General features: G+C 57.5%; 92 protein-coding genes, 7 pseudogenes and 1 other annotated feature (1 of these 100 running past the window's edge). Of the genes and pseudogenes, 65 read left to right on the top strand and 34 right to left on the bottom strand.

Annotated elements, in window-relative coordinates; genetic code table 11:
* Both AYM40_RS23335 and AYM40_RS23330 read left to right on the top strand, forming a co-directional pair.
* A protein-coding gene (locus AYM40_RS23335) for a helix-turn-helix domain-containing protein (RefSeq protein WP_063498607.1) crosses the window boundary here: on the top strand, positions 1–87 show its end. Its footprint begins 570 nt before the window's first position; 87 of the gene's 657 nt are visible here — the last part of the coding sequence; the start codon falls outside the window, past its left edge; the stop codon is at positions 85–87.
* Between the two features lie 131 nt (positions 88–218).
* On the top strand, positions 219–1,532 hold the full coding sequence (locus tag AYM40_RS23330) for an SUMF1/EgtB/PvdO family nonheme iron enzyme (protein ID WP_063498606.1): 1,314 nt from the start codon (positions 219–221) through the stop codon (positions 1,530–1,532).
* Between the two features lie 123 nt (positions 1,533–1,655).
* On the opposite strand, the gene AYM40_RS40530 is transcribed toward AYM40_RS23330, so the two are convergent.
* Both AYM40_RS40530 and tnpC read right to left on the bottom strand, forming a co-directional pair.
* Complete coding sequence (locus tag AYM40_RS40530) at positions 1,656–1,991, bottom strand: hypothetical protein (RefSeq protein WP_148662286.1); 336 nt, start codon at positions 1,989–1,991, stop codon at positions 1,656–1,658.
* Positions 1,992–2,227: 236 nt separating this feature from the next.
* Complete coding sequence (tnpC, locus tag AYM40_RS23325; protein WP_236721062.1) at positions 2,228–3,490, bottom strand: IS66 family transposase; 1,263 nt, start codon at positions 3,488–3,490, stop codon at positions 2,228–2,230.
* Here tnpC and AYM40_RS38885 point away from each other — a divergent pair.
* Positions 3,489–3,662 (top strand): annotated as a pseudogene (locus AYM40_RS38885) (TetR/AcrR family transcriptional regulator); the annotation flags it as partial. The gene tnpC and the pseudogene AYM40_RS38885 overlap by 2 nt on opposite strands.
* A 12-nt stretch (positions 3,663–3,674) precedes the next feature.
* Here AYM40_RS38885 and AYM40_RS23320 read toward each other — a convergent pair.
* Together AYM40_RS23320 and AYM40_RS23315 are read right to left on the bottom strand one after the other, a co-directional pair.
* Positions 3,675–5,021, bottom strand: coding sequence for an IS4 family transposase (locus AYM40_RS23320; RefSeq protein WP_063496178.1), 1,347 nt, complete (start codon positions 5,019–5,021; stop codon positions 3,675–3,677).
* A gap of 264 nt (positions 5,022–5,285) precedes the next feature.
* The gene (locus tag AYM40_RS23315; RefSeq protein WP_063498605.1) at positions 5,286–6,239 is read right to left on the bottom strand and encodes an IS5 family transposase; all 954 of its coding nucleotides are present in this window, start codon (positions 6,237–6,239) and stop codon (positions 5,286–5,288) included.
* A 115-nt stretch (positions 6,240–6,354) separates the two neighbouring features.
* Between AYM40_RS23315 and AYM40_RS23310 the strand changes: the two genes are divergently transcribed.
* Both AYM40_RS23310 and AYM40_RS23305 read left to right on the top strand, forming a co-directional pair.
* Positions 6,355–7,086 (top strand): type IV toxin-antitoxin system AbiEi family antitoxin domain-containing protein, encoded by a 732-nt coding sequence (locus tag AYM40_RS23310; RefSeq protein ID WP_063500638.1) that lies wholly within the window; start codon positions 6,355–6,357, stop codon positions 7,084–7,086.
* Positions 7,083–7,271: a hypothetical protein gene (locus tag AYM40_RS23305; protein WP_063498604.1), complete on the top strand. Its 189-nt coding sequence runs from the start codon at positions 7,083–7,085 to the stop codon at positions 7,269–7,271. The genes AYM40_RS23310 and AYM40_RS23305 overlap by 4 nt, the downstream gene beginning before the upstream one ends.
* Before the next feature lie 490 nt (positions 7,272–7,761).
* On the opposite strand, the gene AYM40_RS23300 is transcribed toward AYM40_RS23305, so the two are convergent.
* Complete coding sequence (locus tag AYM40_RS23300; RefSeq protein ID WP_063498603.1) at positions 7,762–8,109, bottom strand: DUF4148 domain-containing protein; 348 nt, start codon at positions 8,107–8,109, stop codon at positions 7,762–7,764.
* 910 nt (positions 8,110–9,019) lie between these two features.
* Positions 9,020–10,192, bottom strand: a complete 1,173-nt coding sequence (locus AYM40_RS23295; protein ID WP_063498602.1) for a porin — start codon at positions 10,190–10,192, stop codon at positions 9,020–9,022.
* A 777-nt stretch (positions 10,193–10,969) separates the two neighbouring features.
* Here AYM40_RS23295 and AYM40_RS23290 point away from each other — a divergent pair.
* The 3 genes and pseudogenes from AYM40_RS23290 to AYM40_RS23280 form a co-directional block, all read left to right on the top strand.
* Positions 10,970–11,487, top strand: a pseudogene (locus AYM40_RS23290) (helix-turn-helix domain-containing protein); the annotation flags it as partial.
* Between the two features lie 456 nt (positions 11,488–11,943).
* A complete protein-coding gene (locus tag AYM40_RS23285) occupies positions 11,944–12,486 on the top strand; it encodes a Uma2 family endonuclease (protein ID WP_236721061.1) in 543 nt (180 codons plus the stop codon).
* Between the two features lie 1,379 nt (positions 12,487–13,865).
* Entirely contained in the window at positions 13,866–14,558 is a 693-nt protein-coding gene (locus AYM40_RS23280) for a Crp/Fnr family transcriptional regulator (protein ID WP_063498600.1), read from the top strand.
* Between the two features lie 139 nt (positions 14,559–14,697).
* Here AYM40_RS23280 and AYM40_RS23275 read toward each other — a convergent pair whose 3' ends face one another.
* On the bottom strand, positions 14,698–16,353 hold the full coding sequence (locus AYM40_RS23275; RefSeq protein WP_063498599.1) for an AMP-binding protein: 1,656 nt from the start codon (positions 16,351–16,353) through the stop codon (positions 14,698–14,700).
* Between the two features lie 317 nt (positions 16,354–16,670).
* Here AYM40_RS23275 and AYM40_RS23270 point away from each other — a divergent pair, with 317 nt between their 5' ends.
* The 4 genes from AYM40_RS23270 to AYM40_RS23255 all read left to right on the top strand — a co-directional run bounded on the left by AYM40_RS23270 (position 16,671) and on the right by AYM40_RS23255 (position 21,159).
* Positions 16,671–17,396: a nitroreductase gene (locus tag AYM40_RS23270; protein WP_063498598.1), complete on the top strand. Its 726-nt coding sequence runs from the start codon at positions 16,671–16,673 to the stop codon at positions 17,394–17,396.
* A 261-nt stretch (positions 17,397–17,657) separates the two neighbouring features.
* Entirely contained in the window at positions 17,658–18,422 is a 765-nt protein-coding gene (locus AYM40_RS23265) for an SDR family NAD(P)-dependent oxidoreductase (protein ID WP_063498597.1), read from the top strand.
* A gap of 599 nt (positions 18,423–19,021) precedes the next feature.
* Complete coding sequence (locus AYM40_RS23260) at positions 19,022–19,588, top strand: TetR/AcrR family transcriptional regulator (RefSeq protein ID WP_063498596.1); 567 nt, start codon at positions 19,022–19,024, stop codon at positions 19,586–19,588.
* A gap of 641 nt (positions 19,589–20,229) precedes the next feature.
* Positions 20,230–21,159 (top strand): LysR family transcriptional regulator, encoded by a 930-nt coding sequence (locus AYM40_RS23255; protein ID WP_063498595.1) that lies wholly within the window; start codon positions 20,230–20,232, stop codon positions 21,157–21,159.
* Positions 21,160–21,484: 325 nt separating this feature from the next.
* Here AYM40_RS23255 and AYM40_RS23250 read toward each other — a convergent pair whose 3' ends face one another.
* On the bottom strand, positions 21,485–22,672 hold the full coding sequence (locus tag AYM40_RS23250) for an acetyl-CoA C-acyltransferase (protein ID WP_063498594.1): 1,188 nt from the start codon (positions 22,670–22,672) through the stop codon (positions 21,485–21,487).
* 21 nt (positions 22,673–22,693) lie between these two features.
* Positions 22,694–23,461, bottom strand: a complete 768-nt coding sequence (locus tag AYM40_RS23245; protein WP_063498593.1) for a 3-hydroxyacyl-CoA dehydrogenase — start codon at positions 23,459–23,461, stop codon at positions 22,694–22,696.
* A 498-nt stretch (positions 23,462–23,959) separates the two neighbouring features.
* On the opposite strand from AYM40_RS23245, the gene AYM40_RS23240 reads away from it, so the two are divergent.
* From AYM40_RS23240 to AYM40_RS23215, 6 genes are all read left to right on the top strand, one after another.
* Positions 23,960–24,979 (top strand): AraC family transcriptional regulator, encoded by a 1,020-nt coding sequence (locus AYM40_RS23240; RefSeq protein ID WP_063498592.1) that lies wholly within the window; start codon positions 23,960–23,962, stop codon positions 24,977–24,979.
* 413 nt (positions 24,980–25,392) lie between these two features.
* Positions 25,393–26,706 (top strand): MFS transporter, encoded by a 1,314-nt coding sequence (locus AYM40_RS23235; protein ID WP_063498591.1) that lies wholly within the window; start codon positions 25,393–25,395, stop codon positions 26,704–26,706.
* Between the two features lie 43 nt (positions 26,707–26,749).
* Positions 26,750–27,637: an L-threonate dehydrogenase gene (ltnD, locus tag AYM40_RS23230; protein ID WP_063498590.1), complete on the top strand. Its 888-nt coding sequence runs from the start codon at positions 26,750–26,752 to the stop codon at positions 27,635–27,637.
* A 28-nt stretch (positions 27,638–27,665) separates the two neighbouring features.
* Entirely contained in the window at positions 27,666–28,832 is a 1,167-nt protein-coding gene (locus AYM40_RS23225) for an acetyl-CoA acetyltransferase (protein WP_063498589.1), read from the top strand.
* 31 nt (positions 28,833–28,863) lie between these two features.
* Positions 28,864–30,459: an acyl-CoA synthetase gene (locus tag AYM40_RS23220; protein ID WP_082855256.1), complete on the top strand. Its 1,596-nt coding sequence runs from the start codon at positions 28,864–28,866 to the stop codon at positions 30,457–30,459.
* Between the two features lies 1 nt (position 30,460).
* The gene (locus AYM40_RS23215; protein WP_063498587.1) at positions 30,461–30,985 is read left to right on the top strand and encodes a gamma carbonic anhydrase family protein; all 525 of its coding nucleotides are present in this window, start codon (positions 30,461–30,463) and stop codon (positions 30,983–30,985) included.
* Between the two features lie 412 nt (positions 30,986–31,397).
* On the opposite strand, the gene AYM40_RS40520 is transcribed toward AYM40_RS23215, so the two are convergent.
* On the bottom strand, positions 31,398–31,622 hold the full coding sequence (locus tag AYM40_RS40520) for a hypothetical protein (protein WP_148662285.1): 225 nt from the start codon (positions 31,620–31,622) through the stop codon (positions 31,398–31,400).
* Positions 31,623–31,963: 341 nt separating this feature from the next.
* Between AYM40_RS40520 and dld (AYM40_RS23210) the strand changes: the two genes are divergently transcribed.
* Entirely contained in the window at positions 31,964–33,703 is a 1,740-nt protein-coding gene (dld, locus tag AYM40_RS23210; protein ID WP_063498586.1) for a D-lactate dehydrogenase, read from the top strand.
* Between the two features lie 906 nt (positions 33,704–34,609).
* Here dld (AYM40_RS23210) and AYM40_RS38880 read toward each other — a convergent pair.
* The 3 genes from AYM40_RS38880 to AYM40_RS23200 form a co-directional block, all read right to left on the bottom strand.
* Positions 34,610–35,008, bottom strand: coding sequence for a PPC domain-containing DNA-binding protein (locus AYM40_RS38880; RefSeq protein WP_082855255.1), 399 nt, complete (start codon positions 35,006–35,008; stop codon positions 34,610–34,612).
* A gap of 8 nt (positions 35,009–35,016) precedes the next feature.
* Complete coding sequence (locus tag AYM40_RS23205; RefSeq protein WP_082855254.1) at positions 35,017–35,694, bottom strand: hypothetical protein; 678 nt, start codon at positions 35,692–35,694, stop codon at positions 35,017–35,019.
* A 64-nt stretch (positions 35,695–35,758) separates the two neighbouring features.
* Positions 35,759–36,658 carry a LysR family transcriptional regulator gene (locus AYM40_RS23200; protein ID WP_063498585.1) on the bottom strand — a complete coding sequence of 300 codons (900 nt, stop codon included), beginning with the start codon at positions 36,656–36,658 and terminating at the stop codon, positions 35,759–35,761.
* Positions 36,659–36,834: 176 nt separating this feature from the next.
* Between AYM40_RS23200 and AYM40_RS23195 the strand changes: the two genes are divergently transcribed.
* The 7 genes and pseudogenes from AYM40_RS23195 (at position 36,835) to AYM40_RS23160 (ending at position 46,342) form a co-directional block, all read left to right on the top strand.
* Positions 36,835–37,926 carry a sigma-54-dependent Fis family transcriptional regulator gene (locus tag AYM40_RS23195; RefSeq protein ID WP_236721060.1) on the top strand — a complete coding sequence of 364 codons (1,092 nt, stop codon included), beginning with the start codon at positions 36,835–36,837 and terminating at the stop codon, positions 37,924–37,926.
* Positions 37,927–38,011: 85 nt separating this feature from the next.
* Positions 38,012–39,031 carry a TRAP transporter substrate-binding protein gene (locus AYM40_RS23190; RefSeq protein ID WP_063498584.1) on the top strand — a complete coding sequence of 340 codons (1,020 nt, stop codon included), beginning with the start codon at positions 38,012–38,014 and terminating at the stop codon, positions 39,029–39,031.
* Positions 39,032–39,034: 3 nt separating this feature from the next.
* Entirely contained in the window at positions 39,035–40,930 is a 1,896-nt protein-coding gene (locus tag AYM40_RS23185; protein ID WP_063498583.1) for a TRAP transporter large permease subunit, read from the top strand.
* 18 nt (positions 40,931–40,948) lie between these two features.
* Positions 40,949–41,758, top strand: coding sequence for an SDR family NAD(P)-dependent oxidoreductase (locus AYM40_RS23180; protein WP_082855252.1), 810 nt, complete (start codon positions 40,949–40,951; stop codon positions 41,756–41,758).
* A 1,269-nt stretch (positions 41,759–43,027) separates the two neighbouring features.
* Positions 43,028–44,197 carry a porin gene (locus AYM40_RS23175; RefSeq protein WP_063498581.1) on the top strand — a complete coding sequence of 390 codons (1,170 nt, stop codon included), beginning with the start codon at positions 43,028–43,030 and terminating at the stop codon, positions 44,195–44,197.
* A 317-nt stretch (positions 44,198–44,514) separates the two neighbouring features.
* A pseudogene (locus AYM40_RS23165) lies at positions 44,515–45,659 on the top strand (IS3 family transposase); the annotation flags it as partial.
* 347 nt (positions 45,660–46,006) lie between these two features.
* Complete coding sequence (locus AYM40_RS23160) at positions 46,007–46,342, top strand: DUF4148 domain-containing protein (protein ID WP_063498578.1); 336 nt, start codon at positions 46,007–46,009, stop codon at positions 46,340–46,342.
* A 198-nt stretch (positions 46,343–46,540) separates the two neighbouring features.
* Here the strand turns inward: AYM40_RS23160 and AYM40_RS42615 are convergent.
* A pseudogene (locus AYM40_RS42615) lies at positions 46,541–46,672 on the bottom strand (transposase domain-containing protein); the annotation flags it as partial.
* A gap of 112 nt (positions 46,673–46,784) precedes the next feature.
* On the bottom strand, positions 46,785–47,114 hold the full coding sequence (locus AYM40_RS38875) for a tyrosine-type recombinase/integrase (protein ID WP_201788185.1): 330 nt from the start codon (positions 47,112–47,114) through the stop codon (positions 46,785–46,787).
* 608 nt (positions 47,115–47,722) lie between these two features.
* Here AYM40_RS38875 and prpC point away from each other — a divergent pair.
* A complete protein-coding gene (gene prpC, locus AYM40_RS23145) occupies positions 47,723–48,889 on the top strand; it encodes a bifunctional 2-methylcitrate synthase/citrate synthase (RefSeq protein ID WP_063500635.1) in 1,167 nt (388 codons plus the stop codon).
* A 543-nt stretch (positions 48,890–49,432) separates the two neighbouring features.
* Here prpC and AYM40_RS23140 read toward each other — a convergent pair.
* Positions 49,433–50,667, bottom strand: a protein-coding gene (locus AYM40_RS23140) for an IS3 family transposase (RefSeq protein WP_420488449.1) whose coding sequence is annotated in 2 segments (ribosomal slippage) — positions 49,433–50,379 and positions 50,379–50,667 — 1,236 coding nt in all. Because the reading frame shifts where the segments join, the coding sequence is not laid out codon by codon here.
* Positions 50,273–50,389, bottom strand: a sequence feature (AL1L pseudoknot). (Overlaps the previous gene by 117 nt.)
* Before the next feature lie 52 nt (positions 50,668–50,719).
* Between AYM40_RS23140 and adk the strand changes: the two genes are divergently transcribed.
* Positions 50,720–51,409, top strand: coding sequence for an adenylate kinase (adk, locus tag AYM40_RS23130; RefSeq protein ID WP_063498575.1), 690 nt, complete (start codon positions 50,720–50,722; stop codon positions 51,407–51,409).
* Positions 51,410–51,650: 241 nt separating this feature from the next.
* Positions 51,651–52,301: a reverse transcriptase domain-containing protein gene (locus AYM40_RS23125; protein WP_082855251.1), complete on the top strand. Its 651-nt coding sequence runs from the start codon at positions 51,651–51,653 to the stop codon at positions 52,299–52,301.
* A gap of 333 nt (positions 52,302–52,634) precedes the next feature.
* Here the strand turns inward: AYM40_RS23125 and AYM40_RS23120 are convergent, their stop codons facing one another.
* Complete coding sequence (locus AYM40_RS23120; RefSeq protein ID WP_063498574.1) at positions 52,635–53,450, bottom strand: IclR family transcriptional regulator; 816 nt, start codon at positions 53,448–53,450, stop codon at positions 52,635–52,637.
* A gap of 977 nt (positions 53,451–54,427) precedes the next feature.
* On the opposite strand from AYM40_RS23120, the gene AYM40_RS23115 reads away from it, so the two are divergent.
* The 6 genes from AYM40_RS23115 to AYM40_RS23090 are packed head-to-tail and all read left to right on the top strand — an operon-like array spanning position 54,428 to position 60,320.
* Entirely contained in the window at positions 54,428–54,742 is a 315-nt protein-coding gene (locus tag AYM40_RS23115; RefSeq protein WP_082855250.1) for a MarR family winged helix-turn-helix transcriptional regulator, read from the top strand.
* A gap of 5 nt (positions 54,743–54,747) precedes the next feature.
* A complete protein-coding gene (locus AYM40_RS23110; protein WP_063498572.1) occupies positions 54,748–56,811 on the top strand; it encodes an FUSC family protein in 2,064 nt (687 codons plus the stop codon).
* Complete coding sequence (locus AYM40_RS23105) at positions 56,808–57,014, top strand: DUF1656 domain-containing protein (protein ID WP_063498571.1); 207 nt, start codon at positions 56,808–56,810, stop codon at positions 57,012–57,014. The genes AYM40_RS23110 and AYM40_RS23105 overlap by 4 nt, the downstream gene beginning before the upstream one ends.
* A complete protein-coding gene (locus tag AYM40_RS23100) occupies positions 57,011–57,904 on the top strand; it encodes an HlyD family secretion protein (protein WP_063498570.1) in 894 nt (297 codons plus the stop codon). Before AYM40_RS23105 ends, AYM40_RS23100 begins: the two co-directional genes overlap by 4 nt.
* Positions 57,901–59,346, top strand: coding sequence for an efflux transporter outer membrane subunit (locus tag AYM40_RS23095; protein ID WP_063498569.1), 1,446 nt, complete (start codon positions 57,901–57,903; stop codon positions 59,344–59,346). Before AYM40_RS23100 ends, AYM40_RS23095 begins: the two co-directional genes overlap by 4 nt.
* Positions 59,347–59,366: 20 nt before the next feature.
* The gene (locus AYM40_RS23090; protein WP_063498568.1) at positions 59,367–60,320 is read left to right on the top strand and encodes a LysR family transcriptional regulator; all 954 of its coding nucleotides are present in this window, start codon (positions 59,367–59,369) and stop codon (positions 60,318–60,320) included.
* Positions 60,321–60,772: 452 nt separating this feature from the next.
* On the opposite strand, the gene AYM40_RS23085 is transcribed toward AYM40_RS23090, so the two are convergent.
* Positions 60,773–61,348 carry a TetR/AcrR family transcriptional regulator gene (locus AYM40_RS23085; RefSeq protein WP_063498567.1) on the bottom strand — a complete coding sequence of 192 codons (576 nt, stop codon included), beginning with the start codon at positions 61,346–61,348 and terminating at the stop codon, positions 60,773–60,775.
* Between the two features lie 409 nt (positions 61,349–61,757).
* Between AYM40_RS23085 and AYM40_RS23080 the strand changes: the two genes are divergently transcribed.
* Positions 61,758–64,742, top strand: coding sequence for an ATP-binding protein (locus AYM40_RS23080; protein ID WP_148662283.1), 2,985 nt, complete (start codon positions 61,758–61,760; stop codon positions 64,740–64,742).
* Between the two features lie 22 nt (positions 64,743–64,764).
* Here AYM40_RS23080 and AYM40_RS41495 read toward each other — a convergent pair whose 3' ends face one another.
* The gene (locus AYM40_RS41495) at positions 64,765–64,905 is read right to left on the bottom strand and encodes a hypothetical protein (protein ID WP_158515317.1); all 141 of its coding nucleotides are present in this window, start codon (positions 64,903–64,905) and stop codon (positions 64,765–64,767) included.
* Positions 64,906–65,156: 251 nt separating this feature from the next.
* Between AYM40_RS41495 and AYM40_RS23075 the strand changes: the two genes are divergently transcribed.
* The 7 genes from AYM40_RS23075 (at position 65,157) to AYM40_RS23050 (ending at position 75,495) form a co-directional block, all read left to right on the top strand.
* A complete protein-coding gene (locus AYM40_RS23075; protein WP_063498565.1) occupies positions 65,157–66,626 on the top strand; it encodes a mechanosensitive ion channel family protein in 1,470 nt (489 codons plus the stop codon).
* Between the two features lie 1,305 nt (positions 66,627–67,931).
* Complete coding sequence (gene hpnI / locus AYM40_RS23070) at positions 67,932–69,155, top strand: bacteriohopanetetrol glucosamine biosynthesis glycosyltransferase HpnI (protein WP_063498564.1); 1,224 nt, start codon at positions 67,932–67,934, stop codon at positions 69,153–69,155.
* A gap of 66 nt (positions 69,156–69,221) precedes the next feature.
* On the top strand, positions 69,222–70,643 hold the full coding sequence (gene hpnJ / locus AYM40_RS23065; protein ID WP_063498563.1) for a hopanoid biosynthesis associated radical SAM protein HpnJ: 1,422 nt from the start codon (positions 69,222–69,224) through the stop codon (positions 70,641–70,643).
* Complete coding sequence (hpnK, locus tag AYM40_RS23060; RefSeq protein ID WP_063498562.1) at positions 70,643–71,503, top strand: hopanoid biosynthesis-associated protein HpnK; 861 nt, start codon at positions 70,643–70,645, stop codon at positions 71,501–71,503. Before hpnJ ends, hpnK begins: the two co-directional genes overlap by 1 nt.
* Positions 71,500–72,522 (top strand): lysylphosphatidylglycerol synthase domain-containing protein, encoded by a 1,023-nt coding sequence (locus tag AYM40_RS23055; RefSeq protein ID WP_063498561.1) that lies wholly within the window; start codon positions 71,500–71,502, stop codon positions 72,520–72,522. Before hpnK ends, AYM40_RS23055 begins: the two co-directional genes overlap by 4 nt.
* Before the next feature lie 224 nt (positions 72,523–72,746).
* Complete coding sequence (locus AYM40_RS43775; RefSeq protein ID WP_082855249.1) at positions 72,747–72,989, top strand: helix-turn-helix domain-containing protein; 243 nt, start codon at positions 72,747–72,749, stop codon at positions 72,987–72,989.
* Between the two features lie 232 nt (positions 72,990–73,221).
* On the top strand, positions 73,222–75,495 hold the full coding sequence (locus tag AYM40_RS23050; RefSeq protein ID WP_063498560.1) for a CoA transferase: 2,274 nt from the start codon (positions 73,222–73,224) through the stop codon (positions 75,493–75,495).
* A 7-nt stretch (positions 75,496–75,502) separates the two neighbouring features.
* On the opposite strand, the gene AYM40_RS23045 is transcribed toward AYM40_RS23050, so the two are convergent.
* A complete protein-coding gene (locus AYM40_RS23045) occupies positions 75,503–78,730 on the bottom strand; it encodes an ATP-binding protein (protein WP_158515315.1) in 3,228 nt (1,075 codons plus the stop codon).
* 783 nt (positions 78,731–79,513) lie between these two features.
* Between AYM40_RS23045 and AYM40_RS23040 the strand changes: the two genes are divergently transcribed.
* A complete protein-coding gene (locus tag AYM40_RS23040) occupies positions 79,514–80,311 on the top strand; it encodes an SDR family NAD(P)-dependent oxidoreductase (protein ID WP_063498558.1) in 798 nt (265 codons plus the stop codon).
* Positions 80,312–80,694: 383 nt separating this feature from the next.
* Positions 80,695–80,976, top strand: a complete 282-nt coding sequence (locus AYM40_RS40505; RefSeq protein ID WP_148662282.1) for a hypothetical protein — start codon at positions 80,695–80,697, stop codon at positions 80,974–80,976.
* A gap of 596 nt (positions 80,977–81,572) precedes the next feature.
* Here the strand turns inward: AYM40_RS40505 and AYM40_RS23035 are convergent.
* Positions 81,573–82,370: an enoyl-CoA hydratase gene (locus tag AYM40_RS23035; protein ID WP_063498557.1), complete on the bottom strand. Its 798-nt coding sequence runs from the start codon at positions 82,368–82,370 to the stop codon at positions 81,573–81,575.
* 1,397 nt (positions 82,371–83,767) lie between these two features.
* On the opposite strand from AYM40_RS23035, the gene AYM40_RS23030 reads away from it, so the two are divergent.
* The 3 genes from AYM40_RS23030 to AYM40_RS23020 are packed head-to-tail and all read left to right on the top strand — an operon-like array spanning position 83,768 to position 86,626.
* The gene (locus AYM40_RS23030; protein ID WP_063498556.1) at positions 83,768–84,547 is read left to right on the top strand and encodes an acetoacetate decarboxylase; all 780 of its coding nucleotides are present in this window, start codon (positions 83,768–83,770) and stop codon (positions 84,545–84,547) included.
* 32 nt (positions 84,548–84,579) lie between these two features.
* On the top strand, positions 84,580–85,362 hold the full coding sequence (locus tag AYM40_RS23025) for a 3-hydroxybutyrate dehydrogenase (protein WP_063498555.1): 783 nt from the start codon (positions 84,580–84,582) through the stop codon (positions 85,360–85,362).
* 10 nt (positions 85,363–85,372) lie between these two features.
* Positions 85,373–86,626: a DUF3734 domain-containing protein gene (locus AYM40_RS23020; protein WP_063498554.1), complete on the top strand. Its 1,254-nt coding sequence runs from the start codon at positions 85,373–85,375 to the stop codon at positions 86,624–86,626.
* A 480-nt stretch (positions 86,627–87,106) separates the two neighbouring features.
* On the opposite strand, the gene AYM40_RS23015 is transcribed toward AYM40_RS23020, so the two are convergent.
* Positions 87,107–87,427, bottom strand: coding sequence for an EthD family reductase (locus tag AYM40_RS23015; RefSeq protein ID WP_063500634.1), 321 nt, complete (start codon positions 87,425–87,427; stop codon positions 87,107–87,109).
* 254 nt (positions 87,428–87,681) lie between these two features.
* On the bottom strand, positions 87,682–88,311 hold the full coding sequence (locus AYM40_RS23010; protein ID WP_181448456.1) for a hypothetical protein: 630 nt from the start codon (positions 88,309–88,311) through the stop codon (positions 87,682–87,684).
* Between the two features lie 246 nt (positions 88,312–88,557).
* Here AYM40_RS23010 and AYM40_RS23005 point away from each other — a divergent pair, with 246 nt between their 5' ends.
* Both AYM40_RS23005 and AYM40_RS23000 read left to right on the top strand, forming a co-directional pair.
* On the top strand, positions 88,558–89,322 hold the full coding sequence (locus tag AYM40_RS23005) for an SDR family NAD(P)-dependent oxidoreductase (protein WP_420488501.1): 765 nt from the start codon (positions 88,558–88,560) through the stop codon (positions 89,320–89,322).
* A gap of 121 nt (positions 89,323–89,443) precedes the next feature.
* On the top strand, positions 89,444–90,040 hold the full coding sequence (locus AYM40_RS23000; protein WP_063500633.1) for a 2-hydroxychromene-2-carboxylate isomerase: 597 nt from the start codon (positions 89,444–89,446) through the stop codon (positions 90,038–90,040).
* Between the two features lie 759 nt (positions 90,041–90,799).
* Here AYM40_RS23000 and dld (AYM40_RS22995) read toward each other — a convergent pair.
* A complete protein-coding gene (dld, locus tag AYM40_RS22995) occupies positions 90,800–92,491 on the bottom strand; it encodes a D-lactate dehydrogenase (RefSeq protein ID WP_063498552.1) in 1,692 nt (563 codons plus the stop codon).
* Positions 92,492–93,219: 728 nt separating this feature from the next.
* Here dld (AYM40_RS22995) and AYM40_RS42610 point away from each other — a divergent pair.
* The 7 genes and pseudogenes from AYM40_RS42610 to AYM40_RS43770 form a co-directional block, all read left to right on the top strand.
* Positions 93,220–93,637 (top strand): annotated as a pseudogene (locus tag AYM40_RS42610) (FAD-dependent oxidoreductase); the annotation flags it as partial.
* A gap of 293 nt (positions 93,638–93,930) precedes the next feature.
* Complete coding sequence (locus AYM40_RS22985) at positions 93,931–94,800, top strand: alpha/beta fold hydrolase (RefSeq protein ID WP_063498550.1); 870 nt, start codon at positions 93,931–93,933, stop codon at positions 94,798–94,800.
* 108 nt (positions 94,801–94,908) lie between these two features.
* Complete coding sequence (locus AYM40_RS41490) at positions 94,909–95,085, top strand: hypothetical protein (protein ID WP_158515314.1); 177 nt, start codon at positions 94,909–94,911, stop codon at positions 95,083–95,085.
* 59 nt (positions 95,086–95,144) lie between these two features.
* Positions 95,145–96,125, top strand: coding sequence for an MBL fold metallo-hydrolase (locus AYM40_RS22975; protein WP_063498548.1), 981 nt, complete (start codon positions 95,145–95,147; stop codon positions 96,123–96,125).
* Positions 96,126–96,521: 396 nt separating this feature from the next.
* Positions 96,522–97,370: a fumarylacetoacetate hydrolase family protein gene (locus AYM40_RS22970; protein WP_063500632.1), complete on the top strand. Its 849-nt coding sequence runs from the start codon at positions 96,522–96,524 to the stop codon at positions 97,368–97,370.
* Between the two features lie 238 nt (positions 97,371–97,608).
* Complete coding sequence (locus tag AYM40_RS22965) at positions 97,609–98,376, top strand: DUF899 family protein (protein WP_201788178.1); 768 nt, start codon at positions 97,609–97,611, stop codon at positions 98,374–98,376.
* A gap of 368 nt (positions 98,377–98,744) precedes the next feature.
* Entirely contained in the window at positions 98,745–99,398 is a 654-nt protein-coding gene (locus tag AYM40_RS43770; RefSeq protein WP_082855246.1) for a DUF5134 domain-containing protein, read from the top strand.
* A 74-nt stretch (positions 99,399–99,472) separates the two neighbouring features.
* Here the strand turns inward: AYM40_RS43770 and AYM40_RS22960 are convergent.
* From AYM40_RS22960 to AYM40_RS22945, 5 genes and pseudogenes are all read right to left on the bottom strand, one after another.
* Positions 99,473–99,742: pseudogene (locus AYM40_RS22960) on the bottom strand (transposase); the annotation flags it as partial.
* Positions 99,743–99,812: 70 nt separating this feature from the next.
* Entirely contained in the window at positions 99,813–100,787 is a 975-nt protein-coding gene (locus tag AYM40_RS22955; RefSeq protein WP_063498547.1) for a LysR family transcriptional regulator, read from the bottom strand.
* A 259-nt stretch (positions 100,788–101,046) separates the two neighbouring features.
* Positions 101,047–101,472, bottom strand: a complete 426-nt coding sequence (locus tag AYM40_RS22950) for a PAS domain S-box protein (protein WP_063498546.1) — start codon at positions 101,470–101,472, stop codon at positions 101,047–101,049.
* A gap of 52 nt (positions 101,473–101,524) precedes the next feature.
* Positions 101,525–101,643 (bottom strand): annotated as a pseudogene (locus AYM40_RS42605) (oxidoreductase); the annotation flags it as partial.
* Positions 101,644–101,676: 33 nt separating this feature from the next.
* Complete coding sequence (locus AYM40_RS22945) at positions 101,677–102,270, bottom strand: TetR/AcrR family transcriptional regulator (RefSeq protein ID WP_063498545.1); 594 nt, start codon at positions 102,268–102,270, stop codon at positions 101,677–101,679.
* Between the two features lie 403 nt (positions 102,271–102,673).
* Here AYM40_RS22945 and AYM40_RS22940 point away from each other — a divergent pair, with 403 nt between their 5' ends.
* Complete coding sequence (locus tag AYM40_RS22940) at positions 102,674–103,306, top strand: isochorismatase family cysteine hydrolase (RefSeq protein ID WP_063498544.1); 633 nt, start codon at positions 102,674–102,676, stop codon at positions 103,304–103,306.
* Positions 103,307–103,686: 380 nt separating this feature from the next.
* Here AYM40_RS22940 and AYM40_RS41485 read toward each other — a convergent pair whose 3' ends face one another.
* Entirely contained in the window at positions 103,687–103,842 is a 156-nt protein-coding gene (locus tag AYM40_RS41485; protein WP_158515313.1) for a hypothetical protein, read from the bottom strand.
* 968 nt (positions 103,843–104,810) lie between these two features.
* Between AYM40_RS41485 and AYM40_RS22935 the strand changes: the two genes are divergently transcribed.
* Positions 104,811–106,514 carry a methyl-accepting chemotaxis protein gene (locus tag AYM40_RS22935; protein ID WP_063498543.1) on the top strand — a complete coding sequence of 568 codons (1,704 nt, stop codon included), beginning with the start codon at positions 104,811–104,813 and terminating at the stop codon, positions 106,512–106,514.
* 157 nt (positions 106,515–106,671) lie between these two features.
* Positions 106,672–107,007 carry a hypothetical protein gene (locus AYM40_RS22930; RefSeq protein WP_236721059.1) on the top strand — a complete coding sequence of 112 codons (336 nt, stop codon included), beginning with the start codon at positions 106,672–106,674 and terminating at the stop codon, positions 107,005–107,007.
* Positions 107,008–107,576: 569 nt separating this feature from the next.
* Here AYM40_RS22930 and AYM40_RS22925 read toward each other — a convergent pair.
* A complete protein-coding gene (locus AYM40_RS22925) occupies positions 107,577–108,035 on the bottom strand; it encodes a zinc-finger-containing protein (RefSeq protein WP_063498542.1) in 459 nt (152 codons plus the stop codon).
* A 533-nt stretch (positions 108,036–108,568) separates the two neighbouring features.
* Here AYM40_RS22925 and AYM40_RS22920 point away from each other — a divergent pair.
* Complete coding sequence (locus AYM40_RS22920) at positions 108,569–109,135, top strand: TetR/AcrR family transcriptional regulator (RefSeq protein ID WP_063498541.1); 567 nt, start codon at positions 108,569–108,571, stop codon at positions 109,133–109,135.
* Between the two features lie 202 nt (positions 109,136–109,337).
* On the top strand, positions 109,338–109,763 hold the full coding sequence (locus tag AYM40_RS22915) for an organic hydroperoxide resistance protein (protein WP_063498540.1): 426 nt from the start codon (positions 109,338–109,340) through the stop codon (positions 109,761–109,763).
* A gap of 181 nt (positions 109,764–109,944) precedes the next feature.
* On the opposite strand, the gene AYM40_RS22910 is transcribed toward AYM40_RS22915, so the two are convergent.
* Entirely contained in the window at positions 109,945–110,583 is a 639-nt protein-coding gene (locus AYM40_RS22910; RefSeq protein ID WP_063498539.1) for a TetR/AcrR family transcriptional regulator, read from the bottom strand.
* Positions 110,584–110,810: 227 nt separating this feature from the next.
* On the opposite strand from AYM40_RS22910, the gene AYM40_RS22905 reads away from it, so the two are divergent.
* A complete protein-coding gene (locus tag AYM40_RS22905) occupies positions 110,811–111,212 on the top strand; it encodes a nuclear transport factor 2 family protein (RefSeq protein WP_063498538.1) in 402 nt (133 codons plus the stop codon).
* A 43-nt stretch (positions 111,213–111,255) separates the two neighbouring features.
* Positions 111,256–112,011, top strand: coding sequence for an SDR family oxidoreductase (locus AYM40_RS22900; protein ID WP_063498537.1), 756 nt, complete (start codon positions 111,256–111,258; stop codon positions 112,009–112,011).
* Positions 112,012–112,106: 95 nt separating this feature from the next.
* On the opposite strand, the gene AYM40_RS22895 is transcribed toward AYM40_RS22900, so the two are convergent.
* A complete protein-coding gene (locus AYM40_RS22895; RefSeq protein ID WP_063498536.1) occupies positions 112,107–113,069 on the bottom strand; it encodes a substrate-binding domain-containing protein in 963 nt (320 codons plus the stop codon).
* Positions 113,070–113,129: 60 nt separating this feature from the next.
* Entirely contained in the window at positions 113,130–114,500 is a 1,371-nt protein-coding gene (locus AYM40_RS22890; RefSeq protein ID WP_063498535.1) for a leucine-rich repeat-containing protein kinase family protein, read from the bottom strand.
* Positions 114,501–114,713: 213 nt separating this feature from the next.
* On the opposite strand from AYM40_RS22890, the gene AYM40_RS22885 reads away from it, so the two are divergent.
* Complete coding sequence (locus tag AYM40_RS22885; protein WP_063498534.1) at positions 114,714–115,328, top strand: methylated-DNA--[protein]-cysteine S-methyltransferase; 615 nt, start codon at positions 114,714–114,716, stop codon at positions 115,326–115,328.
* The last annotated feature ends 15 nt before the right edge of the window (positions 115,329–115,343 follow it).

Genomic DNA, 115,343 nt, shown 5'->3' with positions numbered 1-115,343 from the left:
CTGTCAAGATTTCAAAAGCGCGGCCTGATCGACGCACACGGCAAACATATCCGGATCGTCGACCTGGAAGGCCTGCAGAAGGTGTAAGCCCTACGCGCAGGACCTGGCCCGCGCCGCCACGTCCCCCGCCATCTGCTTTTTAGCGCGCATTCGCCTTGGCATAGCTCCTGCGAGCGGGTACAGTCTTTAGTCCGTCCCCCGCAAGGAGACTTGGCGAAATGAATCGCGACCCCGCCCCGCATCACCCGCTCGTCCAGCGTCTGATCGACGCGCGTCAAGTCACCGACGCCCTGTTTGCCATCGTCAAACCCGAGTTTCTGTATGAACGGCCGATCCGCGAGCGCCACCGGATCGTGTTTTACCTCGGCCATCTGGAAGCTTTCGATCGTAACCTTTTCGATCAACGCCTGTGCGATCTGCCGGCGTTCGATCCGCACCTCGACCAGCTCTTCGCTTTCGGTATCGATCCTGTCGACGGCGGCTTTCCGACCGATCAACCCACTGACTGGCCATTGCTCGACGCCGTGCGCAGCTACGCGTTGCGCGCCCGCGAGCAGATCGACCGCGAGCTCGATGCACTGAGCGACTCGGCGCATCTCGGCCGCGAGGGGGCACATGCCGAGGCGGCCGAGCAGTTGCTGAACGTCGCGATCGAGCATCGGCTGATGCATGCTGAAACGCTCGCGTACATGCTGCACCAGTTGCCGCTTGCGCAGAAAGTCACCACGTTGCGCGAGGCAGTGCTGACGCGTTCCGAACCGCGTGACGGGTTGTCCTCGATGGTCAACGTGCCGGCCGGCGCGACGGTGCTCGGCATGTCGCGCGAGAGTGGCCGTTTCGGCTGGGACAACGAGTTCGGCGAAATGCGCGTCGACGTGCCGGCGTTCGAGATAGACCGCCACATGGTGACGAACGGCGCATTTCGTGAGTTTATCGAGGCAGGCGGCTATCGCGAACCGAAGTGGTGGACCGACAAGGATTGGGCCTGGAAAGAAGCCGAACATATCGAGCATCCCGCCTGCTGGTCGCAGCAAACCGGAGGCGATCGGCACAGCGCATGGATGCTGCGCACGATGTTCGACGAAGTACCGCTGCCGCTCGACTGGCCGGTGTATGTGAGTCACGCCGAAGCCAGCGCCTACGCGCGCTGGGCCGGCAAAACGCTACCCAGCGAAGCGCAATGGCAACGCGCGGCACACGGCGCACCGCACGCGATGTCGGGCAATTTCGATTTTCGCAGCTGGGACCCGCAGCCGGTCGATGCGTATCCTGATAACGTCAGCGCGTTCGGCGTGGAAGGTCAATTCGGCAATGGCTGGGAGTGGACCTCCACCGTGTTCGACGCACTGCCGGGGTTTGAAGCGTTTCCGTTTTACCCGGGCTACTCCGCCAACTTTTTCGACGGGCAGCATTATGTGATCAAAGGCGGTTCGGCGCGCACCGCGCAATGCATGTTGCGGCCGGCCTTTCGCAACTGGTTTCAACCGCATTATCAGTATGTGTATGCGGGGTTTCGGTGTGCCTCCTGTTGACGAATAAAGCGAAAGTTGACACATAAAATCCGCTATCGCTTTATTCCGAGAAAAGTCATCTATCGGTTAAACCTGTGAAAAGGCTCATCTATCGCTTTGCCGCCGGTTACCATCCCAACAGCTTCAAAAGGGCCTTCTTTCCTTTACCCAGAGGAAGAGTCGCTCTTCTGGCCCCCCTCTATGAAACATGATTCCACCGTGTTTGAATACATTGTCCCGATTGAACGCGAGCCCCTCGCGTTCGAATCGCCGCTTGAACTCACGCAGATTGCGTCCAATTCTCAGGAGCCGCAGCCATCTGTTCCGTCGAACCAGATCAAGACGTCTTTCACGCAGTCCAAGCCCTAGTTCAGGGAACAGCTTATTCAACCTCTTCTCATCCACACCGAGCTTCCTGGCACGCGCCGTAAACGTTATGTCCGGTGTCTCAGCAATTGTTGCTGGCAGGAGTTTTTCCATTTCAGCCTTGCTCTTCGAGGCTCATCGATTCTTCTGTCCGAGAACGATAGGCTCGATCATCATGCTGACAGCCTGCAGTTGGCCGCGCAGAACGCTGACAGGTTGTGCACGGACGTGTGAACTTATTGCTATCAGAAGCTGGAAATCCAGCGAGCTATTGCGCTTTAGCGTTTGGTTTAAGTGTCCCTTAGATGGTGTTAGGAACTTTGAGTTAGACCTGGTATCCTGGCGGGTAACTATTCAGCAGCCGGAAGCGGTGAAACGACGAATCCGGTAAAGGCCAGGGCGAGCGCATCGATCAGCGCGCGGTTCTGTTTGCGCAGACTGGCAAGGTAGGAGCGGATCGTACAGAAGGCTTGCATGCCTGATACCGCACGGAAACACCCCGAGATTTTCTGTTTGAGCTTGGGCATGCGGATATCGCGTTCGGCCTGGTTGTTGTCGAACGGTACCCGGTGATCGGCAATGAAGCGCCACACTTCGGTCGCCTGCGTCTGCAGGCGGCGCACCAGGTTGTAGGTGAAGCTTTGTCTGATCCGGCCGCGCAGGTCCACGCGTGTGGGCGCGCGCGCCTGGGTTGGATTCAGTTTGCGCGCCCGGGCGATCAGTTCGCGGCTGCGTCGCCTGTAATAGCGCTGACGCGATGGATCCAGCGCCCTGTTGCCGCCAGCCACACTGAGGTCGACTTCGCGCTTGGCCCGGCAAAGCAGATCGATCATCTGCTGGGCCCAGGCTTGCTGGGTCGACTCCACGATGAACACCAGTTCGCGCAGATGGTGCGCGTTGCACAGCGCATGGTCACACGCATAGGCAGCGTACGGCCTCCAGCCCTCATGCACGGCGATGCCCGTAAAACCGGGCAGAATCCCGAAGCTGTCCAGTGCCTGGCCACCGCGCTTGTGATGTGCGCCATACCAGCTCAACGTACGGGTCGAGGCCAGATGCAACCAGTAAGGCGCACGCCCCACGCGCATGGCGCTCTCATCGAAATGCACCACGGGCTGCTCGCGTAGCGCCTCGCTGATCTGTTTAACCGCGGGGGCCAGCAGGCCGGCCGCCTCATCGATGCTCTGCTGCACCGTGCCCGTACTCACCCGCACACCAAACAGATCCGCCAGTGCCTGGGCCGTACGTGCCACCGGCAACTGCTGGTACTGCGTCAGATAAACGGCCGCCGCGCGGATCTGGGGACCATACTGCACCGCCTGGCTCACGTTCCCGGGAAACACACCCGAATGACGCTTGCCGCAGGCGCACTGCGCGATCTGCACGCGATGTTCTGTCACCGCGAAGCGCGTAGGCGGCAGATCGATGACCTGACGTCCTTCGGGCAACACGCTGATACAGAAGCCGACGCGTATGATGCGAGGAACGGGCCATGTTGGGTGCGCGCCGTAGATTTCTGCCTCAGCAACCACGTTTCGCGCGCGGCCAGAGCTATCGGCATCATTTAAGATTCCAATTGACAATCTATCTATTGATAGATACGTTAAGCGCATGGATACTACATCGACGGTACGTGCGAAGATTGTCGGCCACGCTGCTACGCTGATCATGTTGCGCGGTTATAACGGATTCAGCTATCGTGATCTGTTTGACCTCGTTGGCGTCAAGACTTCGAGCATCCACTACTACTTTCCGGCGAAAGATGACTTGGTACTCGAGGTAGTTAAGGACATTTCGTTATACAGAAGTGTCGTAACCGTCGCGCAAGATCTGAATGGTGATCACAGCATCCATGACTCGCTGCATGCCAATCCACAGCGTCTTCGCGCCCGGTTCGCCGTCGCTCTTGCGCCCGAGGAATCCTCCCAGTGACGCGATCATCCGTATCACCTGGCTGAGCGTCGGTGGTTTTTTCGGACGCGCCTTCTTACAGAGCACGTGAGCGCCGTGTATCTCGTCAGCCGCGAAGAACAACGACGCGTCCAGCTCCGGACAGGTTCTGCCGACACGCATGAGCCGTGCGATACGCCACGATACGACCATGTACAGCGCGAGCGCCTTCTCCACGCGCTCCATCTGTGAGAGTTGCAGCGCTTCAACCCGGCAGGCGTTCTTCAGGACGTTGAAGAACATTTCTATTTCCCACCTCGCGCGGTACCAGTCAACGAGTTCGATGAGCGCATGCGCATCGCCCGCTTCGCGGTTGGTCACAAGACGCCAGATGACGGGCTTCACACCCGCTGGCGCATCCACTTCATACGCCTCGAGGCAGGTGAGCGTGACACCGGCACGCCCGGGCAGCGTGATGCGCTGGCTACGCAGTTCCTGCCTCACTTCACGCGCCTTCTGGCCGCTGCGCCCGGGCAGCACGAAGCTGATGTGGCCGACCACCTCACTGGCGTGCACCGTCTCCCACAAATTCGCTTCGCCCTTCAGGGCGCGATTGTGCTGCGAGCGCATCAGCCAGTCCGCCGGTTCACCCAGTTCCTGCGCACGCTGCATGAGCGCGGCGATGTCGCCTTCACGATCGGCCACATACACCAGTCGCGTGTCAGGCAGGGCCCGTGCCTGTTCGGCCACGATCTCATAGCTTTCGACCCACCGCACACTTTCCCTGACACCGCCACGCCTGCCGTTTGCATCGCGTGGTTCGCGCGCCCACATCCATGCGTTCATCACACCCAGCGGCTCCCGATCCGGTGTCACCGCATAGGTCGCGTGAAGATACATGCCCACCTGTGCTTCATAACTGAGCGGGCCGGCCCCTTCAATGTCCTGACCGTTAAAGTTCAGCTCTGTCGTATCGGCAATGCAAAGCACCACCGGCAACTGCCCCATGCGCGTCGTGGTACGGTCCCAATGCGGCTGCATCATGTCGCGCCAGTCGATGCGCTCATTGCCCAGAAAACGATATGCCGCCATCGTCTCGGCCCAGCCTTCGCACGCGCCCGGAATGCTGGCCGTGGGCCGGCTGGCGAACCGCTTGACCAGCTCCTTCGCGCGCCGGTCTCGCCGTGGATCACCCAAATCCAGCGTCTCAAATTCCTCGTCCACCCATGCTCCCGCGTCGTCTCGAGTCTTCATGCCGAAAATCCGAGAGTAAACGCGAAATCCGCATTGTTAACAACCCCCTCCTGGCTGATTTGCTATCCAGCATCGATTCCAGGCACGTCGATTTGTGTATAAGGAAATGAGTTAAGGAAGCTCTGCACAACTAGCTTTGAAGCGTTACCTTTCACATCGAGCGCAACCTCGGCGTTCAGATCTTTGTTGGTGAGCTGATTGCGAGGGGTTTTCCGCGCTCCGGAGCGCTCCAACCAGACATATGGCCTTCATCGGCCCGGTGTTTCAAGCTTTGCGCAAAGCTCTGCGAGCCATCCATAAATTGCCCAAAGCAAACAGCGTGGTGATCTGGGCGATGTTCTTCGGCAAACCACGATAGCGCGTCTTCATGTAACCGAACTGCCGCTTGAGGATGCGAAACGGGTGTTCGACCTTGGCCCGAATACCCGCCTTCAGGCGTTCGATCTGATCGTATATCGCGTCCAACGAATCACTCAGATCCAGTTTCCTGCGCTTTGCCGGTCGCATTGCAACATGCCAACGCACCGCCTCAGGCTCACAACGCTTTTCGATACCCTGATATCCGGCGTCTGCGTACACATCCGTTTCTTCACGATGCAGCAACGTCTGGGCTACGGTAATGTCGTGAACATTGGCCGCCGTTCCAATGACCGTATGGACCAGGCCCGAATCGGCGTCCACGCCGATATGCATTTTCATCCCGAAGTACCAGTTGCCACCTTTCTGCGTTGATTGCATTTCAGGATCGCGCGTGCCGGAGCCATTCTTTGTCGAACCGGGCGCGGCGATCAGGGTGGCGTCGACTGCCGACCCAGCCTTAAGCATCAGGCCTTTCTCCGTCAGGATTTCATTGACCAGCGCCAGTATTTGCACCGCCAGACCGTGCGTTTCCAGCAGATGGCGGAACCGGAGAATCGTGCTTTCATCCGGCAAGCGGACCATCCCGCCGTCGAGACCCGCGAACTCGCGATACAGCGGCACGTCATAGAGTGCCTCTTCCATGGCAGGGTCTGGCAGACCGAACCATTGCTGCATGAAATGAATCTGCAGCATCGTCGCAATCGGGAACGGCGGCCGACCGGTTTTGCCCGTGGGATAGTGCGGCTCGATCAGCGCAATCAGCTTCAACCAGGGCACAACGCGTCGCATCTCATCGAGAAATTCCCGCTTGCGCGTGCGCTTCGTTGACAGATCCAGACCAAGACCAAGTTGCGTCATTACACTGCTCCCCACCTAATTGGCTCTGCTTCCAGGATAGCTCAGCAGCAACGCAATGCCAGGACTTTTGCAGACCTTCCTATACTGCATCCAGGCAGTAAACGACCTCTCCCAGGTGAGCAACAAGACAGTCCAGCGACTCCTGCAAGAAAGCCGGCAGGGCCACCCGATCGATTCCGGCATGCTCAGGGACATGGGAGTGAGTGCCGCGCTCGCGGCGCATATGGTCAAATCCGGCTGGCTGCAGCGTCTCTCGCAGGGGGTTTACCTTCTGACCGGTGACACGCCATCAAGAGACGGCTCGATCGCCTATCTGGGCCGATGCATACCCGGCCTTCACGTCGGTGGCAAAACGGCCCTTTCTTGGCAGGGCGTACGTCACAACATCGCCTTCCGGGAAAAAGTCGTCTTATGGGGACAGAAGCCATACCGCATTCCTCCGTGGGTGGCGGAACACCTGAGCTACTCGTACCAGACTACCACCCTCTTCGACGACGATTTCCCCTACGAGAAGGGCCTGAAACCACTTCCGGCCGGTGACTCTGGGGTACTGGTCTCCGTGCCCGAGCGAGCCATCCTGGAGCTCGCTAGCGACATCGGGAAGGGACAATCGATGGAGGAAGCGAGCAACCTGATGGTCGGCTTGCGCAATCTGCTCCCCCACGTGCTGGACGAGTTTTTGAGCCACTGCAAACGCGTGAAGGTTGTAAGGCTCGTACGCGACCTCGGACTGGAGGCAGATTTTTCATGGGCAAGAGACCTTCAAAAGCATGTTGACCGTCTTGGCGCCGGGAAACGATGGTCGAACAAAACGAAGAACGGCCGGCTAACACTCAAACCACAATGAACGAGATCCACGTAGACACCTTTCGACTGATGCTCGGCATCGCACTGATCGTCTTGCGTGAGCACAACCAGATCGACTGGGTACGAGCGGGCCTGAATGCGGCCAGCATTTTCAACCGCCGGGCAGCCACTCAACGCAACGGACCGTGGCAGGCTGCGCGACTCGATTCAGTGGAGACCGCCTGACGTCATTTCTGTTTCATTTATGATGGCGTCGTGGTCCCATGTTTCAGGGGCGCGGTAACGCGCGACAGCTTTTGACCTAGCCTTGATCGACACATTTCCCTTCACGCCATTGCCATTGCCATTGCGGCAACGGTGCGGCTGAACGTCGATCGCACATACGCCCGGTTTGCAAGTTTCGGCAGACTGCGCGTTCGCTGTGGGAGGCAGTGCGATATTCGTCTTGCACTGCTCCAGTCCTCAGTCGTCGTCATCCGCTTACATTTCGTTGATGACTTGCGTTAGCGGATCCAAATACGACGTCAACATGGTCAACAATCATGTCGACCAACGCTAGCGCCCGTTTCTCCAGCGCATCGCCAAGTGCATTGGGAATGTCGGCGCCAATCCCAGGCAGCGGTCCTGAGTTGACGCATAGCCCGGAGCGTCCGGCACGTTCGAGAGGCGTTGCTCTGCCTTACGCGGGCAATTCGCAGCAAGTGGGCTGAATAATTTATTGACCGAAATAGATCGGCTTCATGCCGTCACAGGACGAAGTCGAGCAGCTGACGCCAGATGCTGACGAGCCCGTGGCCGTTCCGCCGACACCGCTGGTGTCAGCGACGCGAACTTCTGCCGCCGCGGTCTTTCCGTTCTGTTCGGCTACGCGCGCTTCGGCAGCCTGAATTTGAGCCGGATAGGTTGAGTCATTGCTGGCGCCCGGGTTATATCCGGCCTTTTCGAGCTGGACCAGTTCGGCGCGCACCTCAGCGCGGGTTTTCAGCGCACTCGACTGAGCAAAGGACGTGATGGGAGCGACAAGCGCTACCGTGATAGCAACTGCTTGAATAAGGGTCTTCATGATGATTTACCTCGACGTTTCGGTTTGCTGCTACGAACAGCCCTGCTCGTAACCAGTGACTAGAGTCTAGGTAAGTTAATGCTTAAAATTAAGATGCCTGTGGGGGAAGCAATTTTCTATTTTTTAGGGTAAAGCCCATCAAATGAGGGGCGATGGCGGGCCGATTCGATGTGCGCGCGTAACGATTATCGCCAGAGTCTTGAGCGGAGGCGCGCTGGCGAGTTTCGGCCTCTAGGGTAACGGGGGTTGAACTTTAGGGTAGCAAGCAGTTGAAATACGCGCTAGTCAGGGTGGTCACTTGTCTTATTTATGCAGTTGATGCAGTCACGACCATCGACGCGAATCTTATAAAGAGAAGTCCGTCACGCGACACGCTTCGAAAGAACATGCGGAAAGCGCACGCCCGCTTTTCGCAACCGGGGACTAACAGTTAAAAGTCTTGGCGCTATGCGAGGCTGACACCTTCTCGCGTGTTGGTGTCCGGCTCACAGCGGCCTGCGTGCTGACTACGCTGCTCTTCGCCTGCGTCCTTGATCTGCACCACCGCCAAAACTTCAACACGCATGTGACTTGCTCCGCAAGTATTCCGGCCCGTGGTGGCAGATTTGCATCGGTGCGGGGGTACCTGGTCGAAAAAAGACCCGTCCATGTGAACGGGCCAAATCGTGCTGGAGCTACAGAGAAAGTCGCGTCAGCGCAAGTGTCCGCGGACTCTCGCTCCGCATTCACTGCGCCGTGACCGCCGTTTCGTCTGGACCCGCGACGAGAATCCCGACACATCTGGACGTGACCGTTCCAATCAAACTGTATCGGTCGTACCCAGATGAATTTGCACCGGCGGGTGCTTTTGCCGGCGCACACTGCTGTTGCGCCCTGAGACAGGGCTAAACCGGTTCGGTTTCAGGCCTCCTTAGAAGCGCGTGCGCAACCCGACCGTGCCGACCACCTGGTTCGCCGTCGACGACGCGCCACCCGACGTATTAATGAAGGCGACAACGTTTTGGCCGATTGCGTGCTGATACATGCCTTCGGCGTAAACATCCGTGCGCTTGGAAAGCGCGTAGACAGCTTGCAGGTTGACCTGATTCCACTTCGGATCCATGCCGTACCGCGTACCGGTCGCATTGAACGCACCTGACAGATGGGCATCGGTGTACGTGTCAGTGATACCCAGTGTAACCGCCGGTGTCAGCGTGTACTTGGCGTTCAGTTCATAGTTGTTGAAGCGCTGCGAACCATTGTTGAGGTTGAACGATTGCGTGCCCTGATAAAAACTGTTCGTGTACACGAAGCCGACCACTGCCGGGCCGAAGGTGTAGTTCAGACCCGCGCCGATCGTGCGCTGAACGTTCGCCCCGAACCTGAAGCCTGCAGTCTGGGCAGGCGCTTCGCCGAGGTCAACTGCGCCGCTGGTGTTCGCCTGGGGGGCAGCGCCGTTGCCGTTGATCTGCAGGTAGCCAGCGGCCATCTTGAACGGGCCAAAGTCGTAGCTTGCGCCCGCGCTGTAAGCACGGTTCAGCGTGAAGTCCGTGTTGTTCGAGAACGCGTAGAGGCCGCCGAACTTCAGGCCCGCATAATTGCTGCTCATGTACTTGACCGCGTTGTTCATCCGCAGCGTGTGGTTCAGGTTGTCGTTGTCGAACGGATGCGCGAAGCCCGTGTCGCCGAACGTGCCGGCCGTACCGGACAGCGGTGCCACGAAGTCCACCAGCGAGTCATACTGGCGGCCCAGCGTCACCGTACCGAACTCGCTGCTCGTCAGGCCGACAAACGCCTGACGACCAAACAGCCGGCTATTCTGCCCGAGCTTGCCGCTCTGCACGTTGAAGCCGTTTTCCAGCACGAAAATGGCCTTCAGGCCGCCACCGAGGTCCTCGGCGCCGCGCAGACCGAACCGGCTGCCGTTAATGGTGCCGCTGGTCGCCTGAAAAAGGCTGCCGTGCGAAGTGGCGGAGGTCTTGACGTTGTTGGTATACATCAGACCGGCATCGATCAGGCCGTACAGGGTGACCGAGCTCTGTGCATGGGCGGCCGATGCGGCGAGGGCCGCGGATACGCCGAGGGCAACGGGGATCTTTTTCATAAATTCACTCCAGCGTGTTTGGATTGAGCCTTAAAGCAACGACGCGAGTATAGGAGGCGGGTGCAGTCCACCATCATTTTCGGACTGCATAAGCTTTTTCCGATTTTCCGTGATAATCCGTCACAAACTCGCAACTATCGCGATGCAGCGCCACCAGCCAAGGTGCAGTACAGCCGAGTTTAATCCGTTTGGTAGGGTGTGTTGTTGTATCAACGCGACGGCGCCGGTGTTATCCGGGGTTCACACTTTTGACGTAGGGAGAAATGCGCATCGTCGATGTTTTCGCCTGGCATCACGCATCCCTCAGGAAACTGTTTGTTCGTTGACGAAGAGCCCGCGGTGCAAGCCTCGAAGTCGAAACCGCCGAGGTTGGCCAGCCGAATGGCTCGTCCTCTATCTGACGGAGGAGTTTTACCCGAAGAGGGCTCCTCCGTTTGGCGCGTGAATCTATGCCAACAGATACAAGATAAATGCAACGATTTCGGGACCACCTTATACTCGGACCCGATGCACACACTTTCATGCGCCTTTGTAAAGGACTGAAGAAATCGCTAGCGCGAACGGCTCCTGGCCCGTGGGGCAAACTTGTCTCCTCGCTTGGCCCCCCGGTTTACCCCCTCGAAGTACCGACTGCCTCGAGGGATTTTTCTGCGTACGGCTGACGTGCAATAGCCTAGACTAAATCTGACAGTGGTCGGTTTCTCGTGCTGTTGCGCGTGGGCGCGGAGGACGTAGTCCGAAGCGGCAACGCGCGTGGCGAACCGCAAGGAGTCCACCATGACTCAGGAACAGAAAGTCATCCGCGCGAAGGTCCGCATGCTCGAACTGGCGCGGCAACTGGGCAATGTCAGTCAGGCCTGCCGGGTAATAGGCTATTCGCGCGACAGCTTCTACCGCTTCAAGGAACTGTACGACAAGGGCGGTGAAGCGGCCCTGCAGGAAATCTCCCACCACCGCCCGCTGCTGAAGAGCCGCGTGGATCCGCAGGTCGAGGCCGCGGTGATCGAACTGGCCCTGGAACTGCCCGCTTACGGCCAGATCCGTATCGCCAACGAGGTGCTCAAACGCCATGCCCTCAGCGTCTCGCTGCAGGGGGTGCGTAGCATCTGGCTGCGCCATGCCCCTGGAGACCATGAACAAGCGCCTGAAGGCGCTGGAGGCGAAGTCCGCCCTGGAAGGGCTGGTGCTGATCGAATCGCAGCTCACCGCGCTGGAGCGCGGCCAAGCTGGAAAAGGAAACGCATGGCGAATTCGAATCTGAATGCCCCGGCTACTGCAGCGCGCAATCGAGATACCAGTTTGCGCGTTCTCCCGAATTGGTTTGCGTGCGAGCAACGCAACGGGTCGGCCGAACGAGGTGTTCGGTATCGCGCAAGCCAGCGCCAGGCGCGTTGCGCGTGAGAGTATCTGCCATTTCGGCTCGCAAATCACCCGCTGTATTGGAAGACATCTTTGCTCGATTAGCCACAATTGGGCCTGCACAGCCGGCTATGATTAGGTGGGGTCCCGAACACTATCGTCGCGACAGGCGGGACGCAGCGCGCGGGTGGATCGTTTGGGCGTGGCCGTCCCGATAGCTTCCGCATGGTGATTGAACTCCGCGGTGTAGGAGAGCTATCCCCGAAGGTTGAAGCTGATCCGAGAAGTCTCGTTGTTTGCGCTGTGCCTGTATATGAAGATATCGAACCGAGAAACGAGCGTCTACACCTAATTTAGTTACCTGTGAGAACCTAATGGATCGGTTGCCTTTCTTGGACCGCAACGCGTTGATTATGATGTGGCAGCGCCTGACCGTGAAGCCGGACGTGGTTCAATGGTACCCGTACGAGTTGAACGAGTGCGGGGAAATAGTCGCGAATGCATGCCCGTCGGCTCGGCGCCAGATAGTGCTCACGGACGTTTATGTCCAACTGAACGAGCGGTTGGGTCATCTTGCGGCAATGTCGGTGGCCGTTACCACTCTCTGCTTTGGCATCATGGTCCCGGACGTCGTATGGATGTTGCCCGAGAAATGGGAAGATTTCGACCGCGACGACCCGGTGCCGTTCGTGCCCGACCTCTGTGTCGAGGTGCTCCTGGATAGCGAGCGACAGCAGAACATAGCCCACCGGGTGCACGCCTATCTGGAAGGGGGAGCCCGTGAAGTCATCGTTGTCGGTCCAGACGGGAAGGTGGAGTTCTGGGGAGCGGAGGGTCTGCGACAGACATCGATGTTCGAAGTGGTGTTATCGCTTGACAGCGGGTATTTCGAGGTAGACGGCGCCATCGCAGAGCCAAATGGCGTCCGTTCGTGAAAGGCGGTAGGTCACTCAAGAACCTCTGCCACGTTTCATTCTTTGCGCAACAACTTGCTTAGTAGCACCGTCAGAATTCAATTCTTTTCTGCTGCGACGGGATGGCATTGCTGGTAAGTGACTGGCCCTAGGCTCGGGGCTCCAGACACCCTTCACAGGACGGCTCGTCCATCTGGTGGGGCGCGGCGGTAACGCTGATTTTGGTGGCGGTCGCTTCCCAAAAAATGAGACTAAGGAAAAAGTTTCGATGGATTCGTTGACACAGGAGGAGAATCAACTGCAGTAATAGTTGTGCAGTAGTGCTTGAATAGTGGAGACATCTTCGCCTCCGGGGAAAAAAACGCGAGACGTTCAAATAATCGATAGCCGATGGTGAATACCGAATTCTCCTGATCGGGCTTATCGCTCTGTCCTACCTACGACAGCCTCGAGGAGGGTGAGTAGCCGCACTGGAGCGAGTGGCTTTACACAGTACCCGTCAAAACCGGCCTCGAACGCCCGGGCTATGTCTTGGCGAGAGGCCCGTGCAGCGAACGCAACGAGCAGCATGTTGCAAGTGAGCGTGCTTGCCTTAAACCGGCGAGCGAGATCACTCCCGGGCGTCGCTATGTCGATAACGATGGCGAATGGTTGCCATTGTTCGGCGAGCGCGTACGCCGCGCTCGCGTCAATTCAATTTACCGGTGCTAGCCCGCATCGTCGATTGGCGTGCCGCGCTCGCCCCGCTGTTCAAGTCGGAGCGCGGGAAGTTTGTTCGCCCCCGGCGATCCCACGCAAGGCACATTCGGCCGTGTCGTTGTCAATTTCGACGCTGCCCATCATCGCATGACGACATCCAAGTGTCTCATTGCGTGTTTCGGCTCTCGATCGGATCGCGTCCAACACGTGGTTCGAGTAGATCTGCGGAATCACGACAGATCAGTTGTCCCTGATTGTCGCAGACATCGTTAAAAATGGCCAACTTCTTCGACCTCAGATATCTCATGGAACACGTCCAGGCGGGTGATAGATTTGTCGGCAGCGTTCGTCATCTTTCACGATTGTCGCCTATCCAGAGTATGGCGTCCGAACGTGTCGATTCGAACGTACACGCCGGCAAAAGCGCGGCGTTTTGGTAGACACTTTGGGCAGCCACTCCCGTGTGCTAGAAGATGTTGTAGTCGACCATCGAGTCGCCTTGCTGCCATTTCCTCTACGCATTTCCCGTCGCCGTGTCGTAGAAACCATCCGCGAAGTTGTACCTCACGAATGCAAAGAGCCCGAGTGAGAACCGTAACGGTCCAAAGACTTCGACGTCACCTACCAATCTGGTCATCGTTCGGCGTCGGCCGGTAAATGGTTAAACTATGGCCACTTGAGACTTCGAACGTAACCTCCCTATGTCCCTCTCAATTGAGTTGCAGAGCTTCATATCGCGCTCCGCCTGGTCGGTTAATTTGACACGGGAGCAACTCGCTCGCGTGGAGAAAGATGCCTTTCAACGATCGTATGCTGCCGGCGCTCCGGTCTGTCATCGGGGAAGCCCAGCAGATCATTGGCTTGGCGTGATCGAAGGTTTAGTCAAAGTCGATGCGGTCTCTACAGCGGGGCGGCCCACAACGTTCGCCGGCGTGCCGGGGGGATGCTGGTTTGGAGAGGGCGCCGTACTAAAGGATGAGCCTCGTCCATACTCAGTGGTCGCGCTGCGCGACAGCGAAGTGGCTTTTATCCCGCGCAGCACATTCGAGTGGCTGCTTGACAATAGCCATTCGTTCAGCCGATTTGTCATCGATCAACTCAATGCACGGTGCGGATACTACGTAGGTCTCGTCGGCAGCCTGCGTTGGCATAAAGCGTCCGCAAGAGTCGCTTTCTGTCTCGCTGAGCTGTTCAATCCTCAACTCTTTAATGCTACTGATTTGACACTGGGTCTTTCGCAAGAAGAAATCGGGCGCCTGTCCGGCCTATCCAGGCAGAACACAAACCGAGCGCTTCGCGAGCTCGCTGATGCGGGATTCTTAATGATCGAGTACGGCTCGGTCCGAATTGTTGACCTGAAAGGGTTGCGAGATTTCGCCCACTCCGGAGATTGATCGCGCCATGGGTGCGATCGGTGTCGCAAGTGCAAGCATCGTTGCACCCGCGACATGGCTTAACTCGCTGCTGATGTAAGCAAAACTGGGGTTCGCTTCCCTGCGTTCCGAAGGTTGAGCCCGAAGGCCGCCTAAGTAGTTATGCGTGAGATAGCTTCGTAATGGCCTCCCGGCTACCAGCTTCCGCGCGAAGTCGGAATTTTTGAATTTTGCCGGTACCTGTTTTTGGCAGGGTGCCGTACACGATCCTCACGGGGCACTTGTAGTGAGCGAGCCGCTCACGACAGAACGTAATCAGCTCTCGTTCCGGCGGGGCATCGAAACCCTGCCTCAATTCGACAAATGCGCAGGGCACTTCGCCCCACTTGGCATCCGGCTGCGCCACGACTGCCGCGATGAGGACGGCCGGGTGTTGGTGTAGTACGTCTTCCACCTCTACTGATGAAATATTTTCACCGCCCGAAATGATGACGTCTTTAGAACGGTCCGTGATCTGAACATATCCATCGGGGTGCACTACGGCAATATCGCCGGTGTGGAACCAGCCACCTTCAAAAGCGTTTCGGGTCGCCTCCTCGTTCTTCAGATAGCCTTTCATGATTACATTGCCACGCAGCAATATCTCTCCCTCAGTCTTTCCGTCCGCAGGAACCGGCTCAAGCGTGGTGTGAGTTGCTACTCGCATGGCTTCAAGTCCGGAGGTCCGGTGACCTTGACGCGCCTTCAGGCGCGCCTGCTCCTCGTTGGCCAATGCGTGCCAGTTAGCCTGGATGAAGCAACTGACCGGCGTGCCCGACGCTTCGGTGATGCCGTACACGTGCTCAACTTCGAATCCCAACTCGCTTACCGACTTCAACACGCCGGCCGGGGGCGGTGAACCCGCCGTGCGCACGCGAACGGTCCGAGGCAACGGGCTACGCTCGCTGGCGGGTGCGTCGGCCAATGCGGCGAGGACGATTGGCGCCGCACAAAAATGGTCGACGCCGTGCTCCCGGATGGCTCTAAATATTCCTGCGGCATTGACTTTGCGTAGACAGACATGGGTTCCACCAGCGGCGGTGACCGCCCACGCGAAGCACCATCCATTGGCATGGAACATGGGGAGCGTCCAGAGATACACCGGCCCGCGGGGCACGCCCCAGTCGATCAACTGAAGCATGCTCATAAGTTGAGCCCCACGGTGACTGAACACGACCCCTTTCGGGTCTGAGGTCGTTCCAGACGTGTAGTTCAATGCGATAGCGTCCCATTCGTCTGCGGGCCATATGCCCTCGAAGTCCGGATCACCCTCTTCGAGCAATTGCTCATAGTCGAGCTCACCTATCGATGACCCAGGCGGCGCTTCGAGATCGGCAATGTCGATCACGAGTGGCCTATCTGGAACGTGCGCGAGGGCGTCCGCGGCAAGGGCGGCAAATTCACGATCCACAAGAAGAACCTTACATTCCCCGTGAAGCAGGATGAACCGAATGCCGTCGGCATCCAGCCTGCAATTGATCGCGTTGAGCACGGCGCCGCTCAGCGGCACCCCGAAATGTGCCTCCACCAGCGCAGGCGTGTTAGGCGCGATAATCGATACCGTATCGCCGCGCTTGACCCCTCGCCGGGCCAGCGCGCTGGCCAGTCGGCGGCAGCGACTGCGCGTGGCCGCCCATGTCTGGTGCAACGCACCATGCACGATAGCGATGCGCTCGGGAAACAATTCGGCACATCGATCGAGCGAGTGCAGCGGTGTCAGCGGCACATAGTTGGCTTCGTTTCGATCGAGCCCGTGCTCGTAAATTTGGGTGGGCATGTCATGTCTCCTCGCCGGTATGTGAATGTCTTCCGAACACAAGCGGTGTGTAGGTGCAACCTCTGAATTGGATCGCATCGAACCTTACGATGCCGGATCAAGTTTATACGCTGCACTAGCCAGGCACTGTCCCGAAGATGACACTTCGTGGGTTTATTGAAGCGATCGGCTATTGGTGTTGATTGCCATGTTCAAGACAATGTCTTGTACGAGACAACATATCTCTTTCCGCCCCGCTAATATTGCTCGCAAAAGCAATGCTGCCGAGTAAGGGAGTTGCTCGGCTTTGCCGAACTTGGAGACAGAGGGAGTGACCGATGAAAAGAAGTGACACACCGCCGCCGATGGATGCCGATGCGCTTCGCAAGGCCATCGAATGGGCCATCCTGTCACGTCGCAGCGTGAGGGCGTTTCTGCCCACGCCCGTACCTCGAGAGACGGTGGAATCGATATTGGACGTGGCGCGGTTCGCTGCCACGGGCGTCAACATCCAGCCCTGGCGAGTACACGTCGTCACGGGTCACGCCAAAGATCGCGTCTGTGCCGCGATTCAACAGGTTAATGACGATTCGGCATTGGACGAGACATGCGCGGACGAGTGGGACTATTACCCGCGTGAGTGGATATCGCCATACCTAGAAAGAAAACGCGCTGTGGGGTGGGAGCTATATGGGTTGCTTGGAATCGAAAAGGGCGACAAGGAACGAATGCAGGCCCAACACAGCCGCAACTATCAATTCTTCGACGCGCCCGTCGGCCTGCTCTTCACAATCGACCGCGTTATGCAGCAGGGCAGCCTGCTCGACTACGGCATGTTCCTGCAAAACATCATGATCGCTGCACGCGCCCATGGCTTGAGCACATGCCCTCAGGCGGCATTCATGAAGTACCACAAAGTCATTGCCGATCAACTCCGACTGGAGACGAATGAGATGTTCGTCGTCGGCATGAGTCTTGGATTTGCGGATCCCTCATGTATCGAGAACACCCTCGTCACGGAAAGAGCAGAGGTTGGCTCGTTCACAACGTTTTACTCAGACTAGCTGCGCGTCACCGGGACCGGGACCGGGACCGGTTGAGGACCACTCGCGCGCACTGCGGACGACGTCCTAACTCAATAGCGATTGGACAGCCCCACCGCACCGGGCTGCGGGACTGCTTGTGCCCTCGCGAGTCTGCAGTTTTGCCTCGTGGAGAACAGCATCTGGGGCTGGCTGAAGGCGCCCTTGTCACGCATTCATTACGACGACGCTGCTTCGACTAGCGACGCGTTAACGGCAGCATCACATGAAAGAAAATCGGACATGCAGATCAAAGACAACGTGTTTGTAGTAACTGGGGCCGGTTCCGGTCTCGGGGCGGCCACAGCGAAAATGATCGTCGAACGGGGCGGGAAAGTGGTCCTGGCGGACGTCAACGCCGACGCCGGCAAGGCCATCGCCGCTGAGCTTGGGCCGAATGCCCGATTCGTTGTCACGGATGTCGCCAGCGAACACAGCGCCAAAGCAACTTTCACAGTGGCCATGGAAATGGGGCTCCTCCGGGGACTCGTCAATTGCGCAGGTGTTGCTCCCGCCGAAAAGGTCATCGGTCGTCAGGGGACCCACAAATTGGATTCCTTCGCTCGAACGATCCATATCAACCTGGTAGGCAGTTTCAATATGATCCGAATTGCGGCGGAAGTGATGAGCACGTGCCCGCAAGAGACCTCCGGCGAGCGCGGGGTCATCATCTGCACAGCCTCGGTGGCCGCGTTTGAGGGACAGGCGGGACAGGCAGCCTACGCGGCTTCCAAGGGTGGCATTGTAGCAATGACGTTGCCACTCGCACGGGAACTCTCCCGACGGGGTATCCGGGTCATGACAGTAGCGCCAGGCATTATGGAAACCCCTATGCTGCTCGGCATGCCCACTGAAGTACAGGACGCGCTGGGCAAAACGGTGCCGTTTCCATCCCGATTGGGTAAGCCCGTGGAGTACGCCGCTCTTGTGGAGCACATCCTCATGAACGAATATCTGAACGGCGAGGTCATCCGTCTCGACGGCGCAATCCGTATGGCCGCCAAGTAAGCCGAATGGTTCGTTGTCAGCGGACAGGCCATGTCCATCGATTTCGTAGTGATCGTTTCTTCGTTCGCCTCCTTGCGTCAAAAGGTCTTTCCAGCAGCACGACGCCGTATTTCGGCGCCTTCGCAGTAAAGGCCGCTACCCAGTACGCCAGCATCAGCGCCTGGAAGGTCCAGCAACCATCGAACTATCGTTCTGGGATGTGTGCCGGCCGCCTGTCTCGGCCAGCTTCCCGGTGGGCCTGTCGGCACTCACCGGTGTTAAGCTTCTCCACTGTCAGCAACGTGCGGGATCTCCGCCATGCGACGTATGACTGTCGATCGCGGCAAAGTCAACATACTCGGAGGCACCTGTGTCATGTTTCTCTGCACCATCGGTGCAGGGTCCCTGCACCTTGAGAAAGCGCTGCACCAAATTTCCACCACGCCCGCCAAAAACCGAGGCGTAATATGTGCATTACGCTCATGTTGAGCGCACGCTGAATACTGCGGCTTTTAGCAACCACGTTGCGAGCAGCGAAAAAAACGACACGTCAATGAGCAATCGCCGAGACGTGAACTTCTAGCATGACAATCGATCTACTAGAAGATGACTTTGCGTAAGTGAATACTTCATTAACCGTACGCGAGCAAGTTGTTTGCCACGCTGTGACGGTGATCATGATGCGTGGTTATAACGGTTTCAGCTATCGTGACCTGTCTGAACTGGTTGGCGTAAAGACTTCGAGCATCCACTACTACTTTCCGGCGAAAGATGACTTGGTGCTGGTGGCAGTCAGCGAGTACAGTAAAGAGGCGCTCAACGACATCTATTCGATCGACGCATCGCTGTCGACCGACGCAAAACTGGCGAAGTACACGAAGAAGTTCGGCAAAGTTCTTGGCGACGGTGATCGTATCTGCCTGTGCGGGATGCTCGCCGCAGATATAGAGTCGCTGCCGGATAACATATGGCATGCGGTGCAGGCATTCTTTAAAGCCAATGAGAACTGGCTGGCGAAGGTGCTAACACAAGGCGTCGATGAGTGTACGCTAGCGGTCAACGGCAAGTTTGAATGTGCGGCAGGGACTCTTTTCGCCGCATATCAGGGCAGCGCGTTAGCGAGGCGGTTGTTTCAAACACGATCGCGCCTAGAAAACGTCGCGAGCGCGTGGAGAATCGTGAACTAACGCAGCCCCCGAAACGCTGCGGGAAATTTTTAGTCATTTGCCACGAAATCTATCTATCGATAGATTCACAACAAGATACAATCAAACTTTTTGTATGAGGAATTTGACACGCGTTTCCAAACGGCTCCGAAACGCGCCCACTGCAATCTTAAGCATCGAACTCATGCATTGAATTCTCAAAGGGCCGTTCGATCTCACGGCCCTGCATCTCCATGGGTACCTGTTATTCTCGATTTGGAGGACGGTTCGTTCAACTCTTCAAGACCGCGGCGGAAAATGGGGGGGAATTCAAGACACGCCGGCGTGAAATCGCATCGACCCGTGGTTTGAGCGCGGCTCCGATCAAGCGCTCGCAGTCGCACTTCCCGGCTGCACCTCGGCACGCGCCATTTCCGTCGCCGTTGCTTGCTCCACCGTCTACTACACAAGTTGACAGAGCTGCCGGCGCGGTACTTTGCTTACTGTAACGCCGAGAGACCTCTTCCGTCGGTCGGATGCCGGGTTCCCGTCAACGTCTCTGACTGGCTGCGACTGCGGTACGAAGACTAGCGACAAGTTCAGTGGAAAGTTGGCGAAACCGGGTCAGCGCTCTTCAACTGCGTTTGGGATCGATGCAGTTTTAACTACGGGATGGATTCAACATGGACATACTGCACAGCATGCGCGTGTTCACACGTGTCGTCGACGCAGGTGGTTTTACGGCCGCCGCATTAAGCATGGATATCACAACGGGGCACGCATCTCGGGCCGTCGCTGAACTGGAGGCACACCTCCAAGCCCGCTTGTTACACCGGACTACGCGCCGGGTAGCGCTGACTGATACCGGGGCACGCTTTCTCTCAAGGTGCGAGCAGATCCTTGAAGCAGTAGATCAGGCGGAAGTCGAAGCTCGGGATGCTATCTTCCGTCCTGCGGGAAAACTGCGGGTGCACGCTATGGGCAGTTTCAGTCAGCACTACGTGGTGCCGGCAATCGGTCGGTATCAACAACGCTATCCGGATGTGAGGATTGAACTTACGCTAACGCAGCGTGTACCGGACCTCCTCGAGGAGGGGTACGACGTTTCGTTGGTCGCTTCGACTGGGCTGGAGGATTCCGGTCTAATTTGTCAGAGATTGGGAACCGCGTTCAGTATTGTTTGCGCTTCCCCGGAATATCTCGCGAAGCACGGTGTCCCGCAATGCCCGGCGGACCTTGTAGGCCATACTTGTCTCCAGCTCGAATCGCCAGTCTTTCGGTCGAACTTATGGACATTGCACCGAGCGGACGACATCGAGAACATTGAACTCGGGCCGTCAACATTCAAGGTCAACATAGCAGACGCTATGGTCGTCGCGGTGAAGACCGGAATTGGGATTGGGTTGCTTCCCATTTATACGGCTATGGATGGCCTATCGTCTGGAGAGCTGACGCGCATTCTGCCCGAGTACGTGTCTCAGGAAATGGACATATATGCTATGTATCTTTCCCGCGAGTTTCTTGACTCGAAGATTCGAACGTGGGTCGACTTTCTCCGCGAGGAAATGCCGAAGAGGCTTGAGGTCGATGTTGCGAAGCTCCGTTCCGAATGACCTGGGAGGTCCGAACTGGCATAGCGCATTTTTATAGATTGAGGGAGCTGTTACCGCACCGCTCGATGCGGTAACAGCTAACCGATTACCTGCTACTCCCTGCCCGCCTTTAAGTGCACTGACGACGGAATCTCTGGATCAACGAGGAGTGTCCCCAGGCAATGTAACTGCGGAAGCAAATCGCGAGGCGTGGCTCGGGATTTGCGGCCGTCCTGGGCCCGTCTTAGGCAATCGACAATAGAATGTTTTTGCAGCGCGGCGTCGATTCCCTCCCGCAAGCTGATAATGCCTCCGGTACGCCTCAGCGACATCTAGGCATGCAACGTCATAGAGCTTCGATTGCGATGGCGGTAGCTTCACCGCCGCCTAGACATAGACTTGCGATCCCGCGTTTGAGCCCACGTGCGCGCAATGCGTGAATCAGCGTCACGATAATGCGGGCCCCCGATGCGCCGATCGGATGCCCGAGCGCGCAGGCGCCGCCATTCACGTTGACCTTGTCGTGCGGCAGATCGAGATCGCGCATCGCCGCCATCACGGCCACCGCGAACGCTTCGTTGAACTCGAACAGATCGACCTCCCGCAGATTCCAGCCAGTCTTCTCCGACAGCTTGCGCACCGCACCGATCGGGGCCGTGGCAAAGAGGCTGGGCTTGTCAGCATGTGTAGCGTGCCCGACGATCACAGCCATCGGCGTCAAGCCGCGCCGAATGGCCTCAGAGCGACGCATCAGTACAAGCGCTGCCGCACCGTCCGAAATCGACGACGAGTTCGCCGCCGTCACCGTGCCGTCGTCCCGAAACGCCGGCTTGAGCATCGGGATCTTGTCGAGCTTCGCTTTGCCCGGCTGTTCGTCGATCTCGACCACCGTATCCGTCTTGCCCGCACGCACGGTCACGGGTGCAATCTCCTCCTTGAAGCTTCCGTCGGCGATCGCACGTTGCGCACGCGTGAGCGAGGCTATAGCGTACGCGTCCTGGGCCTCGCGCGTGAACTGGAAAGCTGCCGCGCAATCCTCGGCGAACGCGCCCATCAGACGGCCCTTGTCGTACGCGTCCTCGAGCCCGTCGAGGAACATGTGATCGAGCACCTGCCCATGGCCCATACGGTAGCCACCGCGCGCCTTGGGCAGTAGATACGGGGCCTGCGTCATGCTCTCCATGCCACCAGCGACCATCACGTTCGCTGAGCCCGCCAGCAACAGGTCGTGCGCCAGCATCACCGCCTTCATGCCCGAACCGCACATCTTGTTGACCGTCGTTGCGCCCGCCGACAACGGCAGCCCCGCCTTCAGCGCCGCCTGCCGCGCCGGTGCCTGACCCTGGCCCGCCGGCAGCACGCAGCCGAAGATGATTTCGTCGATCTGCTCCGCCGACACGCCAGCGCGTTCGGCTGCGGCGCGAATCGATACCGCACCGAGTTCGCTTGCGCTGGCGGCCGCCAAGTCACCCTGAAATCCGCCCATCGGCGTGCGTGCCGCTCCAACAATAACAATCGGATCGTTTGTCGTCATAATTCCTTTACCTCCAGTAAGTCAACGCGGAGCCATGCGCAACGCGCCATCGAGACGAATCACTTCGCCGTTTAACATCGGGTTCTCGGCGATATGGCGTACCAGCGCCGCAAATTCCTCCGGCCGCCCGAGACGCGACGGGAACGGCACGCCCTTGCCGAGCGAATCCTGTACGTCCTGAGGCATCGCCGACATCATCGGTGTCGCGAAGATCCCCGGCGCGATAGTCACCACCCGGATACCGAAACGAGCCAGTTCACGCGCCACCGGCAGCGTTAGTCCAACCACGCCGCTTTTAGACGCGGCATAAGCGGCCTGCCCTATCTGTCCGTCGAACGCCGCGATCGACGCGGTGTTGACGATCACGCCGCGTCCGCCGTCCTCATCTACTTCCTGCTTCGACATGGCGTCAGCAGCGAGCCGGATCATGTTGAATGTGCCGACCAGATTGATCGAGACCGCGCGTGCGAAGCTGGCAAGACCGTGCGGTCCCTCGCGGCCGACTACCTTCTCGCCCGGCGCAACGCCCGCGCAGTTGACAAGGCCATCGATGCGGCCGAATGCGTCCAGCGCGGCGGCGACTGCGGCCTGGCCGTCGGTCTCGCTAGTTACATCTGCCGTCTGGAAGCGCGCCGCAGCGCCAAGTTCACGCGCCAGCGCCCCAACCGCTTCAGCGTTGACGTCGAGCAGCATCGCTTTGCCGCGCTGCGCCACAACCATGCGTGCCACAGCAGCACCGAGGCCTGAACCCGCTCCAGTGATGAGAAATACCCGATTTGTGATGTTCATTCGCTCCGCCCTCTTAAGTGTCTGATGCCCTGTCGGTTTCCATGTTGCGCAGAAGGATGCCGGCGCGTGCCGCTCAGGGTCGACGGCAGCGAGCCGCCTAATTCGAGCGCTCGTCGATAGGCCCGCACCGGGAGCGCCCATATCCGCGCGAAACTGAAGCTGCGATGCTGTCTGTTGACAGCGGCCGGGTCGAAGGCCGTCGTGTCCGTGGTTACAGACCTGTCGCCACATTCGACGCACCCGTTCAACCCGCGATCGACGTCACCGTGCAGATGCGCAACTTCAGCCCCAATGCGGGCGCGGGCGACGGCGTCGGCATATACCTGTATCGACCGACTGATGGCTGCTGCTGGCATGGGTGCTCCTTCTTTCCATTTCGGCCGGAATCCACATGGCTACGACAGATTTGCTTCCAATGATCGGCAGTTCGAACATTGCAATCAATGACAAATAGAACCTAGAATTTTGATTGGATTTACCATATGAGGAGACCACCAAATGGAGCCGCAGATGATCTCGCCGGGTTTTGTCGATGACGCTCTCGCGTGTCTGCGTCGGCAAGGATTTGCCGTGGAGCCGGTATTACGGGCAGCAGGCCTGCCGACCACGGTGTATGAATCCGTAACGACGCAGGAGTACGGTCGGCTCTGGCTTGCGATCGCCGACGCGTCCGACGATGAATTCTTCGGCTTGTCCGCGCGCCCGATGCGGCGCGGCAGCTTCACGCTGCTGGCCCAAGTGGTACTGCACGCGGAAACGCTCCGCCAAGCGTTACGCCGCGCGCTTCAATTCCTGCGGGTTGTGCTCGACGACCCACGTGGTGAGCTCATTGTCACGGACGGTCAGGCGCAGATCGTTCTCGCTGGAGAAGGCACTCCGTACCCGGCCTTTGCCTATCGGACGTTCTGGCTGATTCTGCTGGGTCTGGCCTGCTGGCTGATTGGCCGGCGCATCCCGCTGCAACGCATCGATTTCGCGTGTTCGAGCCCTGACCACCGTGCCGATTATCATCAATTCTTCGGTGTGCCTGTGCACTTTGATCAACCGGACAGTTGTCTTGCCTTTGACGCCGCCTATCTCGACCTGCCAACGATTCGTTCCGAGCAGGCGCTGAAGACCTTTCTGCGAAGCGCACCCAGCAATCTACTCGTACGCTATAACCACGACACCAGGTGGGTGACGAAAATGCGCTCACACCTGAAGAGCGTGCCTCTGGCGGAGTGGCCGGACTTCGACACACTGGCCCGACAATTACGCATGACGCCCGCGACGTTGCGTCGACGTCTGCGCAGCGAAGGCCAGAGCTTTGCCTCCATCAAGGAAGAGATGCGAAGCACGCTGGCGCAATCACTACTCCGGGAGCGCGGACTCAGCGTGGCCGACATTGCGAGCGAAGTTGGCTTCACAGAACCGAGCGCGTTTCATCGAGCCTTTCGCAAATGGACTGGAACCAGCCCGGGCGCATTTCGCCGCGACTTGTCCGACACCAAGCCAGCGCACCGGATCAAACGGAGCTAACCACCCGAGCGTACTCGGTGATCAAGCGCAAGAGAATACTGCTCGACCACGCATTCTGCGATGAGCGCGAGCCGGATCGGGAGTCGGCTCGTTCAACTCGGTACCGCGCACGAGTTGGACGAGATTGATGCCTGCTGTGCGGGGCTTTGCCACCGTTCGCAGCACGCGCAGCGCAAGTGATCCCGCGTGCGCGCCGGGACCCACCCTCCCTGAAATCATCAATAAATAACGGTCCATATTGTAGCGCCATAGTTAACCCTACTTAGGCACGCTTTCCCCTTTAAATATATGGACTCTACCGTTAGCATAAGTCTACTTGATTAACTTTAAAACACAGAGTCCATTATATGGACCGTTAATCGGAAGGTAACCATCGGATCCAAGCGATTCTGGAACCTTCCAGAAGGAGGCACATGTCTAGCGTCAAAGGTATTACCCAGTCTGGGGAGGCAGTTAGTCAAAATTCCGAAGCCGCGGTGTATTCGAAGGTCACGTGGCGAGTGATTCCGCTTTTGCTCATGTGCTACGTCGTCGCCTACCTAGATCGCGTCAACGTTGGCTTTGCCAAGCTTCAGATGCTTCGCGACCTACACTTCGACGAAACTGTGTACGGTTTGGGTGCCGGCATTTTCTTTATCGGCTACTTTCTATTCGAGGTTCCAAGCAACATCATCCTGCACAAACTCGGCGCACGCGTGTGGATTGCGCGGGTTATGGTCACGTGGGCGTTCATTTCGGCTGCAACGATGTTTGTTACCACGCCCACCATGTTCTACTTCTTTCGCTTTGCTTTAGGCCTTGCCGAAGCGGGACTATTTCCAGGCGTAATCTTGTATCTCACGTACTGGTATCCATCAAAGCGTCGGTCGAAAATGATCTCGCTTTTTATGACTAGCATCCCGGTAGCAGGCGTGATCGGTGGCCCGTTGTCTGGTTGGATCATGCATTCAATGTCGGGCGTATACGGATGGGCCGGGTGGCAATGGCTCTTCCTGCTTGAGGCATTGCCCTCAATCGTCATGGCAATTGCTGTTCTCGCTTACCTCGACGACCGAATCAGCGACGCGAAATGGCTCACAGACGATGAGCGCAGGTTGATCACCGCAGAAATCGCCAAGGACCAGGCTCAAACACAATCCCACTCACTGCGCGATGGTTTCACTAACCCGCGCGTCTGGCTCATGTGCAGTATCTATTTCTTTCTAGCCGTCGAACTTTACGGCGTCGGATTCTTTCTGCCGACGCTGATCAGGAACTCCGGCGTCAAGGATCCGCTTGCAATTGGCATTTTGAGCATGGCGCCGTACGCGGCCGCAGTGATCGGAACGATCCTCGTTGGTCGCTCATCAGACGCGATGCACGAACGCCGCTTGCACATCACCATACCGGCGTTGATCGGTGCGCTCGCCTGGCTCGTCACTGTGCGGTTCGGCCACGACATCGTCGTCGCGATGATCGCACTTACGGTGGTGACCTGCTGCGTGATCATCGCTATCTCGCAGTTCTGGTGCCTACCCACGGCCATTTTAAGTGGTGCTGCCGCGGCCGCGGGAATAGCGGTCGTGAATTCTGTCGGCAATCTTTCGGGTTTCCTAGGACCTTTCTTTATCGGGTGGGTTAACCAGAAGACGCATTCAACGGATATCGGACTTTACGTCCTGGCGACAGCACTCGCAATCGGCGGCCTGCTAGTGCTGCACGTCCGGAAAGAACTAGTGAACCGATAGCAAAATTTATATGCGGCGTCTAGCGCCGCAATGGAGAAAACAGATGAAAAAAGTCGGTGTCATTGGGCTCGGTGCGATGGGGCTAGGCGTGGCCAAAAATCTCATCAAGGCGGGCTTCGAAGTATTTGGATGCGACGTTCGCGCAGAGTCAGTCGCGGCCTTCGTCGAGCACGGCGGCAAGGGTTGCGATACCCCTGCGCAGCTTGGCTCTCAATGCGACGTGGTGATCACGTTGGTGGTCAACGCAGAGCAGACTGAGCATGTATTGTTCGGCGAAGCCGGCGCAGCGCAACAACTCCGTCCAGGCAGCGTTGTCGTGGCGGCGGCCACGGTACCGCCCGGATATGCGACTCAGTTGGGCAGGCACCTCGCCGAAAGGAGCATCGACCTCATTGATTCGCCCGTGTCGGGTGGAGTGGTCGGTGCCGCAAACGGCACTTTGGTATTACTCAGTTCGGGACCAGAGTCTGCTTATGCAGCCTGCGGCGACGTTCTCGACGCGATTTCCTCGAAAGTGTACCGACTGGGTGGCGAGCACGGAATTGGTTCGACAGTGAAGGTAATTAACCAACTGCTTGTCGGGGTCCAGATAGCGGCTGCCGCAGAGGCGATGGCATTGGGATTGCGAGAGGGTATTGACCCGCAGAAGCTCTACGACGTGATCAGCCATAGCGCAGGGAATTCATGGGCATTCACGGACCGCGTCCCTCACATACTGCGAGGAGAATTCGCGCCCCCTCACACGGCACTAGACATTTTCGTCAAGGACCTGGGGCTCGTGCTGGACGCGGCACGATCGAGCAAGTTTCCGCTACCGCTCGCGTCCGTCGCCCACCAGATGTTTACTACGGCATCCGCCGCCGGCTTCGGAAACGAGGACGATACAGCTGTCATCAAAATTTTTCCCGGCATCACGCTTCCCCGCGTTTAAATTCCCTTCTCTCTCAGAGGTCAACAAAATGCAACCTTCCATCATCGGCTGGAGCCATCTCCCCTTCGGCAAGCTCGACGCTCTCGAACCGGAGGAAATGATTTCCCGAGTCTCCGTTGAGGCTCTGCAGCACGCCGGGATCGACGCAAAAGCAGTCGACTCCATCCACGTTGGTACTTTCAACGGTGGCTTCGTGTATCAGGACTTTCCGTCCACACTCGTTTTCAATGCTATTCCTGAGCTCCGTTATACCTCGACGGTGCGCTGTGAGAACGCATGTTCTACAGGATCGGCTGCGGTCTATTCGGCACTCGACGCGGTTCGCTCTGGCCGCTCAAAGTACGCGCTGGTAATCGGCTACGAAAAAATGACTAGCCTGCCGACGAAAGAAGTCGGCGAAATACTTCAGAAGTGCTCGTACGCGAAGGAAGAGGCCGGCGTAGCGGGTGGCTTTGCCGGGATCTTTGGAGAGATCGCGCAGGCATATTTCGATCGCTACGGTGACCAGTCTGATGCGCTGGCTGCAATCGCGGCGAAAAATCACCACAACGGCGTCGTGAACCCTTATGCGCACATGAAGCGTGATCTGGGCTATGACTTCTGCCGCACGCCCTCCGAAAAGAATCCCTATGTGGCGGGTCCGCTCAAACGCACCGACTGCTCGATGATTTCCGACGGCGCCGCAGCCCTGGTCATCGCCGCGCCGGATGCCGCACGTGACGCGAAGCGCGAAATCACGTTCCGTGCGTCGGTTCAGGTAAGCGACTTTCTGCCGTTGTCACGGCGCGAACGGACGGAATTTGGCGGAGCCCGCCTCGCATGGCAACGGGGATTGAGCCTGGCGAAACTGACGCTCGACGACCTTGCACTCGTCGAAACGCATGATTGCTTCACCATCGCGGAACTGCTGGAATACGAGGCAATGGGTCTGGCTGAACCGGGGCAAGGCGCCCGCGTGATTCTCGATGGCGTAACGACGAAGGAAGGCAGATTGCCCGTCAATCCGTCTGGCGGCTTGAAGTCGAAAGGACATCCGATCGGCGCGACTGGCGTCTCGATGCACGTTATGGCGGCGATGCAACTCTCGGGTGAAGCTGGAGACATGCAGATTCCAGACGCGAATATCGCCGGCGTCTTCAATATGGGGGGTGCAGCAGTCACCAACTACCTCAGCATTCTTGAACGTCGCGCCTGACGATGTCGGCATAAAGATAGAGAGAATCGCAATGCTAACCACTGTCATGAACCTCGGCGACCTGTTGACCCAGGTCGCACACCGCCATCCCGACGAGCCAGGCTTTATTACCCCGACACGAACGCATAGCTGGGCCGAAATCAACCGGCGCGTCGATGCCGTATGCACTGCCCTGCGAGAGCAAGGGGTGAAAAAGGGCGACAAAATCCTCGTGCATTCCCGAAACAACCTTCCGCTATTTGAAAGCGCATATGTCGCGTTCAAGCTGGGAGCAGTGTGGGTCCCGACGAACTTTCGCATAGCGCCGCCCGAGGCGGCCTACCTCGGAAAGTCGAGCGCCGCAAGGGTAATGATTTACGACACAGGCTTCGAGAATTACGTCGACGCCGTGCGCGATGCGTCGTCGGCACTGGAGATAGTTGTTTCCCTGGGTAACCCCAGAAGTGGCGAGTTCGCATACGAAGCTTTTGCCGAAACACCCACAGCGCGATTTCCGTCTGAGAACGTCGACCGGGATGACCCGCTGTGGTTCTTCTACACTTCCGGCACCACCGGGCATCCAAAGGCGGGCACGCTGACGCACGGCCAGATGGCCTTCGTTGTGACCAATCACCTCGCAGATCTAATGCCCGGCATTAGCTATCAATCGCGCTCGCTGGTCGTCGCTCCCCTTTCGCACGGTGCCGGTATCCATGCAATCGTGAATACCGCCCGGGGCGCTGCCAGCGTTTTGCCGGGCTCCGAACGGATGGATCCGGAAGAAATCTGGGCACTGGTCGAAAAGCATCGGATCGACAACATGTTCACGGTGCCAACTATCGTCAAGATGCTCACCGAGCACGAATCGGTGGATCACTTTGATCACAGTTCGCTGAAATTCGTGATCTATGCCGGCGCGCCCATGTACCGCGCGGACCAAAAGCACGCGCTTCGCAAACTTGGCCGGGTGCTGGTGCAGTATTACGGCCTTGGCGAAGTGACGGGAAACATCACGGTGCTGCCGCCGTCGATGCATGAAGAGAACGACGATGCACCGAACAGCCGGGCCGGTACGTGCGGCTATCCCCGGACCGGTATTGAAGTGGCCATCTGTGATGAGAAAGGTAAGCAACTCGAGCCCTACGAAACGGGCGAAGTCTGCGTCCGTGGTCCCGCGGTCATGCTTGGCTACGACAACAACCCCGAAGCCAACGACAAGGCGTTCAAGCACGGATTTTTCCACACCGGCGACCTCGGTCACCTCGATCGAGAAGGTTTTCTGTACATCACCGGCCGGTCATCGGACATGTATATCTCAGGTGGGTCGAACGTCTATCCGCGAGAAGTAGAGGAGGCGTTGCTGATTCATGACAGCGTCCATGAAGTGGCAGTTCTCGGTATGCCCGACTCAAAATGGGGTGAGCTTGGCGTGGCCGTGATCGTCTGTAAGGCAGGATGTAAAGCGACGCCCGACGAGCTGATTGGACATCTGGACGGCAAGCTTGCGCGCTACAAATGGCCGCGCCACGTAGTGTTCTGGGATACGTTGCCGAAATCCGCATATGGCAAGATAACCAAAAAAGACGTTCGCGCCTTGCTCGCAAAAGAGTGGGAGAAGTTCTGTCTCGATCAGGAAGCGAGCGTTTGATATGGCCCTCTACCGAATAGGGTCGCGACGGCCCGTAGTCTATCCCGGCGCATACGTGTCCGAGGAAGCAGTGGTCATTGGGGATGTCGAGATCGAGGACGGCGTGTCCATCTGGCCCGGAGCAGTGATTCGGGGCGACAACGAAAAGATCACGATCCGGCGCAACGCTAACGTGCAAGACGGCGCAGTTATTCACGGGGACCCTGGCTTTCCAGTTGTCATCGGTGAGGGTGTTTCCATCGGCCATCAAGCAATGCTGCACGGGTGCACGGTCGGACAAAACTGTCTCATTGGAATTCAGGCAGTTGTGTTAAACGGCGCGATGGTCGGCTCGAATTGCCTAGTCGGAGCTGGCACTTTGATCGGGGAAGGAAAGTCATTCCCCGCGCGAAGCTTGATTATCGGTGCGCCAGCAAAGGTACTTCGAGAGCTAACGGATGAGGTTATTGCGAAATTGCGCGCAAACGCGATCGACTACCGTGAACGCGGCATGAATTATTCGAAAGAACTGGAACGAATCGACTAGGCCGCTCATTGGCTCGACGATTACTGACCATCTCGACATCGGAGCCGCTACACTGCGGCCCGATGTCGACCCGTGATTTGAAACCCATGCTCGATGGAATGAAAGTACGTTGAATCTGGTAGAGGGCTCGAGATGTTGGAACGACACGCCATTGTCGGAAATCGCACCTACTCGGTTAAATAGCGACGATCGTATTGCATTGCTCGACGCTATCTCGAGTCACGATGAGCCTTGTTTCCTCGTCACTACGGGAGACAACGTTATTCGTCGTTCCATTCGACGATCGACTCGGCTCGTGGCGTGACAGAAGTACAGTCGCGATAGTGCTCGCGGTCGCCACGAACTTCGTTGAAGCGACCCCGAGTCCGACGAGGTGCTGAGCTTCAACTCGCCGCCCAGCTAGAAACGCCGCTCAGGCCAAACGTGTGTTTACCCAATCGCGCACTACCGGGAAAGAAATTGAAGGATCGTCGGAGGATGGCGGGATGTCAGATAGCAAATTGGCAAACAAGGCACGACGGGCACCACTCAGTGACAGACGAACCAGCCACCCCGACGCGAGATGATCGACGACGGAATATTCCGGTACCCACGCAACTTCTTTTGCGCCCGACGCCGCACAGACGATCAAGTTCATGTTGCCAGGCGTTCATCGTCCCAACAACACCAGTACAGGCGATGCTAGAGCTCCCAACGACAAGCTGCGCCGTTCGCGAATCGGTATGGAACGGAGCAATGTCGGGCCCAGTTCCCGGGGTGTCGCGGGGCTCGTGGTGAGACTGCTCGTCAGCGATAAGAGGAAGTGGCGCATCCGGCGGAGTCACATCTCCTTCGTCCCCGAAAAACGGCGTCGAGGTATTGAACCAAAGACCGACCTAATTTTACGCCCTTGTGTCGACCCGACGCGCTCGAAGGTTGCCGCCAAAACGCTGGGTTAAGTCGATCGCGCCACCTTTAACATTTCGAGAGAAAAATTTGATGTCTGAAGCTTGCACGCCGATGGCAGTTACTCCCGCCGATGTGGTCCACGCGTTGATTGTGGACCTGGGCAATATCGTCGGCAAGAAGTACACCCTGACCGATGAAGGCGCGACCCGCCGCTACCGCACCGGTTTTCGCTTTGGTTTAGGCAAGGCACTCGCGGTGGTACGTCCTGGTACGATCGTCGAACAATGGAAAGTGCTGCAGGCGTGCACTGCAGCGAATGTGATTGTGATCACGCAGGCATCGAACACGGGCCTCACTGGCGGCTCGACACCGGACGGCAACGACTATGATCGCGACATCGTGATCGTCAGCACGAGCCGCATGAAGAAGGTGTACGTGATCGATGGTGGCACGCAGGTCGTCTGCTTTCCCGGGGCAACGCTCGACCAGTTAGAACAGACATTGAAGCCCCTTGGCCGCGAGCCGCATTCGGTGATCGGCTCAAGTTGCATCGGCGCATCGGTATTCGGCGGAGTCTGCAACAACTCGGGCGGTGCGCTGGTGCAGCGCGGCCCAGCGTATACGGAAATGGCGGTATTCGGGCAGGTGGATGTGACGGGAAAACTGAACCTCGTCAACCATCTGGGAATCGAACTCGGCGACACCCCTGAAGACATCCTTGGCCGGCTCGAGCGCGGTGAGTTCACAGATGCCGATATTCGCCACAACGCGGGCGCAGGGTCCGATCGCGGCTACGCGACCCATGTTCGTGAGATCGATGCCGATACGCCGGCGCGGTTCAACGCCGATCCGCAGCGCCTCCATGAGGCATCAGGCTCGGCTGGCAAAGTCATGGTGTTTGGAGTGCGGCTCGATACGTTTCCGATTGAGCGGAACACCCAAGTGTTCTATATCGGTACGAACCGCCCTGACGAGCTTACCGAGATCCGCCGTCATGCACTGCACGACTTCAAGCATTTGCCAATCTCGGGCGAATATATCCATAGAAACGCTTTCGACATCGCTAAGGAATACGGAAAGGATACTTTCATCGCGATAAACTATCTCGGCACGTCCCGGTTGCCCGCATTGTTCAGACTAAAAAGCCGTTTGGAAGCGCTGTTTGATCGGCTCGGGTTTTTCCCTTCGCATTTCACTGACCGCGTGATGCAGGCTGCGAGCCGGCTATTGCCGAGCCACCTGCCCCCGCGAATGAAACAGTATCGTGAAAAGTACGAGCACCACCTGATGCTGAAGGTTACTGCCGAAGGCGTCGACGAAACTCGCGCGTTCCTTGCAAGCTACTTCGCCGACGCCACCGGGGGCTATTTCGAATGCACTGTCGACGAAGGCAGAAAAGCGTTCTTGCATCGCTTCGTCGCTGCCGGTGCAGCCGTCCGCTATCGTGCAGTGCATACCCGGGAAGTGGAGAATATCGTCGCGCTCGACATAGCCTTACGTCGCAACGATCCCGACTGGATGGAGACGCTGCCGCCCGGCATCGAAGATGCAATCCTCTTGAAGTTGTATTACGGCCACTTTCTATGCCACGTGTTCCACCAGGATTACATCGTCAAAAAAGGCAACGACTGCCTCGAAATTGAACACAAGATGTGGAGGCTGCTTGATCGCCGAGGCGCCGAATATCCAGCGGAACACAATGTCGGCCATCTGTATCACGCGAAGCCACAGCTTGCGGCGTTCTATCAGAAACTGGATCCGTGCAATTGCTTCAACCCGGGAATCGGAAAGACATCGAAATTGGCGAAGTACCGGGAAGCGGCCGCTTAGTGGTGAGTAGCCTCGGGGAATTTCGCCCCGAGGCTCTCGTAGAACCGGACATGAGGCTCGCACCTCATCCGGCTCCCCTTAGTCAACCGGGCACCGAGCGACACGCCAGTGGGCGAACAACCGCGGAGCAAACTCCTTCATCTTGCCGAGCCATTAGACGCTGCGCTGCTTTCGCCGTCGCATGGTCTTGTACCTGCGTCTGGCCCACAGGGCGAGTTTCTGGTCCATGTAATGGAAGAGCTAGCGCATCCCCGCCCCATAGAACGCTCCGTAGTGGTTCCACCGCCCTGTTATCGTTCGATTGCATAACTGCGTGAGATCCTCAAGCGTCGTCGCCGCCCGCCGGTGATGGAGCCAGCCACGCACGACCCGCCTCATCCGCTTGAGCGCGTCGTCACTCACTGCCGGCAAGAAACCGGTGAATAGCCGGTTGTGTCGGCTTCGCACCCCTCTGGGCCGAAATGTGAAGGCCAGAATCGTGAACTGCACGTTCGGATACCAATTAAGGATAACGTTGATTGAGCAACACACTGATGCGCAACCTCGGCGTCGCGATAGCTATCGCTGTCGCTGTCGCGAGTACGATGCTCAACGATCGCCTGCCCTCCACTACGAGTAGCTTGCCGAACACGTGACAGTAGAACGTCCGCTTATCCGGCCGTTGCTACACGCGCGGACCGTGCGCTTGGCGCTGGTTGCGAGCGACACCTGGACCCGACCGGAGCTGGCTTGGAGATGCTGCATGCATCTGATGATGCGTGAAGCGCTTGTGATGACTTTCTCCGACGCGTTACACGTGCTCGCGTCGTGCTTCGCGGTGGGCCTGTGCAGCATCATTCCGTTATTTGCAGAAATTGCACCAGGCAGGTGTCAACGTGCGAATTTCCGTGCGCCCCCTTTCTCATCTCAATCAGATATCCATTCTTGCAGCGATACTTCAATCGTTATGAACGAAAGATTCGCACCTCGTCTGAAGCGTCCAGCGAACATTTGTCCTTTGGTGTCTGCGACGATTCCGCTAAGTACCGTATTTGGGTAAGCCCGGTCCCTCAAATCGATTTCGCCAAATACGTTCAAGATCTCGACCCCCGGCCCAGAAATAGGCTGCTCGCAGGTTGTATTTCCATGCCCGCGCTCCAGGGATGCGTCAACGAGACTTCCCACGACACCACGGATGATTGCTCGACCAATCCCATGCTCAAGGCATTTGTTTTCGAGCGATTCAATCAAATCCTCATTGGGTTTGAGACGCGCAACCACAAGTCGCCCATAATGTCCGGACTCAACAACGACATCGGTATCCATAGTAGATTTCACCGTACCTTAATTGGAAGTAAAAGATCGAAGGTTGTCTCGTGATCGGGTGAGGCAACGAGATCCACCTGTTCGAATAGGCAGAGCCTCACGATCATTGGACTGCCTGCCACGACTGTCTCATCGAGAATGATGTGACCACCGTGCTGAGTGCCGCTGCTGTCGAGGAAGCCGCCGTGGCAATGTAGGATGCGCTTTCCATCACCGCGATGGCCGATGGTGATAGCCGCGGTGATCAATGTGCATTCAAGCGCACAAAGGATCGGTGCCCCATAGACGAAAGGTTTGACGCCTTGTGTTGCCTTCGTCATAACGTGGTACTGGATCGTGCCACAAAGGCCATAGACGATTCTGCCGCAACCACCGCTGTTCGGATAAGCGTCAAGGACGCGGTGCAAGGCTGGTCCCACGCTCGCTAGTGCCGGGAGCGAGATACGAAGGTCGCGCGTTCCCGTTGTCGTCGTCACGTCGACAACACGGGGGGCGCAAGCTGTTCCGGGGTGTGTGAATCGCTTGGCCCGAGCGCGCGACTCGGAAACTTGCTCAGACTTGTGTGCCGCTTGAAGCATGATTTCAGCCTCCAGATCGTGGTTTCCATCCAAAGGCAAGAAGAATGCCAATCTGAAATACGTTCCTATCCACGCGGACCCGCGCGGGTCTGCGGTCGCTTTCGCCACGACTTTCTCTTGCGCGCATGCGCCTCAATGCGACATGTGTCGCTCGCCGATGCACAACTGTCGCTTATCCGGTTCCGTTTGTGAGTTCATTCGAGATCTGATTTGCGACTGCGACAAAGGTCTCAATGCAAGGGTTGTGATTCTCCTGATTCCAACTGACATTCAGATCGACGATCGGGGGATTGGCTAGCGTCCTGAACTTCACATTCAGCGGGCGAGCGGTCTTCATTGACCGATGAACCAGCGCGACTCCGAGTCCTTGTCCGACAAGGTTCACGATGGTCTGCTGATAGTTGGTCTCGAGTCGTATCTTGGGAACGAACCCGCATTGCTTGCAATGTGAGACGATCGCGTCATAGATGTAGGGCGCGGCTCGGCGCGGCGATATGAGAAAGGACTCCTTGCGCAACTCAGAGGCCTCAATGGTGGGGCAGCGTGCCAGGGGGTGATCGGCCGGAAGGGCTACCACAAGGGGTTCCCTAAAGACAGTTCGAGTTTCTAACCCCTCGGTGTCTTCGGGCGGGTACATGATTCCGACGTCAGAATTGCTCGCCCTGATTTCTTCGACCAGCAGCGCAGGTATCGACTCTGTGAGCTGTAGATCTACCTCAGGGTAGGTGGAAGTGTAGGCGCGCGCAATGGCCGGGACGACGCTATAGGTGGCGGAAAACATAAAGCCAACGGACAACGTGCCGGTGTGTCCAAGGCTCGCTGTCAACGCATTGCGCTTTGCCCGTTGCACAGAGCTAAGAATCTCCTTCGCATCAAGAAAAAATCTCTCCCCCGCTGCAGACAGTCGGACGCTGCGGCGTGTTCTATCGAAGAGTACGACACCCAACTCCTTTTCCAGCAACGCAATCTGCCTGGATAGTGGCGGCTGCGAGATGTGCAGAAGCTCCGCTGCACGACCGAAATGAAGCGTCTCTGCCAGAACGACAAAGTACTGGAGATGGCGCAATTCCATATTTATGCCTTCATGGTATTACAGGGTGACTATTATTGTATTGGAAAATATTAGTGGGCGACATTAACCTGTATTCACAGCGGTACCACCCGCACACGGTCACAAGCCGTTGACGGCTTCGGTTCACTGCCAGTCGCGGCGGCCCGACGTTGGAAAAATATTCGATGGAGATAGACGTGAGCGCTCGTCAAACAACTCACTGTGATTCGGGCCCGTGGAATAAGCCTTATCCGCGACTCGAAGAGCTCACTGCCAACGACGCGGTCATGATCGAGATTGTCGAGAGAGGTAAACGTTTCGTAGATCGGGGCATTCCGGTACTTATCCTTGGCGAAACCGGAACCGGGAAGGAATTGTTGGCGCGAGCGCTGCATGCTTACAGCACTCGGCGCGATGCGGCCTTCGTAGCGCTAAATTGTGCGTCGATTCCTGATACCTTGATTGAAAGTGAGCTGTTCGGTTATACGCGAGGCGCCTTTTCCGGCGCGCTGACTGCTGGTATGAAGGGGAAGCTGATTCAAGCGAACGGCGGCACGCTGCTTCTTGACGAGATTGGCGATATGCCTGCGGCGCAGCAAACACGGTTGCTGAGAGCGCTATCCGAACGCGAGGTCACACCGCTCGGTGCTGCATCGCCAACTGCGATAAATTTCCAACTGATCTGTGCAACGCATCAAGACCTCAGCGCTCTTGTGGAAGAAGGTTGCTTCCGAGCCGACTTATTTTATCGGATCGCGGTAGGCGTCCTTCGCCTGCCCGCGCTCCGGGAACGTAGTGACCTAGCGAAACTGATTGAGCGCATCACTAACGAGGAAGCGGACGACCAGGTCGACCAAGTGACCTTCGAGGCCGATGCTCTCGGCGTTCTGATGTCATGCGAGTGGCCCGGCAATCTTAGGCAGCTCCGAGCCGCCCTTCGCTACGCGTGTGCGGTCATGAAGGATTCGACAATCTGCGTCGAAGATCTCCCCCGTGAGTTGATGAACGTGCGCGCATTCTCGGCCAAACAGCAACGCATAGGACAGACCCTTTCCCAGATCGAAGATTGCGTTAAGCCGGACCGCCGCGACCGGCTTCTTGAGGTTCTGGCTAACAAGCGCTGGAACATCTCCGCAGCGGCGAAAGACCTTGGAATCTGTCGATCGTCACTGTATCGGCAATTGAAATCGCTTGGCATCCCGCACGTGCGCGACGCCGGGCACGATTTACTGAAAGCGCGGGAGAATCGCGCTTCGCCAATCTGGGGAGGACCGGCCATCGCAAATTGAACTTCGCGTCGTTCCGAGCGCCTCGATTCAAGGGCCACCTCAACTTAGAAAAAGCCGGAACACCGGCTGGTCTCAGGAGACAATCATGCATCCGACGAGCAGACGTTCCTTCCTGCAAGGGATTTCACTTGCGGTAGCCGCACCCGCGCTGTCATTGATTTCAACGCGAGCCAGTGCCGCGGAATTTACCCTTAGGTACGCCAATAACCTGCCCGTGACGCATCCAATGAACATGCGCGCGAAAGAGATGGCATCACGTATTCTTGCCGAATCAAAGGGACGCGTGGATATTCAGGTATTTCCAAGCAATCAACTCGGCAGCGACACTGATACGCTTTCTCAACTTCGCTCAGGAGCTGTCGATTTCTTCACGCTGTCACCACTGATCCTCGGCACTTTTGTACCAGAGGCGCAGATCAGCGGCATCGGCTTCGCCTTCAAAAGCTATGATGAGGTGTGGAAGGCCCTCGACGGTGACCTCGGGGCACATGTGAGAGCGAAGATCGGAACTACGTCAATTTTTGCGTTCGAGAAGATCTGGAACGGCGGATTCAGGCAGATCACCACATCGGAGCGTCCGGTCGCCCACCCCAAGGATCTGAAAGGCCTGAAGCTAAGAGTTCCGCCGAGCCCCCTGTGGACATCAATGTTCAAAGATCTAGGGACGTCCCCGGCAAGTGTCAATTTCGCAGAGGTCTATTCCGCATTGCAAACTCACGTCGTGGAGGGGCAAGAAAATCCTCTATCGATTATTTACACGGCGAAGCTTTACGAGGTTCAGAAGTTCTGCGCGTTGAGCAACCACATGTGGGATGGATTTTGGTTCCTTGCTAATAAAGACTCATTTTCACGTCTGCCCAGGGAGCTTCAAAAAATCGTTGCCGACGCGATCAATGACGCGGGCGTCAAGCAGCGACAAGACGTGCAGCGGCTTGATCAAACACTTCGGGCCAAACTCGAATCCGCCGGACTCAGGTTTAATGAGATCGATACGGATGCATTTCGCAAACAGCTGAACTTGTCCGGGTTCTACACGGATTGGCGTAGCAAGTTTGGCGCTGAAACGTGGGGCCTACTCGAAAAGTACACCGGAACGCTGGGGTGAGATATGCAAACCGTTCGACATCTATCCGTGCCCGCGACGCTCTCCGAGCTTCGTCACTCCTTTAGCGCTGCACGCACCGCAGTATGTCTCATCGAGGTTTTCGCAGCGGTGCTTCTGGCAGTCGAGGTAACGATTCTGCTTTGCGGGGCAATCTGGCGTTATGCCTTGAACTCCCCTTTGATCTGGTCCGACGAACTTGCTTCGTCTCTGTTCAGCTGGCTAGCAATGATGGGCGCAGTTTTAGCGCTTATTCGCGGCGAGCACATGAAAATGACAGCCGTCGTCAAGCGATGGAGCCCGGCCTTGCAGGATTGGGCAGAGAGTGTCTCGTCATTAATTGTCTGTGTCTTTGTAGCGATGGTCATGCTCCCTGCGGGACAGCACGCAATCGGGCAAATGGAGATCACCACACCTGCGCTAAATATACCTGACGGACTTCGAGCTTTTGCGTTGCCTTTCGGGGCAGCATTGATGTCTCTTGTGGCGGTGGCAAAGGCGTTCAGCTTGGGAAGTTTTCGACGTACGGCATGGGCAATCCTGACAGTGGCTATTGTCGTAGCGATCCTTTGGGTGTCCGCGCCTGCGTTGATCGCGATGGGCAACCTCAATCTGCTGGTGTTCTTTGTTGCCTTGGTCGGCGTCGCGATCGTACTTGGCACACCGATCGCCTTCGCTTTTGGGATCGCGACAGTTAGCTACCTGGCACTTGTGACCCATGCGCCGCTTGCGATCGTCGTGAGCAGAATGGACGAAGGGATGGCGAACCTAGTTCTGCTGGCCGTTCCGGTGTTCGTGTTGCTGGGAGGGATGCTCGAACTTAGTGGTATGGCCCTGGCACTGATCAACTTCATGTGCTCACTCCTTGGCCACGTCCGCGGTGGGCTGCAGTACGTCCTGCTAGGTGCGATCTTCCTTGTCTCCGGCATCTCGGGTTCCAAGGCCGCGGATATGGCTGCGGTTGCTCCCGCACTGTTCCCTGAGATGCAGAAGCGTGGATCCGACCCGGAGGAACTGGCGGCGCTCCTCAGTGCTTCTGGCGCGATGACAGAAACCATCCCCCCAAGCCTTGTTCTGATTACCATTGGAGCGGTGTGTGGCGTTTCCATCAACGCTCTGTTTGTCGGGGGCCTCATGCCGGCGGTTGTCGCCACCGTGACAATTGCCTTGGTTTGCTGGTTACGGACACGTCATGAGAAGCCGACGCACGCTCAGCGGGCACCTGTCAAACAGATTCTTCGCACGTTTGTTATCGCATTGCCCGCTCTGCTGCTCCCAATCCTGATCCGCGTGGCAGTGATCGAAGGTATCGCAACCGCGACGGAGGTGTCGACAATTGGTGTCGCGTACACGTTGGTCGTCGCAGTCATTGCGCGCTTGTGCGGCAAACCGGTTGAATTACGCCGGCTCTACGGGATGTGCGTAGATGCGGCCGCGCTTTCAGGCGCCATCTTGCTAATCATCGGTCTAGCCACGTCTATGGCATGGGCGCTCACACGTTCTGGGTTCTCGTCGCAACTCGTTTCCCTCATGCAATCCGTCCCTGGAGGAACGATCGGTTTCTTGCTCGTGACGATCGCTTGCTTTGCGATTCTTGGCAGTGTTCTGGAAGGTATTCCGGCGATCGTGCTCTTTGGACCACTTCTTTTTCCGGTGGCCAGATCAATGCAGATTAGTGACGTGCATTACGCGATGGTTGTGATCCTCGCCATGGGCGTGGGCCTCTTCGCACCGCCCTTTGGCGTCGGCTTCTATGCCGCGTGCGCAATCGGCAAGGTATCCCCTGATGGCGTTAGCAGACGTGTATGGCCTTACATGCTTGCGCTTCTCATTGCACTCGTACTTGTCACCTTCATTCCATGGGTTTCCACCGGCTTTCTTGGTGCCACACCAAACTTTTAATCGATAACGGAGCATTTGATGAATGACACCACTTGCGCTGATCTGTCCGTGGTAGCTCATGCGCCCCAACGGAGCAACGGTAGGGTCGCCCTCGTAACCGGAGGCGCGATGGGTATTGGCGCTGCCATTGTTGAGCGGCTCGCAACCGACGGTTTTACAGTCGTCGTAGCTGATCGAAACGTGCCTGCAGCGGAAGAGACGGCTGGAAAGTGCCGTAGCACGGGGTTGCGAGCGTTGGCGATGAGTGTGGACGTCGGGAGCAGCTCGTCCATTGCATCGCTGTTCGAGAGCATTGCCGCCGAGGTCGGTCGCTGCGATGTGCTTGTGAACAACGCCGGTATCGCAAAGACGTATCCCTTTTGCGAGTACCCGATCGATCATTGGCGTGCGGTAATGGACATCAACGTCACCGGACCGATGTTTTTGACTCAGGAAGCAGCACGGCATATGAAGAAGGAGCGCTGGGGCCGCATCATTAACATTGCGTCGGTGAGCGGGTTGCGTGCAAGCGCCGGTCGTGCAGCCTACGGCACCTCGAAGTCGGCGGTGATAGGCCTTACGCGGCAGGCGGCGATCGAGCTCGCTGAGTTTGGGATTACAGCCAATGCAATCGCGCCCGGACCGATTGAAACGCCCTTGGTTGCGACGCTGCACTCGCAAGTTACACGCGACAATTATCTTCGGGCTGTGCCTATGGGCCGGTACGGTGCTCCGGCCGAGATCGCCAGCGTTGTTTCGTTTCTTGCATCAGAGGATGCATCTTATGTTACGGGTCAGACGCTGGCCGTCGATGGCGGATTCATTGCAGCGGGCGTACTTGAAATTTGAACAGCGCCTGTTCCTCGTTTTAGTACGATAGGACAATTGAAGGGAACGCAGATGGATTCTGCAAGAATGTCTTTGCAATGCCTACGCGCCGGTCAGCGTATCGACGACCGCTTGTTCGGTTCTTCAGCCGCAAATACTTCATCACGTCGAGTGGGACCGACCTGGGTGCAATGCAGGCAGTCGATGCGTCACGTCAGCCGCGATCATCTGGGTTTGCTATCTTACCCACCGGGTGGCAGCAGATTCCGGAACAGGCGAAAGCGCTCAGCATTCCAGACGCTGAAATCGAAAATCCGCGGGTAGTCACCAATCGTGAAAAATGGCGTAGGCTACGTTCAATACAATTTCTGATGACGATCTGAGTGCACAAAACCGATCCAGATACGAATGTGCTACTGAATGCTGTGACAGCAAAAGGTACGTTCGAACTACTTTCGCGGTTGGCCGTGGCGAAACATGCAGACATAGGGCTGCTGGAAAAGGCTGCACTGCAAGAATCCAGCCTTCAGTTGTGGCAGAAAACCCGTTGTGAGATCGGCCCGCCCTGCTTCCATCGCGTCCCTCAGATTCACTGCGGTGTTGCGCAGCTTGCTCACAGAAACCCCGGGGGTGACGTCTAGCAGTGGGTTTCAGCTTGAATGGCTCTTCAAGCATCCCGGATGCCGGCAGAATCCTAGCGGCATCTATCGCGAATGAAATAGGTCATTCTCGATTGGCCCAAACCGCTGCAGTTTCGTAATCGGTATAACGTCCCGGTCAAGTTGACTCGCGAACTTGCCGACTTCATCTCCCAAGTGCCCCGCCTTGCGCTAGATTCGTCGTTGCTTCCCCGCAACAAGAACGCTCGTGTCGAATCGCATATTTGCTGCCCTGCGAGTAATTGCATCTTAATAAAGATTACGTTATGGCTTCAAGCGCCACGACTCCCAAGACTAGAAAACTAGGGCTACTCCGCGCCGGGCGAGCCTGTTGCGGCGCGGCGGGATGCGGCTCATAAGTGAATACTTTCAGTCAACCTGCAAAAAAGTGAAAACACCGTTGCTCTTCCTGCAATATGTATACAAATTTTGTCCGCGTCCAATACATCGCCTTATCTGCAATATAAGCGGTCTGCTAGCGACCTCAACGAATTGCTTCCCGCCGATTTCGCGTGTTTGTCCAGCCGTCGGTTGTGGTCGCATGTCGACGAAAGCGCAGCTATTTTTGCAGTCCGTTTGCGGTTCTATCCGTTTTTTTTCGTGGATTTGCCCCACATTCCTGGAGATTAGAATGAAACTCAGCAAGCCGTACCTGATTTCGCTGACCGCATTAGCTGCGGCCGGTAGCGCCCACGCTCAGAGCAGCGTCACTCTGTACGGAACGATCGACACTTCCCTAACGTTTGTCCATAACGCTACCGCGACTGGTAAAAATCTGTGGTCCCTTGGAAACAATAGTGGTGGCGACCTTTCCGGCACGCGTTGGGGCCTCAAGGGACAGGAGGATCTCGGCGCCGGACTGAAGGCTATTTTCCAGTTGGAGAATGGTTTTAACCCCACGACGGGCGCGCTCGGCCAGGGTAGTCGCGAGTTCGGTCGTCAGGCGTTCGTCGGACTGGCAAGCGATCAGTACGGTACGTTGACGCTTGGTCGCCAGTACGATCCGCTAGTCGACCTCGTTCAGGGGATTACCGAAGACAACTACTTTGGCAGTGTCTTTGCGACCGTCGGCGACGTGGACAACTATGACAACAGCTCGCGCACCAGCAATGCAATCAAGTATGTGTCGCCGGTATACGCAGGCCTGCAGGTGGAGGGCATGTACGCACTTGGTGGTGTTGCTGGCCAGACCGGTTCCGGTCAAACCTGGTCGGTAGCTGCAGCGTACAACAATGGCCCGATCTCCGTCGCCGCTGGCTATTTCGTAGCAGACAACCCGACAGGGACGGTCGCACAACGAACGACTTGGGGTGGCACGTCGGATGGCACATTCGACGGCTCGCTGGTTAATCTCGGCTACCAAAGCGCGAAGTCGATCAACATCGCCCGAGTTGCCGCTCAATACGTTGCCGGCCCATTCACATTCGGCGCCGGATATAGCAACGCACAATACAAGTCGGACTCGCAATCGACGTTCGCCTCTACCGAGAAGTTCAACACAGGCCAAGGTTTCGTAAACTACCAAGCGACGCCTGCCCTGCTTGTTGGCGTTGGTTATAGCTATACGAAGTCGAGCGGCGATACGGGCGCGACGTATCATCAGGTTTCGCTGGGTGCGGACTACAACCTGTCTAAACGTACGGACGTTTACCTTGTCGGTGCGTGGCAGCACGCCAGTGGCGAAACACTTAACGCCGACGGTACCGGCGTAGTCAATGCGCAGGCTTCAGTGGGCTCGTACGGTTACCCGGGCACCAACACGCAAGAACTTGTCAGCCTCGGACTGCGCCACAAGTTCTAATTCTTGTCTGCTGATAAGAAAAGCGATATTGCGCTTTTCACATGTTCTGTCGAAGCCCGTCGCGCGCGACGGGCTTTCTTTATCCATTTCCCGTCGCTGGCTGCGACCAGATCAACTGCGCAATCAAGACAACCGAGCACTCTGACTTGCGCTTATTTCAACTCGTTGTCGCCCTCGCAATAGACCGTCGCTCCCCTAGGGAATCCAAACTCGCCATCGCGCCTCCTGCTCAAGACTCCCGGCCCTAGTAGTGACACGCGCACTGAAGTTGACCCAGAAAAACGGACATCTATCCTTTGGAGAAGGAGGTGCCGATTATGGGCAAGCATCGTACCCCGTACCCGGCGGAATTCCGGGCGCAAATGATCGAGCTGGTGAAGGCTGGACGCAGGCCGGAGGAACTGGAAAAGGAGTTCGAGCCGACTGCACAGACCATCTACAACTGGGTGGCGCAGGCTGATCGCGACACAGGCGTGCGGCATGACGGTCTGACCACAGCCGAACGGCAGGAGCTCGCACGGTTGCGTCGTGAAGTCCGGCAACTGAAGATGGAGCGCGACATACTCTCTCACGCAGCGGCCTGGTTTGCCCGGGAGACGGGAGCCGTATCGCCGAAGGATACGGATTCATGAGAGCGAACCGGGTCCGCTGGCCCATCGCCACGATGGCGCGGCTGCTCGGCGTCTCGACGAGCGGCTATTACACGTGGCTGGTGCGAGAGCCCGCGATGCACACACGCAGCGATGCGCAACTGCTCGCGCGCATCCGCACGCTACATGCGAGCTCGCGCGGCACGTATGGGGCACCGCGTATCCATGCGCAGCTCGCGCGCGAAGGCGTACACGTGGGGCGCAAGCGGGTGGCGCGCCTCATGCGGATGGCGGGTCTGTGCGGGGCAAGCCGGCGGCGCTGGCCGCGCACCACACGGCCACGCGCAGGTGCCCGGCGTGCGCCGGATCTGGTGCGCCGGCACTTCAGTGCCGACGCGACAAACGTGCTGTGGGTCGCGGATGCGACCTATGTACCCACGGGCGAAGGTTTCCTCTATCTGGCGGTCGTGCTGGATGTGTTCAGCCGTCGCATCATCGGCTGGGCGATGTCTAACCATCTGTATACCGAACTGATGTTACGCGCGCTGGACATGGCGTTGCAGCAACGACGCCATGACGGTGTGATTCTACATTCCGATCAGGGCTGTCAATACACGTCCATTGCCTTTGGGCGGCGATGCCGCGAAGCAGGCGTACAGCCGTCGATGGGCACGGCCGGCGATGCCTATGACAACGCGATGTGCGAGTCGTTCTTTGGCACACTCGAAGCCGAACTGCTCTGTCGTGAACACTTCGCGACCCACGAACAGGCACGGCGGCGTCTGTTCTCGTTTCTGGAGAGCTGGTACAACCTACGCCGCCTGCACAGCAGCATCGGCTACTGTTCGCCGCTCGAGTTCGAAAACCTGCATGCGCAAGATCAACGCTTATCGCCGCGCGGGTTGCCCACCGCCGGGCAGCGTCGTGGTCGTGACAGGCGACCCGCCGCCCGACCGTGGACAACCCGCGATTCAACCTTATCGGGAGGTGCCACACCGCATTAGACTCAACTGCAAATCTATCCGTCGAACCGGGTCAACCTCACACATCTAGTCGGCCCGCCATCGGCACTTCATTTTGGTGGGCTTTACCATAAAAAATAGAAAATTGCTTTCCCGATAGGCATCTTAATTTTAAGCATTTACTTACCTAGACTGTAGTCACTGGTTGCGAACAGGGCTGTTCGTAGCAGCAAACCGAAACGTCGAGGTAAACCATCATGAAGACCCTTATTCAAGCAGTTGCTATCACCGTAGCGCTTATCGCACCGCTTACATCATTTGCTCAGTCGAATGCGCCGAAAACCCGCGCTGAGGTGCGCGCCGAGCTGGTCCAGCTCGAAAAGGCCGGATATAACCCGGGCGCCAGCAATGACTCAACCTATCCGGCTGAAATCCAGGCTGCCGAAGCGCGCGTAGCCAAGCAGAGCGAAACAACCGTGAGCGTCGCTGACACCAGCGGCGTCGGCGGCACGGCCACAGGTTCGTCAGCATCTGGTGTCAGTTGCTCAACCTCATCCTGTGACGGCATGAAGCCGATCTATTTCGGTCAATAAATCATTCGGCCCACATGCTGCGAATTGCCCGCATAAGGCAGAGCAACGCCTCTCGAACGCGCCGCACCTTCAGGGGGCAACCCGTTAGAGTCTGGTTTGAGGAAAGTACGGAAACCTTGGGTGTGCTCCGTAACCGTCCGCCCACGACTGTTCGTGAAAGCGTGTTGATATCGAACAGCTAAAGGCAGTGTGTCGAGTTCAGGCGGCGTCGACGTCGATCAGGTCGGCAACGACCCATGGCAACAATTCGTCAACGACTGGATCCTCAGCGATACGAGCGATGACGTGGCGCAGGTAGCCTTCGAAGTCGAGGCCGTTCCGCTCGGCTGTTTATGCGGTGCATTGACTACGCGTTGCGGTTCTCGAGGCGACTCGCTACGCGCGCAGTTGCGACTGCGATAAGCGCGCATAGCTCAAGTTCTGTTCGACATTGTCTTTTGCTTCACAGCGATTCAAGGAAGGCGAGCAGGTGGTCGCTCCGTCGGAAGCGAGTTGATTTGCCCCGCTCGTAAGGTTTGAGCTTGGCTAAGCCCGCCTCCTTGAGTGAGATATGGGCATGCAGGTAGGTCTGCGTCGTTTCAATTGATTCGTGTCCGAGCCACAGCGCGATCACGGAGGAGTCGACGCCTGCTTGCAGTAACTCCAGCGCGCTGTGCGTCAGCACGTGTGGCGACACCCGCTTAGAGGTTAAGGATGGGCATCTCTTGCTGGCAGCACCTGCGTGCTGGGTCAGGAGCGTTTGGACGCCATTAGGGTTAAGTCGCCCCCCCATGCCCGTTGGCAAGCAATGCACTTCCCCCGTGGCGCGCCGATTCCCCGAGCCATGCGCCGAGGTCACTCGGCGCACATGAGGTCATGTGGTAGGTCGGTCCGGCCTTCGTATTCACTGGCCATTTCGAAAAAGAGATGGAGTAGTCGACTGATGCTCACCGCCCAGAGTCGGGGAGACCGATGCATTCCGGTGACAGGATTCATCTGAAATTCCTCCCGTTTAGGGTTTTGTCCCCATCTCAGGTTATGTACGTACCAGATGCAAAATTGAAACAGAAATTTCATTACTGAAATACACGACGCGCTTCGCCAGTCCATCAAGTTCTTATAAAACAAATACTTACCCGATTTTCTCGAGAATGGCCCGGTCTTTGCAATTGTCCAAGAGTGACTTTGGGAGCTAAGAGGTCGAGCCTAGTTGCGCTACGAACGCGGCGGCATTGATCTTTCGTGATACGACGGTGGGCGACGGCGCGCGGAGAGACGCTCTCCCGACGATGCAGAGGCACGCCGATCTCAGCAATTCTCGTGGCAATCATGCGTCCGACACCGAAATTGGTGCTCTGTTCGCTGCAAATCAGTATCGATCAAACCGGAGACGAGTGGATCATGAGCCAAACAGAAAGCAATACGTCGGCTAACGCCACATTTAAACCAAAAAAGTCGGTTGCACTGTCGGGAGTAACCGCCGGCAACACGGCGCTGTGCACAGTGGGACGTACAGGCAACGATCTTCACTATCGCGGCTATGACATTCTTGACCTCGCGCGCGCATGCGAGTTCGAAGAAATAGCGTACCTGTTGGTGCACGAAAAGCTGCCGACACTGTCTGAGCTCGTCGCGTACAAGACGAAGCTAAAATCACTGCGTGGACTGCCCGCGAACGTCAAGGCCGTACTCGAGTGTCTGCCGGCCGCAGCGCACCCGATGGATGTTATGCGCACGGGCGTCTCGACCCTCGGCACGGTTCTACCCGAGAAGGATGACCACAATATCTCGGGCTCGAAGGATATCGCCGACCGCCTGATGGCTTCTCTCGGGTCGATGTTGTTGTACTGGTATCACTATTCGCACAATGGCAAGCGCATCGAAGTCGTAACCGATGATGATTCAATTGGCGGCCACTTCTTACATCTGCTACATGGTGTGGAACCGTCAAGGTCGTGGGTCGATGCGATGCACGTCTCGCTGAACTTGTACGCGGAGCACGAATTCAACGCATCGACGTTCACAAGCCGCGTGATCGCGGGCACGGGCGCCGATTTCTACTCGGCGATCACGGGTGCGATCGGCGCGCTGCGCGGGCCGAAACACGGTGGCGCAAACGAAGCAGCCTTCGAGATCCAGTCGCGCTATCAAACTCCGGATGAGGCCGAAGCCGATGTCAAGAGGCGTGTCGCGGCCAAGGAGGTAGTCATTGGCTTTGGGCACCCCGTGTATACCATCTCCGATCCGCGCAACGTTGTTATCAAGAACGTTGCGAGAGAACTGTCGCTGGAAGCGTCAAACTTGAGAATGTTCGACATCGCCGAGCGGCTTGAACAAGTCATGTGGGATGCAAAGAAGATGTTCCCCAACCTCGACTGGTTCAGCGCCGTTTCGTATCACATGATGGGCGTACCGACGGCGATGTTTACGCCACTATTTGTGATCTCGCGTACCGCCGGTTGGGCCGCGCATATCGTTGAACAGCGGACCGACAACAAGATCATTCGTCCGAGCGCAAATTATATCGGCCCCGATGACCTTCCTTTTGTCCCGATCGCCAAGCGTTAGTCGAGAAAGAGGAATAGCTGACCGTATGCGGGCAACTACCCCTGACCGTCATTATTTTTCTAGCACGGTTTGACCACCGCAGCTCGCAATCCTCTGAACGGCACAAGATCGGAAGATTCAAGGTGCCATTCAAAAGTCATACGGGATTGTCGTAGCAGCCTATTGAGACTATTCATCTTGAGAGAATATTACGATGATTGAAAACTCCCTTTCTGGGACCGCAGACGATAGCACGCTGGATCAAAACTTCGACACACTGCAGAGCGGCACCAAAGCGCCAAAACCGCCTCTGATCCAGGAACGTACATGCTGGAGTTGGTCTTCGGGGTATTTCGACTGGATGGATAAGAGCAGCCCTTTCGTGCCGACTGATACTGCGTTGTATTGAGGTCTGCAACGATGCATGTTCTCCGGAGAATATGGTCACCTCGTAAGGTACGCGAGCGGTGTTACAACGGGCGGTGGCCCTCCGGTGTACGAGGTTTCCCTAACAGTTCAAGGTAACGGTATGAACCGCCCCGAGAATCGTGGAGGCTGGTTGGTTTAAGTTGATGCCGGCACAGCGATGGTATTGCTGAATTGCCGGTAGTAGTTTGCCTCAGCTTCAGCGGGCGGGATATAGCCGAGAGGTTCCATCAGCCGATGATGGTTGAACCAGGCTACCCATTCCAGCGTCGCCAATTCGACGGACTCACGCGTTTTCCACGGCGCACGACGATGAATCATTTCTGCCTTGTACAGCCCGTTGATCGTTTCAGCCAGCGCGTTATCGTAGCTGTCGCCCCTGCTGCCAACCGACGGCTCGATGCCTGCTTCGGTCAGCCGTTCGCTGTAGCGAATGCTGACGTATTGCGAACCTCTATCGGAGTGATGGATCAGTGTTCCGTCATTGTCCGGCCGTCGAGCGTACAGCGCCTGTTCAAGTGCATCCAGAACGAAGTCCGTGGTCATCGACGAGCTGACGCGCCAGCCGACAATGCGCCGAGCAAATACGTCGATCACAAATGCGACATAAAGCCAGCCCTGCCACGTCGAGACGTACGTGAAATCCGAAACCCAGAGCTGGTTCGGCCGGTCAGCCTTGAACTGACGGTTGACCCGGTCGAGCGGGCGTGGAGCCGATACGTCGGGGATCGTCGTGCGAACTCGCTTTCCACGCCTCACACCGCGCAAACCCTGTTGCTTCATCAGCCGCTCGACGGTGCAACGTGCCACCGCGATACCCTCCCGGTTCAACTGCTTCCAGACTTTGTCTGCGCCGTAGACCTGCATGTTGGCCTGCCAGACTCGCTTGATTTCCGGACTCAGAAACTCATCGCGTTTCGCTCGGGCACAGCGCCGCGACGGATCGCGAAGCTGTGCGGCATGACGCCGATAGCCAGACGGGGCAATCCGCAAGACCTTGCAGATCGACTCGACCCCGAAGGTGTCGCGATGCTGATCGATAAAGGCCTTCAGGACTTCAGGCGGCGGTCGAGTTCCGCCTGGGCGAAAAATGCGCTCGCCAGCTTCAGGATCTCATTGGCACGGCGCAGTTCCTTAACCTCACGCTCCAGTGCCTTGAGGCGCTCACGTTCCGACGTCGTGACGCCCTCACGCTCACCCCTATCAACTTCTTCTCGCTTGACCCATCCCAGCAGCGTCTGGCTCGTACAGCCGATCTTGGGGGCGATGGATTCGATCGCTGCCCACTGCGAGGGATACTCGCCCCGATGCTCTTGCACCATGCGCACAGCACGCTCGCGGACTTCAGCAGAAAATTTGTTCGACTTGTTCATAGCTCCATTTTCTCAAAAATTGGAGCCTCCACCAAATCCGGGGCGGTTCAGTATGCGAATGATCCTCTTAGGCGCACCAGGTGCAGGCAAGGGTACACAGGCAAACTTCATCAGGCAAAAGTTCGGCATCCCGCAAATCTCCACAGGTGACATGCTGCGTGCGGCGGTTGCTGCCCGCTCACATCTCGGCGTCGAAGCGAAGCGATATATGGATGCGGGCGAGTTGGTTCCGGACGCGCTCATCCTCAATCTTGTGAAAGAACGACTGCTACTGCCCGACTGCGCGAGCGGTTACCTGTTCGACGGTTTTCCACGCACCTTGCCGCAGGCTGAAGCGATGAAGCAAGCAAACGTTGCAGTCGACTACGTTTTGGAAATCGACGTCCCATACAATGAAATCATCATGCGCATGAGTGGGCGTCGTGTGCATCCAGCATCCGGCCGCACGTATCACATCACGTTCAACCCACCTGCGAACAATATGTTTGACGATGTCACTGGTGAACCGCTCATCCAACGCGACGACGACAAGGAAGAAACCGTGAAAAGGCGCCTTGATATCTACGTTGCACAGACGAAGCCGCTGATCCAGTACTACCAGGAATGGGCTCAAAGGGGCGAGTGCAACGGACTGAAGCCGCCTGAGTACCGGAAAATCCATGGCCTCGGCAGCATAGACGGGATCAGCGAAACAATCGCTCGCTTGCTGAGAGAGAAGCCCAGCAGCCCAGTCAGACGTTGACACGCAGTGTGCGCCGCAATTCGTACCAGTCGGCACGCCAGAGACACCATCCGCCTGGCACACGAGGCTGCCACCTTGCCTGAGATAAATGCGTTGCTCGCATTGGCCTTCCTGAACGCGACCGGCGGTTCGGACCGTGGTGCGGCCTGGCTGAGGCTACCGGGGAAGAGGCGAAGAAGATGACAGAGCTTACCTTTGAATCAGACCTGGAGCCTACAGATCTCATAGGTCCCTTTACCACATGCTGCGGAATACTCTCAGACCGTTGTGGTCCTGCAAGCGTCACCTGCAGGGCGAGGCTTATCTGGGTCGCTATATCGACGATTTTGTAATGTGTTTCCAAAATCAGTCTGATGCACTTCGTGTTCAGGATGCCTTGCGCAAACGATTAGAGAAATTTGGTCTGGCGCTCGAACCGACCAAAACCAATCTCGTTGCATTTGGTCGTTTTGCCCAACGGTACGCAAGCCATCACGGGAAGCGGCGTCCAGAGACGATTTACTTTCTGGGCTTCACCCTGTACTGCACGCGCAGCCTGAAAGGCAATTCCAAGATAGGGATGCGCACGGAAAAGTCTCGACTCCGGCGTAGTCTGGCTAGCTTGCAAGACCTGATGCGTCAAGTGAGGCATTTATCGATTCGGGAGCAAGCTGAAAAGCTCAATCGGGTATTACGCGGCCACTATGCGTACTACGGCATTGCCGGGAACTTCCGGGCGTTGCAGAAGGTACATAGAGCGGTGGAGCGTTACTGGCGCAAGATGCTGAGTAGTCGGAGTCGTTCAGGCGGCGTTACCTGGGAGGCATTCCAGGAGATCAAGAAGCGGTTTCCATTAATGCGACCAAAGCTGCACCTTCCCTATCGGGCGTTGCAAGCTATCGCGGTGCTGTGAATCAACTGCTGAAGAGCGTAGTGCGGGAAATCCGCACGCTACGTTCAGTGGGAACCGGGGGCGGGTGACTGCCTCCGGTCACCCGGTGCTCGAGGTGAAATCCCTCGGGCCTACTTACCAGTTCGTGACGTTGCGCGGCGGCGAGCTGTATCTGTTGTGGCGAGCGGTCGACTAGCACGGTGTTGAACTCGACGTACTGGTCCAAAGCGGCACGATAATGCCGCGGCCCCGCGCGTAACGTAATGCGCAATCTGCTCAGGCAGCACGGCCCTGCGCCGGCGCAGATCGGCGCGTTACCGGCAACGTTTCGCATCAGTCTATGATCTGGGGTCGTCAGTTTCGTCCGGTGCGCTTCATTTTGTGCTCCGGCCGCATGGCAGCGGCACCTGCGAGATGTTTCTCAAGATGCCGTGCTTCATCTTGCAATTGCCGCCCCATCTCCTGCTGACGGTCTCTCTGCAGTCGCGACTCAACCGCGGCGATCGTAAGGGCTCCCACGACATCTCCCGACGGCGAGCGGACCGCAGCAGCGACTCCCCAAGAACCGCTAACCACCCTCCCCTCGTTGACCGAATATCCCCTCTCCCGCGTAAGAGCAACTTCCTTTCGTAGCATTGGCACAGAAAAGTTCGGATATGCGGTCCTCAGTTGCTCGTCGTTTATCAGAAGGCAGCGTTCAACTTCAGCGTCGTCCATAGCGGCGAGCATAGCAAGGCTGCCTGCGCCGACACCTAGCGGGTGTCTAGTTCCAGGTTGTAGGACATGCGTCTTGAGCGGGAAGTCTCCGTCTTCTCGCAGAACACAAACGGCATACACGTCGCTGCGAATCGAGAAGAAAGCCGAATCTCCCGATGAGCGTGCGAGGCGCGCCACAGCGTCTGCCGCTTCGCGACCTAACCCGAAGCGCTCGTTCGCGATGCTGCCCAAGACATAGCATTCGCGTCCGACAAAATATCGCAACGATCGCGGATCCTGCTCGACCATTCCTTCAGCGATCAGCGCAAGCACCAGCCGATGGACGGTCGGTTTGTTGAGATATGTGTCGCGCACCAGTTGCGCGAGATTGATGCCAGCGCTTCTCGTCCTCGCGACCGCTCGCAGAACACGCAGGGCGCGGGATACAGCCTGCGCTCCAGGTACAGCTTCCATCACGCCCCTCCAATTCTTGCCTTGATCCATATTATGGCACCATCACTAACGCAATATATGGCTTTGAGAGCTTAATCTACTCAGATTATCTGTATAAAATCAACACATCGCAAAGGTTACGACGACCAATGGTCCATTATACGGACCTATATGAAGATCAACCAATGGACCGCTCACCCAGTGTCGTGAGTTAGACATTCGTTGCATTGATTCGCCGCTCTTTCCCGAATGACGAAGTGCTGATAGAGGTATTGTCAAGTTGTCCAACGGCACGCGCTCGAACACATTGTAAGCAAGGGCGACCGATTGAAGCAGCGATGCCCTCTGGCATCGGAGCGCCCGTTCCGCCCACCGGGCGTGCTTCGTCCGCACAACGCTTTGCGCCACTTTCGAAACTGAGCAGAGTTGCGGCTCGACGCCACGCCCTGCCCACGCGCGCGGCATGTTGCTAATGCACACGTATCGCTTGGTACGAGCGTAGCAACCGATCCGGGACGCAGGACACCGCACCTCCCGCTTGTAATTTTGCCGCTGCCCTGCCGTCGCAACGGCGCCGGCCACTACGACCTTGGCGCGGTCGCGTTTCTTGTTGTTGTCGGTCAAAGTCGACCACGCGTTCGTCGGTCCACGTGTGTGCAACGATCTACATCGACCGGTCAAAGGTTTCAAAAATCAGAGAAAAAGAACAAATTTTGCATTTTTACCAACGTTGGCATGAATCTCTTGGCAACCTCGGTGTGTCCTCGAACCGCGCGCGTGCGTACACTGAATTTTTCTAGACGGAAGCCGCTTCCCACTGCTGATTGCTAAACAGTCACCAGTCGGTCGAATCGGCAGCATCGACCATGTGTTCAGACACCAACGCAAAGCGACTTGCTGCCAGCGTAGCCCTGACAACGGCGGCGCGGCAATGGCGTTTCATCAGGAGACAATGTCTCAGCTCACTGCCGCTCACAGAGGCATGTGCAGAGCCGTTAATGCTCCTGAAGAAACTTGCCGAACCGGTTCATCAGTCGACGTTAGCCCAAATGGCTAGCCTAAAAGGCCCATCCCTCTGCCGGTTGATTGACCAGCTCGCCCTCGCGGGCCTTGTTAAACGTTTGAGCTATCCCGGAGACCGTCGAGCCAATTCCGTCTTTTTGACCGAAAAGGGTTTTGAAGTGGCGGATGCTGCTGAGGTGAGACTTGCAGAGTTGCGCTCTCGAGCTCTCGCAAACATTTCAGACAATGACCTGGACACAACGATCAAGGTGCTCCAAGCGTTCTTCAACGCTGAACGGGGGCAAGCGTGATAGCTATGTTGAAGGGCACGGGGTTCCGCTTCCCGTCTCGACTCGAATGGCTCTTTTCTCTCAAGACGTTCATTGCGTCGATGATCGCGCTCTACATCGCGCTCAAACTGGAACTACCGCGACCATACTGGGCGATGGCCAGCGTCTACGTGGTGGCGAACCCATTTGTCGGAGCGACCCGGTCCAAGGCCGTTTATCGAGCCGTCGGAACAGCCATCGGTGCAGCTGCCGCCGCGTTGCTACTTCCTCGCTTCGTTGAAGAACCGTTGATCTTTTCCGCAATCGTTGCACTATGGAGCGGTCTGCTCGTGTTTGCGTCGATGCATGACCGAAGCGCACGTGGCTACTTGTTTGTTCTCGCTGGATACACCATGCCACTGGTCGCGCTGAGCGCTGTCGATTCACCATACACCGTGTTCGACATAGCGGTCTCCCGCACCGAGGAGATTACGGTTGGAATTATTTGTGCGAGTGTCGTCGGAAGCATTCTCTTTCCCGTAAAGCTCAGTTCCTCTCTCGCAGACAGAGCAAGCGGTTGGTTTGCTGACGCGACCAAGTTTGGTCAGATATGCCTCTCGGGCAACGACCAGAAAGCTGATATGCCGACACTGCGCAGGCGACTCGTCACCTTGTCGAATTCGCTAGAGTTCGTGGTGAGTCAATTGTCCTATGACCACGTGACGCCGTTGGCCATAAAGCAGGCACAGCAGCTAATTTCCCGGATGCAACTCTTTGTGGTGATTGGTTCGGCACTCATCGACTCATTGTCTCAACTGAAGCGCGAGAACCGGGCCATCCCTGCCGACTTGCAAAAAGCGATCGATTTGGTTACCCAACGGTTTGAAAACGGCGGCTCCTCTAGAAACTCCTTACGCCATCTACGCCATGATGTGGCGACCTTGGCACGAGAGTGCTTGGCTGCTCACGCACCTGACTCTGCCAACCTCGCGGGCGTCTTCCGCCGCCTGAGACAGTTCACGGACGTTTGGGAAGATTGCCTCACTCTCGAAGCCGCCCTTCGCGAGCCCAATCCATCTTGGCGAGGAGCGCTCCGCCATTGGCGGGTAAGCACCCCAAAGCCATATCGTGACACGCCCGTGCTCGTGTTTTCTGCGGCTTCTGCCGTTCTTGCAATATTCGTCGCTTGCTGCTTGTGGATCTATTCTGGATGGACAGACGGCGCGCTGGGAGTAACGCTCGCGGCCGTTTCCTGCTGCTTCTTTGCGACGGCCGACGACCCGGCTGCACAGATAACCCAGTACTTTGTCGCTGTCTGTTGCAGCCTCGTCATCGCCGGCATCTATGTTGTTGCAGTGTTACCGCACACTCAGGACTTCGCAATGCTGGTTATCATATTCTGCGTGCCGTTTGTCCTGATAGGTACCGTGCTTCCTAGACCTCGATTCGCCGTCGCCACCGCGCTAACCGCCGTACACACAGCAACATTTCTGAGTATTCAAGGTATTTTCGATATCAACTTTGATTCGTTCCTCAATCTCAACATTGCCGGTGTCGTTGGACTGCTGTTCGCAATCATCTGGATGCGTCTGACGAAGCCATTCGGACCTGATCTACTCGTAGCACGGCATACACGTCAGTCGTGGTCGGACATAGCTACGGCGGCGTCGCTCCGACCAATTGCGAACCAACGGCTGTTCGCCGCACGCGTCCTTGACCGACTAATGCAATCGCTGCAAAGGCAAACCTCCAGCGGCAACAATAAAAGCCATCCTTCGTCCGAAAGCCTAAGGGATGCACGAATCGTTTTCAGTGTCCTTGACCTTAGGAGAAAGCAGCGACGTGTAACGCAGGACATACAGACGACGCTCGAGGGTGTTTTTCGGAACATTGAGTCGTACTTCGATACGTGTGTTCGACATCGGCATCGGAAGCCGGTCCCAGCTGCTCTTCTGGCATCTATCGACAATGCCATGAGTGAGATTAGTTTTCCTAAAAGTGGTGTTGCCTCCGGAGGACGAGAGCGAGCTAAGGCTCGAAGTGAAATCGCCTTTTATTTGGCAGACTTGCGCGTCGCTCTCGTCCGTGGCGACAACGGAGAAGTCAATTGATAGAAGACGTGGATATCGTAGGCATCTTCGCTCCAGCAATCGTTCTCCTGATGCTGATCGCCTGGATGCTAAATCTAGCGGTAAAACGGGTGCTGGAACAGGTCGGATTTTATCGGCTGGTCTGGCATCGTCATCTTTTCGACCTGTCCATGTACGTCGTGATACTTGGAATTCTTGTTCTCTTTACTGTGCCAAGAAAGTGAAAAACATATTTTTAGTAAGCGGCCGCGTCCTGCTTACGCTCATTGCAGCGTCAGTTGCTGGATATATTCTCTGGAAGCTCGTCGCATACTACTCTTTCGCACCATGGACAAGAGACGGACACGTTCGTGCGGACGTCGTTCAGGTTGCGCCTGACGTCTCGGGGCTCATCACCGCAGTACCAGTTCAAGACAACGAACGGGTCACCAAGGGGCAACTTCTCTACGAGATTGACAGGGAACGATACACGCTTGCGCTCAGCGACGCCATGGCGGTGGCAAGTCAACGACGAGTCGAACTGGACGAAGCACGACGCGAAAGTGCCAGAAATGCTGCCCTCGGAGAGCTCGTCTCGGCCGAAACGAGCGAACAGGGTCGAACGCGCGTCGAGGCCGCTCAGGCGCAACTCGACGCAGCAAATGTTGCGGTGGGCGTAGCGCGGGTCAACCTGCAAAGGACTCGGGTGTACAGCCCCGTCGACGGCTACCTGAACGACCAAGCTCCACGAGTCGGAGAGTTCGCGACGAGCGGGAAGTCTTTGTTATCGATTGTCGACCTCAATTCGTTTCGGGTTGACGGCTACTTCGAAGAAACGAGACTAAGAGGCATCACCATTGGAGCACCTGTTGATATAAAAGTGATGGGAGAGCCAACCCTCCTGCATGGCCATGTCGAGAGTTTTGCTGCGGGCATCGAAGACCGTAACCGGACACAGGGCTCAAGTCTTCTGCCAAACATCAACCCGGCTTTTAGCTGGGTCCGTCTCGCTGAGCGCATTCCTATTCAGATTGCGTTTGACAATGTTCCGGTCGATTTCCGGCTCATCGCGGGCCGTACCGCTACAGTGTCGGTCCGACAATCGGGCGGCGAAACAACAGGGAGCGCTCGATGAGACAGGCTGTAGCCGTGGTCGCCCTTTCGACCATCCTTACAGGATGTGTGGTCGGTCCGAACTATCGGTTGCCATCTGAGGCCGCGATAAATCAGGACGTGGCTAAGCAGCCGCTTCTCGATGCAAAGGGATACACGACGGATTCGCAATCTCCGCCTCCAAACTGGTGGAAGCTGTACGATGACCCCGTTCTGAACGACATGGTCCAAAGAGCGTTGCAGCAGAACACAGACCTCAGGGTAGCGATGGCGAATCTTGAGCGCGCACGCGCTGGCGTCCAGTTTGCTGACGAGCAGGGCGGTTTCTCGGGGGGTGTTTCGGCCCTGCAGGAACGCACGCAGGAGGCGGGTGAGCAATACCTGCTGCCCGAAAAGGTGCCCGTCACCAACGCCAGCAACTTCGGCATCAACGTCACGTACGAAATCGATCTGTTCGGAACGCTTAAACGAGGGGTAGAGGCCGCAAAGGCAGATAGCGACGCAGCACTAGCGGCAAAAGACGTTGCACGTGTCGCCGTCGTATCGGACGTCGTGCACGCTTACGTTGAGAACTGTGGCTCTGGAGCAGAGTTGAGTGTCGCTCGCCAAGCGGTTGCTGAGCAGCAGTCTCGGGGAGATCTCATTGCCCGACTGCACGCACTAGGCCGAGCGGACGTATCCGAGACATCTCGACAGGAAACTGCGATCCGGGAAATAGAAGCTACCATACCCAAGTACAGCGCACGTCAACACATTGCACAATACCGCTTGGCCGCTTTGCTCGCAGAAAGCCCAGCAGAGCTTCCAGAAACTGTCCGCGAATGTACACGTTTACCCCAGCTCGAATCAAAGATACCTATCGGAGACGGCACCGCACTATTAAAGCGGCGCCCGGACGTTCGGGAGTCGGAGCGAAAGCTTGCAGCCTCGACCGCGCGCATTGGCGTGTCCATCGGCGCCCTGTACCCTAACGTAATTCTTGGTGCGTCTACCGGTCTAACAGGCGAAACCGGCGACTTGGGGATGGGAAGCACTGCGCGCTGGTCCGTCGGCCCGATGATTAGTTGGACTTTCCCCGTAAACGGTGCGCGCGCACGTATTTCCGAAGCCCGTGCCGAGCAGCGCGCAGCGTTGGCTTCGTTCGATGGTGTCGTCTTGCAAGCACTGAAGGAGGTTCAGTCGAGTCTGGCAGGCTATGAAGCAAGCATGGACCAACTCAACGCACTTGAACGTGCGCACGCCTCGGCTGTCGAGTCCGCGTCCGATGCACATCGGATGTTTGTTGGCGGTAGGGCAACTTATCTTGACGACCTCGATGCGAGTCGTACCTTGACAGCGAACGAACTCAGGCTGACCGAAAGCAAAGTCGATGTGGCAATGAGCCAGGTGGACCTGTTCAAATCACTCGGCGGGGGATGGGAAACTAGTAGCGATATGATTACTCCGGCAACCGCCTCGCGTTAATCAAAACAACAGGGAGCAGCATGGACATGTTCAATCAGATGCGCGTATTTGTGCGTGTGGCTGAATGCGGTAAGTTTACAGCCGCTGCCGAGATATTGAATACCAGCCCCGGCGCCATTTCCAGAGCCATAACCGAACTCGAAATGAGATTGCGTACACGGTTGTTCCATCGTTCTACACGAAAGATTGCGTTGACACCCGCGGGTGAGGTTTATCTCGATAGATGCAAGCAGATTCTCGCGGATGTCGAGAGAGCCGACGAGGAAGCTAGCGGTGCCCAGCAGCGCCCCATTGGGAAATTGCGCATTCACAGCTTCGTGGGATTTGGTCAGTACTATATTTTGCCGGCAGTCAAAGAGTACCGGACTCGTTATCCTCATGTCGCCGTCGAGCTTACGCTATCGCAACGGCTCCCTGAGCTCTATGAGGGGAGCACCGATGTCGCGATCGTAGCAACTTCAGCGGCGCTTGCGGACTCCGACCTCGTTTCTCACCTGCTCGGCACCTCGTTCAGCGTGTTATGCGCATCCCCCGAGTACGTGCGCGATCGTGGTATGCCACGCAGCCCAAGCCAACTCGCGCAGCACGAGTGTCTCATCCTGCACACTCCCGCGTTTCCTGCATATGAGTGGTTGCTGGAAAGTGACAAAGGTATCGAGGCGATGAAAGTGTCCGGCTCGGTAGAGTTGAACACGGCAGAGTCCATGGCGATGGCGGTAAGTTCAAGCATGGGAATTGGCGTGTTGCCTGTATATTCGGCGCTCCTCGGCTTGGCGAACGGAAGCCTGGTTCGAGTTCTGCCCCAATATACATTGCAAAGGATGAACATCTACGCGCTGCATCCCTCGCGACGATATACCGATGCAAGGATACGGACTTGGATAGAGTTCTTGCGTGAGTTCATGCCCACCGTGATTGCGCGCGACGCTCAGGTGATCGAGAGGCATGGGGATTTGGCAGATGAGCAACCGTGAATCGCCCGTTCTCGGAGTGCCACCCAGTTGGTTTGACGTATTCTATTTGCGTTATGACCTCCTTCCCGAGACGGATTTTCCGTTCAACCGGCGGCGCTTTGCATGAGCATGCGGTCGACGTTGCTACGGGTCGTGCTCGAATACGCGCAGACAACGTGGACCTTGTCGACAACCGACAGGACTCCATCGATTGATATACCAGGCAGCGAGATCTTCAATCCAACCTCGATACCAAAGCCAACCTGATTAGATCCGACGCTTACCCTACCGTTGATCGAGACGTCAGCCGGGGTTGCGATCTTGCTCTGCGCTCCCAGGAAACACGCTATCTCTTACTAGATAGATTTTTGCACGAAATCCGTCACACCTTCGGTTCAGCACCCGCCCGCAAACAAAGTGCAAGAAGAGGGTTTTCGCGTTGTGTGAAAAGCTCCGCCCTTTTCGGTGCTGTTTTACCTCATGATCTTCCATGCGGCTTCGATTTCTTTGCGACGTGCTGCCGTTCGAAACAGGCGACTCGCCAACATGCTGCCCTGATATGCAGCAAAGAGCATTCGGGCCGCACTATCCCACGTACAGTTGACGGCGAGCGGGCGCTCGTCGAGCCCTTGTGCTAGCACTTTCGCCAGCCAGCTCTCGTTGGCCGTGAAAAATGTCTGGACCGCAAGTCGGACGCTCTCTGGCAGCCAGCGAATGTCCGCGGCTAGCATACCGCACAGACAAATCTGGTTACCGTCACTCAATGCGCTGTCGAACAGCTCTGCGTACTTCGCAAGCTGTGTGTCCGCTGGTAACGCGGCATCGATCTCCTGCATGGAGTTGAGTACGTTATCGCTGTACTCGTTGACGGCCTCAAGCACAAGATCTTCCTTGGACGGAAAGTAGTAGTGGATGCTCGAAGTCTTAACGCCAACCAGCTCCGACAGGTCCCGATAGCTAAACCCGTTGTAGCCACGCTCCATGATCAGGATTATGGCATGGTCGAGAATCCGCTCGCGGACTGTTGGTGTTCCCGTTGGTGTTCCCATGTGTCGATGCAGTTTCCATAGACGGCACACCACCGTCCGGTTGATCAGACCTCAAAACGAATTTCTGATGAGGCTATTTCTTCCGCGTTATGATGGCTCGCTGGACGTTGAAAGCGCCCTTGCTGACTGTGCAGGTCAGGTTGCACGTTCGGTGCAAGGGCGCGACCATCTGATCATGCGGCGGAGCCAGATAGCCGTTGAACTCTCGTCGGCCGGGCGCTCAAGAACGATAATCGTTTCGTGGGATTGCATGTTCGTTACTCCACTGACACGCATGTTGGCCAAGCCGAACATGCATCGATCATAGCGGCCCGGCAACGTCATCTCCTCTTGGTATGCTGAAAAGTCCTGAAATCTTCTGGCGCTAGGCTGCCGCGTCCCAGACAGCAGTGGAGCCGCCAGCAGGAAGTTGAAAGGGGGCGGAAGTCGAGGGTCTGAGCAGCAAGTACTTCAAGGAAAAAGTGGCGCCGCGTTGCCTGTAACGTTACTCTTTTCAGAGTCCGCGCTGCCCAGAGGACACATCATGGTCACGCCGTCTCAATCTGCCATCCTGTTTCGCTTCGGCGCGACGACCGTTAACCCCGGCCGTCGCGAGCTGAGTCATGACGGTGTATGCGTCAGCGTTGGGAACCGCGCGTTCGACCTTCTCGTACTGCTCATCGAACAGCGTGGCATGGTCGTTAGTAAGGAACAGATCATGGAGGTGGTCTGGCCGAGAAGAGTCGTCGGCGTGAATACCCTCGAAGGTCAGGTATCACTACTGCGCCGCGCGCTGCGAAACGACCGCGGCGCGATACGGACCATTGCCGGACGCGGGTACCAGTTCGTCGGAGATTTGGGCATTGGTACGTCGTTAGCTCCAGATCCGTCAAGCCTGGCACCGACAAGCACATCGGCATTCCGCGGCAAAGGGCTTCCAGCTCACGTATCGCGTCTCATCGGCCGCGAAACGCAGCTCGTCGAGGTCGCCGATCTCATCCGGTCACGCCGCCTCATCACGCTCGTTGGCACAGGCGGCGTCGGCAAGACCCGGCTCGCGATCGAGGCCGCCCGCCAGATGTCATCGTACTTTGCCGACGGCACTGTTCTCGTGGAATTGGCGGCGACCGCGTCGGCTGGCTACCTGCCGGCCACGGTCGCTGCCGCGTTCGGTTTCCCGCCTGGCGATGGGGCGCGAGATCTCGAGAAAATCGCCCCTACCCTCCATGGTCGTCGCCTCCTGATCGTTGTTGACAATTGCGAACACCTGATTGAAAGCGCGGCGCAGCTCGTAGAGACGCTGCTGCAGATGACACCGAACTCGACAGTAATCGCCACGAGCCGGGAAGCGCTGAGAATCGCGGGAGAGCGGGTCTATCACGTGCCGTCGCTCGACATGCCGTCGCATTACGATGCGCAAGACGCCGTGCGCTTCGGCGCGATCCAGCTTTTCCTCGAACGGACCGGTTTGGAGCCGGACGCGGAAGTCGACGCATACACACCGCTGATCGCTCGTATTTGTAGACAACTGGACGGCATCCCTCTGGCAATCGAACTCGCTGCCGCTTGCACTGCTGCCCTTGGCATTCAAGGGGTAGCCGATCGTCTCGACGATCGCTTCCAGATTCTTCGAAACGGGGCGCGAACCGCGCTCCCGCGCCAGCAGACATTGCGCGCGACGGTGGACTGGAGCCACGCGCTTTTGCCGCCGCACCTTCGGACGGCGTTGGCGCGACTCAGTCTGTTCGCCGGGACTTTCACGCTGGACTCGGCACAGCGGATGATCGGGGGCGCCGACATGCCGCAACATGAGGTGGCGACCGCTATCGCCGAACTCGTCGACAAGTCACTTTTGTGTGCCGTTCCTAACCTCCCCCAGATGCATTACCGGCTTCTCGACACGATCCGCGCGTATGCGCGTGACCGTCTCGTCGAAAGCGGTACGAGCCACGACTGGCTAGTGGGCCACGCGCGGCACGTTCTGGACATTTTCCGGACCGCCGAGAGGTTCGCTAGAGAACGCGTGGAGATCGACTGGAGCCGCACGTTCGGGTTTTATCTGGACGATCTTCGCTCTGCTGTCGAATGGAGTTTTTCAACAGACGGGACAACGGTTATCGCCATCGAGCTCACCGTGGCCAGTATTGCCCCGACCATGCAACTTGCATTGTTCGAGGAGTGTCTCTCGCGCCTGGACACAGCTCTGGACGCGTTAGCCAGACTTCCCGTCCAGGCCCGGCTGAATTTGCCGGTAGTCGAATGGGAGATGAAGCTGCAGACGGCGCGCGGCGCATGCCTGCTGTTTCAAAGTGTAGGGGCTCAGACTTGCGAGCCATTTGACTCTGCTTTGGCGCTTGCCCAGGAGACGGGTGATATTGAATATCAGCTGCGGGCCTTATGGGGTTGCTGGAGTCATGCATGGCTGAATGGGCAGTATGCGCGGACGCTTGCTCTAGCGACGCGCTTCACGGAGGTTGCCGGGGAGTCCCGCTGGCTCAGCGACCGGACCGTGGCGCGGAGGATGTCCGGAATGGCTCGTCTGTGGCTTGGGCAGCTCGATGAAGCACTCACCGAACTGGAGTCGATCAGAATACCGGACGGCCGCGCCAGCCACGCCGAGCGTATCCGCTTCCTTTTTGACGAGCACAGCGCAACCGGCTCCGTACTCGCGCAGGTACTGGCCTTTCTCGGCCGCGACGATGACGCTGAGCTGACAGCGCGGCGAGCACTCAAGAACGCGCAAGCACTTGGCCACACGCCATCGATCTGCTACGTGTTGAGCGAGGCACTATGTCCGACAGCATTGCTGCGAAACGACGATGCAGGGCTCAACCAGGCGGTCCAGATGCTCTCGAACGCCGTGCGGCAGCACTGCGTGTGGGCATTTAAGCCACGCGCGGAAATGTGGCGAGGTTTGACTGCGCTGCGCCTGGGGCAGGTCGAATCGTATGACACAAGCATCGCCCCTTCGCTGGAGAAAATGGGCGATGCGCAGTATTGCGTCGTGCTGATCGCGTTCCTGGCAGAAACCGCAATTGCGCTAGCGAGATTTGGCAGAGCCCGCGATGCTGACGCGTTGCTCGCTCGTGCGATGACAAGGGCAGCCGCTATGAACGACCTTTTCTCCTGGGTGGAACTGCTGCGAGCCGAAGCAGAGATCATGCTTTTACGACGCGAGTTCGACGCCACCTCGCACTTGGCGGAATGCACACTCCTGAACGCATTGCACATCGCGCGAAGTCGCGGGTTCGTGGCGTGGGAGATGAGGTGCAAGGATAGTCTAGAACGGTTATGGAAACTCACTGGAAAACCGCCGGTTGAGTTCGACCTAGCGGAATCAGCCTTGCAAATGTCATACGAGTTCTTCGATTTCCCTCTCGCGATCGCACTTGGCGCCAATGACGCCGCAGCCTGATACCAGAACATTTCAGGACTTTTCAGCGCAACAGGAGGCAGTGACTGTCCGCGCCCACGTCGATAAGGGTCAGGATGACTTCTCCCGTGGCAACGAGGTCGTCCTGATCCTCATCGAGATTGCCATTCAGGCAGAACATCATACTATCCAGCGCCAGACGCATGTTCCCGCAGATCCAGGAACAGTGAATTGCCAAGCCTGGAATTGATCCGATCTCTATCCGACGGGTATCGTTCAGCCGTCGAACCGCGGCGTCGATATTTCCCGCGGTTTGCGCTTCGCCCTCACTTCTTCTACTTCGGTGACGGATCCAGACGACACATCGTCAATTTACTGCACGCATGAAAACGCGGAGTCGCGCCATGCTGCACGTACCTGCTTGAAACGCAGGTCAGAGGCGGCTTCCAGAATCCCATGCAACATCCGCTTAACCAACTGCTATTGCCGATCGCGGCGGCGGTCGTAAACCTTCTCGTCTTTCTCTGGAAAATGGGCCCGCGTCGCCCGGTCGTGTACGCAGCGATCAAGTCTGCTGCCTTCGCGTTGTTCACGGTCACAATGCTGACGTATGGGGTCGTGCCAACACAAGCGGCACAGCATATCGCGTTACCCGCGATGCGTTTCGTGAGCGGGGTACTGGAAGTCGTGTGGTGGTTACTGTCCGCTGCCGCAGTCTCATCGGTCGTGCGGGCCTATTACGCAGTTGGATTAAGTCTTCGGCAGCACAGGTTCACACTGGACGTCATAGCAACGCTCCTATACGCGGGCGCAGCGATGGCAATCACTACGGACGTCCTTGACATACCATTGAAGGGTGTACTCGCTACGTCTGGCGCCCTCGCGATTGTTTTGGGCCTCGCATTGCAGAGCACTCTCTCGGATCTGTTCTCTGGCTTGCTAATTAACGCTACGTCACCCTACCGCGTGGGAGACGCCGTCACGCTAGACGACTCAACCGAGGGAGAGGTCGTTGAAATTACGTGGCGCGCTACGCACATCGCTAAAACCAATCGCGACACAATTGTGGTGCCGAACAGCGTGATAGCAAAGTCTAGAATCATCAATCGAAGCGTTCCCGCAGGGGCTCATGCGACGGTTGCAAAGTTCGATGCATTCACCAAGTTCCGGCCTTCCGACGTCGTTCGTGCACTCGAACTTGCCATCGATACCTGTGTCGGCATAGCAAATCATCCGACGCCAACAATTGCAACGACATTAGTCGGACGCAGAACGACCCGTTATGAAATCACGTTTTTCCCTACCGGACAGCGATCATCAATCGAAGTGTTGAACAGGTTTTACGACGCGGCACATCGGCATATGGAGTCATTTTCGGCACTGATCGAGCCATTCGACACAGCAGTCGGCGGCGGGGAGTCTGCGCTCACGTACCGTCTGATCGAAGGGATCGGAGTGTTTGGCACGCTGTCACGCATGCAGCGTGTTCAGCTTGCTGCCGCGCTAGTCAGACGCGAACTGACACCCGGACACGTCATACTTGCCGCCGGCGAGATGTCAAGGGCCATTACCATCATTGCCCACGGGATCGTAGGTGCAACCTCGCAGCGCGGCGACGCCGACGACATCGTGCGCTTCGGTCCGCGAGAGTACTTCGGCGAAAGCGGGCCTATTGCAGGCGTGACCTCATACGTATCATTCGTGGCACGAACTTACGTAATCGCCTACGAACTACCGAGGGGCGTGGTTGCCAGCCTTCTTAAGCAGCACAGCGACGTCGCGCATGCACTCGCAGCACGACTAGCCGCCCGGGAGAGAAAGGGACAAGCACTGATGCATCCCGTCCACGAAGCCGAGTTTTCACGCAATGGCCTCATAGATTGGATCTACCATCGCATCAAGTCTATGCACCATTCGCAGGCCTGAACCAGCAACGGAACTCGCACTATATATTTCATACCCATTTTTGATAGACCGGACGACCGGTCTATGTCTTCATCAACAAGATCAGTATCGTCTCCCATGGCCGGAGTAGCCGAACGATATGTCGCGTATCGGCCCGCGCAGCCGCAGTATCATCCCCCTCCGCGTCACTTGCCTCCCGACTTCTACTGACTGAAGCGAAAACACCGCCAACCGACCTTCGCGATTGGTCTGGGAGTATTTTTTCAAGCGTTAATACGACGACGAAGAAATTCTGGGAGTGCACATGCTCCGTCGTCGAAAAGGAGATCCTTTGACGAGAATGCTGGCTTCCTTGACGCTAGCGTCTGGTAAGGATGGAAGGTGATCAAGCCGCTCCCGCGGTAAATCCACAAAGAGTTGCTCGCCACACGCTACCAAACCGCCTCTAGATGGCGGGGAGTGCGCCGACTCGATCAAGATTCTTGAATGGTGCTCCGAATCCAGCCCCGTCATTTCCTGGTGCGGCTCGACCTCAGGTTTTATGCCGAGCAGATATGGCATCTATGCCAGACACATCGTCACAGAGGCTGTTCGTTGTCCGGGTCTGCGATCAAACGTGGCCCTTCCACCGTCTGTTCATCTGTCCGGGGTCGCGGCCGCCAATCAAAAACCGTGCGATGAGGCATGTAGCACTGGCCGCTGGGCGGTCGATTGGCCTCAAATCAATAATGGGACCGCTTCAGCACGCTGCTTCTTCGATCAAATCGTTCGCCTACGTCGTGACAGCATAACAGCCAGTCTAATCGCGACAGCAATCTAAAAACATTCACTGAATTACACAGCATTTTCATTGTGAATTATTGAATACACTATTCTATCTTCTATAGCTAATCAAGAAAGAAAAATGTAATTTTCATATCTGCAGACGTACGGCATCATTGGCGCGGACACCTGCGCTGCAAACTAATCCACGCGCTGCTACAATCTCTCACTGATCGATGAGCGTGTGTCCTTTCTCGAATCACACGCAATTTAAATGAAGGTACGCACGATTTTTTTCATCCGCACCAGCATATTCCATATTGATTAATCTGATTAATTTCAATCAGATCTGTATCGTATCGAACTAAAGATCTGCATAATGTTTTCATTAATATTACCGGGCATTACAGAGGTGGTTTGTCGCTCCCTGGAAGCTAGCCGACAAAAATTGCGCCGCATCACTTGTAAGAAAGGAAACGGAGCCGCGTCCACTTGTGCTCCGACGAAGTTTGTGTCGCCATCTCCCGGGCCAATTCTGCGCGGAGTGTGTAAGAGCATCAGCCAATGACGGTCCATTCAACGCAGGTATCGATCTGCCTGCTTATTCTTTCGTGCGGCCTCGGTTCCGTGTATGTAACCATCGCTGCCGTCGCGATGCCCTTTTTCGAAAGATCGCGCGTCTGCAAAAGAAACGATCGCCAGATCGGGGGCATCAGCGTACTGAAGCCACTATGCGGACCGGAACCGCGCTTGTACGAGAACCTTGCTACATTCTGCGAGCAGACGCACTCGAACTTCCAGCTTCTGTTTGGCGTCTCATCCTCGAGTGATCCGGCGATCACCATCGTCCGACGGCTACAAGCCGCGTACCCATTGCGCGACATTGAGCTCGCAATCGACACACGGGTTCACGGCAGCAATCTCAAGGTGAGCAATCTGATCAACATGGCGGAACGAGCGCGACATGACATCATCGTCATCGCCGATAGTGACATCGCCGTAAGACCAAATTATCTGAAGACAGTGGTCGCGCCACTGACCGATGCCACCGTCGGTGTAGTTACATGCCTGTATATGGCTCAGAGTGTAGGAGGCTTCTGGCCGCGTGTGGGTGCGTTGTTTATTAATGAATGGTTTGCGCCTTCGGTTCGAGTCGCGCATGCAGGTGGCTCTCGCCGCTTCGGTTTCGGCGCCACGCTTGCGATTAGACGCGAGACACTCGAGAAGATTGGGGGTTTCGAGGCACTTAAAAATTGCCTCGCTGACGACTACTGGCTCGCCGAGCACGCTCGCGCCCTCGGCTTGCGAACTGTGCTGTCTCCGGTCATGGTCGCGACGGACGTCATTGAGCCCACGTTCGCGACGCTTTGGCAACGCGAAACCCGCTGGCTGCGAACGATACGCTCGATCAATCCATGGGGCTTCGCATCCCTCTTCATTACGTTTCCGACACCGTGGCTTCTGTTCAGCGCCGGTATTACAGTGCTCTTCCACTCAGCAAACGGCGCTTGCTCTCACCACCTGGCGGCCGCGATTCTGGCCGCAAACACGGTTTTTGGCCTCGCCGCGCGTATTATTTTGCACGGTCGCAGTGCACGTCATACACGGACATTCTGGCGAGATCTGCCTCTCGTGCCTCTGCGCGACATGCTTCTCACGCTACAGTGGCTTGCTGCGGTGTTCGGATCGTACGTAGTCTGGCGCGGAGCGCGCATGCCAGTCACTCGAGCTATCGAATCGGTACGCACCTCAAACACGGCAGCGATGAAGGCATCCGATAGACGATGATATTCGTACACGTGCCGTGTGATCAGCATCATCGTCCGGTTCATGATTTACGCTCCAGGAGTACCCGTGAATACATTATTTTTACAGGCGCCATCGTACGACGGCTTCGACGGTGGCGCGGGTTCGCGCTATCAGGCTAAACGCGAAGTGCGTTCGTTCTGGTATCCGACGTGGCTCGCGCAGCCCGCCGCACTCGTCCCCGATAGCCGTGTACTCGACGCCCCCGCCGACGGCCTGTCCGTCGAAGCATCGCTCGATATTGCGCAGCAATACGATCTGGTGGTCATCCACACCAGCACGCCGTCCTTTCCCACCGACGCCCTGTTCGCCGAAGACCTGAAGAAGCGCAAGCCTTCGGTGCTGATCGGCATGGTCGGCGCGAAGGTCGCGGTCGATCCGCACAATTCGCTGACCGCGAGCGAGGCGATCGATTTTGTCTGCCGCGAAGAATTTGACTTCACCTGTCAGGAAATCGCCGAAGGCAAGCCGTTCGCCGGGATCAAAGGCCTGAGCTATCGCGCCGCCGACGGCTCGATCGAGCACAACGAAGCGCGCCCGATCCTCGAGAACATGGACGAGTTGCCGTTCGTGGCTCCCGTCTACAAGCGCGATCTGAAGATCGACAACTATTTCATCGGCTACCTGAAGCACCCGTACGTGTCGATTTACACGGGCCGCGGCTGCCGCTCGAAATGCACGTTCTGCCTGTGGCCGCAAACGGTGGGCGGCCATCGCTATCGCACGCGCTCGGTCGAGAACGTGCTCGAAGAAGTGAAGTGGATTCGCGACAACATGCCTGAAGTCAAGGAGATCATGTTCGACGACGACACCTTCACCGACTTCAAGCCGCGCGTCGAGGAAATCGCCCGCGGCCTCGGCAAGCTGGGCGTGACGTGGTCGTGCAACGCGAAGGCGAACGTGCCGTACGCGACGCTGAAGATCATGAAGGAAAACGGCCTGCGCCTGCTGCTGGTGGGCTACGAGTCCGGCGACGACCAGATTCTGCTGAACATCAAGAAGGGCCTGCGCACCGACATCGCGCGCCGCTTCAGCGAAGATTGCCGCAAGCTCGGCATCAAGATTCACGGCACCTTCATTCTTGGGCTGCCCGGCGAGACGCAGGACACGATCCAGAAGACCATCGAGTATGCGAAGGAAATCAATCCGCATACGATCCAGGTGTCGCTCGCCGCGCCCTATCCCGGCACGACGCTCTACAACCAGGCGGTCGAGAACGGTTGGCTGGAAGAGAACAAGGTCATCAACCTCGTCAGCAAGTCAGGGGTGCAGCTCGCGGCGATCGGCTATCCGCATCTGTCGCGCGACGAGATCTACCACCAGCTCGAAAATTTCTATAAGCGCTTCTATTTCCGCCCGTCGAAGATCTGGGAAATTCTGCGTGAGATGCTCACGAGCTGGGACATGATGAAACGGCGCCTGCGTGAAGGCGTCGAATTCTTCCGGTTTCTGCGGGCCCACGAAGCGTGATGTCAAGGAGAGAGCTAACGAGGTCGCGCGCTGGTCATCGCACGCTGATCATAACCGCTGATGATTTCGGTTTGGACGTGCGTGTTAATGAGGCCGTCGAACAGGCCCACCGGCACGGCGTACTGACCGCCGCGAGCCTAATGGTGAGCGCGCCCGCTGCACCCGACGCCGTTTCTCGTGCGCGACGTCTGCCGGACCTGCACGTCGGTCTTCATCTTGTGCTGGCCGACGGGGCGGCCACACTCCTACGCCAGTCGATACCGGCCTTGGTCGATAAGCAAGGCCACTTCGGTCGTAACATGGTGCGTGACGGTTTCCGCTTCTACTTCTTCCCGCATGTCCGTCGACAGCTCGCGGCGGAAATTCGCGCCCAGTTTGACGCGTTCGCCAGAACTGGGCTCACGCTCGACCATGTGAATACTCACAAGCACTTCCATTTGCATCCCACTGTCCTGTCGCTGATTCTCCAGATCGGGCCAGAATACGGCATGCGCGCCGTGCGCCTGCCGTTCGAAGCACACTCCCCGGCTTGGATTAAACCTTGGGTAGCGCTCGTACGGGCGAAACTCGATCGCGCGGGGATCGCACGAAACGACTATGTGGTCGGCATATCCGAAACGGGAAACATGGACGAGACAGTGCTGCTTGATGCGATATCCGGCATGCGTGAGGGCGTGTGCGAAATCTACAGCCACCCGGCATTGCTCGATGATGGTCAACTGACGCCAGCGATGAGCACGTACCGGCACGCCGACGAATTCGCTGCATTGACATCGCCGCGTGTGATGAAAGCCATTTCGGCTTCCGGTGCGATTTGTACTGGCTTCGCTGAAATTGCTTGCGGGAACCATGCGCGATGAAATGGCTGCAACGGGTGGGACTACCGGCTGGCATCGGACTACTTCTTTACCTTGTATTGCATGACGGCGGCGACGTTCTAAACACGATCCGGCGCGCCGGTCCGACCATCCTTTGGCTGATACCGCTACACGCTCTTCCGCTGCTACTAGACGCCTGCGGCTGGAGGACCCTCCTAGGTAAGTCCACGTCACTTCTCTTCCTTTGGTGGATTGCGACGGTGCGTGAGGCGGTCAGCCGCCTGTTACCGGTAGCTAGCATTGGCGGCGAAATCGTGGGCATCCGCCTTGCGAACTGGAAGGCACATAACCTGAGCAGCGTCAGTGCGTCGGTGATCGTCGAAGTGCTCGTGACAATGATGGTGCAGTATGCGTTTTCGGCTATTGGTCTGGTCCTCATCCTCGCGTGCACTGAGATGAAGAATTCACTCGGGCCCATTGCGTTAGCCGTGGTGCTCTCATTGCCACTACCCGCCGTCGTCTTCATCGTAGTTCGGCGTGGGGGCGTCTTTCGCGCAATAGAACGTTGGGCAGCGCGCTTGCTTGGAGCGGAAAATCCGTTACTTCAGGCTATCGACTGTAAACAACTTGATACGGATATCGATGCGTTGATGTCACGTGTCGGGCTTTTGATTCGCAGCTTTCTATGGCAATTTGCCGGCTATGCACTCGGAGCGCTGGAGACGTACTGGGCGCTTTCAATGCTTGGCCATTCAATCTCACCAGCTGGCGCGCTCGCAATCGAAGCGCTCACGCAGGCAGTCCGACACGCGGCTTTCATTATTCCGGCAGGCATGGGTGTACAGGAGGCGGCTGTCGTTCTCCTCGCACAAATGTTTGGGGTAGACCGCGAAGTGGCGTTGTCGCTGGCGTTAGTCAAGCGTGTGCGCGAAGTAGTCTTTGGCTGCTGTGCGCTCGCCTCGTGGCAAGTCGCGGAGATCTTAATCAGACGACCGGCTCGTAAAGGCGAAGTCGCGGCTGCCCAAGTAGAAAATCAGTTACCGGATGACGCGCGGATCTAGAAAACGGGGCGCCGCTACCGTCAGCGTGTCTGTGACCTCGACCTTTTCAGTATATCTCCCACGCTTCGGCCTACACTCGGCGGATCCTGCAATAGTGCCTAGTCAACAGTAACCACGTCGTCGGATTTCGGCATCATGAGTCGTGCCAGAATCGGCGACCTAAAATCTGAACTGGTGGCGTCGTGATGGAGACTGCGCCTGGAGCGCAGGCCGTATGACGCGCCCTGCGCCTGTTGCGAGCGGTGGCAGGAACGCTCGGCGCTGGCATCAGTCTCCCGCAACTCATGCGCGACACCGACCTCAACGAACCGACCGTACATCGGCTAGTGCTTGCGCTAATCAGCGTAAGGAGGGAGTATCCGAACTATTCGGCAGCACTGCCAGGGAATGAAGTTGCTCTCATGCGGGAGGGAGGGTACTCGGTCAGCGAGAGGCTCGTGGTTACCTGCGCACGCACGGGCCGATGACTCCGTGTTCGAAGTACCCGATTATTCGATCGAGTGGCTGCCGCAAATTTCGAAGGCGGCCGACTATTTGGACATCAAGGCGGCGATTATTTTATCGCCCATCCTAACCTATTGAATTTTAAGGAAAAACACCACGTTCTGCGACGTATGTTACCGTAACAAACGTTTCGCCGGGAACAGCTAGAGCAGATAATCCTCCAAGGTTTACATAGTTGCAGGATGGGAGGAATAAATGTCGCTTTTGCCTTTGTCGGGAATCTCGGTCGTCGAATGCAGCACTGGAATGGCAGGCCGGTTGGCGGGCCTGCTGCTGGCGGATCAAGGTGCAACCGTAATCGTTTGCCGCGAAGGCGGCGAGCCCGCGCCACTAGATGCGTATCTGGACCGCGGCAAGCATATTCATGCCGGTGCAGAACCGGCTTGCTCGGCGGGGGCCGACGTGGTAATCCGCGACGGCACCGATAATGGCGAAAGAATTCACGAGCAAATTCGTCTCGCCATTACAGCCGTCCTTCCCGGTGAAACCGCCTATCCTTTCCCGGACGAGGTTGGTGACGACATCCTCAAGGCGGTCTCGGGCTTCTATACCGATCTGGCGATGACCCGAAGTCTGCTCGGCGACAACGTCCTCTACACCCCCGTGCCGCTGTGCTCGGTCTATGCCGGCGTCCTCGGTGCGACGGCAGTCGGAGCGGCTCTGATGGACCGCCTCCGGTCCGATACCGGCCGGGATATCGTCATTTCGCGTCTGGCTGCCGGCCTGTCTTCGGTCGGCGCGCTGGCGCTGGAGGTTGGGGGCATTCCTGAGCATCTGAAGACAGGACCTATTATTTCGCTGCCTCCCGAACTGGCTGCGCATGTCGGGAAGGCTCGTGCCGACAAGGCCTATTTCGAATGGCTCAAACGCCAGATGAACCCCTTGTTTGCCTGCTATCCTGCCGCCGACGATCGCCAAGTCATGTTTCTCAGCGTCATTCATCGTGATTACGCTCGGCGACTGCTTGAGACGCTAGGGATCTGGGAGGACATGCAGGCCTTGGGGGTGGTCGACCTCCCGATCTATGATTCATCCAACGCCGAATACGCCGACCACAATATTGCCGTGGCGCAAAATCTGCGTTTGCCGCTTCGCGCCAAATTGGCTGAACTGATTGCTGCCGCCGTCGCCCGCAAGCCGGCCGAGGAGTGGGAACGCATCCTTGGCGAGGCCAACATTCCCTGCGCGATGGTTCGCGATTTCGACGAATGGCGCGCGTCAGATCATGCAAGGCAGTCCGGAATCGTCGAGACAGTTGGCGGTTGCGACTGGCCGCAGCTTGGGCGTGCCGTTCGGCTGGCTTCCGCCAAACCCTATCCGGCTCTCCACATCGGCACGACCGGGAAGACTTCATTGCCTGCTTCACAGTCGGCGACCGCAAAGGAAGCGGCAAAATTGGCAGCTCCCCTGGCCGGCATGCGCGTCGTCGATCTCGCCAACGTCATTGCCGGGCCGGCTTGCGGCCGGATGCTGGCTGAACTCGGCGCCGAGGTCATCAAAGTGGACTCCACACAGCCCGAGCATGCGCCAGCGGTAACCGTGGTCTGGCCGGGCGAACTCTCCCAAGGAAAGCGAAGCATTCTCCTCAATCTGCGGCAGGAAGACGGGCGAGAGATCCTCAGACGGTTGGTTGCACAGGCTGATTTGGTCGTGTTCAACAAACTCGACCCGGTCATGAAGCGGTTGGGTCTCGATCGGGCCGGTCTCGCGCGGCTCAATCCCGATGCCATTGCCGTCCAATTGAGCGCCTTCAAAGGCGAACGGCCGGGCAGTCACGACGACTACCCTGGGTACGACCCGCTCTTGCAGGCCGCGACCGGAATCATGACCAGATTCGGCTCTTCCGATGCGCCCGAGTTGCACGGGCTAGCTTCCTGCGTCGACTATCTTACCGGGTACATTGCGGCTTTCGGAGCGATCGTCGCTCTCTTCGCCCGCGAACGGCGTCCTGAAAGGGGCGGCGACTGGGTCGACACGTCCCTCGCCAGCGCCGCGAGCTTCATTCAGGCTTCGTTCCAGGTAACGCCCGCACCGGTCGGAACGGCAAACTGCTTGCGGAAGGTCAAGGACGGCTGGATTTGCGTCGAGCCGGCCGATGCTGATATCCCCGGCATTTCCGAACTAACCGTGCCGGAAGCACTGACCGCCGCCAAGTCCGCCGGAATCATCGCGGCACCGGTGCAATCGATCGCCGAACTCAAGGCTCGACATCGAGAAAACCCGTCTGCGGACGTTGCCTTCAAGACCTCCTCCGGGGATCTTCCTGCCTTCAATCTGCGTCAGACATGGTTCCATTTCGATGGCTCGCCTTTGCCAGAACTCGCGGCTGCTCCGGCACCGGGGGCCAACGCACAGGAAATTCTCCAGGAACTGGGCTACGGCGCGGCAGATATCGAGAAAATGATGTCCGTCGGAACGGTCGGACAGGTGCTATGGGGCAGCCCTTCCGAGCTTAAGGCGGTCGAATAGCGCCATATTACGTCAGGGCGGCCAGGCTCTTTTGCGCGCGCTGCTCGAATACAGCGGAGCCCTGCGATGCTGCCAGGGCGACGGCGCGGTTGAAATAGCCGGCTGCGAGGGCCTTCCCGTCGGAACCTTCCTCTTTCAATGTCAACTCGCCTCGACATCGAAGGATTTCGGCATCCCAAATATGTTCGCTATGGGATCGGACAAAGTCTTCGGCCTGGATAAGAGCGCCCAGCGCCAGATCGTTGCGGTTACCCAGCGCGCAGCATTGGGAAACCGTCATCCAGAGGAAGGGAGAAAGGAAGCCACCCCAACCACGGCAAAAATCGGCGACATTCCGGCTCATGGAATCATAGTCAAGAGGCCGCAAGCCGGCCATGGTCTCGCTCCAGGCCAGGACGAGTTCTGCCAACGGACTCCAATGGTTAAAACCATGTTTTTCGCTGAGTTCCCTCAATAGTTCGCCATGTTCACGCCCATCTTTGGTTTCGCTGCGGAGAATGTCCAACACTGAACGCCAACCCAGGACGACCGCCTGTGTTGGCGCGTGCTTTTGCGACCGAGCGATCGACCAGGCTAAATCCGCTCGCGTCAGGGCCGCTTTGTCGTCGCCTTGCAGGAATAACGCCCATGCACTGTAAACGGCGGCAGTGGCTCCCGCGTCATAGCCGTAGGAAGGCCTGTAACGCGCCAAGTCATAGTGACGCAGAACTTTGTCGTACCAGCGCCTTGCCTCTGACAGTCGTCCTTGAAACAGGGCGCTCGTACCGAACAGCCTGCGGGCTTCAAGAAGCAGGTCGCGATGGCGCGCTTCCTTGGCTCGGTGGGCAACCTCGGCGGCAATCGCAGCCGATTCCGCCCAGTCTCCGCGCGCGCAGAAATAGGCCCAAAGCGCGGCAAAGGTCGCTGCTTCCTGATCGGGACTATGAATCTGTGCACAGAGCGTTTTAGCCTCTTCGTAAATAGGAAATAACTCAAGCGCTCCGTAACCCTTGGTAACCCGAACAACGACGCCCAGTTCCGTGAGCAATTCGAGCCTGTGCCTCTTGTTTGCGGCGGTGAGCGCAGGTCCGTTGAGCGCCGCGAGACCTGCGCGAAAATGGCCGGTCGCCTCCTCATTGGCGAAATCTCTCGCGGCCCGCTTTCCTGCCTCCAGCCACCGGGGCGCCGATTCTTCTGCCAGACCCGCCTTGACGAGATGGTCAGCGATGATTTCGGCGCGCGGCTCGAAGCCGGTTTGTCCTGCCAACAGTCGGGCGATCCGCTGATGAATCTGGCGGCGTTGCTCGAGTAGCATCGATTCATAGGCTGCGTCGCGAAACAGGATGTGGCGGAAGCACCCTATTCCTGTCCCGCTCTCCCCGCCCGGAAGAATCACGCCCTCCTCGACCAGAGTCTGCATGGCCTCGCCGAGGGCGGCTTCCGGCACTTCCGCTACAGCGGCCACAAGATCACTGCGGAATTCCCGACCGATCGCCGCCGCAACTTGCGCGATGAATTTGTTGTCGCCCAGCCGGTCCAGTCTTGCCATCAGAAGGTCAATCAATCGTTCAGGAAGTCGTCCGCGGAACTCAGGCATGTCGCAAAGGGTTCTTGCAAATTCTTCGACAAATAGGGGAATGCCTTCGGTCTTTTCGACCACGAGTTTGCGCTGTTCCGCCGACAGCCTTATTGAGCCGGTGACTTCGTCTATCATTTGTTCGACGTCAGCCGTTCCTAGTGGCGCCAGTTCCAGGACCGTGGCGCGTGGCAAACGACGCCACTGATCGTTGCCCGGCCGCGAGGTCACTGCCAGCATGATTGGTTGGGCCTGGAGGCCGCGGGCGATCAAATGAATCAGTTCGGTCGTAGAGGGGTCGAGCCAATGAACATCCTCGACGACTAGCAGCAGGGGGGCCTTGCGCGCCGCGGTGAAAATCACCCTAACAAGCATTGCAAAAATCGCTTCCTTGCGACGGCTCGCCGGCATGGCTTCCAGCGCGTCCGGCAACGCCAGGCCGAACAGCGAGCCGAGCATCGCTACACCCGAGGGCTCGGACTCGGCCGGTGTTATCGCCAGCGCGAGGAGTTTGGCGTTGATTTGTTCGCCGCCATCCGTACGCACGATCCCTGCCAATTCGGATATTGCGTCCCGCACAGGCGACAAGGCGCTCCTCGAATAGAGCGGCAAGGCCCTGAGAAGCATGCGCCGCCCCCCATTTTGCCGGATGGACGCCCACAGATCGTTGATCAGACGCGACTTGCCGATCCCCGGTTCGCCGCTGATGACGACGACTTGCCCCTCTTTGCCCTCGACCAGAGACCAACGTCCGAACAGAAGGTTGAGTTCGTGGCGGCGCCCGACTAGCGGCACGCCCTCGGTGGACTCGGAGGGGATCCCCAATTCCTCAAGTCGCCAGACGGTCTCGCCGGACGCAAGGCGGCAGCAGGGCAATTCGGCGCGGCAATAATGGCGCAAGACCCGATAGGTAGCTTCGGACAGAAATACGCTCCCGGCCGAGGCACAGTAAGAAATTGCCGTGGCGTCAGCCAATACGTCTCCCAACAATGCCGGAACGGGTGTCCCCGAATCGGAGTTTCGCGTACCGCTGATCGCCCAGCCGGTTGCCACCCCGACCTTTATCGCGACATCGTCGAGGGTCTGCTCATGCCCGGCGACGGATTCATCTCTGGACGAGTCAATTTCCCCGAGAACCAATTCTCTTGCCGCAGCGACGGCAAGATATGCGGCATTTTCCAGGGATCTCGGCCAGCCGAAATAGCTGACGAATCGATCGCCAGCCTCCTCCGCAACTCTTCCGCCGTATTTTTCGGTGATCTTTGCAAATAACCTTCGAAAGACAAGAAAGTCATCGTGTATTCGACCGGAATCAATCGATCGATTGGAAAAACTTCCAGCAATTCTGCAGGCAATCACCGTGACGTGATGTCGGCCGGGAAGTTGGGACGCATGGCTCAAGCCGGGAGGCAGCCGCTCTGGTGTTGGTGCCAGCCGAAGGAATGGCACATAGCTGCCCTTCGGTATCTCAAGGAAATGCCGGTCATCGATCCCGGAGCCACGGGAATAGTCGGTTAGCAGGCGGCGTAGTCGTCCAGCCTCCACCCGAACGATGGCATTGCTGCCCGGATCGAATGACGAATCCTTGCCGAAGACCGACATCGCGATGTTCAGTTCCTTCAGCGACCTGTCACGGCCGGCAAGCCATTCCTCGACCAGGAATTTCAGAAACGCGCCCATCCGTGGAGACGACAGAAACTCTGGGCTGGCTAGGGTGCGGGACAAAACACCCTGCACCTCTTCTGGCGAAAGAACATCTGACCCCTGGCCTCTGGTGGGCCCACCATCGGTAAGCGGCATCCTAGACCATTTCCCTTCTTGATTTGGTCATGCCGGCGCGAAGTGCGTCGACATGACGGCGTTTGCCTGACGGTAAGACACTTCCTGCTCCAGGCAAAACGCTTCGATTGCCGGCCGCGGCGCTGGCTGCTCCGCACCTCTAACCGCAGCAAGATCGCTGCCTATGACGCTGCGAACAACGAGATCGGTTAGTGAGAAAAAAGTACTAACACGCGTCTGCCAGACACCAACAAATATAGCATCAAACCTTCAGCGGTTATCGACGACGCTGATGCCGGGACCTGCGTCGCGCTCGCCGCGCAACTGGGCGCGGAGCTGAAACCCGGCGCGCGATGTGGCGGCCCATGCGACAGCTGTCGCGTCGGTGCGCTACAGATGTCGCGTTTCGCGGCGAAACGCAGGCACCTGTACGACAGACACCGCCGCGTCGGAACGCCCGCCGCAACAGTGAATCCCGCGTTGCCCTCCGTCTGCGGCATCAAACTTGCATAGAGACGGCCGCCACTACCCAGGCGTTGCCTGGCCGTAGCGGCGTAATTCGTACAGTCCACGGAAAAGACCAATGGTCTTACGTTCAGACTACTGACAAATTGATTAGCTCCTAAGTCGGCAGCGGTCCCGTTCCGGGTCGTCGCAGCTCTTCGGGAAGATACGAGGTACAGGATGGCAGACAGAATGAAGGGCAAGGTAGTAGTCGTCACCGGGGCAGGTTCATCCGGACCCGGCTGGGGTAACGGTAAGGCTGCAGCGGCGTTGTACGCGCGTGAAGGAGCAAGCGTCCTCGCCGTCGATTATCGAATCGCAGCAGCGCTGGAAACTGCCGAACAGATTAAGTCGGAAGGAGGAAAGTGCGTCGCTGCTCGCGCTAACGTGGCTGACTCCGCTGACGTTCAAGCTATGGCAGCCGAGTGCATCAGGCATTTCGGCCGAATCGACGTACTGCACAACAATGTCGGCATCGTCGAAGTGGGCGGTCCCGTTGAAACCGACGAGGATGCCTGGAACCGCGTCATCGCCGTCAACCAGTCGAGCGTGTATCTCACGTGCAAGTACGTCATCCCGCACATGCTCGAACATGGTTCCGGCTCGATTGTGAACATCGCATCGGTCGCCGCCACCCGCTGGATTGGGTTCCCGTATCTGGCTTATAGCGCTGCGAAGGCAGCGATTCTCGCCATGACGCAAAACATGGCTATTCAGTACGCATCCCAAGGTATTCGGGCGAACTGCGTTCTGCCTGGTTTCATGGATACGCCGCTCATCAGGGAGCCGCTCAAGGAAACGTATGGCGGCGATACCGGCGAAATGATTGACAAGAGAAACAAGCAGGTGCCAACGGGAAAGATGGGCGACGGTTGGGATACCGCCTACGCCGCGCTCTTTCTCGCTTCAGATGAGGCAAAGTACATCACCGGCACCAGCCTTGTGGTAGACGGCGGCCTGACCGCGCGGTGCGCCTGACGAGCACGGGTACTCGTTGCTGGCAACGGCACCAGCCTCCAGTGCAGCTCCGAGATCATGCCGGCTATCAGACACACGCAGCATGCTGAATCGGGTTTGCCAACTTCCCGTGAATTGCGTCGCTGCTTTCGGAACACTCGCTCCCGGTGTTGGTTTTGACATAGCCGACGCCCGGGACGAGTAGCCCGTATCTTGTACTCAGCGCGAAGATAACTGGCTATATCATTTGAAACTTTCTTATACCAGGATTTGCAAAAATAGAAGGATGGAGTACCCGATTTCTTCTCCCGGTGAAACGCTCCTTTATCAAGTCAGTGATTTTTGCAAAGCAACTTGACTGGTAAATTTCTTCTCACGGACAGGGTCCGCCTATGGAGAAAGTCATGAAGAACAGTCAAGTGCGTAAAAGTGTGGTCATCGGTGCACTGCTTGTTGCCGGTCTTGGGGCAGCTCAGGCGCAAACGCAGACGGATTATCAAGCAGAAACGGGAGCGCCAGTGGCCAGCTATGCCACAGCGGCAGATAGCACAGGTGCTGGGGACTCTCAAAACCATCGATCCGCGGTAGTCATCCGGAGCGGCTATAACGTCGGTCGAACCGCCGTTCAAAACGTGCCTGGGTGCGACGGACCGGCCAGTTTTTGCAACATGTATTTTGGCAATTGATATCGAACTTATTGAGCCTCGACATTCTGGAGTTCGATCAATGAAAAGTCCGATTTCGTGGGCTGACCACTGTCGAGGTTGCAATAAAAATGAGATATAAATTTTTTCGACCAAGAATAAATAGTTCGCCCTTAGTAACCCGCAACACGACGAAGAGGTCGCTTAACGCGCTGCATGCACCGGGATTCGAGTGTCTGGCGAACGTGCGACGTGAAAAGGTTGGTGTCGAGACAGGCCGTTCCGTTGCCCGTAGCCTCTACGCGGCTCAAGCCTGGTTGCTCGCCTAGCAGGCTGCTGGTGACTGACGGGCTAAAACGGCTCAACGGGCTGTTCAGCGTAATCTATGCAGCTTCGTTTTGGGTTTGGGCCGCATTGCAGCGGCACGAGCGAGATGCTTTTCAAGACGCCCCGCTTCATCCTTCAACTGTCGCCCGATCTCCTTCTGGCGGTCGGACGTATAGAGCTCGCGGAAATCTCCACCAGCGCCCCCGAAAGGCGCCGGCAAAATTGAGCGGTTTAGCGAAATGACCGCCCTCTGTTTACAACATGAAACAGAATATATGGTTCGTCATATGCAAATGTACTTCGAGTCGTCCTCACGACTGCCCCTCCTGAAACTCTGAGAAAGTCCATTTTGGCCGACGCTTTTCAAGAAAGGCGTTCACACCCTCACGCTGATCTGGGTGGTCAAATAGATCAACGAAGCGTTCGCGCTCTACCGCGAGTGCCGGAGCACGCGGAATGCCATTGCGCGCCTGATGAATCAACCTCTTGCTGTATTCGACCGCTTGCGGACTGAGGCTCACTACGCGCAGGGCCATCGTCAGCGCGCTCTCCAACGCCGCACCCTTCCCTACCACTTCTTCGACAAGGCCGATACGAAGAGCGGTGGCGGCATTGATTCGCTCGCCGGTTAGTATTAGCCGCTTGGCCCAGCCCTCGCCAACTAGCCACGGTAGCGTCTGGGTACCGCATCCGGATGGGAGCAAACCGACAGCGGTTTCAGGAAGGGCAAGGACCGCGTGTTCTGCCGCTATTCGAATGTCGCTCGCCAGCGCGCATTCAAGACCCCCGCCCATCGCATAGCCGTTGATGGCCGCAATCACTACCATCCGAGCATTCTGCAACGCCTCGAACGCCCTGCCAAATCGTGTCGCAACCGTTCGCGCGATCTCGAGACTTCCGTCAGAAAAGGCATTGAGATCGGCACCCGCACTAAAGAACTTAGGTCCATCTCCAGTTATCACGAGCGAGCGTACGCGCGGGTCGGAGTTCAACCTCTCTACGGTTTCCTGCAGTGCGAACAGACCGTCCGGAGTGAAAGCGTTTGCAGGAGGTCGTTTCAGCGTCAGTATTGCGATGGCGCCAGCATGCTGGTAGTCAAGCTCGAACATTTGATAACTCCGTTGTGTTTTTTCGCTTGTGTGAAGTGGACGTAACGGTGTCAGTTCCGACTTGCATTGGAACCAACGAGCAGGGTCCGCTTGCAGGACGCTCCTGCTCGCGCCACTGTTCTATAAAACTCTCGCCCCCAATGGCGGGGTTGAGGCGTGATCCTCGATACCGCTCCCGTGAATCTGAACGCCTCGGATCAACAGTTCACCGAGTCATCCGACGTGCAGGACGTCGGTTGCACGGCGTCCGTCAGACGAGGCGCCCCCCTCAGACAAATAAGGCACGATTAAGAAAAGGCACCCGTTATATAGCGTTGTAACAATCTGCCAAGATGGGTTAGATCGGGAGCGTCTAAATAGGGTCTTCAGACTGCGCTCGCTCGCGCGAATATTTCGTGCGGCCGCAGAAGCGATCGGTTTGGTGACGACCGCGCTCGCTGCAATTTCCTACCCCGCCTCAAGGTTGGAGAAATTCAATACAACGCCTTCAGAGTTTATGGATAAAACACACGGACCAAAATGACCGCCGCGCTCACTTTTAATGAACGAAGTTGCAAGCTTGTTGCTGTTAGCTCCTGGACCGGCGATAAAGTGGCGCCCTTTCGACAGCATATTTGTCAATTTGCCTACGACACCGTATACGGCGGAGAAGTCCCCATAGTTTTGATGCGCTCCAGCCAGCCGATCGACGATGTCACCACCTGCTCTGTAGGCAATGCCCGCTGAATGTTCCCATGAGGCAGCCCTGGCAGTGGGCTAGAAATGAGTCGCTAAGGTTGTCCGGGGACACGCTACCTGTTGAAGTTCGTTAATTGCGCTAGCCGTGTCCACAGAGGCGCTAATTGATGTCCGCCATTTCCGCTAGCGCGCGTGTTGATGGCCGACGCGCACTCACCGTCTAGCATAGACGATGATGACGCTGTGCGGGAGTGCGGTTCCGGACATCGACTGTGGAACGTAGAAGTCCATCGAATAACACTCAAAGTGTTCCAGTGCGCCGCTTTTCGTCTGCGCCCATAGGCCAGCGGCATCGTATGCTTGCATGGACGACGGATGATATTTCCGCTCGCCCCTGCCTTGCCCCTGTTTACCTGTTGCGCCGCTCAACAGCCGCCTTAGCGGAATTAAAGGACACGTTAAACGCGCTAGCGAAATTAACGGAAATCAACAACTGCCCCCGGGCGAAGCGCGCCCGCCGAGGAACGATTCAGCCGCGGCTGCGTTGATCTTTCTGGCGATTCCGGTAGCGCGTACGACACCGTGACCTTGACAGAGGTTCCAGCCGAAGCGTTGCAGTCTGGTTAACTGTCTTTTGATAAATGGTGGCTCCTACTGCATCGGCGTTGCCTCTACCATTGCACCGGCTCTGCATGCGCCACCTGTCATAGAGGACTGTTATGAATCTCGCTTCGATCCGCAAAGACGCCTTTGCGATGCCTGTTCACAATCCGGCCTATCCACGGCCGCCGTACCGCTTTATCAATCGGGAATACTTCATCATTTCATACGAGACCGATTTCGATGCTCTGCGCGCCATCGTGCCTGAGCCGCTGCATCCGGAAAACGATCTCGTCCATTACGAATTCATTCGCATGCCAGATTCGTCGGGCTTTGGTGACTACACCGAAAGCGGTCAGGTCATCTCGGTGCGAGACCATCAAGGGCGCCTCGGTAACTACACGCATTCGATGTACCTCGATGACGAAGGTCCAATCGCCGGCGGCCGGGAAATCTGGGGCTTTCCGAAGAAGCTGGCCAAGCCGACCTTGAGCGTCGACGGCAACGACACGCTGCTCGGCACACTCGATTACGGCACACAACGTATCGCAACCGGCACGATGGGCTTCAAGCATGTGTCACTCGACATCGAGGCTGAACGCAAGAAGCTTGCGGACACACCGAATTACCTGCTGAAAGTGATCCCGCACGTTGACGGTTCGCCGCGCGTGTGCGAGCTCGTGCGTTTCTATCTGCGCGACGTGAGCGTGCTGGGCGCGTGGTCGGGTCCCGCTGCGCTCGAACTGCATCCGCACGCGTTGGCGCCCATCGCCGATCTGCCGGTGAAGCGGGTGGTCGGCGCGCGTCATGTGATTGCCAATCTCACGCTGGATATCGGCGAGGTTGCGCTCGATTATCTGGCTTCGACCGAGAGCGTCAAGCTTGCGGTCAATCAATAACGCTCCGTGAACCGTTAGGAAAGGAAAGCAACATGTCGTTGAACAATAAAGTCGCGCTCGTGACGGGCGCAGCAAGCGGTATCGGTGAGCAGTGCGCACGCAAACTCGCCAGCCTCGGTGCCGCAGTGGTGATTGCCGACCTGAATCTCGAGAACGCGCAGAAAGTGGCCAGCAGCATCGTCGCGGCGGGCGGCAAGGCGCTGGCAGTCGCAATGGATGTCACCAGCGAGGAAGCCGTCAATAACGGCATCGAACGCGCGGTGAAGGAGTTGGGCAGCATCGAAGTGCTCGTGTCGAACGCAGGTATCCAGATCGTCGCTCCCATCGAGGACTATGCCTTTTCCGACTGGAAGAAAATGCTGGCGATCCATCTGGACGGCGCCTTCCTCACGACGAAGGCTGTGATCAAGCACATGTACGCCGGCGGCAAGGGCGGCTCGATCGTCTACATGGGTTCGGTACATTCGCACGAGGCGTCGAAGTTGAAGTCTGCCTATGTGACGGCCAAGCATGGCTTGCTGGGACTGGCCCGGGTGGTGGCGAAGGAAGGCGGCCCGCGCGGCGTGCGGGCAAACGTGGTGTGTCCGGGCTTTGTGCATACCCCGCTCGTCGACAAGCAGATTCCCGAGCAGGCGAAGGCGCTCGGTATCTCCGAAGCCGACGTCGTGAAGAACGTGATGCTCAGGGAAACCGTCGACGGTGAATTCACCACGGTCGAGGACGTCGCCAATACGGTTGCGTTCCTTGCGGGCTTCGAATCGTCCGCGCTCACCGGGCAGTCGGTGATCGTCAGCCACGGCTGGGCAATGCAATAAGGGGTCTCGTATGCGCAGCAGCACAAAAAAAATCAACGGGCAGTCGGATGTGTTTGCGCTGCCGCGCTACGACGAGATCGCCCTGGTGCTTCAGGGCGGCGGCGCACTCGGGTCTTACCAGGCCGGCGTCTACGAAGGCCTGGCCGAGGCCGGTGTGCAACCGAACTGGATCGCCGGCGTGTCGATCGGCGCTCTGAACACCGCCATCATCGCGGGCAATGCGCCGGAAAACCGTGTGGAAGCGTTACGAGGTTTCTGGAATTCGATCTGCCATCCGCTCGACTGGGTAGGTAGTCTGGGTGCATGGATGCCGCCCGGTTTCGGCGTGCAGGACCTGTCGCGCAAGTGGGCAAGTTTGTGGGCAGCCAGCCGCGCGTTGACAGAGGGTCAGCCGGGTTTTTTCTCGCCGCGCTCCCAGTTTCCAATGGCAGGTTTCGGCAAGCAAAGCCCCAACATGGTCAGCTACTACGACACGGCCGCCCTGAGGGAAACGCTGTTGAAGTTCTCCGATCTCGACCGTATCAACGATGGCGACATCCGCGTTTCTGTGGGCGCGGTGAACGTGCAGACCGGTAACCTGGTGTACTTCGACAACACGAAGATGCGTCTGCACCCGGAGCATTTCATGGCGTCAGGGGCGCTGCCGCCAGGTTTTCCGGCGGTGGAGATCGACGGCGAGTATTACTGGGATGGCGGCCTCGTTTCCAACACGCCGCTAACCGAAGTGCTCCGCGATGCCGACCACAAGGATGCACTCGTTTTTCAGGTCGATCTATGGAGCGCGAGAGGCAATGCGCCGGGGGACTTTCTCGACGTGTCCGAGCGTGCCAAAGACATTCAGTACTCGAGCCGTACGCGGGCGATTACCGGCATGCTGGCGGATCGTCAGAAGCATGCGCGCTTCATCAAGGAACTGCTCTCACATGTCCCTCCCGATCTTCGCAGGGCCGATCCGCTATTCCGTCTCGCTGAAGAAGAAGCCGACGGCAGCGCGATCAATGTGGTGCACCTCATCTACAAGAACAAGCCTTACGAGGGGCATTACAAAGACTACGAGTTCAGCGTCGACACGATGCAAGAGCATTGGGAAAGCGGTCTCGAAGACATCCGCGATTCGTTTGCCCACCGGAATTGGTTCGATGTGCCGAGCCGCGAACAGGGTTTCGTGACGCATGACGTACATCGCCAGCTTGGCGCTGTGCCGCAGTCTGATCTTGACATGCCTGAATTGCCGCTCGGGGCGGAACGGAAAGTCGCAGCTTGAACGGGTGCGTATCTGGTGTTCGCTGACGGACGACGATGGCAATATACAATCATAGTATTGTCCATACGATCAGTAATTTCCGGAGAAAATTCGAAGTCTCTGACGCGCTTGATAAAATTAATGCGCGCTTATGTGAATTGGCGAGTTTATTTAGTTCGGAGTGGAAATAAACCTGTCAACACATACGCCGAGACCCTGTCGGCACCGGGCGCTCAACTGACATGTTGATTGCGTTCTACCCGATGCGAAAGTGCTGGAGAAGCGTGGCGCGATGTCGGGGCCAGCAAACACACCGGATGATCACCTCGCGATCAGAGGGGCGCCCCGCCATCAATTTCTCCAGACTCTCAAATTTTCCCACCGTCGGCGCCCAAATTCGCCCAGTCCGCGAATGTAGCCATTTCGACCACGCTATTTGCAGCGGCGCCCCCCGAGATCCTTATCGCGACAGAACCGTTCGGAACGTATCGGCCGTTCCTGTCAAGCCCGCTCTACTACAACTTCGCTTATCTGAAGCGTTGGCACCAAGTCGGTGTAGTTGGGTATGTCACCGAAGATCTCTTTCGCGTGCGGCCCGACATCTGTTTGAAAAGACTCGACCGAGTCGCAGAAGAAGTGGCACATGGCAACGTAGGTTGCTGGTTCGCCGGGTGAACCGCCTGCAAGTCCTTTATCAACGGTGTAGTACAAACACGCTTCGCCCATGCACGTCTTCAGCAATGGCATATGCCTGTCGCGGTAGTACTCGTGGTCGAAGCGGGCGTCAGGCGTGTTTGCGTACATGACACTAACCTCGATCATCATAGGCCTCCAAGTGGTAGAAAGTGAGTCCCCAAAACGTTGGGTCCGAAGTATGAACAATTTGCGCCGTCGTAATGCATACCTGTCTAACCGCCATCGGCAACCGGCGGCAAACCCCGCCATCAAGCGGACCTCCCCGAGTCGCTTGACTTCCCTCCGTCGACAACGACCATGGCCTGCCGGGCGACCATGCCTCGCGCGCGCGAAACGCGATCGAAGCTAACAAACCAGTCGCCTCCGGCAGTCGGCTCCGGTCATGTCGACGTGGCCAGCAAGGTCTTCAGGTGCAGGTCGATCTGCGCCAGACATTCAGCGTCGGTTCCAAAGAGGGCCAAGTGTCCGTCGATGCTCGAGATCGGCCGGAAGTCGCTTCCGGAAATGAGTTTCTGCTCGGCCTCGCATTCCGCTGGCGAGAAGAACATGTCATAGCTGATCGGCATCACGAAGGTCTTGGCCCTGATGCGGCCAAGCGCTGCTGCAAGGTCGCCGCCAATGTGCCTGCTCACGTCTCCATGCTGCCACTTCCAAGTCATGGCGAGCAGGTCGTTCGGGTCCATCGGCGCGAAGTAGCCGGTCATAAGATTATCGACAAAGGCCTGCATCGAATCGAAGCCTAGGGCCTTGTGGCGCGCGGCACGGAAGAACTCCGTGCTCCAACCCATCACGGTCCACATCTTCCCGTGCCGCTTCAAGCCGGCCGCCACCTCGGCAGGCGTAGCGTAGTCGCCGCCCTTGAATCCGCGATCGGTGATGATTGCCTCAACCAGCGTTTCAACGAAGAGGAAGTCGTGCTCGGTGATCTTCGCAGTCCCTGCAATAAGCGCCGCGCGAAGCACCATCTCCGGATAGCTCACGGCCCACTCGTAGGTCTGCTGTGCCGCCATTGAACCGCCGACAACCAGCGCCAGCCGCGTGATGCCGAATCTCTCGGTCATCCGTCTCGACGAGATACGGACGCGAGGATACGAACTTGGATAGAGTTCTTGCGTCAGCTCATGCCCACCGCGATTGCACGCGACACGCAGGTGTTCGAGGAGCACTGAGCTTCTGCTGGTAAGCTAAGCTGAATAGCCCGTACTTGGCCCAGGAGTTTCGAGCATGGCGCTCGAAGCGATCCAAATTAGGTCAACATGAAAGTGCTCATTGAGTCCATGTCCTTTGGAGGGACGGCACAATCCTGCACGGGCTACTATCACGGTAAACGCAGCTTCGACGTGCTCACCCATGCGGAATCCGTGCTCCCATCGCCGCTCGACTCGGCGATAGCCCTCATCATTGGGGCTGTTGACGCACCAGGCAGCGCAATCGCAAAGCGGCTTTCCTGCGAAGGTTTCGCTATCGCGGCCGTTCGGTGTGATGCGGAGAAACTTGCTCCTCTGGCGGACACGATTTCGGTCGACGGTCATGAGTCTCACGCCTTTGGCATTGATGCCCGAACAGAAGAGCAGGTCGATTCTCTGTTCCCGCACATCGAGGCTGGGATCGGAGAGATTGATGTGATGGTCTTTACCATTGGCGCGAACGTGCAGCTCAGTATCGTGGAAACAACGGCGCAGAAGTACTACAAGGTCTGGGAAATGGGCAGTTTCACCGGCTTCCTGACCGGACGGGAGGCAGCGCGGACGATGCTGCCGCGCAAACGTGGCGCGATTATTTTTACCGGGGCAACACAGAGCGTGCGAGGGGGCACCGGTTTCTCTGCATTCTCCGGTGCCAAAAATGGCCTGAGAGACTTGGCGCAAAACATCGCACGCGAACTGGGCCCCGAAGACATTCACTTAGGACATTTGGTAATCGACGGCTCGATCGACACCGAGTTCATCCGGACACTCTTTCCGGAACGCTACAAGCCGAAAGAGATCGATGGCATTCTCAATCCGGCGCATAATGCGTAAACTACTGGAACCTCCATCAACAACAGCTGACAGCGTAGACATTCGAGTTCGACGTGTGACCGTATATGGAACGTTAGTAAATCGAATGATGCGCCGCCCCAGTTTCACTAAAGGTACTGATATGTCTCGAAAGCTCAAGTTCTTTTTTGACTTTGGTAGCCCTGCTTCCTACCTCGCCTATTGCGAGCTCCCAAAAATTGCAGAACAAGGTGCGGCCTCGATAGAATGGGTTCCTGTCCTCCTCGGCGCCTTACTCAAGTCAATCGGCAATAGCGGGCCGACCGACGTGCCCACGAAAAGAGCCTGGTTTTGGAAGGACATGGCACTATGCGCAAAAAAGCGTGGCGTGCCGTTTGAGGTGAATTCATTTTGGCCGATCAACACTTTGGTTATCCAGCGAGGCGCTGTGGTCTTCAAGGATACGCTCCTCTTCCGTCCTTACCTCGACACGGTGTTCGAGGCAATGTGGGCAAAGTCCAAGAATCTTAACGACCCATCTGTGCTTGCAGAGGTTCTTGCTCCGATTGACATCTCTCTGGACGACTTCCTGCAGTGCGTCTCTGTCCAGAAAGTGAAGGACGAACTCAAGCAAAATACCGAAGAAGCCGCGCGACTTGGCGTATTCGGGTGCCCGTCGTTCCTTGTCGACGATCAGTTGTTCTTCGGCCAGGATCGACTCGAATTCGTGGCAGACGCTCTGCGCGACTCCCGAGCATGATAGACCGGCGCTACTGCTCATTGTGATCTTGCGAGCGTGAGCGCCTGAGAGGATATTCCGTTTAGTGCCTATGGGTTGCGCGCTGCAATTCTCAGATTACAGCTCAACGAACGGTTCAGCTACGACGCGGTGCAAAGTCTGTTCTTCAACAATTTTGAGGAGCACGAAGTCGCCGGTCTCGAAGACGTAGAGACCATTCGCACTGAGGTCGAAACTCGTCTCCACGACGCCAGTGTCAAGCCTCACTCAGTGGTCAACTACGACAACTTCGCAATCCGCCCCGAGGTCCTTGACGCATACGCCGTTCGTTGGTACTTTCGGTTTCAGTTGAGTTCCCATGCAACATGCTTCATCCGCGGCGCGAACATCGCGGACGAACCGACGCGCGCCGCACGAGATGAGTATTTCGATCGCGCAGCGAAAAGCTCGACATCACGCCCCCGCTTAGCCGCACAATTGCACTCTGGCTTCTGGGATCCAGATTTTCCGATCGGTGCCGCAGGAGTTCGATTTACACCAGCCTGGGAGCCGTTGCTACGCCGACCGTGTCAATGTCGATATGGCCACAGGAACCCGCCCATGGGCCAATCGAATAGTCGCTCCACACCGGATCACCAAAAAACAGCGGATTAGTGACGGGACCTGAGGTCGGTGAAATGGAGCTGCATGCGTAGCAGACGAAACTCCCCCACCTGGCTAACACTAAGCCAAGTGTCGGAATGTCGAATTTTGCTTGATTTTCGACACCCCTCGGCTTCTCTAATGCCAATATTTTTTCTTGCTCGTCTTCCCAATACCAGGATTGAAGCTATTCGTCGGGTCCAGCTGCCTCATTTGCGCCTCGTAACCTTCAGAAGCGTGGTACAGGTGGCCGACGTTATGCTCCGCGGGGTATTTTGCACCGCGAGTTTCAAGGTATGCCAATACCTCTTTCTTGAAGAGAACGGCGTCGTATCCGGGCTTCAGGATGTAGTCCTGGTGATTTACAAAGCAGAAAAAGTGTCCGCAGCAAGAGTCCAGCAGGACCTGCTCTCGCAGGTGAGGCGGCAACTTCAGGCGCCACTCAGTGTCATTTCGACGTAGTGCCACATCAAATGCAAGCAACCTTTCGTTGGTGTCAATTCCGTGACTTTCGCAGTAGCAGATGGTGCAGGCACCGACGGTGAATCGTACAAGAAACGCGTCGCGAGCTTCGTCCTCGTTACATTTGAAGTACTTCCCTGTGCGAGTTGCAAAAAAGCGTTCGAGAAGTGTAGCCATCTCCGCTGCATCGCGCTCATCCGCCTTGATCACCAGGTGGTGTTCATACAGATCCAAATAGCTGGGGATGCGGTCAGCCAGACCAATTGGAGTGAGTGCGTTGGAGATCTGGATTGCCTTGTCCACGGTGTTTTCGGGAAGCAAGGGAACGCGCTTAACCAATCTGTCCCACCTCGCCTTTTGTGCGATCAATTCCGGGATCTTCTCAGGACCTAGGCGCCGGATCGCCTTGTAGATGTGTTTCCCGTAACGAATCGAGAGATCCAGCGCGCCTCTATGAATGTACTCCGCCTGGATCGGCAGTTGAGACAAGCTTGTCAAAAGGAAATGACGGAGCTGGACCAATTCAGATTCGTCGTTAGTTCCAATGTAGAAGGTGGTGGTATTCGCCGGGGCATCAAAGGTAGGCAAGCGAACGGCAAAGACCGCAAGTTTTCCTGCACTACCGGCGCTGTCGTGCAAATATTCCGGATTCCCATTGTAACGAGCCGGACTATCCGCAGTTACGTCACGAAGATTTTTTGCGTAATCTTCCGCCCACAACTTTCCGTCCCAGTCTGGCGAATCGCCCGTCGTGTACTGACGTGAAGCGAGGTTCTCGAGAATGGTTTTCGGATCCCGTCCTAGCTTGATTCCGAGATTGTTGACGAGTTGAAGCTTTCCACTCGTGTCGATCCTGGCGAAAAGGGATTTTTCAGTAAAGGCCGGCCCCCGCCGAATCAACGAACCGCCGGAATTATTACAGATTCCACCGATAACCGATGCGCCGATACATGAAGAACCAATGACAGAATGCGGTTCTTTATTGTATGGCTTAAGGGCATTTTCCAACTCAGTCAACGTTGATCCAGGGAATGCAATGACTTGCCTCGCGTCATCAATGATTTGAAGTCCGCCAAGACGCCGAGTGCTGACGATTATCAGATCTCTATCGTAATCGTCGCCGTCTGGAGTCGAGCCTCCGGTGATGCCGGTGTTCGACGCTTGCATCAAGATGATTACGTCATTCGCAACACAAACCTCAAGAACCTGCCAAAGTTGCAGTAGCGTGCGGGGCAACGCAATTGCGAGCGCTTTGCCGTGTCCAACCCGAAAACCCTTGGTATAAAAAACCTTCTCGTCTTCACCAGTTAACAGATCCGTTGCTGCAACCACACTTCGCAGCTTACTTAGTACCTCTTTACTTGACATATCCATGCTCCATGCTGTTCAAGGCTTACCCCTTTTGATTGGAGCCACCTGACTTCTAGTAAAATCCGTAACTACGTTAACCGATCGTGACCGGCCACAATCAATTGCCCGGTCAGTGCAGCCGATCCAAACCCGTTCAAGTACACAGTCGTCCTGACTCGGCGACACATTCCCCGTCTGCGGCGTTCTGACGTCAGCTTCAGAAATGCTCGCCGCTTTCGCTTATGTCGGCATCTGCTTGACAACCAGCGGGCCCGAGAGCAAACCAGGCAGACGGCGCCCGACGTGAGGCAGCGATCACGCGCACTACATCCAGGCCGCTCTCGCAAAAAAAGACGAAATATCCCATATCGAAAATCCGGAATGGCGATCGACTATATTATAAGTAGTACATAGCTATAAAAAATAATCCATGCAAGGTTCATTTCCGTTGCCATGGTGCGTTCCGCAGGCGCAATGGTAAGTACAAGTCGCAGCCACTTTCAATAGCGAAAAAGTGACGCCTACGATTCTGCTACTGAAGCGCCAACCGGGGAATATCCAGCCGGCCTGGGTTTGAGCGATTTCCATTCTTTTTTCGCCGCAAAATTACCCAAAGCGTAAAACACCTTCTCAGCAATGGAAACAATGCTAAAAGAAACGCTTTCGCGCTCGCGAGCATTGCTCGTGACGGACGCATTCTTCAAATCAAGTTCAGGCTGCTATCTGCTGAACTCCACCGGTAGGCGGGTGTCGGCGAGCTTCTCGCGAAGCTGGACACCGGCGCCTCCGCGCGCAACGCGGAAAACGCTCAACGCGAAAAAGATTTTTGACATGCTTGCCGGCGGCTGCGGCCCCGCTGGCGCGGCGGCTGCGATCGACGCGGCGCACAAAGACATTCGCACCGGCGTGCCCGCCGAACGCTTCGGCGGTCAGGTGCTCTACACGATGGCGATCGAGACTTCGTATCGGTGCAGGAAACGGAAGGACTGAGTTTCGCGACCGCGCTCGAGTAGCACGTGCGCGCCTACGACGTCGACATCATGAATCTGCAGTGCCGAGATGCTCGTGCCGGGTGTGAAGACCGTTGAGATCGGCACCGCAAGCGGCGCGACGCTGCGCGCTAAAAGCGTGGTGCTCGCGACGGACTCGCGCTGGCGCTCTCTTCAAGGGCAAGCGCATGGCGGTTAATTGCAAGCGAGGAGCCTCCATCCGGAGTCCCGCCGAAATACCACTGAGGAAGATCAAGTAAGCGTCAATTTTTAAATCGGTATTAACACCTGGTTTGTTCGATTCTTTAGCGAACATATTGCGATTTGTCTACTGCCAGGGAAATTCATTACCTCGAAAGCGCCTTTATCGCCCCTCTGCTTGGTCCTAGACTTCACGTGTGTCTCCGGATCGGCGCGAAACATGCCCGGTATCAACCTATCTACTTTGGCCAATGATTGCACGACATCATGAAAGACATTGAATTGGTTCATCACACCGTTGAGGCAAACGGCATTCGTCAGCACTATGTAGAAGCAGGCGACGGACCCACGGTCGTCTTGCTTCACGGATTCCCCGAGACCTATTACGCGTGGCGTCATCAGATTCCCGTGCTCGCGCAACATTTCCGTGTGATTGCGCCAGACTTGCGTGGCTATGGGGCAACGGACAAGCCCGCGGCAGGATATGACAAACGCACGATGGCAAACGACCTGCTTGCCCTGCTTGACAAGTTGGACATCAACCGTATCGCGCTAGTGGGCCACGACCGAGGCGCACGAGTAGCGACGCGCTTCGCTAAGGACCATCCGCACAGACTTGACCGCCTCGTTGTGATGGATAACGTTCCGACGCGAGTGGTCGCTGAGCGGCTGAATGCGCAGATTGCAAAGGCGTACTGGTTCTTCCTGTTCCACCAGGTTCCCGATCTTCCGGAAGCACTGATTGCAGGCAACGAGCGCGTGTGGCTCCGCCATTTCTTCACGGACTGGTGCTACGATCCAACTGCAATTAGTGGCGATGCGTTCGAGGAATACGTTCGAGCATACCAGGCTCCTGGTGCCGTCCGTGGAGCAATGTCCGACTACCGAGCGAACGCCGAAGACGTCGCGCAGGACAAGGTTGACGCACATGTGCCCATCAAGGTGCCGACGCTGGCGCTTTGGGGTGCCGAATTCTACGCCGTCGGTAAAATGTTTGATATGGCCGAGGTATGGCGCTCCATGGCAACCGACATACGGACATACGCAATTGCGCAGGCGGGACACATGCCGCAGGAGGAGCAGCCTAAGATTGTCAATGCCCAACTGCTCGATTTTCTGCAGAGTTGGAAAGGATAGCTATCGACTCAAAACGCCGCGCTAGAGCATGATATTCATTTTTATCAAGGAATATTACTCTATTGTTTCGCAACGTCCGATGTAGTTACACATAAGCCAGTGACCACATTGGACCAGATTCAAGACATCGTCCCTGCCGCCACAGCAGCATCCCAACAGGCGACCGTCGCGCAATCCAGAATTACCATCAAGGCAGTGCTGATCCTCGAGAAACTGCTCGGCCAGTACCTGAGCAACGTGCACCTATCGACGCCTATCCGTGGCGTTTCTTATTCGACGACGTAAATGCGTGCAATCACAAAATCCTGGTTGCAGCTGATCTACGTATTTACAGGATGAACACCATGCAAACACCCTGCTCCTGTAGTTCCGAACTCGGTGAGTCGTCAGTTAGCGGAAAAATCACCAACTCGCGCCCTTCTTTCTCAAACATCGGCAGACTGCCGCAAGTCGCACCGCTCTATAGCCTGCAAGTTGGCGCCGCAAAGGTAACCGTTATATCTGACGGCACTATTCCTCTCAATGCGCCCACACTGATCTCCGGCAAAGATACGGCGACATTGGAGAAGCTGTTGGCCAAGGCATTTCTTTGCGGGGAGGTCGAGACGTCGATTAACGTCTACCTGATTGAACTGAATGACCGTAAGATTCTTGTCGATACGGGTGCCGGAGAACTGTTCCGCCAAATTAACGTCGGCGGAAAACTTTTCACGCGTCTCGAGCATACAGGGCTTGGACCTCAAGACATCACCGACATTTTAATTACGCACATTCATGTGGACCATTCAGGCGGTCTCACGATGGCAGGCGAGCGAATGTTCCCGAATGCACTTGTACATGTCGGCAAGCCGGACGTCGATTTCTTTCTTGACCCGGAACAGGCGGCCACATCCGCATATCGGCCGGATGCACTTCCGTACACATTCGAGCAAGCAGTACTAACAGTTAAACCCTATGCGGAGTCGGGTCAACTGCGCCCTTTCGACAAGACCACTGAGATTGTCCCCGGCATTACGGCGTCACTCCACCCGGGACACACACCTGGCTCAGCTTTCTACGCACTAACCAGCGAAGGCCAAACCCTCGTGTTTGTCGGCGATATCGTTCATATTGCCGCACTGCAATTTGCCGAACCTGAATTCACAATCGCGTTTGACGTGGATCCCGCCGGCGCGGTGGAGAGTCGCAGATCAGCCTTCGCCGAGTTCTCTCGCACGCAAGTGCTCGTCGCCGCCCCGCATTTGCCTTATCCGGGTGTCGGACATATTCGTCCAGATGGTGACGCTTACGCGTGGGTACCTGAATCATTTATGGACCGCGAGTGATCGCGGAAACAGCGCAACAGTATCGGCTTCAGCGCCCAAAACCTGCACGGTCAATCTGCTATAGAAAGCCCTGGACGATTTTCAAATCAAACTCACCTGATGGCAGCCAGGTGGGTGCAGGCTAATGACACGCCAGAGCATGAGATGAAAGTGAAAGCAAAGGTTGTCCTGACAGATTGCGCCTGGGATTCCATCGACATTGGAAATCGCATTCTCGGGGAGATCGCAGACAGCCGCGACACGCTGGCCGGCCTGCAATCCGGTGCACCGGGAGAAGTGCGCCGTGTCCTCGAAGGCCAGTGGCCAATCAACTTCGTCAATTCTGCTGTGCGTGGCAAAGAAAAAACCGGGCTGCCCTGTAACGATCTTCCAGCCCCTAACTTGGAGAGATACAAAATGAAGCTTTGTCGCTATGGCGAATTTGGCGCGGAAAGGCCTGCGATTTTTGACGAGCAAGGTGCACTGCGCGACCTGTCCGGCTACGTGTCCGACATCACGCCTGCGCATCTTTCGGCGAGTGAGCTCGAAAAATTGTCAAAAATTCGGCTGTCCGAGCTGCCTCTCGTCCCGGGAAATCCCCGCATCGGCGCACCCGTATCTGGCATCTCGAAGTTCATTGCTATCGGTCTGAACTATCGCGACCACGCCGAAGAGGCTGGCATGGCCATTCCCACCGAGCCCATCATCTTCATGAAGTCGACGACGTCCATCGGTGGCCCCAACGACGACATCGTCGTGCCTCCGCACTCGACGAAGCTCGACTGGGAGCTCGAACTCGGCGTTGTGATCGGCAAAAAGGCGCAGTACATCTCCGAAGAAGAAGCTCTGGACTATGTCGCCGGCTACTGCGTGGTGAACGACGTATCCGAGCGTTCCTTCCAGCTGCAATCCTCCCAGTGGGACAAGGGCAAGGGTTGCGACACCTTCGGCCCGATTGGCCCGTGGCTCGTGACCAAGGACGAAGTGCCCGACCCGCAAAACCTGAACATGTGGCTCGACGTCAACGGCGAGCGTCGTCAGGGCGGTAACTCCAGGACCATGATTTTCACGGTCAAGGAACTCGTTGCCTATTGCAGCCGCTACATGACGCTGCTTCCGGGCGATGTGATTACCACCGGCACGCCCCCGGGCGTCGGCATGGGTATGAAGCCCGAACCGACCTACCTCAATAAAGGCGACGTTGTTACGCTCTGGATTGAAGGACTCGGCACCCAAAAGCAACTGATCGTCGAGCGACAGGTATAAGACAGACCCCTCCGTTATCCGCCAGAGATAACGGATAACGGAGGATTATCAGGTAGGAGACCCCATTCATGCATATACCTATGATTTCCTGGCATCCCATACCCACGTGGTAGGTCCGGTTTACATACGCCCGCTGACGGCGTAGTACGTCAGTACCCTCTTCGCAATCTCCAACGGACGCTCTGATCTTCACACTACGCAAGGAACAGAGTTCAGAGCATAGAGAAGGATGGAAACTATGGTTCTCAAGGGCACGCCACGCGACATGAACAAGTGGAGGGATGTACTCCTCGACCCGAATGCCAGATTCCCCGGCGAGTCGAATGAATACCGCCGCGCACGTAGTGAGCTGTTAGAGGCAGAATTAGAGCTCAAAGAGCTGAACGAGCGAGTAGCCGCCATGCGCCGGGCACTCCCTGCGGGCGGCCTGATCAAGGAGGACTACGTCTTCGAGTCTGCCGACAATGGAAGCGAGGTGAAGCTGTCGGAACTGTTCGAGCCGGGCAAGAACTCACTGATCATTTACCACATGATGTTTCCGCGCTGGTCACAAGACCAACGAGCGGGAGCCCCAGGAGGCAAGACTGCCGAGCTGCCGCTTGTCGAGCAGCCGTGTCCGTCTTGCACATCGATTGTCGACGGGCTCGAGGGCGCGGCCTTTCACGTTGCCGAGCGAGCCAACCTCGTCGTCGTCGCGAAGACTAGCCCTGAACGGCTCGGCACCTACGCACGTGAACGCGGCTGGCACAATTTGCGCCTGTTGTCCTCGCGGAACAACACCTTCAACCGGGATTACCGCGCTGAAACGCCAGACGGCGGGCAGCGCGCCTCCTTGAACGTATTCTCCCGCGACGCGGACGGAATCCACCACCACTGGGGGAGCGAAGCGACGTACAAGCGCGGCGATACCAGCTCGTTCGATGCGATCTGGACAATCTACGGTGTTCTCGATCTGACGCGCGAAGGACGCGGAGAGGGCGGGGGCTTCCCCAACCTGCAGTACTAAGGAAGTCTTTGCACTTCTGTTCGTATCGGTTTGAGTGGCCCTGGAACAGGGTCGCTCTGACCCCGTGGGCATGGCACCGCATCCACGGTGCACATCGGTGTGCGCGTGCGTCGTGATCTTCCACGCCGCACGCGCCGAAGTCTATCTCCGAATACTGCGGTCTCCCGCTCGCCGCCGCCTCCGGGTCACGCCTCGTGACAAATGATGATCAAGCGCGCTATGACCGTTGTCGCCGGCCCAACCCATCGCAAGCTACAAACGGCCCGGACGCGCATGTCGGCAACGCGAGCGCACCATGGCGCTTGTCTTCTGGTCGCCACGGTGTTGGCCCGCACTGGCCACGGAGCTACGTTGAAAGGAACCGTCGCATGATGCCTCCCCCCTGGCTGCTGGGCATTCTGACTGCGCTCATGCTGGTCGTCACGGCAGTAAGCACGATCCGCCTCGGAGCCGCCAAGTTACCAGCCAACTGGCTTTCAGCTGTTAAGCCAGGCGGGCCTTGCTCGTCTTCGCGGTGTTCAGATGGAGCCGATACTGACATTGCGTATCTGTTGATGGGTGTCGCGATGACGGGAATGCTGGCACCGAGCATTAGAACTCTGCCGTCACACGCATGGGAGGCGATCTTTGGCTTGCTCACTGTGTGGTTCGCATGGCGCTTTTTAGCCGATACCAGGGTGAACGGCCTGCGGTCTCTGGCGAGCGTGCATCGCGCTGCACATATGTTGCACTGCGCGGCCGCGGTCTACATGTTCGCCGCCCTCACGATGACTGACGACATCTGCAGGGGGGGAGCGGAAAGCAGCAGCACGGTACAGCCGTTCAAACTTCCGACTCTGGCGCTCGCGTTTATCCTTGTCTGTTGCGGGGCTTGGGACATACTCGCTCAACTGCCGGGTCGACACTACAGTCTCCGGAAAATATCAGTTGGCGCCACCTCAGCCCGCAGCACAGCACCGACGGTAGCGTGTCGTGTCGCCATGAACGTGAACATGGCAGTGATGCTTCTCATCATGAGATGATCGGGTCGATCAGACCGACCGCAGGTAGTCGTGCATAGAGCTTGATGGGCGCGTTTTGTCAGGTTTGCGACGGGCATCAGTACCGCAAAGATTACGAGATGAAGCCTTGCGAGCGTCATGGGTAAGCGCTCGTAATCTCGCGCGGCCCGGCGAAAGCAATTCAAGCGACCGAAGCTGCGCTCTACCACCTAGCGGCGCGGCCACAGCACGAATCTTTTTTTCGCCTCCGCCAACTTGATCACCTCAAGCTCGATCCCCTCGTCAAGCGCGGCCTGCGCGGGTTCGCCGCCTGCATATCCCCGATCGGCGAACGCCACGTTAACCGTCCGGCGTGTGGCCTGCCGGCATGAAAATGTGAACGGGTGGCGGTGTTGTGCAACTTCGGAGAATTGCACAGAGTTTAAATTGCAGTTCTCAGATGCTATGGGGAAGGCTCACGCCTTCCTCATCGGTCCGCTCAAGCACCTCGACGCGTGTTATCACATCCTTCAGCGAATGCGAAAGCGTCTCCCGCAGATGGTCGAGTATTGTCCGCACTTTCGCATCGAGGAATCGTCGAGACGGATACACTGCAAATACGGTGAAAGGACGCAGGCGGTATTGCGGCAGCACACGTATGAGCGCACCAGATTCAAGGTCATCCACCACAGAGTACGTAGCAAGCGCACCAATTCCCGCTCCGGCCAGTAATGCTGCACGCATTGCGTCAGGCACATTCGTCTGGAGGGGCGACTTCGGGATATTCAGTAGATGCGACTCCTGTCCGCTTTCGAGATGCCATTCGTTTGGTGGTGCCACCGGCGAATCGAACTCGATGAGCGTGTGAGACGCGAGATCGTCTCGTGTACGCGGTGCACCATTGAGCTTAAGGTAGCCCGGCGAAGCTACCATTATCGAATAGGCTGTGCCGAGCGGCTGCGCAACGTAAAGTGAGTCGGGAAGTTGTGTTGCGGAGAACAGTGAAAGATCGTAGCCGTCCTCGACGAGGTTCGGCATGCACTGCTCGATCTTCAGTTCGACCTGGACATCGGGGCAGATTACCTGATAGCGTGCCAGCGCTGCGGCGACTAGGCTTTGCGCGAGCCCGGGTGCGCAGTGTAGCCGCAGGCGGCCCGCAGGCGAATGGCTAGCGTTGCGCACGTCTTCCGCAGCAGCGTCAAAATCCGCAAGGATCGCTTTTGCACGTTCATAGAAGCGTCCGCCGGAATCTGTCAACGATAGATGGCGCGTGGTCCGGTGCAAGAGGACCGCCTGCAATTGCTCTTCTAGAATATTTACGGCGCGTGAAACCTGCCCGACAGTCATATCGATTTCCTTCGCGATCGCCGTGAAGGAACCCTTCTCGACCACACGGACGAAGATCCGCATATTGCTAACAAGATCCGCCATATTGTATTGTTCCTTACCAGTTCGCTTCCAACGATCTATGTATTGCCACTACACGCACGTCGCCTGTTGAATTTTGAGTATGGGGGGAGAAAGCACTGACGGTCACTCCCTCAGGTTCCCTCGGTTTTTCGCCTTCCGCGGGCCTCGGGTTATGCAGCCCTATATTTGTCCGCCGAGCCACGAGCTAGTCTTGCGTGAACGAAGTTGGAATTTTCAGTCGCATGGCCGTGAGCGCGACGTGACGTCAGTTGTGGCTCGCCTAAATTGCGCTCGCTGCCGTGCTTACAGAACGGGTAGCGCGTTCTTTTTCGATGCGCGCCGTCACGTCCCGCGCGACCGCCGCCGAACCAAGCGCCGTCCCATCCAGGGCCTTCACCAGCGCGAACGTCATTTCGACGTAGAGCTTGCGTCCGCTTTTGTGTGTCGCGCGGGTCAAGGTTGGCCGTCCATGCAGTCTCGTCGTACCGTTCGCGATTGCCGTCCCGAATCCCGTCGAGTGCGCGGCGCGTAGGTGCTCGGGGATGATCAGATCAAGCTTTCTGCCGACCGCCTCGTTCGCGCTGTAGCCGAACAGTGTCTCAGCGGCACGGTTCCACCGTGCGATCGTTTCCGAGCAGTCCGCAAAGATGACGGCGTCGGATATCTGTTCGATTACCAATTCGGCCAGCGCAGGAGTGTAGTTCATGATGTCGTTTCCTAGTGGTTGCTTCAATAATCGACAGGCGTACCATCATGCCCCCAGCCAACGTCACGCCGCGTAGGACAAAGGGTGCGACGGTCGCTGGAAAAGGCATGCAGGCGCCCATCCCGCAAGCCAGACCACACCCCGGTACTGCATCTCCGCGCAAACATTGCTTTCCGTTAACGACATGAAATATCCGATCGGCTTTTAGACATTGGACGCTTGATGACTGTGCGGCGTGACGAGAACGCGCTCGACTTCGGTGGCCCAGGTCCTGTCTCCAGTAGAGTGAGCCAGCATATTCGCACCAACCATCGCGGCGAATACCACGACAAGGTCTTCGGGCGACAGCGAGCATGAAGGATCGACATGCGCGATGTCCGCGAAAGTCGTGAATAGCTGCTCGACACCTTCACGATAGGCCTGACTCAAACCTTCACTCGCACGAGGCGGAGCTGCATCTTGCCCAAGAGCGACCATGGGGCAAGTCTTCTCGATAGGCTTGCTAGCGAAGTAGTACGAGACGAGCCGCTTGAGCGTACCGGTTACGGCCCCTTTGTGCGATATCGTCTTCGCTCTCCAGTTTTCAGCGGACCGTGCGAACCCTGACGAGCAAGCCTCGGCTATCAGTGCGTCTTTCGAGGCAAAGTGATTGTAGAAACCACCGGGCGTCATGCCCACGCGTGCCATGATCTCTGAGATGCTGACCGCGGCAACACCTAGGCCACGCATGGTCGCCGCAGTTTCATCAACGATGCGTTGGCGGTTCTTGTCCGCCTGTTCGCGATTCGAACGTCCCATAAAGAGCTCCTTCGATATTCGAGCTGGGAAACCGGCCTATCCGCATTTCCACACTGTTTCAGTTGGACCCCGATTGTAGGCGTCAGCACGTCGCATATCCCGGACATCTGACACCTCAAGCAAAACTCGCCGCTCACGCGCGACTCGCACGTGAGCGGGCTCAAGGGACCGGTACGACGGCGCGCCGCCTAGTCGACTGCGCTTCCGGAAGTGTCGATGCGAATGGCGCGGCTGTTCAAGGCTTCCAAGCACGTACATACCGAGCAAGATCACTCAAAGGGGCACACAAAACCTTGTCAGGTATCACGAAGCGCGGATAGAATAAATTATACTCGACATTTATTTTTTCGATCGATACTGGGCTGCAGGCTGGGTATGCTCCGTTCACTTTCTGGAATTTGCGATGGTCACTTACGAGCCTAAACTTACTGCCGTATTGTGTGTCGATCTCTACAACGACTTCCTTAGCGAGGGAGGCAAGCTTTTTCCTTGGGTTAAGGACATCGCGAAGGAGAACAACATGCTAGAAAACCTCCGCACCGTTGTCCGGACGGCAAGGGAGGTGGGTATCTCGATCTACCATGTTCCGCATCATCGATGGGAGTCGGGTGACTATGTCAACTGGAAATACCCGTCCCCCTATCAACTTGGCGCTGCCGAACGGCAAACCTTCGCAAAGGGAACGTGGGGGGGCACCTTCCATGACGATTTCCAGGTGCAGCCCGGTGATATCGTCGCGACCGAGCATTGGGCTTCAAGCGGCTTTCCGAATACGGATCTTGACCATCAACTCAAACGCTACGGAAAGGAGAAGATCATTTTGATTGGCCTTCTCGCAAATACGTGCGTCGAAGCGACTGCGCGAATCGGTATGGAGTTGGGATATCACGTAACGCTGGTACGCGATGCAACTGCTGCGCGCTCAAAAGAGGCTCTACACGCCGCACTGAACATTGACGGACCGACATACGCTCACCAGATTCTCACCACTTCTCAGCTTGTGGAAGCGATGAAAACGTCCGCTCAGTGTCGGTAACACAATGGCTTTACGACCTGCGAGCATATGATTGGGCACGCGTATGAGAGCAACGCAACGCGCGTATCGACACTTCGCTCAAAAGTGTTGGCCATCAACGCTAGCCTGACCGCCAATCACGTCGAACGGGCTGGCAGGGCCGTTTCGCTACCACCATTCGAGGAGGCTCAAAAGCTGGGAGATCCGCAGGTGGAAATGGATGGGCATCTCGTTGAGGTACCGACCTACGCGGCAGCGAAGCGCTTGCTCAGCCGTGCAGAGCAGTTTGGGTTAAGACCTCGACGGTGATCTACATCTCGTGGGGCGGGCGGATGATCGACTGTTCCGGCACAGAAGGTCGTCGCTCGCTTTGTGTCAGCCGATTGATCAATTTAATTGCGTCATGCTTGGGTGAATGCACTTTCAAGTCGGTTGAAGAACCGATCGTTCCAAGCGCGAAGCACGGTTGGGGTGACATCGCGAGGAAAGTCGTCAGGTACCTTCATCACTTTCGCCTCTCCTCGAATTCCCTCCACTGGCATGATGATGCTGGTCACATACCGAATTCCTTAGACCGTCTGGCCTTGTCAACCAATGACCTGCTAATGAATTCGCTCACTTGCTCCACGGTGCCTGAACCGAAATCGTTGGACGGATTGGTGACGCGAATTCGAGAGAGGGGCTTACCCGCCCTGGCGAAGGTGTTTCCGTTGGCGGCATTGCCTGAGAACGACAGTTGCCTTTCATGTCGACCACTGATTGAAGAGATCGTGACGGCAACAAGGACGATGCCCTTTGCGGCGGAATATCGGCCACGACAGTCACTCGAGCCTGCCCGAACTTGGTCATTACTTAATGACCGTCTCGGAGAAATCGAATAGAGGCTGTCGACCCCTTGCTGCCCTCCGGCGAGCTTTTCCGAATGTCCCAACCTCGCAAAAAAGCAGCCGCCCGCGACCCAACTGCACACACCCAGCGGAGCCTGAGCGATCCATCGTCTCACGTTTAGCTCTATCCCGGAGAACGGTCGCGCCGGCGAACAGCCGACGAGTCTGTACCTCGGTTTGTCGGCGACGTGCCGCAACATGCCGAGGTCAGATCCAGATGCCGGCGTGCGTATCTTGCCGGCCGGTGCTCACGGATTCTGTGCATCAGAAAAACGGGGTGATGCCGCGGCGCTGACCGTGGCAAGTCAGCGGCGAAAAACCTGTCCCTGGGAATCCCGGCCGGCCAATTTGTCGCCCTGAATGTGAGGGAATCCACCAAGCGCTGATCGTCTCTTGTCCGCTCCCCCGAGTTCCAGTTCTGGCATCTGGCGTTTTTCTTCCGTGGCGTCCGCACCTTCCTATATCACATACCGGCAGCCAGTATTGTGCAATATCCGTAAGAGACTGTTCCTGGATCGAGTATTAATCGCAATCGATCTTGCGCCGTTATCTGTACGTATTCCGTCGAAGCCCACCCTGCAAAGTGAGCTTCCGCGCCCTCTCCTACACATTGGTCAATCCGAAAGGTCGGTAAGCACATGAAGCTGTCTTTTGCGCAAAAACTCTGGTTGCCGTTGATCCTGAGCCTGCTGTGTCTCGCCGGAATATCGATCTACAACGCTTACCAGACTCGAGAAATGCGGCTGGACGAGCGCAAGGCGGACCTGAAACATGCATCGGAGATCGCCCTGAGTGTGGTCAAGACCTTTGGCGATCAGGTGGCCGCCGGCTCTATGTCGGCAGCGGAAGCCCAGAAGCGCGCCATGGACAGCATCCGGAACATGCGGTACGGGGACAACGGTTATTTCGTGATCCTCAATTCGCAGCCGACAGTCCTGATGCACCCGACCAGCCCGCAGATGGATGGCTCAAACGTTGACGACTACAAGGATCCGAACGGCGTCACTATCTTCAGGGATATGGTCGCTGTTAGCAAGCATGACGGTCAGGGCTTTACCGCGTACTCTTTTCCGAAACCGGGGAGAACAGAAGCTTCTCCGAAAATCACCTACATCGTGTCCTATCAGCCGTGGGACTGGATTCTCACGACCGGGCTCTTTGTCGACGACCTTGATGCCGCATTCCGCTCGTCGCTGTATCAGAGCCTCGGGATTCTGCTGGTACTCGCCGGAGCCCTGTCGGTTGTCGTGGTCTTCCTCAACCGCGGCATCATCCGCTCATTGGGCGGCGAGCCATCCTATGCCGCCGATATCGCCAACCAGATAGCCAATAACGATCTGACTGCCGTAGTGAAGATCGCCCAGGACGACCGCTCGAGCCTGCTGTTTTCGATAAAGCGTATGCAGGAGCAGCTCACGCATACGATCAGCACGATCAAGGTTTCGGCCGACTCGATTGCCACCGCCACTCACCAGATTTCGGCGGGCAATCAGGACCTGTCGCAGCGTACCGAAGAACAGGCCGCCTCGCTCGAGGAAACTGCGTCCAGCATGGAGCAACTGACCTCGACTGTCGCCCAGAATGCCGACAATGCCAGTCAGGCCAACCAGCTCGCAGCGCAGGCCGCCCAGGTGGCCGAACAGGGCGGCACCGTGGTGTCACGCGTGGTCGAAACCATGGATGGCATCAATGCCAGCTCGGACAAGATTGCCAACATTGTCGGCATCATCGAGGGCATCGCCTTCCAGACCAATATCCTCGCGCTCAATGCGGCCGTCGAAGCGGCGCGGGCCGGAGAGCAGGGTCGGGGTTTTGCGGTGGTGGCCTCGGAAGTGCGTTCGCTGGCGCAGCGCTCCTCGGCGGCGTCCAAGGAAATCAAGGAACTGATCCACGATTCCGTGGAGCGCGTGCAGGCAGGTGCCGGCCATGTGCGGGATGCGGGTGCGAAGATGCGTGAGATCACCCACGAAATCAGACGCGTGACGGGCATCATGGGTGAGATCACAGCCGCATCGCAGGAACAGAGCAAGGGTATCGGCCAAATCAACCAGGCCGTCACGCAGATGGACGAAGTCACCCAGCAGAATGCCGCGCTGGTGGAACAGGCGGCAGCGGCCGCCAGTTCGCTCGCGTCGCAGGCGAACGATCTGAAAACTTCCGTTTCGATGTTCAGGCTGAACGCCTCACGCGACGCCGAGGTCATCCGCCGTGTCGGGCAAACGCACGCGACGGCGACACCGGCGCGAGCCCGAGCGCTGGCGGCGCCAATCCCGCAGCGGCCCGCAGCGCAGCCTGTCAGGGCTGCGCAAGCCCTCGAGCGTGGAGAATGGGACAGCTTCTAGGTGGCCATCCGTATCGCCGGTGATTCGCCGACAGCGCGAACCATGTTTGTCGGCGTCCGTACCGAAAGTTCGGACGCCCCGTCGTGCAACGTTGAAAGGGCAGAGACGGCACCAGTCATCCCTGCAGACAGGAACACCATGGTCGCGGCGGATACCGTTGCTGCAAACAGTCAAGCAACCTGAACGGATCGGCAAATTGAGCAATACGAACAGTGTACTGGGCCAGGTAGTCGAGATTATGGCCGCCAACACAAGGAAAATGGGTGTTCTCGGAGCAAGGGCGATGGTTATGGGCACGTTCCATGATGCAGTCCTGCCGCATCTCACGACGTTGCAGCGTGTCTCGATCACCCTGTCATTCCCGCAGGGCATTGAAGATATCCTGTCGCTGATGGACGATGTGGCCCTGCCGGCCAAATACCACTCGACGCTGCTTGAACTCACCAACTCTGTTCTCGCCGAACTGCGTCAGGAATCGGTGAGGAGTCGATAGCCTCAGCCCTGCTCACCGCTCCAGAGCACTCACCGGTCAACACGGCCTGCTTGCGTACGCCCAATTTGTCAGGCGACTCGACCTGCCAATAAGGATAATGCGCTGAAATACTCTCTCAGATTCTGGCGCAGCCGCGGACTAGCCAAAATCTTTAGCCGCCCCCAACGCAGTCGGCTTTTTTTTGGCCAGATAGCGCCGCATCACCGTCTACGAGCGTCCACGAATGGCTGATCTCGTCTGTGAAGGCCGCATGCCAACCCCGTACCGTCGACGCGACTAATGGCGGAGACCGCCTGTCCACCACTGCAAACGGTTGGCAATTCGGGCCAATAGAAGCAGGCCGTCATGGGCGGCTATGGTGCAGGACAACGTATCGTCGTTGACTGTTCAATTCGCAACCCTGTGCCCTGATGCCCATGCCGCGCATAACACTTGGCAGTCGTCCATCCTGTTTTCCGACTCTCTAAATGGCTGCCATGGCACCATGACCGCCCCTTCGACAGCACCGGACGACTGTCGCTTCGAGGCCGCTCACTGCCCGACGGCGATCGGCCACGGCAGGCGATCGCTTAAACGTTACCTTCTGACGAAGCGGCACCGCGACGCGCGATGAATGCTTCGACATGCCGGATCGCCTGCTCGCACTGGTCGAGGGACAGGTTGTGGATGGACGCCGATACCGGCTCGAAGCCGAGTTCGCCCGCGACCCAGCGGATGGCTTTCGCACGGGCCTCAAACGGGTTGACGCGATCGCGCCTGACCTTGCCCGCGACCAGCGGCTCGAGCGTGTCGTGCAGGCGGCTCTTCGCGTCGCGCAACGCACCGTCGGCCAAACGCCCCAGCGGCACGTTCCGTGTGCTGCGTGAGTGGATGCCGATCCACGCCTGGCACGCTGTGCAGACCCATAGCGCGCCGTGGTCCTCGCGGTAGGGATACGACGCCTCGCCGTATTTCACGAGCGTGGCGTGAGCGCTGCAGTAATCGCACAAGGGCTGGGGTAATGCCTTGATCGGGCGACCTAGACGCACCGGATACTCCTTCTCTCTAAATGCACTTCACATTATCCGTGCATCATCGGTCGTGCCTGCCTGGCACCGGCCATCCACAAAGGCCGCGTTAGAGTGGAAAGAACCGCCCGTCTCCCACTGGCCTGGTGTATTACAGCGATGCGCGCATCATTGATCCTTCTGGACGCTGGTCTTTGGCCTGGCGTCGTCTGCCTGGGGCGCTCGAAAAATAAAGCACGATAGCGACGGCAATCGTCGCCCCCCTTCGGAGACTCTCAGCTCGGAGTGGCGACCGTCCGCTAATCACCAACCATGAGTCGCTCAACGCGTCAGCGACAGGCTCTCACCCGTCTTCGCGGCGACTGCATCCACCAGTTCCTGCTTGTTCACTGCTTTTCCTCTCTGTGGTTGTGAATGTCACCAGCCTAGCCGATCCGTGCGCCTTTGCGCAATTGGCCGGCGGCCGGACTGATCCGCGATCACAGGCACTGCACGCATGTCCCGGGCATGGGAACCGCTTGACATTTTATCTATGAGTAGATAGAGTTCGATCCATGGAAACGACAACATCAGTGTGCGAACAGATTCTCGACCACGCAGTCACGCTCATCATGCTGCGCGGCTACAACGGTTTCAGCTACCGTGATCTGTCCAGCCTGGTCGGCGTCAAGACCTCGAGTATCCACTACTACTTTCCGTCGAAAGACGATCTGGTTCTGGAAGCGGTCAATGCGTACAGCAACGAGGTATTCAACGGTCTCCGCGGCATTGACGCTTCGTTGCCAGCGGACGCAAAGCTGAGCAAGTACGCGAAGCTGTTTGGCAAGACGCTTGGCGACGGCAATCAGATTTGCCTGTGCGGCATGCTGGCCGCCGACATCGAGTCGCTGCCCGACAACATCCGGCAAGCGGTGCAGGCGTTTTTCAAGGCCAACGAGAACTGGCTGGCAAAGGTGCTCGTGCAAGGCGCACAAGAGCACACGCTGGCGGTGAACGGCAAGCCGGAAAACGCGGCGCGCGCGCTGTTCGCGGCATTTCAGGGCAGCGTGCTGGCCAGCCGCCTGTTTCACACCAAAGCCCGGCTCGAAGACGTCGAGGCGACGGTGCGGATCGCGCGGTAGAGCAGTCAGTGCAGCAGTCAATTGCGAGGCGGTACGCCGCCTCTTTGTTTGGCCCGGCAGTCTATCTTTGAGTAGATAGTTATCCGGGGAAGATGTAAAACTGGCAGAAACAACCCGGTTCATTCGCTTTTGTTTCGCGAACGAATCAATCTAGTAGTAGATAGTAAATTCGATCACTCACCCTACTGAAAGGAGCTTCACCATGTCACTCGATAAAGTTCTCTACCGCGCTCAAGCTCACGCCACCGGTGGCCGCGACGGCCGCGCCGTGGTGCCCGCAGGCAACCTCGACTTCAAGCTGACCACGCCGAAAGAACTGGGCGGCGCAGGCGGCGATGGCGCCAATCCTGAACAGCTCTTCGCGGCAGGCTATAGCGCCTGTTTCCTCGGCGCCATGAAATTCGTCGCCGCCCGCGACAAGATCGCTATCCCCGCTGATGTCTCGATTGACGGCAGTGTCGGCATCGGCCTGATCCCGAATGGCTTTGGCATCGAAGTAGAACTGAAGATCTCGCTCCCCGGCATGGCACGCGAAGCGGCGCAGACGCTGGTCGACAAGGCTCACGTGGTCTGCCCGTACTCGAACGCGACCCGCGGCAACATCGACGTCACGCTGACAATCGTCTGAGCCGAACGCCTTGACGGTACGGAACCGGAGAAATCATGGAGACCGTCAAGCCTTTACTTCTCGCCGCCGCGCTTGTGGCCAGCAGCGTCAAGTAAGTTGCGCAACCTTGAGCGCGGCGCCTTGCGTAACAGCATCGTGCCGCGACTATCAGAGCATTCGATTTTACGTAACGGACATTGCGCTACCCTCGACGCGAGCGGCCACGCGATTGAATTCCAGGTTGCGTGTCCACGGCGGTGAGGAGATGCTCGCGGCCCTCGTCAAGAATTTCATCCGCGAGCGCCGGGTCAACGTCTGCAACCGCGCGCGAAAGTAGCAGCGTACCGACCATCTGGCTGAACAACGTGATCGCCTTCCTGCGGCTACCTTCGCTGATCCCCGTGCTCTCTTCGATGACCTTGGCAAATCGTTCGAGGTTCACCGCGAGACCCTCTGCGTAAGAGCCGCGCGCGACGTCGTCGAACCGGCGGGCGTCGCCTACAAAACCCGACCAGGGGCAACCTGTATCGATATTCGCGCGATGCTCGTGGGACAGGTACCACTGAATGTTGTGCCTGAGCGGGTCGGCGTCAGTTGACCTGGCGTCTTCGGTGATGGAGGCAAAACCTTCTCCTCCATCTTTCATCGCCTTCTCCATCACGGCGGCGACCAGCGCGTCTTTTGATTTGAAGTGGTTGTAGAAACCGCCCTGCGTAAAGCCCGCCGCCTTCATCAGTTCGGCGAGCCCGACCGCATCGACACCACGCTCGCGAAACAGCTTCTCGGCGGCTGCCACGATCGCGCGCCGGTTTTCAACCGCCTGCTGCCTGGAAACACCCACTCTCCCCCCTTCGGCCCATAACGGCCCAATCAAATCCATCGAGAAATACAATGTCGATCACCATTGACATTGCCATGACGAGCGCCCACAATTCCTCTCAATGACAATGTCACTCACCATTGTCTTAAGTATAGCCTTCTTTGCCCGAACAATCAGGCGGCAGAGAGCACAACGGCTATCCGACGCGTGACGACGTCGTCACCTGAATCTTTAAAGAGGGTCTCAACATGACGAAGACAACCCCGGAACAGAACAAGGCGTTCGTACTGGAAGCGTTCGACACCCTGTTCAACAAGCGCGACTACGCTGCAGCCGAGCGCTTCTGGTCCGACCGCTACATTCAGCATAGCGCTCATATTGCGCCGGGACGCGACGGTCTGTTCGACCTGGTCCGCACGCTGCCTGACACCTTGCGCTATGAGAACCAGTTGATCGTGGCCGAGGGTGACCATGTCATCGCACATGGCCGCTTCACTGGGATGGGCAGGCCCGCTGCGTGGATTGCGGCCGACGTCGTCCGCTTTGAGGACGGCAAGCTCGCCGAGCACTGGGACGTCCTCCAGGACGAAGCGACCAGGACCGAATCCGCGAGTGGCCTGCCGATGTTCGGCGACCGGTTCCCCGGCTGACCACGGCACCCCCACCTACATCTGCATCAAAAGGAAAACGATCATGAAACTCACCGGAAACACGATCTTCATCACGGGCGGCGGTTCAGGCATTGGCCGCGGGTTAGCCGAAGCGCTCCATACGCGCGGTAACAAGGTCATCATCAGCGGCCGCCGGCGCAGCCATCTCGACGAGGTGGTGGCGGCGAATCCCGGTATGGCGGCAATCGAACTCGACATCGCCGACCCCGCCAGCATCGAGCGGGTAGCGGCGCAACTGATCGCGGATTACCCCGATCTCAACGTGCTGATCAACAACGCAGGGATCATGCAGCCTGACCAGGCGGGCGGCCAGATGGACGACGCGCTGATGGTGTCCACCATCACGACCAACCTCATGGGGCCGATCCGCATGACGTCGGCGCTGATCGATCACCTCAAGACCAGGCACGACGCTGTCGTCGCCTATACCAGCTCGGTCCTGGCTTTCGTGCCGTTGGCCGTGACTGCCGTGTATTCGTCGACCAAGGCGGCGCTGCATTCGTACGTCCTGTCGCAACGCTTCATGCTGCGGGACACGAAGGTTCGCGTACTCGAGATCGCACCGCCCTGGGTGCGCACGGACCTCATGAACAGCCGCGAAGCCGAGCAGGCGATGCCGCTTGACGCCTTCATCGACGAAACAATTGCTGTCCTCGGGACCGATGTGGACGAGGTTCTGGTTGAACGTGCGAAGGAGTTCCGCGAGAACCCGGGACCCGGTGAGCACGCTTTCGTCAATGGCTTGAATACCCAGATGCTGGAAGTGCTGGGTGGGTGAATGGCTACCTGTCCGACAGGTGAGCTCAAGTACTAGCCCGGCGCCATCGGGTCCGTCATGCTGACTTAAACGCGGGTTCGCCCGCGTAATTCACATCACCGCTTCACCCCAGTCATCAGTTGCAATGGCGTTTCGATGACCCGCGACAATTCGCTCTGCTTTCTCTGTTCAGTGACCGCCTTCAACGCCACGTCGACGCCGAACACAGCTTGCCGATCGGCAAACTGATTCATCGTCGCGAGTACGCGGCCGTCGGCCAGCAGTGGCTTGATCGCATCGCTGCCGTTATACCCGGTGATATAAACACCGCCGGTTCTCCCCGCATCGCGAACAGCATCGACCGCCCCCATTGCCATATTGTCGTTGCCGCACATCAGTGCCCGGATTTGCGGATAGTCCGCTAACATCCTCGACGCCACGTCCCGTCCTTTCCCATAGTCCCAGTCGCCGGCTTGTATGGCGACGATCTTCATGCCAGCCGCGCTCATTGCGTCCTTGCTGCCGGCCGTGCGTTGCTGCGCATTGCGGTCGGCGGATATGCCTTCGATGATCCCGACCTGATCGCCCACCTTGAGCCGCTTCGCAAGATAGTCCCCCACCTGCTTCGCGCCATTGCGGTTATTCGGCCCGACAAAAGGCACGGAGATATGGGCGGCATCCTGCGCTGCGTCATCGAGCGGGTTATCGATAGTGACCATGATGATGCCGGCCTTGATCCCCCGCGCCATGATCGCTGTCAACGCCTTCGAGTCAGTCGGCGCAATGACGATCGCGTTCATCCTCGCCTTGATCAACTCGTCCACCATTCGGATCTGCACGGCAGTGTCGCTCTCCGTTGCCGTTCCGCGAATGGTCAAGCCGAACTGCCACGCATAGTGCTTCTGATAATTCTGCGCAGCGTTCGTCATCGCAACCGTGAACGGATCGGTCATCGACTTCAACACGAGGGCGATCTTGAGCTTGCCGCCCTGCATTGCATCGACACGAGCCGCACCTGTCAGACCTGCCGCAGCAAGCGTGCCGGCAACCAGCAAGCGGCGGCGCATCCTCTGCGTCATCGATTTTCTCTCCTTAAAACACACGGACGAATGGTTGCATTGCGTTCATACAAAAGAGGATCAAATCGCCGCCCACGCTGCAGCGTCCCGATCGCCGGCGCCGGTTAGCTGCCGCAAAACGGAAGTGATTTTGTCGAACAAGGGCCGGCTGCCGATATCCTCGCTCAGGCAATTCTCCTTCAACGCCACCAGCTTCGCCGCGAGGTCCGCGTCCGCATCCAGCCAGTCGCATCGATCGATCAACTCTTCGAGCAGACAACCATACGCTCTGACCTCCAGGCGCTGCAGCGCGGCGCTGAGGTCTCGATCATCGGCAGCATAGAAAGACGCCGCGCCAAAATCGCCCAGCAACGCGCGACCCTGCCCGCCGTGCAGAATATTGTGAGCGTACAGATCACCATGCATCACGCCTTGACGATGCAGATGACACGCCGCCGATGCAATGCCATATGCAATGCGTAACGCCGAGGCCAGGTCGAAGCGCATGCTGGCGCCATAGATGTCGCGCGTGCATGATTCAAGGCTCGGTGGTCCGGCAAGGTTCGTGAATTGCGGATCGATCAGCTCCATCACCAGGCCATGTGCGCCCGCTGGATGGTCCTTCACCTTGCCCACCACCGGAATCAGGTTCGGATGATCGCCGGTATGAATGCAGGCCGCCATCTCGCAGTCGGGCAATCCGTCGCTCGTTACCGCGCCCTTGAATAACTTGACGGCCACAGGCCTGCTCGCATCGTTATGACGAGGAACAAGCGCCGCACGATAAATGACACCGGACGCGCCCTCGCCTAACTGCGCGTCGAGTTTCAAAGCATCCCATCGAATATCGCCAATCGGCGTGTCGGTCAGTGCGGCCGTCTCCAGCGCTTCGCTGAACGGATTGCCGGCGTAAGCCAGCCAGGAGAGCCGTGGCAGGCGCAGCAACCACGCGGGCAGTCCGCTGAGTTGATTCGCCGCAAGACGCACCAGTTCGAGCCGCGAGCAGGCGGCCAATTCCTCGGGCAGGGTGTGCAACCGGTTACCGGCAAGCATCAACTTCTGCAGTTGCGTGCAGGCGCCGATTTCCGGCGGCAGTGCTTCGATCTCGTTGTCGGTGAGGATCAGCCAACGCAACAGCGGCGGCAGCGCTTGACCCGAAACCTCGCGGATGCGGTTGGCCTTGAAGCCGACCATGCTCAGTTGCGAACACTGCCCGAGAACTTCCGGCAATTCCGTGAAAGAGTTGTCAGCAGCAAAGATGATGCGCAGCTTGCTCAAGCGTGGCAGATCGTCGGGCAGCGTTGAGAGTGCATTACCCGACAGATCGAGAATTTCCAGCGTGTCGGCCAGATCGAAAATCTCACGCGGGAATTCGCTCAGGCCGCACGCGAGTTTGAGTCGGCGAGTACCCGCCAGTTGTCCGGCCCGCAGTTGTTCGAGGGTGGTTGTCACAGTGGTAGAGAAGATATCCGGTTGCCGGTCGGCGATGTGCCGAGGGTATCAATTCTACTGAGTCGGCGGCCATGCGCGGAATTGGATAGCAAGATCCGGCGTGACCTCGGCGAAGACGGAGTTTAAGCTGTCAGGCATCGGAGCCATTGCACGGCGAGTTTGCAGCCTCGCATTGCGCCATCCTAGCCTCCAGTCAGCCAGGAACCCAGCAAAGTGACATACGCATGCAAGTCAATGAATTCACCCGTCGGCGAGCTAAAGCTCGTTGCAAACGGCAACCGGCTCGCCGCCATTCTATGGGAGAACGACAAGCCGAACCGGGTGCGTCTGCCGGAGAGGGTCGAAGCGGATGACCGCCCGATCCTGATCGAAACCGAGCGGCAATTGAACGAATATTTCGCGGGGACGAGAGACCGGTTCGACCTTGAACTCGACTTCCAGGGAACGGACTTCCAGAAAAAAGTTTGGGCGGCGCTCCTGACGATCCCGTTCGGCGAGACGCGCAGCTACGCGGACATCGCCACGCAAATCGGACACATCAACGCGGTGCGGGCCGTGGGTGCGGCGAACGGCAGAAATCCGCTCTCGATCGTGGCGCCATGTCATCGCGTGATCGGCGCGTCCGGCGATCTGACCGGCTTTGCCGGTGGACTGGCAAACAAGATGTTTCTTCTATCGCTCGAGGCCGGGCAGACTTCGCTGGAAGCGGCTGCGGATTCGGCTGCGGATTCGGCTGCGGCGCCGGAAAAGGCCGGTCGGGAAGCGCCGGTCAAACCGGCACGCCCTGCGCCAGGCCGCGGGACGCAGGCCTCGTTGTTCGGCAACTGAGCTGATTCGAGGCGA

The organism is Paraburkholderia phytofirmans OLGA172 (assembly GCF_001634365.1).
In the GTDB taxonomy this organism is placed as follows: domain Bacteria; phylum Pseudomonadota; class Gammaproteobacteria; order Burkholderiales; family Burkholderiaceae; genus Paraburkholderia.
The sequence above is the reverse complement of the archived record's forward strand: the minus strand, read 5'-3'. Positions and strand labels throughout refer to the sequence as shown.

What these genes read in the sequence shown, in the direction of transcription:
- AYM40_RS23330 (WP_063498606.1), top strand. Translation starts at nt 219, where the DNA reads ATGAATCGCGACCCCGCCCCGCATCACCCGCTCGTCCAGCGTCTGATC.
- AYM40_RS40530 (WP_148662286.1), bottom strand. Translation starts at nt 1,991, where the DNA reads ATGGAAAAACTCCTGCCAGCAACAATTGCTGAGACACCGGACATAACG.
- tnpC (WP_236721062.1), bottom strand. Translation starts at nt 3,490, where the DNA reads ATGCGCTTAACGTATCTATCAATAGATAGATTGTCAATTGGAATCTTA.
- AYM40_RS23320 (WP_063496178.1), bottom strand. Translation starts at nt 5,021, where the DNA reads ATGAAGACTCGAGACGACGCGGGAGCATGGGTGGACGAGGAATTTGAG.
- AYM40_RS23315 (WP_063498605.1), bottom strand. Translation starts at nt 6,239, where the DNA reads ATGACGCAACTTGGTCTTGGTCTGGATCTGTCAACGAAGCGCACGCGC.
- AYM40_RS23305 (WP_063498604.1), top strand. Translation starts at nt 7,083, where the DNA reads ATGAACGAGATCCACGTAGACACCTTTCGACTGATGCTCGGCATCGCA.
- AYM40_RS23300 (WP_063498603.1), bottom strand. Translation starts at nt 8,109, where the DNA reads ATGAAGACCCTTATTCAAGCAGTTGCTATCACGGTAGCGCTTGTCGCT.
- AYM40_RS23295 (WP_063498602.1), bottom strand. Translation starts at nt 10,192, where the DNA reads ATGAAAAAGATCCCCGTTGCCCTCGGCGTATCCGCGGCCCTCGCCGCA.
- AYM40_RS23280 (WP_063498600.1), top strand. Translation starts at nt 13,866, where the DNA reads ATGTCCCTCTCAATTGAGTTGCAGAGCTTCATATCGCGCTCCGCCTGG.
- AYM40_RS23275 (WP_063498599.1), bottom strand. Translation starts at nt 16,353, where the DNA reads ATGCCCACCCAAATTTACGAGCACGGGCTCGATCGAAACGAAGCCAAC.
- AYM40_RS23270 (WP_063498598.1), top strand. Translation starts at nt 16,671, where the DNA reads ATGAAAAGAAGTGACACACCGCCGCCGATGGATGCCGATGCGCTTCGC.
- AYM40_RS23265 (WP_063498597.1), top strand. Translation starts at nt 17,658, where the DNA reads ATGCAGATCAAAGACAACGTGTTTGTAGTAACTGGGGCCGGTTCCGGT.
- AYM40_RS23255 (WP_063498595.1), top strand. Translation starts at nt 20,230, where the DNA reads ATGGACATACTGCACAGCATGCGCGTGTTCACACGTGTCGTCGACGCA.
- AYM40_RS23250 (WP_063498594.1), bottom strand. Translation starts at nt 22,672, where the DNA reads ATGACGACAAACGATCCGATTGTTATTGTTGGAGCGGCACGCACGCCG.
- AYM40_RS23245 (WP_063498593.1), bottom strand. Translation starts at nt 23,461, where the DNA reads ATGAACATCACAAATCGGGTATTTCTCATCACTGGAGCGGGTTCAGGC.
- AYM40_RS23240 (WP_063498592.1), top strand. Translation starts at nt 23,960, where the DNA reads ATGGAGCCGCAGATGATCTCGCCGGGTTTTGTCGATGACGCTCTCGCG.
- AYM40_RS23235 (WP_063498591.1), top strand. Translation starts at nt 25,393, where the DNA reads ATGTCTAGCGTCAAAGGTATTACCCAGTCTGGGGAGGCAGTTAGTCAA.
- ltnD (WP_063498590.1), top strand. Translation starts at nt 26,750, where the DNA reads ATGAAAAAAGTCGGTGTCATTGGGCTCGGTGCGATGGGGCTAGGCGTG.
- AYM40_RS23225 (WP_063498589.1), top strand. Translation starts at nt 27,666, where the DNA reads ATGCAACCTTCCATCATCGGCTGGAGCCATCTCCCCTTCGGCAAGCTC.
- AYM40_RS23220 (WP_082855256.1), top strand. Translation starts at nt 28,864, where the DNA reads ATGCTAACCACTGTCATGAACCTCGGCGACCTGTTGACCCAGGTCGCA.
- AYM40_RS23215 (WP_063498587.1), top strand. Translation starts at nt 30,461, where the DNA reads ATGGCCCTCTACCGAATAGGGTCGCGACGGCCCGTAGTCTATCCCGGC.
- AYM40_RS40520 (WP_148662285.1), bottom strand. Translation starts at nt 31,622, where the DNA reads ATGAACTTGATCGTCTGTGCGGCGTCGGGCGCAAAAGAAGTTGCGTGG.
- dld (WP_063498586.1), top strand. Translation starts at nt 31,964, where the DNA reads ATGTCTGAAGCTTGCACGCCGATGGCAGTTACTCCCGCCGATGTGGTC.
- AYM40_RS38880 (WP_082855255.1), bottom strand. Translation starts at nt 35,008, where the DNA reads ATGGATACCGATGTCGTTGTTGAGTCCGGACATTATGGGCGACTTGTG.
- AYM40_RS23200 (WP_063498585.1), bottom strand. Translation starts at nt 36,658, where the DNA reads ATGGAATTGCGCCATCTCCAGTACTTTGTCGTTCTGGCAGAGACGCTT.
- AYM40_RS23190 (WP_063498584.1), top strand. Translation starts at nt 38,012, where the DNA reads ATGCATCCGACGAGCAGACGTTCCTTCCTGCAAGGGATTTCACTTGCG.
- AYM40_RS23185 (WP_063498583.1), top strand. Translation starts at nt 39,035, where the DNA reads ATGCAAACCGTTCGACATCTATCCGTGCCCGCGACGCTCTCCGAGCTT.
- AYM40_RS23180 (WP_082855252.1), top strand. Translation starts at nt 40,949, where the DNA reads ATGAATGACACCACTTGCGCTGATCTGTCCGTGGTAGCTCATGCGCCC.
- AYM40_RS23175 (WP_063498581.1), top strand. Translation starts at nt 43,028, where the DNA reads ATGAAACTCAGCAAGCCGTACCTGATTTCGCTGACCGCATTAGCTGCG.
- AYM40_RS23160 (WP_063498578.1), top strand. Translation starts at nt 46,007, where the DNA reads ATGAAGACCCTTATTCAAGCAGTTGCTATCACCGTAGCGCTTATCGCA.
- AYM40_RS38875 (WP_201788185.1), bottom strand. Translation starts at nt 47,114, where the DNA reads ATGGGGGGGCGACTTAACCCTAATGGCGTCCAAACGCTCCTGACCCAG.
- prpC (WP_063500635.1), top strand. Translation starts at nt 47,723, where the DNA reads ATGAGCCAAACAGAAAGCAATACGTCGGCTAACGCCACATTTAAACCA.
- adk (WP_063498575.1), top strand. Translation starts at nt 50,720, where the DNA reads ATGCGAATGATCCTCTTAGGCGCACCAGGTGCAGGCAAGGGTACACAG.
- AYM40_RS23125 (WP_082855251.1), top strand. Translation starts at nt 51,651, where the DNA reads ATGCTGCGGAATACTCTCAGACCGTTGTGGTCCTGCAAGCGTCACCTG.
- AYM40_RS23120 (WP_063498574.1), bottom strand. Translation starts at nt 53,450, where the DNA reads ATGGAAGCTGTACCTGGAGCGCAGGCTGTATCCCGCGCCCTGCGTGTT.
- AYM40_RS23115 (WP_082855250.1), top strand. Translation starts at nt 54,428, where the DNA reads ATGCTCCTGAAGAAACTTGCCGAACCGGTTCATCAGTCGACGTTAGCC.
- AYM40_RS23110 (WP_063498572.1), top strand. Translation starts at nt 54,748, where the DNA reads ATGTTGAAGGGCACGGGGTTCCGCTTCCCGTCTCGACTCGAATGGCTC.
- AYM40_RS23095 (WP_063498569.1), top strand. Translation starts at nt 57,901, where the DNA reads ATGAGACAGGCTGTAGCCGTGGTCGCCCTTTCGACCATCCTTACAGGA.
- AYM40_RS23090 (WP_063498568.1), top strand. Translation starts at nt 59,367, where the DNA reads ATGGACATGTTCAATCAGATGCGCGTATTTGTGCGTGTGGCTGAATGC.
- AYM40_RS23085 (WP_063498567.1), bottom strand. Translation starts at nt 61,348, where the DNA reads ATGGGAACACCAACGGGAACACCAACAGTCCGCGAGCGGATTCTCGAC.
- AYM40_RS41495 (WP_158515317.1), bottom strand. Translation starts at nt 64,905, where the DNA reads ATGCGTCTGGCGCTGGATAGTATGATGTTCTGCCTGAATGGCAATCTC.
- AYM40_RS23075 (WP_063498565.1), top strand. Translation starts at nt 65,157, where the DNA reads ATGCAACATCCGCTTAACCAACTGCTATTGCCGATCGCGGCGGCGGTC.
- hpnI (WP_063498564.1), top strand. Translation starts at nt 67,932, where the DNA reads ATGACGGTCCATTCAACGCAGGTATCGATCTGCCTGCTTATTCTTTCG.
- hpnK (WP_063498562.1), top strand. Translation starts at nt 70,643, where the DNA reads ATGTCAAGGAGAGAGCTAACGAGGTCGCGCGCTGGTCATCGCACGCTG.
- AYM40_RS23055 (WP_063498561.1), top strand. Translation starts at nt 71,500, where the DNA reads ATGAAATGGCTGCAACGGGTGGGACTACCGGCTGGCATCGGACTACTT.
- AYM40_RS23050 (WP_063498560.1), top strand. Translation starts at nt 73,222, where the DNA reads ATGTCGCTTTTGCCTTTGTCGGGAATCTCGGTCGTCGAATGCAGCACT.
- AYM40_RS23045 (WP_158515315.1), bottom strand. Translation starts at nt 78,730, where the DNA reads ATGGGCGCGTTTCTGAAATTCCTGGTCGAGGAATGGCTTGCCGGCCGT.
- AYM40_RS23040 (WP_063498558.1), top strand. Translation starts at nt 79,514, where the DNA reads ATGGCAGACAGAATGAAGGGCAAGGTAGTAGTCGTCACCGGGGCAGGT.
- AYM40_RS40505 (WP_148662282.1), top strand. Translation starts at nt 80,695, where the DNA reads ATGAAGAACAGTCAAGTGCGTAAAAGTGTGGTCATCGGTGCACTGCTT.
- AYM40_RS23035 (WP_063498557.1), bottom strand. Translation starts at nt 82,370, where the DNA reads ATGTTCGAGCTTGACTACCAGCATGCTGGCGCCATCGCAATACTGACG.
- AYM40_RS23030 (WP_063498556.1), top strand. Translation starts at nt 83,768, where the DNA reads ATGAATCTCGCTTCGATCCGCAAAGACGCCTTTGCGATGCCTGTTCAC.
- AYM40_RS23025 (WP_063498555.1), top strand. Translation starts at nt 84,580, where the DNA reads ATGTCGTTGAACAATAAAGTCGCGCTCGTGACGGGCGCAGCAAGCGGT.
- AYM40_RS23020 (WP_063498554.1), top strand. Translation starts at nt 85,373, where the DNA reads ATGCGCAGCAGCACAAAAAAAATCAACGGGCAGTCGGATGTGTTTGCG.
- AYM40_RS23015 (WP_063500634.1), bottom strand. Translation starts at nt 87,427, where the DNA reads ATGATCGAGGTTAGTGTCATGTACGCAAACACGCCTGACGCCCGCTTC.
- AYM40_RS23010 (WP_181448456.1), bottom strand. Translation starts at nt 88,311, where the DNA reads ATGGCGGCACAGCAGACCTACGAGTGGGCCGTGAGCTATCCGGAGATG.
- AYM40_RS23005 (WP_420488501.1), top strand. Translation starts at nt 88,558, where the DNA reads ATGAAAGTGCTCATTGAGTCCATGTCCTTTGGAGGGACGGCACAATCC.
- AYM40_RS23000 (WP_063500633.1), top strand. Translation starts at nt 89,444, where the DNA reads ATGTCTCGAAAGCTCAAGTTCTTTTTTGACTTTGGTAGCCCTGCTTCC.
- dld (WP_063498552.1), bottom strand. Translation starts at nt 92,491, where the DNA reads ATGTCAAGTAAAGAGGTACTAAGTAAGCTGCGAAGTGTGGTTGCAGCA.
- AYM40_RS22985 (WP_063498550.1), top strand. Translation starts at nt 93,931, where the DNA reads ATGAAAGACATTGAATTGGTTCATCACACCGTTGAGGCAAACGGCATT.
- AYM40_RS22975 (WP_063498548.1), top strand. Translation starts at nt 95,145, where the DNA reads ATGCAAACACCCTGCTCCTGTAGTTCCGAACTCGGTGAGTCGTCAGTT.
- AYM40_RS22970 (WP_063500632.1), top strand. Translation starts at nt 96,522, where the DNA reads ATGAAGCTTTGTCGCTATGGCGAATTTGGCGCGGAAAGGCCTGCGATT.
- AYM40_RS22965 (WP_201788178.1), top strand. Translation starts at nt 97,609, where the DNA reads ATGGTTCTCAAGGGCACGCCACGCGACATGAACAAGTGGAGGGATGTA.
- AYM40_RS43770 (WP_082855246.1), top strand. Translation starts at nt 98,745, where the DNA reads ATGATGCCTCCCCCCTGGCTGCTGGGCATTCTGACTGCGCTCATGCTG.
- AYM40_RS22955 (WP_063498547.1), bottom strand. Translation starts at nt 100,787, where the DNA reads ATGGCGGATCTTGTTAGCAATATGCGGATCTTCGTCCGTGTGGTCGAG.
- AYM40_RS22950 (WP_063498546.1), bottom strand. Translation starts at nt 101,472, where the DNA reads ATGAACTACACTCCTGCGCTGGCCGAATTGGTAATCGAACAGATATCC.
- AYM40_RS22945 (WP_063498545.1), bottom strand. Translation starts at nt 102,270, where the DNA reads ATGGGACGTTCGAATCGCGAACAGGCGGACAAGAACCGCCAACGCATC.
- AYM40_RS22940 (WP_063498544.1), top strand. Translation starts at nt 102,674, where the DNA reads ATGGTCACTTACGAGCCTAAACTTACTGCCGTATTGTGTGTCGATCTC.
- AYM40_RS22935 (WP_063498543.1), top strand. Translation starts at nt 104,811, where the DNA reads ATGAAGCTGTCTTTTGCGCAAAAACTCTGGTTGCCGTTGATCCTGAGC.
- AYM40_RS22920 (WP_063498541.1), top strand. Translation starts at nt 108,569, where the DNA reads ATGGAAACGACAACATCAGTGTGCGAACAGATTCTCGACCACGCAGTC.
- AYM40_RS22915 (WP_063498540.1), top strand. Translation starts at nt 109,338, where the DNA reads ATGTCACTCGATAAAGTTCTCTACCGCGCTCAAGCTCACGCCACCGGT.
- AYM40_RS22905 (WP_063498538.1), top strand. Translation starts at nt 110,811, where the DNA reads ATGACGAAGACAACCCCGGAACAGAACAAGGCGTTCGTACTGGAAGCG.
- AYM40_RS22900 (WP_063498537.1), top strand. Translation starts at nt 111,256, where the DNA reads ATGAAACTCACCGGAAACACGATCTTCATCACGGGCGGCGGTTCAGGC.
- AYM40_RS22895 (WP_063498536.1), bottom strand. Translation starts at nt 113,069, where the DNA reads ATGACGCAGAGGATGCGCCGCCGCTTGCTGGTTGCCGGCACGCTTGCT.